The following is an 83,432-nucleotide window of genomic DNA, read 5'->3' on the forward strand; positions in this document are numbered from 1 at the left end:
CCACAGGGCGCGGACACCCGGTTCCCATGCCTCGAACCCCGAATCCCGGTCCGCCGAATCCGGCGCGTGCCCGCCCAGACCCGACAAAAGGACCCGCGCCCCCTCGAACCTGAAGTGTTCGATGGATTCCTGGCTGAGCATCGCACGCACCTAGTTGGGAGTAGAGGTGATGATGGTGAACGGGGGATCGAGGCGCTTGGCAGGATCCGTCTCCGGATCCGGTTTGATCCGGATCTGCACGCCATGTGAGTCTTGCACATTGGGGTTCTGCGGATCGTTGAGGTAGTCGCTCTTGGAAAGCGTGCGCCCTGTGGTGAGGTTCTGGTCCTCGTACACGAAGGTCTTGGTCGGCGGATGCCAGGGTGGGCCGCTGTTCAAGTAGGCCTCGATATCGGCCTTCTTCTTGTCGAGGGTCAGCTGCGTGTACTTCTGCGCATCGTCGAGGTTCGTGAACGACGAGGCGGCGGGGATGTTGCTCTGATCGCGAAGGCGCTGGGCGAGCTGGTCGTCCGACTTGCCCACATGCCGGTCGATCGCATGGGAGTTGCCCATGTGTTCCTGATTGGCGAGGTCTATCGGGTATTTGTGGGCGCTCGCGTCAGCCCCTGGGACCGTCCAGACGTGTTCCCTCTTGAAATCGTTCAGCGCCCGGGCTCCGAATGCCTCTGCCCTGGCCGATTCCGCGCGGAAGGTCGGAGCGCTGAGGTACGCCTCGTCGAGAGGCTCCTTCAAGGCGTCCATCCGCGGTATCAGCGCGTTGACCCGCCGGTTGTACTCGGTGACGATCGCATTCAGCTTGGCCGTGTCGAGATTGAGCACGATGCCCGCGCCGAGCTGGCTCGCCCCCTTGGCGACCCCCTTCACCACACCCTTGATGAGCCCCTTGACGTCGTCCATGCCGACGCCGTCCTTGAGGTTCACCTCGACCTTCGGGATGGCATCACGGATCGCTTCCTTGTAGACCTCCCACACCTCGCGGTTGATGTACACGGCTGCCTCGGCGAACTCGTACAGAAGGTCGCCGACCTTGGTCGCCGTATCGAAGAGGACCGTCATCACAGGATGCGTAGCGGTCTGCGAATTGGCCGAGTCGTGCTTCCAGCGGTAGCCCGCGGTGTTGTTCTTTCCCCAAGCCGTGGTGCCCCACAGGGAGCTGCAGAACGAGCGCATCGCGTCGTGCCATTCGCTGTTGCTCTGCTGCGTGATGCTGCTGACATTGCCGGTGAGACCGCTCTCCGCCATGGAGAGCGCCGACGTCGTCATCATCCAGGCCTGCGACAGCGAGTTGAGATAGTGCTGCTGCGGATACGGATAGACCTCCGCCACCTTCCCCATCCGGAAGGCGTGCTTCACGATCGGCCTGAGTACCTCGCGGACCGGTTCCGGCACCCACTCCAGGACGGAACGGAGGAAGTCGTCGCCACCGTCGTCGTCGCCCCACTTGAGGTTCGGTACGGAACCGTAGTCCGGGGCCTTCTCGATCACCTGGGGCGGCTGCTGTGTCGTCGCCTTCGTCTTGCCCGTCGGATCGTTGGCCGCCTCGGCCTTGGCGTAGTTGTTCGCCGTGGTCGTGAAGCCCACGGCCGCGCCGCCGATGCTGACGACGCTCCTCGCCCACACCTCCAGGAAGCGGTTGCCCACCTTGACGTAGGAGGCGGCGAACGCCTGGGGCGCGGTGCCGTAGCCGCCCGCGTCCGGGTACTCCTTCAGCTTCTCCAGGAGATCCTTGGCGCCCTTGTCCATCGGGGTCTGCTGCGCCGCGACCCCGCCCGAGACCCGGAACAGGTCGGACGGCTTGACGTCGATCGTGCCGCCCTGGCCCGGGCTCTGCGGGCCGGTCGGATTGCCCGGTCCGGCCATCAGCCCGCTCCCCAGCCCCGCAGCACCGCCTGGTGTGCCGCCGCGTAGTTGATGTGCCCCTTGGTCACGACCTCATGGAGCCACTTCTGGGCCGCCTTCAGGTCCGATGCCGAGCGCTCCCACTTGTCGAGCTCGTCGATGAAGGTCTCCCGCGCCTCGCCCTCCCAGGTCAGGACGACCTTCTCCGCCCGCCCGTGCAGCAGGTCCAGCTGCTCGTTGAGCTTCTTGAGGATGTCCTCCAGGTCCCCCGACAGCCGTTGCAGCGTCGCGAAGTCGACTGTTATGTGCTCGTCGTCCGCCATTTCCCTATCCCCCGTGCTCAGAGATCCGACAGCCGGCTGCGCGGAGCGGCGGGGACGTCCGTATGCGGCGTCGACAGCTCCGCCGCCTCCGCCTTCACGTCCGTCTCCGTCTGGATCCGGCGCAGCCGCTCCATCACGTCCAGGTCCTGCTCCGAGAACCCGTCGCGGCTCAGCCGTACGGCCTGTTCCAGGCGCTGGATGACCATGCGGATGCGTACGGCGTCCTCCGCCGCGCCCCGGTGCAGATCCCGGTAGGCGCTCGCGGCCGGGCCGCGCCAGCCCGCCTCGATGCTGTCGACGATCTCGTCCATGCGCCTGACCTGCTTGTCCAGGTACGTCTGCATGTCGTCCAAGTCGTCGGCGAGCTTGGTCAGCCGGTCGCCCGATGCGCGCAGCCCGGGCCGGCCGCCGCCGTCGCCGCTCATCGCGTCCCCCATTGCCGTGGTCGTCAACTCTGGTCCCCCGTCGGCCACTTCCGTCACATTAGCAACGCGGTACGACAGTCCCGCAGCACGGCCGCCTGTGGAATCGATCACCGGATCCGGCACGCTCCCGGGCAGCCGGTACGGTCGACGGGACCTGTTCGACCGACCTGCGACGGACACCGACCATGCCGCTTCCGCCCCCTCCCCCGCCTGCCCCGATACGCACCTGGCCCGACCGCGCCTCGATGCTCGCCGACCGCGAGCGGGCGCTTGAGGAGTTGCGCAAGCGCACGCTCCACCCCGGGCGGCTCATGCTGCTGTGGCTGACCGGGCTGCTCGCGCTCTTCGGGTGGGCGATGGTGTGCATGCCGCTTCTGATGGCCGCGAACGACGACGTGATGGCGTTCATCGTCGGGCCCTTCTGCGCGGTGCTCGGGCTCGGCGCGCTCGTCCCCGCCGTGATCATCGTGTGGCGCGGGGCGCGCACCGACCGGCGCGTACGGGAACTCACCGAATCCTGGCTGGAGTTGGACGGGGATCCGACGGTCGCGCGCCGTCTGCGGGCGCCGGGGCGCAGCCTCGCGTGGCTGCTCCTGTCGTTCCTGCCCTGCGCAGGCGGGCTGTGGGCCGCCTTCGGAGGGACGTACGCAGCAACGAATCCGTACGAGGCCGTGCTCGCGCTCGGATCCGGGACGCTGCTGTGGCTGACGGGGCTGCTGGGCGCGGCGCGGGCCTACGGGCACTACCAGTGGGTGATGCGCGACCTGGGGAACCCACGTGCGAGCGCGTCCGTTCTCTGATCGACCAGACCTACGGAACGGCAGACGGGGACCCCAGTGGCACTGTTCGGCAATGCGCACACCATCGATCCGGGCAAGGCGTCGCAGGAGTATGCGCGGCTGCTCGGCCAGGGTGAACAGATCTATGGCGCCTACCAGTTGATACGGGACGCCATCCTGCTCACCGACCGGCGCATGATCCTGATCGACAAGCAGGGGCTCACGGGCAAGAAGGTCGAGTACCACTCGCTGCCGTACCGCAGCATCACGCACTTCGCCGTGGAGACGGCGGGCCACTTCGACCTGGACGCCGAGCTGAAGATCTGGGTGTCGGGGAGCGCGACGCCGATCGAGAAGACCTTCACCAAGGGGGTCAACATTTATGAGGTGCAGGCGATCCTGACGCAGTTCGTGGCGCGCTGAGGCTAGGAGCGGGGGAGGCCCGGTGGCGGGGCGGATCCGCGGGCGCGCCCCGGCCCCGGTCGGCAGGCGCGCGCCGACCCCACGGCAGGCGCGCGCCCAACACCGTCATCGGTCGAGGAACGCCCTCAATGACGCGGTGAGTTCAGCCGGTGCGTCCACGGCGATCAGGTGCGCGGCGTTGTCGAATTCGACCAGCGTGGCGCCGGGGATCTCGTCCGCGTACTGACGGGCGATGTCCTGGAAGTCGGGGACGTCCAGCTTGCCGATGCCGACCAGCGTGGGCACGGCGATGGCGGAGAGCTCTCCGCCGGCCGGTTCCTGCCCGTGTTCGTCGCGGGCGTCCATGTGCACCAGCGACGCCCGCACCGGGCCACGCAGCCGCTCGGCCAGGCCCTCGGCGACGTCCGCCCAGGCGCGGGCCGGTCCGCGCAGCCACATGTCCAGGTTCACCTCGACCGCCGCGTCCAGATCGCCCGCCTCCAGGGCCGCGGTCTCCGCCTCGTCGTACGCGATCATGTCGGCGCCCCACCCGTATCCGCGCCACGGCGGCGCGAGCACGGCCAGCGAGTGCACCCGCTCCGGGTGGGCGCGGACGAAGTCCAGGGCCACCAGGCCGCCATAGGACGCGCCCACGAGCCGTATCCGCTCATGACCGAGGTGGTCGAGCAGCCCCAGCAGATCGTCGGTCTCGCGGAACGGCCCGCTGGGCGCCCCGGATGCACCGAAGCCCCGCAGGTCGTACCGGATGACGGTGTGCCGCTCGGCGAGCCCGGGCACGACGCCGTCCCACATACGGTGATCGGCAACGCCCGCGTGCACGAGGACGACCGGGGTGCCGGTGCCCTCGACTGTGTAGGAAAGATGGCCGAGTTCATCGGCGAGTCTGCGCATCCGAGGATGCTGACAGGCCACCGGCCGTCACGCGAGCCCCTTTTCCCGCACCGGCCTGCGGACTTCCTCACACCGGCCCGTACGTCACCCTCACACCAGCCGCCGCGCCGTGGCCCACCGCGTCAGCTCATGCCGGTTCGACAGCTGCAGCTTGCGCAGGACCGCCGAGACATGGGACTCCACCGTCTTCACCGAGATGAAGAGCTGCTTCGCGATCTCCTTGTACGCATAGCCGCGGGCGATCAGCCGCAGCACCTCGCGCTCGCGCTGCGTGAGGCGGTCCAGGTCCTCGTCCACCGGCGGGGCGTCCGTGGAGGCGAAGGCGTCGAGGACGAAGCCTGCCAGGCGGGGCGAGAACACCGCGTCGCCGTCCTGGACGCGGAAGACGGAATTCACGAGGTCGGTGCCGGTGATCGTCTTGGTGACATAGCCACGGGCTCCGCCCCGGATGACGCCGATGACGTCCTCCGCGGCATCGGACACCGAAAGCGCCAGGAAACGCACGGGGTTCTCGGCCGCGGACATCAACGAGGCGCAGCGGCGCAGGACTTCGACGCCGCCGCCGCCCGGCAGATGCACGTCGAGCAGGACCACCTCGGGGCGCGTCGCCGTGATGACGGTGACCGCCTGGTCGACGTCGGCCGCCTCGCCGACCACCTCGACGCCCGTCACATCGGTGCGGCCGATCTCGGCCTGCACGCCCGTGCGGAACATCCGGTGGTCGTCGACGAGGACGACGCGGACATGACGCGAGCCACCCTCCGAACCCGGCTCCACCGCCTGGGACTCCTCGTGCTCGCTCATGACGCTTCCGCCCTCTCCATCTCCAGCTCGACCTCGGTGCCGCCGTCCGGCACCGCGCGCAGCCGCGCCGTACCGCCGTGGCGCTGCATCCGGCCGATGATCGATTCTCGTACGCCCATCCGGTCCTGTGGCACGGAGTCCAGATCGAAGCCCGGACCGCGGTCGCGGACCGAGACGAAGACCGTGCGGCCCTCGACCTCCGCGTAGACCTGGACGGCCCCGCCCTCGCCACCGTACTTGGCGGCGTTCACCATTGCTTCCCGCGCGGCCTGCATCTGTGCGGTCAGTTTCTCGTCCAGCGGGCAGTCGCCGACGACGACCACCTCAAGCGGTACGCCGTGCTTGTCCTCGACCTCGGCCGCCGCCATCTTCACCGCTTCCGCGAGCGACTCGGGCTCCTCGATCTTCCCGGTGCCCTCGGGCTTGTACAGCCAGTTGCGCAGGTCCCGTTCCTGGGCGCGGGCCAGGCGCCGCACCTCCGCGGAGTTCTCCGCGTTGCGCTGGATCAGGGTCAGGGTGTGCAGCACCGAATCGTGTACGTGGGCGGCGACTTCGGCCCGTTCCTGCGCGCGGATGCGCATCAGGCGTTCCTGCGAGAGGTCCTGTGTCATACGGACCAGATACGGGCCCGCGAGCAGCGCGATCCCGACGAACACGGCGAGCGCGGCCTGCAGCACCGAGCCCAGCTCACGGGCGGAGTTCTGCAGCACGAAGATCGCGGCCACGCCCGTACCGACCAGGACGACACCGGCCAGGGTGCGCGCGATGTTCAGGGTGCGGCGCTTGCGGCCGACGGCCACCCAGCGGGCCCGGCGGGCGTTGTCCGCCTGCCGCCACACCAGGGCGACACCCGCCGCGACCAGGAGCGTGGGCCACAGATACGCGCGGGCCGGGCCGCCCATGTCGACGGTGCCGACAAAGATCATCGCGATCACGAGCATCGCGATGAAGGCGATGAACTGCCCCTTGTCGATCTTCCGTACGACCAGCTTGCGCCGCCCGTCGGGACCGACCTCGGTGGTCACGGTGTGCTGGCGGTCGGCGGTGACGCCGCCGACGCCGAGCGGCACGAAGAACCAGAAGGCGGCATAGAGCAGCGCGCCCAGGCCGTTGGCCGTGAAGAGGCCGACGAAGATCAGCCGCACCCAGATGACGGGCAGCCCGAGATGGCCGGCGAGTCCGCGCGCCACTCCCCCGAGCCAGCGGCCTTCACCACTGCGGTAGAGCTTGCGCAGCGGCTGCGGTTCCTGTGCGGGCGGTGCTGCGGCTGGCATGTCATCGATCCTCACACGGAGGCGGGGGCCCCGGCATCAGGGTTCGGCCCCTAGACGTCCCTGATCCGTACGCAGACACCGCAGCCGCCCCGTACGGACAATCTCAGGGTCCGACCAGGGTCGCCCCGCCTGCCACCGCGGGCCCCGAGCCCCCACCATGGAACCCATGACGGATCAGCACGACACCCGGACCGCCGAGCCGGCCGACGCCGCGCCCGGCGCCGGTCCGGACCCGGCACAGGCGCCGGCGCCCCGGCTGCGCCGCGACCCGGAGCACAAGATGCTCGGCGGTGTTTGCGCGGGCCTTGGCCGGCACTGCGACATGGACCCGGTGATCTTCCGTATCGTCCTCGCGCTGCTCGGCGCCGTGGGCGGGATCGGCCTGATCTTCTACGGGTTCGCCTGGCTCCTGATCCCCGCCGACGGCGAGGACGAGAACGAGGCCCGCCGGATGCTGACCGGCCGTGTGGACGGCCCGGCCCTGACCGCGCTGCTGTTCGCGCTCGTCGGCTCCGGCGTGATGCTGTCGCTGGTGAACAACGCCGGGGTGCTGACCTTCGCCTCCGTACTGGCCGTGCTGCTCGCGGGCGCCGGCTACTGGTCGAAGGAGCGCCGCAAGGAGGTGCCCTCGCCCGACCCCGTGGCCGCGCAGGCCGTCGCCGACGCACCCCCGGAGACCCAGGCGCCGCCGGTCAGCCGGGGCCCGTCCTGGTGGCGGGATCCGATCGTGAAGGACGGCACGCACGAAGGCGGTACGGGCTACCTGTGGGGTCCCGCCGAGCTCTCCGGCGCCGACCTCGCCCCCGCGCAGCCCCGCCAGAGCGGCCTCGCGCCGCGCCGCGGCCCGCGCTGGATCGGCGGCTGGCTCTTCCTGCTCACGCTGGCCACCGGCATCGTCGCCACCGCGGTCACGCTGGAGGAGCTGGGCCCGAACCCGTCGCTCGGCACCGGCCTGACGGCGGGCCTGGCCTGCGCCCTCGCGGTGCTCGCGCTCGGTATCGCGGTCAGCTCCTTCTTCGGCCGTACGGGAGCGGGTTCGGTGGTGCTCGCGCTGATCCTCACCGGGCTGCTCGCGGGGGCGTCGGCGCTCCCGAAGGAGATCACCACCACCTGGGTGCGCACGGAATGGCGGCCCACGACGGCCGCCGAGGTGCGGCCCGCGTACAACATCGGCTCGGGCGAGGGCACGCTCGACCTCAGCAAGCTCGATCTGAAGAAGGACGAGACGGTCACCACCAGCTCCCGCATCGGGGCGGGCCGGATCAAGGTGATCGTCCCCCACGACGCGACGGTGAAGGTGGACGTGGAGGTGGGCGTGGGCGACATCCGGTTGCACGACAGCCAGCCGCGCCCGAGGGGCGGGGGCAACGAGGACATCGACGTGACGCCCGATCTGGAGCGCCGCGTCACCCTGCCGCCGCCCGGCGGGGCCAAGGACGGCGGCACCATCGAGCTCACGCTCGACGTGGGGATCGGACAGGCGGAGGTGGCCCGTGCGGCAAAGTGACGAGCGGCGCCGGTGGCTGCACCCGTTCCAGCCGGGCCGGCTGATCTCGGGGCTCGCGATGGGCGGTGTCGCGCTCGCCTACGGCGGGGACGCGGCCGGCTGGTGGGACGCGGCGTGGTTCGCCGCGATCCCGATCGTGGTGCTCGGCCTCTTCCTGGCCTCGGTCGCCGGGATCATCGCGTATGCCGTCCGCAGGCGGCGCGGCGCCCGGGGAACCGCACCCGCGGACGACCGCACTCCGGTGGACACCGCTGCGGGCGGCTGAAGCCGCCCGGCCACCCCTACCCGTACGCCCTGTCCGCCCTGCGCCCCCGCAGCCAGGCATCCACCGACCAGTACGACGCCCCGGCGAGGATCAGCGGCAGCCAGGCCATCAGATACGGCAGGTCGTTGCCCATGTAGTACGGCGTGGCCGACCAGCTCATCGTGAACCACAGGCTGAGCGAGAGCAGTGCGCCGCCGAGCGCGGCGATCCGGGCGAAGAGACCGATCAACGTGCCGATGCCGACGGCCAGTTCACCGAAAGCGATGGCATAGCCGAAGCCGACGGGCGAGTTCGCCGCCAGGTCGAGCATCTGGGGGATCGCGACGTCGCCGCTCTCCTGGAGGAAGCGGATCTGGTCGCCGATCGACTGGTCGCCCGTGTCCTTCAGGAAGGTGTCGCTCGTGAGCTTGTCGAGGCCCGCGTAGACGAAGGTGACGCCCAGGAAGATCCGCAGCGGCAGCAGTGCGTAGCGCGCGGCCGTGTCACGCCAGTCCCCCCGGCCGCCTCCCGGGTCCGTGTACGTCCCGGCCCGCGTGGTGTGCGCCATCGTGCCCGCCGCCTCTCGGTTGAGATCTCAACAACATGCCGTCACCAGACCATACGTACGACAGCAGCGAGGAACTCACCAGCGGGCAGGAGGAAGTTTCCCGGCGGGCGGGAGGAGGTTTCGGAAGCGGGCTCTCAGTCCGTGACCTCGATCGTGCAGCGGTTCGTCTCGGCCCCCGCCGCAGTGACCACCTGCACCTCGACCCGCCCCGGCTCCACGTCCGCCGGTACGGGCACGGTGAGCACCGCGTCCGTCGGGTTGGTGAAGCCGCCCGGCACCGGGACCAGCGGGACATGGACATGGACGGGGCCGATCCGCACCACCATCCGGGCGAGCCGGTCGGGGCTCTGCGCGCCGGGCGGTACGAAGCCGGCGCCCCGGATCTCGATGTCGTCGCCGGTACGGATCGGGGCGTCCAGGTCGCCCGCCTCCCGGGCCCGCACCACTGAGTGGATCACCGGGCGGCCGCCCTCGGCGTACTTCCCGGCGAGATACGTGACGGCCGAGACGAGCACGAGCAGGCCCAGGCCCCAGGGCAGATCGGGCAGCCGGCCGGGGTGGCGGGCGAGGCTGACGGCGGCGAAGAGCAGGGCGGCCGCGCTGACCACCACGTACTGGGCGTCGGCGAAGTTCCCGCGCCCCGCGTCGTCGGTCAGGAGGTCTGCGGCGCGCGGCCGGTCGGCCCGTACCTTCTGCAGCTCCTGCTCGGCCACCCGTACCGCGACCGTGCGGCGGACGACGACGGCGACCAGGCAGATGACGCCGATCACCGTCAACAGGGCGGCGCTGCGGCCGAGTTCGAGCCCGGCGAGCAGGGTGTCCCGCGCCCGGTGCGTCCCGGCGAAGGCGAGTTCCCAGCCGAGGAAGAGAACGGAATACGCCGCGAGCAGCACCCAGGCGCCGGCCACCGCACGGGAGGTCGAGAGCCGGTTGTCCTCGCCGATCAGCGGCGCGAGGACGCCGCCGCGGGACCGGTGCACATACGCGACGCCGGTGAGCAGGGCGCCGACGAGCACGGCGGTGAGCATCCCCGCCGTGCGGGCGGAGGTCCAGCCGACACCGATCGCGGTCAGCGCCTGGAGCAGCAGCAGCGCGCCGGCCAGGCCCCAGACCGTGAACAGGGTGCGCCGCCAAAGGAGTTGGAGCCAGGCCACGCCTTCCTCACGGCTGCGTTCGGCCACCGTCACCGCGGACTGGGTCAGCTCGTCCGAGACCCACTGCCGGGATGCGCCCGCCGAGTACGCCACGGCGGCGGGCAGCCCGTGCCCCGCGGCGAGTCCGTCGCGTTTCGCGGAGAACTCCGCGACCGCCCGACGATGCCCTTCGCGCGCACCGTGCGGACAGTCACCGCAGGTGCACCCGCCCCCATGCGCTTCCTGTCGCGCCACTTGCACGGCCACCCGCGAACACCCTTCTTTTTCAAGCTCTTTGGAATCCAGGTCGCCTCACGGACCAGCCGCGCGCCTCAATTCCCTTGCAATGCCTGGGAATTGTGCCTTACGTACGGGTTGCTGCGCTCAACTGGCAAGGTCGCAGGGGGTGATGGGGCTTCGCGCCTGTTGACGCCTCAGGCAAGCAGATCGGGCTCGCTGCGGATGATGTCCTGCCACATCGGCTGGTAGTTGATCCACGCGGCGAGGTCCGTGCCCAGCTGGTCGCGGGTGGCGATGGCCTGCTTGTGGTCGATCAGATACGTACGGCCCGCGGCGCGCGCCGCCAGCTGGACCTGGCTGCAGCGGTCCATGGACATGAACCACCAGGCGGCCGCGTCCACCGTGTCGCCCACCGTCACGAGCCCGTGATTGCGCAGCACCATCGCCTTGTGCGGGCCGAGCGCGGCGGCGATACGGCGCCCTTCGGCGGCGTCGACGGAGACGCCGGTGTACTCGTCGTAGAGCGCCTGGTCCTCGTAGAAGGCGCAGCTCTCCTGGGTGATCGGGTCGACATGCTCGCCCAGCGCGGCGAGGGCCCGGCCGTGGACCGAGTGGCAGTGCACCACGGCGACCACGTCGGGCCGCTTGGCGTGCACGGCCGCGTGCACGGTGAACGCGGCCTGGTTCACGTGATAGCGGCCGTCGACCACCTGGCCGTCCCCGTTCACCAGGATCAGATCGCCGACGGTGATGTGCCGGAACGGCATGCCGAACGGATTGACCCAGTAGCAGTCGGTGAACTCCGGGTCCCTCGCGGTGATATGGCCGGAGACCCCGTCCTCGAATCCGTACCGCCCGAAGAGTCTCAGCGCGCCCGCGAGCCGTTCCTTGCGATGGCGCCGCTCGTCCTCGGGGCTCTCGTGCACCGGCGGCATCGCGAACTGGAGGTGCTGCGCGGGTATCGGAGTCGGAGCGGTCATGATTCCTCCCGGGCCAAGGCGTGATGGCCGGAAGTTACCTCCGGTTCACGCAGGAGAACAGAGCGATCAGGAGAAGAACTCGCGGCTGTTTCGTTCGGGATATGCGACAGAGGTTGTCCGGATTACCCGCGACACTCTCCGTATGACTGAGAACTGGGCATCCTTCAGCGCCGCGGAACCCGAGCTGGCGAAGTGGATCGAGGACCGTTTCGGGGCGTTCACGCACCATGTGCTCGGGACGCTCCGCAAGGACGGTTCCGTCCGGCTGACCGGTCTCGAAGTGCGTTTCCTGCACGGCGAGTTCTGGCTCGGCATGATGCCGGGCTCCCTGAAGGCACGCGACCTACAGCGCGATCCGCGGTTCAGCATCATGGCGAACCCGGGCGCGAGCGCCGAGATGGAGGACGGTGACGCCCGTATCTCCGGCCGCGCGATCGAGGTCACGGACCCTGCGGAGCGTGCGCTCTACGTCGGGGAGGTGCAGCCGCCGGACCCGGACGCGTTCCATCTCTTCCGGGTCGAACTGACCGAGGTGGTACGGACGTTCATCGAGAACGACGCGATCGTGATGGAGACGTGGAAGCCGGGGGTGGGGGTGCGGCGCACGAGCCGGCGGTGAGGGTCAGAGCTCGTCGATGGCGGTGAGGTCGATGTCGATGGGGTAGGGCACGTTGACTTTGATGTGGTCGTGGTAGATACCGGTCAAGGCATATGCACCGGTGACCTGGCCCAGCTGATAGACCTCGACGACCGGGTGGTTTTCGGGCTCGGCCATCTCCACCAACCAGAAGTGACGGATGCCGGCCGCAGCGTACTTGAGTGGCTTGGTGGATCGGTCACGTGAGGCGGACTCCGGGGAGACAACCTCAATGGCCAGTACGACATCCGCAGCATCGAAGTACGTTTGGTCCGGTCCCTTCTTCGCGGCGGCGTTCACAACGGAGACGTCTGGCTCCGGCCCGTTCCGCTGGTCGAGCACCACTGTCATCTCTCGCGCCACTTTGAGATCGGGTGGAATGGTGCTGCGCAGACCGCTCACAAGAAGGTCGATAGCGGTGAAGTGGAAGTACCTCTGTGGGCTCACGAGGACGAGGCTCCCGTCGATCAGCTCGGTGTGTCGCGGGAGATCAGGCAACGTGAGCAGATCGTCCACGGTGTAGCCGTCCATGGGCGGCATCTGCTGCCAACGAGGCTGCTCGACTGACTCGGCGGTCATTGTTCCTCCCATGGACGGGATAGTGCACCGTACGGCCAGCGTACCCACCGGAAACGACAACGCCGCCGCCCAAACGAATGAGCGACGGCGTCGGCGTTGTCCCGTTACGTGAGGTGTCCCCGCGAAGTCCCGGGGATCACTCCCACTCGATGGTGCCCGGCGGCTTCGAGGTCACGTCGAGGACCACGCGGTTCACATCGGCCACCTCGTTGGTGATCCGGGTCGAGATCTTCGCGAGCACGTCGTACGGCATGCGCGTCCAGTCCGCCGTCATGGCGTCCTCGGACGAGACCGGGCGCAGCACGATCGGGTGGCCGTACGTGCGGCCGTCACCCTGGACGCCGACGCTGCGGACATCCGCGAGCAGGACGACCGGGCACTGCCAGATCTCGGAGTCGAGGCCGGCGGCCGTGAGCTCCTCGCGGGCGATCGCGTCGGCCTCGCGAAGGAGGTCGAGCCGGTCCTTGGTGACCTCGCCGACGATACGGATGCCGAGGCCGGGGCCCGGGAACGGCTGGCGCTGGACGATCTCGGCCGGCAGCCCCAGCTCCTGGCCGACCATGCGGACCTCGTCCTTGAACAACTGGCGCAGCGGCTCGACGAGCTCGAACTCGATGTCGTCGGGCAGACCGCCGACATTGTGGTGCGACTTGATGTTCGCGGTGCCGGTGCCGCCGCCGGACTCGACCACGTCCGGGTAGAGCGTGCCCTGGACCAGGAACGCGACCTCGGGGCCGTCCTCCTGGAGAATCTCCAGCTGGGCCTGCTCGAAGACGCGGATGAACTCGCGCCCGATGATCTTCCGCTTCTCCTCGGGGTCCGAGACACCCGCGAGCGCGTTCAGGAAGCGCTCCTCGGCGTCGACGACCTTGAGGTTGGCGCCGGTGGCGGCCACGAAGTCCTTCTCGACCTGCTCGGTCTCGCCCTTGCGCATCAGACCGTGGTCCACGTACACGCAGGTCAGCTGGTTGCCGATGGCCTTCTGCACGAGGGCCGCGGCGACCGCGGAGTCCACGCCGCCGGACAGACCGCAGATGGCGCGCTTGTCGCCGACCTGGGCGCGGATCGCGGCGACCTGCTCCTCGATGACATTGCCCGTGGTCCAGGTCGGCCGGATGCCGGCGCCCCGGTACAGGAAGTGCTCGAGCACCTGCTGCCCGTACGTGGAGTGCATGACCTCGGGGTGGTGCTGCACGCCGTACAGCTTCTTCTCGTCGTTCTCGAACGCGGCCACCGGGACCAGGTCCGTGGAGGCCGTGACGGTGAAGCCCTCGGGGGCGGCGCTGCACGCGTCGCCGTGCGACATCCACACCGGCTGCTCGTCCGGGGTGCCCTCGAAAAGGGTCGAGCCGGACTTCGATACGTGCAGCTGGGTGCGGCCGTACTCGCGCGCACCGTTGTTGTCGACGGTGCCGCCGAGCGTGGCGGCCATCAGCTGGAAGCCGTAGCACATGCCGAAGACCGGGACCCCGGCCTCGAACAGCTCGCGGTCCAGGCGCGGGGCGCCCTCCGCGTACACGGACGAGGGGCCGCCGGAGAGGATGATCGCGGCCGGGTTCTTGGCGAGCATCTCGGCGACCGGCATGGTGCTCGGGACGATCTCGCTGTAGACCCGCGCCTCACGCACGCGACGGGCGATGAGCTGGGCGTACTGCGCGCCGAAGTCGACGACGAGAACGGTGTCGGGGGCGGCGGCGGGGGAACCTGGCACTGTGTGTCGGCCTTCCGGCGGGAGTGGGCAATGAGCCAAGGGGCTCTTTTGTCGATTCTAACGGGGGTATGGGGGTGAATTTTCGTCTCAGCATCCGAACCCTGTGAGCCTCATCATGCGGACAGTGCGCCGAAGCGAGTTGACGGGGCGGGCGCGCAGGGGTCCATACTTGCCGCGTGACCAAGCAGAGCTGTGCCGCTTTCGCGGCCTTCGCGTTTACCTATGGCATCCGGCCCACCGGCTGCCATGGTCGTGCTGCTTGATCCACTGACAAGCGACTTACCAGGCGCCCCGGGCCGACAAGGCCCCGGGCGCTTCGTCGTTTCCAGGGGCCGTGAGCGGACCGGGCACCCCACACCCCGAGGAGCCCACCCCATGAGCATCACCACCGCCGCGAAGACCGCCCCCGCGCAGACCACGGCCGAGAAGACCGGCGCACGCACCGAGGACGCCGCCGAGCTGATCACCGGCGCACGGGACCGTATCGACGCACTCGACGACCGGATCATCGGTCTGATCCAGGAACGGATGGCCGTCTCGGCCGTGATCCAGGAGTCACGTATCGCGTCGGGCGGCCGGCGCGTGAACCTGTCCCGCGAGATGGAGGTCCTCGGGCACTACAGGGACGCGCTCGGCAAGCCGGGCACCGCGCTCGCGATGACGATGCTGGAGCTGTGCCGGGGCCGGATCTGAGGCGCGGACGGGGCTCGGATCTCCGTTCGGACCGCTTCTCACCCGTACGGCACCGTGACCGCCCGCCCCCGCGCTTCGTTGGTCCCGGTGTCCGTGCCAGCCAGGGGCGGGCCCGTCAGAACCACGCGTGGCTCCGCTGGAGCGATGAGACGTACGGACCGCTTACGCGTCCTGCGTCGTGGGACCTCGCTCCAGTCAGTGACCGGTCGGCAGGGGACAGCAGCCCGGTCACGGTGAAGATCGGCCGGCTCCGGGGACGCCCGGAGCCGGCCGACGGTCCCCCTGTCCCGCTCCCGTTCCCCGCCCCTCCGCTTCCTCCCCCACTTCTTCACGGCGTCCCGGCCCCCGACGCCGCCGAAACGGTTGCGCGGCCCTCTTGCCATCCCCCACGATGCATAGAGGGACGAATCCCCAACTGCCGTACTGGACACGCTCATTGCCAAAGGTCCACACCACGTGCGCGCCAGCCGCGCGCCGGGTCGTGCACCGGCAGACCGAACCCGCGGCGCACACCCCCCGGCGCCGCAGCCCGGCACCGACGCTGCCCTGACGTCGGCGCCGACAGCGAAGGGCCCCCGAGGATCCGGATCCTCGGGGGCCCTTCGCTGTCGTACGGGCTTCGGCCCGAACCGGTCAGGAGGTCCTGCGCCGGCGCGCGGTCACATAGAACGCACCGCCCGCGGCGAGCGCGACGGCCGCCGCGACCGAGGTCAGCAGGGCCACGGAGCCGGTCGAGGCGAGGCCGCCGTCGTCCGGCCCTTCGCTGCCGCCGTCGGTGCCGGAGGCGGCGCCGCCGGTCGAACCGCCCGTGTCCGTACCGCCGTTGTCGCCCTCGCCGGAACTGCCGGAGCCACCGTTGTCGCCGCCGCCGGTGCCGGTGCCGCCCGTGTCACCCGGGGTGGCCTCGTCGCCGGTGCCGTTGAGGACGATCCAGCCGTCGTCGTTGGCGGGGTCGGCCTCGTTGGGGTTGCCGCCCTCCCACTTCGGCAGGGAGATTTTGCCCTTGGCGCCCTCGATCACCTTGTCGATGCGCAGCTCGAACGCGTAGGCGCGCTCGGTGTTCTCCAGGAACGGCGTATCGGCCCAGCAGAGGTACTGCGCGGGGCTGTCCGCCTCCTGGCAGTTCTCAGGGGCCTTGGCGACCTTGGCGCCCTTCGGGATCTCGACGTAGAAACCGAACGGCTCACCGCCCGCGCGCAGCGAACCGATCCACGCCGGACCGTTGTTGGCGAAGGTGACGGGGACCTTGACGGTCTCGCCCTGCTTGCCGGAGACCCGGGAGCCGGTCAGGTCCAGGTCGTACTTGCTGTTGGCGGGGAGGTCGATCTCGCCGGCGTACTTGCCGTAGCCGGCGGCGTCACCGACCGGCACCTCCTTGAGCTTGAGCTCCGGGCCCGTGCCCTTCGTGCCGCCCTCGACGCGGGCGGTCGCCTGCTTCGCGCCGAGCGCCGAGAACCAGTAGCCGAAGATGTCGTACGCGGCGAACTTCTCCGTCGCCACCTTGACGGGAGTCTCGGTGCCGTAGGCCTTGCCGGGCTCGAACTCGCCCTCGAAGGCGCACTCCACGACCTTGCGGTAGCGGATCAGGTTGTCCTTGTCCTCCTCCGCGTACGAGCAGTTGGAGTACGTCTCCGGGAAGGACATGCCGCGCGAGGCCGAGAAGCGAAGGAGCACACCGTCGGCCGACATGCTGCCGACGTTGCGGAACGCCAGCGGGGCCGCGTAGGTGTCACCGGCGGAGAACCCCTTGGGCGGCGCGGGCAGCTTCTTCATCCGGATCTCGGGGCCGCCCACCAGGACGTCGACCTCGTGCCCGGTGAAGGCCAGGCCCTCGCCCGCGCCCGTCACCTTGATCTTGCCCGTGTCGCCCGCCTTGGCGCCCGCGAGGAGGTCCACGCGGATGTCGTAGTCGGGGTTGAACTGACCGCCCGGGTAGAGGTCGTTCTCCTCGCACACCGCGGTCAGTCCGCCGGCCTGCACCGCACAGGGCAGCTTCAGCTTGGCGAAGCCCTTGAGCTCGGTGGCGTCGATCGTCACCGTGTACGGGCCCTGGTGGACCGGCGTCGGCTGCTCGTCCTCGCCCACCTCGCCCGGCGCGTTGAGCTGGAGCTCGATCTGCGGGTAGCGCTCTTCCTCGGGTTCGCCGTTGAGCGACAGGCCGAGACGCTCGGTGCCGGTGATGGCGACCGGGATCGGCGCCTCGTCGGCGGCCTGCGCCAGGCCGGCGGTGCCTGCGGTGGTGAGCGCGGCGGCGAGCAGCACGGCCATCCCGGCGGGGCCGCGGCGAAGGGACTGCCTCAGGACAGGTCTCATGATCACTCTCTTGTACGAGCTGTGGCCGCCGGGACGTGTGGGGATGGCGGTGCAGAAGTGACCAGTGAGGGGCCGGAGTGGTTGCCTCCGAGCACATCACAGCTTGGTGACGGCGGGGCACGGTGCCGGTTCGGAAGCCGTTCGGTGGCCGCCGGTCAGCCGCCCCTCCCCGACGGCCGGGTCAGCTGCCGCTCGGTGGCGCCGTGCTCGACCTGACCACGAGCTCGGTCGCCAGCTCCACCCGCGGCGAGGCGGGTTCGACGGAGCGGGCGAGGCCCAGGACCGTACGGGCGGCCAATTTGCCCATGTCGGACAGCGGCTGGCGGACGGTGGTGAGCGGGGGCGCCGACCAGCGCACCTCCGGGAGGTCGTCGAAGCCGACGATGCTCATGTCCTCGGGCACGCGCAGTCCGCGCCGGCGCAGTGCCTCGATCGCGCCGAGCCCCATCTGGTCGCTGGAGGCGAAGACGGCGGTGGGCGGCTCGGCGAGGTCGAGGAGCGCGTTGCAGCCGGTGAATCCGGACTCGTGGTAGAAGTCGCCGGGCACGACGAGCGCGTCGTCCACCGGCACACCGGCCGTGTCGAGGGCGGCGCGGTAGCCGTCGAGCCGGGCGCGCGAGCAGAGCAGGCGCGGCGGACCCGCTATGAATCCGATGCGCCGGTGGCCGAGTTCGAGCAGATGCCGGGTCGCGGCCATCCCGCCGGCCCAGTTCGTGGCGCCCACGGTGGGAGCCTGCGAGGCGGGCGATCCGGCCGGGTCGATGACCACCAACGGGACGCCCAGGCGGTGCAGTTCGTCCTGCAGACCGGGGTCGAGCACCGAGGTCACAAGGATCACGCCGTCGGAGGCGCGGGCCCGCAGATTGGTCATCCACTGCTGTGCGTCACCGGCCCGGTCGTGGATCGCGGAGACCACGGTGCCCACGCCGTTCTCGTGCGCGACCTCCTCGACACCGCGGATGATCTCCACCGCCCAGGGGCTGTCGAGGTCGTTGAAGACCAGGTCGAGCAGGGCCGCACGGTCCCCCGCCGCGGCCGTCCTGCGGCGGTAGCCGTGCCGGTGCAGCAGGTCCTCCACCCGGGCGCGGGTCGCGGGCGAGACATCGGAACGCCCGTTGACCACCCGCGAGACCGTGGGCACGGACACCCCTGCCTCCCGCGCGATCTCGGTGATCGTCACCTTGGCCGGCCCGTCCGGGCCCGGCGTGACGGTCCTGGCCCTGCCGCTCTGCCCGGCCACGTTCCCCACCTCCGTCGGCGACGGAATCCGAAAGGCCTTCGGACACCGTCGGCAAAACCGTAAGCGAAAGGGGACCGGCCGCGCTGGCCGGTCCCCTCTGCCCAAGGCTCAGTCGGCCTACTTGACGGCCTCGAGCCGCTTGATCTGCGCGTCCACGAGCTCCTTGGGCACCCCGCCCGTGCCCTTGCCGGACATGTCCGCCGCAAAGAAGACGGCCACGGTCGAACCGCTGCGGACGACGTTGAACGACAGCAGGCCGTTCTCGCCCTCCGACTGCGCCGACATCTTGTACGCGACCGCCTCGTCCCCCACCTCGGGGGCGGGCTGCGAGGCGATACCGGTGTACGAGCCGGTGGAGTCGCCGTAGTTCTTGCACTTGTCCACGGCGGCGCGGACATCCGCGAGCACCTTCTCGGCGTCGGCCTGCTCGTGCGCGAGCAGCGCCGCGGAGGCGAGCGTGAACTCCTTGTTCAGACCGCCCTTGGCGATCCGCGCCTTGGGGGCGGGGTCGGAGGTGAAGCCGGTCATGTCGGACAGCGGCTTGCAGTCGTCCGACACCTTGGCCGACTCCTTGGGGAACTCGTTCTCCGGGATGACCTCGAACTGGTAACCGGCGAGCTTGTCGATGATCGCCGACTTGAGCTGGGCCTCGGTGAGCGCCGGCGCGCCCTTCTTCTCGTCCCCACCCGACTGACCGGCACCGCCCTTGTCCTTGCCGGACTTGTCCCCACCGTCGCTGTCACCGCTGCACGCGGCGGTCAGGCCGAGCGTGGCGACTACGGCGGCCGCGACGACGACCTGGGACAGCTTGGACTTCTTCACTTGGATCCCCACCTGTTGTGTACGACTGGCGCGTCATCAAAGCGTTTGCACAGGCATTGCCGCAAGCGAGTTCGGCAACGATCCGGGATCGGGCGGGGAGGCGGACGGCCCCATGATCGTTTGTGACTCACCCCACATAAGAATCCTGTGAGTTCGGCACAACCATTCACAGGAACCACGGGTCAACCATGCGTAATCAACGGCCACACCCGCGACCGTCACCGCGAGCGGCCTTCCCCATACTTCGACGAGGTCAGTCTGATGAAGCTTCGCCGCACGATGGCAGCCGCGGCCATCACCGCCGTCATAGCCCCTGCCGCCCTCCTTGCGGCACCGTCCGCGTTCGCGACGGACGAGCCGGCCGTGTCCGCGAGCCCGTCTGCGACCGAGTCGACCGAGCCGGCGCCGAGCACGTCCGCGCCGACCGAGCCGGGCACCGAGCCCTCGCAGTCCGAGTCCTCGGAGACGACGACCGCGCCCGCGCCGAGCACGTCCGCGCCTTCGGCCACGTCGGATGCGGTCGAGTCCGAAGAGCAGAAGCCGGGCGACGAGGACGCGGAGGAGACCGAGGAGCCTGCCGAGGGCGAGCGCCCCTGGGAGTGCCCGGTCGACGGGAACGACGAGGAGATCATCGGCGTCAACGACGCTCTGACGACGACGCTCACCAACCTGCCCGACACCGTCGTGGCGGGTACCGGCTGGAAGAACTTCCAGCTGCAGATGAACAACTCCGGCGACTCCGACATCAAGGGTGTCGCGCCGTTCGTCGCCGTGTACTCGGCCGACGAAGAGAACGCCTACCTCGACGGCTTCACCCTTGAGGTCAAGGACTCCTCGGGCGCCTGGAAGGTCGTCGCCGACAGCATCGGCGCGGGCGGCTACTTCACCCAGGTCGACCTGAAGGCCGGCCAGAAGCTCACCATCGACCTGCGGTTCAAGGTGGACGGCCAGGTGCCCGACTCCCTGGGCATCGCCATCGGCGCCGGTGAGTACTCGACCGAGGACGGCGGCTGCTGGGTCTCGGTCGACCCCAATGAGTACGTGTACTTCTTCGACATCCTCGAGGCCGGCTCGAAGCTCCCGGGCAAGCCGAACGACGCCAAGCCGCAGACCGGCGGCAAGACGCCGGTCAAGGTCGACAAGGTGAGCGAGGTCAAGGACGTCACCGGCAACCTCGCCCAGACCGGTTCCGACTCCAACCTTCCCGTCATCGGCCTCATCGGCGGCATCACCGTCGTCGCCGGCGCCGGTGTCGTCTTCGCGGTGAAGCGTCGCCGCGGCGTCGAGGCGTAACCACACCTCGTAGCACCAAGACCCGTTGAGGACCTGCGCTCGGAGGGGGGCGCAGGTCCTCAATGCTTTACGGGGAAGGCGACACGGAAGGCGCCTGCGAGGGACGCACCTTCGGCATCCCCAGGAACGGCAGCCGCAGCGCACCGAACGCGGACTCGGGCACCACGGGCGCGGCAGGCGCCACCGGAGCGAGCCGCTCGTAGGCTGCGCCCTGCGCCGGACGCGGATCGGCCGCACCCTTGTTGGGCCACAGCGACATCGCCCGCTCCGCCTGCGCCGTGATCGTCAGCGACGGGTTCACGCCGAGGTTCGCCGACACCGCGGCCCCGTCGACGACCGAGATCCCCGGGTGCCCGTACAGACGGTGGTACGGGTCGATGACTCCCGTATCGGAGGAGTCCCCGATCGGGCAGCCACCCAGGAAGTGGGCCGTCAGCGGAGTGCCCATCAGCTCACCGATGTTGGAGCCCGCGAAGCCGTTGATCTCCTCGGCGAGCAGCGAGGCCGCGCGCGTGGCCGCCTCGATCTGCTGCGGGTTCGGGGCGCCGTGCCCCTGCCGCGCGGTCAGCAGGCCCTTCCCGACACCGCCCGGTTTGCGGTACGTGGTCAGGGAGTTGTCCACCGACTGCATGACGAGGCCGATGATCGTGCGCTCGGACCAGCGGCGGTTGGACAGACCCCGCATCGCCTGCCACGGGTGGCGGGCGCAGTTCGCCAGCCAGGCGCGGACGCGGTGCGCGGAGTACGGGACCTGAAGGATCGTCATCCCGCCCATGGCGTTGGAACCCTTGCCGTAGCGCACCGGCTCGATGTGCGTGTCCGCGTCCGGATGGATCGAGGACGTGATCGCCACGCCCTGCGTGAAGTCCACCTTGGCCGCGCCGTGCCGCTTGCGGTAGCGCCGGTTGTCGGTCTGCGCGCCCACCAGGGCCTCGGAGTTGGTACGGGTCAGCTCCCCGAGCCGGTCCGAGATGCCGGGGAGCAGCCCGGTGTCCTTCATCCGGTGCAGGAGCGTCTGCGTCCCGTACGTACCCGCCGCGAGAACCACGCGCGGCGCGCGGAACACGCGGCCCGCGCCCTTGCGCTTCTTGTCGGTCGGCAGCGTGGAGACGGCGTAGCCGCCCCGTGAGTCCTCGGTCAGCGCGACCACGGACGTCATCGGGTGGATGACCGCGCCGGCCTTCTCGGCGAGGTAGAGGTAGTTCTCGGTGAGGTTGTTCTTCGCGCCGTGCCGGCAGCCCGTCATGCACTCGCCGCATTCGGTGCAGGCCTTGCGGGAGGGACCGACGCCGCCGAAGTAGGGGTCCGGAACCTCCGTACCGGGCGCGGCCTTCGCCTGCCCGTCCGCGTCCTCGCCGTCGCCGAAGAACACCCCGACCGGCGCCATGTGGAAGGAGTCCCCGACGCCCATCTCCTCGGCTGCCGCCTTCAGATGGACGTCCGAGGGCGTCATCGTCGGGTTGAGCCGCACGCCCAGCATCCGCTTGGCCTGGTCGTAGTACGGCGCCAACTCGGCCTGCCAGTCGGTGATTTCGCCCCACTGCGGATCCTCGAAGAACGGCTTCGGCGGTACGTAGAGCGTGTTGGCGTAGTTGAGCGAGCCGCCGCCGACACCGGCGCCCGCGAGCACCATCACATTGCCGAGCAGATGGATGCGCTGCAGGCCGTACAGACCGAGGGCCGGGGCCCAGAGGTAGTTCTTGAGGTCCCAGGAGGTCTTCGGCAGCGAGTCCGGGGTGAAGCGGCGGCCCGCTTCGAGCACACCGACCTTGTAGCCCTTCTCCGTCAGGCGCAGTGCGGACACCGAGCCGCCGAAGCCGGAGCCTATGACCAGGACGTCGTAGTCGTACGCCACCTGCTCCCCGTCTTGCGCCACTTGCTCCCCGTCCTGCGCCACTTGCTCCTCCGCGGCCGCGCTCACCGGAGCCTCAGCGCCTTCATCGCCCGCAGGCTGCGGCTCATGAACGCCGCGTACTTCTCGTCGCTCATCCCGAACGACGGCGCCATCGGCATGATCCGCTGATGCGCCACGGTCTGCGCCTCGGTGTACTTGAGGATGCCCTCCGAGCCGTGCCGCCGGCCGAGCCCCGAGTCCTTCATGCCGCCCATCGGCGACTGCACACTGCCGTACGCGGGCGCGTAGCCCTCGTTGATGTTCACCGTGCCGGTCCGCAGGCGCCCGGCGACCTCGCGGCCGCGGCGCGCGTCCTTCGTCCAGACCGAGGAATTGAGGCCGTACGCGGTGGAGTTGGCCTCATCGATCACCGCGTCCTCGTCCGTGAAGCGGTAGATGGAGACGACCGGTCCGAAGGTCTCCTCGCCGCACACCGCCATCGGCGCCTCGACGCCGTCGAGGATGGTCGGCTCGTAGAAGTACGGTCCGATGTCCGGGCGCGCGACTCCGCCGGCGATCAGCGTTGCGCCCTTGGCGACGGCCTCGTCCACATGCCGGGTCACGGTCTGCAGCTGGCGCTCGCCGACCAGCGAGCCCATGTCCGCCCCGTACGCGAGGGACTTGCCGAGCCGCATCGCCTTGGTGCGCGTGGCGAAACGCTGCACGAACTCGTCGGCGATCGACTCGTGCACGTACAACCGCTCGATGGAGATGCACAGTTGGCCCGCGGAGGAGAAGCAGGCGCGCACCGCGCCGGCCGCGGCCTTGTCGATGTCGGCGTCCTTCAGGACCAGCATCGCGTTCTTGCCGCCGAGTTCGAGCGAGACCCCGACGAGGCGGGCCGCCGCACCCTGCGCGACCTCGCGGCCGGTACGGGTCGAGCCGGTGAACGAGACGTAGTCGGCGTGCCGGACCACCTCGGGCCCGACGACCGGTCCGTCGCCGAGCACGACCTGGAAGACCTCGGCCGGGAGCCCGGCCTCGATCAGCAGGTCACGGGCCCACAGGGCGGTCAGGCAGGTCTCGGTGTCGGGCTTCATGACCACCGCGTTGCCCGCGACGAACGCGGGGAGTGCGTCGCCGACCGAGAGCTCGAGCGGATAGTTCCACGGGGCGATCTGGCCGACGACCCCGCGCGGGTGGCGCAGCTCGGTGACCTTGGTGAGGGTCGGCACCGCGCCGGTGTGGCGCTTCGGGCGCAGATACGCGGGGGCCTTGCGGCCGTAGTGCCGGGCCGCGACCGCGACCGCCTGCACCTCCTCGTGGGCGTGCAGGCGCGCCTTGCCGGTCTCCAGCTGGATCAGGTCGAGCACCTCGGCCTGCCGCTCGAGCACGAGGTCGTGGAAGCGGAGCAGCACGGCGGCCCGCCGGCGTACGGGCACCTGGGCCCAGACGGCCTGCGCCGCACGCGCACGCTCGAACGCCTCGGCCACGTCCTCGGGCGTGGACTCGGGCAGATCCGCCAGCTTCTCGCCGGTGTACGGCGTGTGGTTGGCGGTGCGGCCGGAGCCGACGACGCCCTTGGTGAGCTGGGCGAGCAGCTCGGGCGTCACCACATCGGCCGCGGTGCGCGCGCCCGCCGGGGCGGGGGCTACGGGGTTGGTGCCGGTCTTCTCAGGGGCCTGGGCGTCCGTCATGGCGTGAGCGTACGGCTCCGCCGAGTGTTTGTGTACCCGTCGGTAATAGGGCTTCACGCGGTCCGCACACCGTGCCAGTGGCCACTGGCAGCAAAGGGCCTGATCAGGGGCTTGTCGGTACGGACAAGCCCCTTCGGTCAAGGATTCGTGATGTCGAGACCCTTGATGGCCTGCTCGGCGACTTCGCGCCCGCGCTCGTAGAAGTCGCTCTCCTTGCCCGGGTAGTAGATGCCGAGCTTGTACATGTCGCCGTTCTTGGCCTTGTAGTAGAAGACCTGCATCTCGCGCGGCCGCGGGGTCTGGTCCGTCGTCGTATAAACGATGGTGTTCTTGGCCGCCTTGCCGCCCTCGAACTCCAGCTTCGTCTGCGGGTCCGTCTTGGGGGCCGGGTCGGTGCCCATGCCCAGGCTGCTGTCGCCGGTCTCCCGGAAGTCCTTGTCGTCCTCGTACATCTCGGCGTCGGCGGAGGCCGCGATGTTCCCGGTGCTGTCCTCCTTCTGCTTGTAGAGGGTGAGGCCGACCCACATGGAACCGCTCGGGTCCGAATACGACACCCAGTGCTCGGGCGTACCGATGCCGTCCTCCTCCGGGCGGCCGACGGTGTAGTTCGCGGGCACCTTGAGCGTGGCGCCCAGTGCCTTCTCCGGCTTCGACACGAATCCCTCGGCGCCGTCGCCGCCGAACGGATCCGCGAGCACCACGCCCAGCGCCACCGCCAGCGCCACGAACGCCGCGCCCGCGCCGATCAGGGCCTTCTTGCCGACCCGGATCCCGCCCTGGGGGCCATCACCCGCCGACGACTGGGTCATCACCTGCGTGGCCACCGGCGGAGCCGGCGGCTTCGCGGCCTCCTCCAGGAGGCGCCGTACGGTCACCGCGTCCGGCCGGTGACCGGGGTCCTTCTGCAGCAGCCCGTTGATCACGTCCGCGAGGGGCCCCGCCGCCGAAGCCGGCGCCGCGGGCGTCGCGTTGAGGACGGACTGCAGCGTGGCCGGGGTGTTGCTGCGCCGGAACGGCGAGACGCCCTCGGTCGCCGCGTACAGGACGACACCGAGCGACCAGAGGTCCGAGGCCGGGCCGGGGCGCTGCCCCAACACCCGCTCCGGGGCGATGAATTCGGGCGAGCCGACGAACCCGCCGGTGTCCGTCAGATTGGTCTCGCCCTCGATCTGGGCGATACCGAAGTCGGTGAGCACGACCCTGTCGTACTGCCCGAGCATCACGTTGTCCGGCTTCACATCGCGGTGCAGGATGCCCGCCTTGTGCGCGGCCTCGAGCGCGCCGAGCACTTCGAGGCCGATCCGCGCCGCCTCGCGCGTGCCGAGCGTGCCCTCCTGGAGCGCGGCGCCGAGCGAGCGGCCCTGCACGAACTCCATGACGATCCACGGCTGCCCGTCCTCGACCGCCACGTCGTGCACATTGACGACGGCGGGGTGGTCGAGCCGGGCCGCGGCGCGTGCCTCGCGGCGCATCCGCTCGAAGGCGGTGGCGCGGTCGCGCTCGGGCAAGTGGTCCGGGACGCGGGGCTCCTTGACCGCGACCTCGCGGTCCACGGTCTCGTCCTTCGCGCGCCACACGGTGCCCATGCCGCCGTGGCCGAGCTTGGAGAGCAGCCGGTAGCGTCCGGCGATCAGCCGTCCCGCACCCGGGTCGGTCTCGTGCACGACCTGCGTGGGCACGGACGCGCCGGCCGGGGCCTGCGGCGGCCGCGGCGCGTCGGGCACCGCGGGTCCCGCGGGGTGCACCTGGGTCGGCGCGGCCTCGTGGGCATACGGATTGGGCGTACCCGGTGCACCCGGCTGCGGCGGCGTACCCGGCGCACCGTACGGACCACCGGCATACGGTCCGCCGGCGCCCGGCTGCTCCGGCGGACGCAGTCCGAAGCTCGTCGGTTCACCGGATCCGTAGGGCGCTCCCCCGTCGTTACTCATGCCGTCATCCCTATCGCGTACGACGCCCCGGATGCCACCTCGGTCACGGACCCGTGACCAGATGCGAGCGTTTTCACGGACGCCTTGTCCCTCAATGACCTTTATCGGGGGCGAAATCCCCCACCGGGGCCGCCTCACCGGAGCCGCCCCGCCCGCGCCTGCCGCTACGACCGCGGCGGCTGCCAACTCCGCAGGATGTGGTCGAACTTCTCCCGCGTCTTGTCCCAGTCCTTCACCGGACCCGACATGTAGATCGCGTACTCGGTGCCGTCCTCCCCCACGTACAGCTGGTCGATGGCCCGCCGCTCGCCCTTCGTCACGCCCGTGGTCTGCGTCCAGCGGAACTCCCAGACGGCGCCCGGCCGGTCGCGGAAGAAGTTCGAGCGCAGCTTGATCTGCCGGTACGTGGAGATCCGGCCCATGCCCTGCTTCTCCATGTCGCGCACATGCAGGTAGGCGTTCTCGAAGTCGGGCTCCTTGTCGATGGCGATCCGCAGCAGATGGACGCCGTCGTCGGGCGTGTAGTCGATCTGCGCGCCCTCGGTCTGCCGCTTCCAGCCGGCCGGAAGCAGCACGCTGAACCCGGCCTCGTCGCGCACCCGCTTCCAGTCCTTCGGGGCGCTGCCGGCCGTCTGGCCCGTTCCGGTGCCGTCCGGCTCGCGCTGCTCCATGTACTTCAGTACGCCGAAGGCCGCGGCCGCACCGACGAGCGCGGCGGCCACGACGAGACCGACGACGGAGCGCAGCCGACGGCGGCGTACAGGAGCGGCGGCAGGAGCGGCCGTGGTGTCCCCGGGCCGCACCGCGGTGAGTTCGTCCGGTGCGACCCGGCGGGTGGGCACATAGGCCTGCGCCGACTGGGGCGCACGCCCCTCGCTCACCTCGGCCAGCATCTGCTCGGCCTCGTCGACGGAGGGCCGCTGCGCCGGGTCCTTGCGCAGCAGCGCGGTGATCACCGGGCCGAGCGGACCCGCGTACGCGCTGTCCCGCGGCTCCTCCTCGACCACGGCCTGCATGGTCGACAGCGGCGAGGTGCGCCGGAACGGCGACTCCCCCTCGACCGCCGCGTACAGCGTCGCGCCGAGCGCCCACAGATCGGAGGCGGGGCCCGGCGCCTCGCCGCGTACGCGCTCGGGGGCCAGATAGTCGATGGAGCCGACCAGTTCACCGGTCCTGGTGATGGTCGAGTCGCCCTCGATGGCGGCGATCCCGAAGTCGGTGATCAGGACGCGGCCATCGCGGGCGAGCAGCACATTGGCGGGTTTGACGTCCCGGTGCAGCACACCGGCCGTGTGCGCGGCGCGCAGCGCCCGCAGCACCCACATCCCGATCCGTGCGGCCTCCCTCGGCGGCACGCGCCGGTCGTCCCGTACGGCATCGGCGAGCGAGCGTCCGTCGACCAGCTCCATCACGATCCACGGCCGGTCGTCGTGCTCGAACACGTCGTGCACGGTGACCACGGCCGAATGATTGATCCGGGCCGCCGCCCGCGCCTCCTTCTGGGTCCGCGCGAGCAGCACGGCGCGCTCGCTCTCCCCCGCGTACCGGGCGGCCGTCAACTCCTTGACGGCGACCACCCGGTGCAGCACTTCGTCGTGTGCGCGCCACACCTTGCCCATGCCGCCGTGACCGAGACTTCCCTCGATCCGGTAGCGGCCCACGAGCAATCGGCTCTGCGCCTGCGCCCTGCCCTCGATCTGGTCCACGTTCCCCCGCCTGTCCTTCGAAAGGCCAGGGTAGGGAGCGGGAGGCGGGTGCGGAACAGCGGGGACCGAGCTGTGATTCAGGCCGCGCTCCTGGCCCGTGGTTCAGCCGGTGGTGCCGTCCGCGCTCAGTCCGTGGTCTCGTACGTCTCCACGGCCTGCTCGAACAGGCGCGTCACTTCGTCCCGTTCGGCCTCGGGGCCCTTCACCAGGACGATGTGGTACGCCCCTTCGACGATGATCGCCGCATTGCGCGCGTACACCTTGGCCGAGCCCTCGTCCCAGGTGAACTGCCCCTCGGCCCGCACCCGCTGCCCGACCTCGACCTGCCTGAGGCCCGCCGATGTGGACCAGGTCGAGTCGCGGAACGGCTGCAGTTCGCGCTCGTCCTCGCGCTGGTAGGCGAGCGGATCGTCGCCGTAGTCCTCGGTGCTGTCGCGGCCCGGGACCACCGTGAGCGAGAACGCGCCCTGGCTGTAGACGACTTGCCCGCGCCCGTTGGCCGGCTTGCGGTCCCAGCCGGAGGCGACCGCGACCTGGAAGCCTTCGAGGTCCTTGCGGAGCACGAAGCCCTGCGGCAGCTCCCCGCCGTCCTGCGCGGGAGGCGCCGAGGTCTCCTTCGACGGCTCCTTGCTGGGTTTGCTGCTGGGTTTGCCGCTCGGCTTCGCGTCCCCGTCGGGGCTCGCCTTGCCCGGGTTCGCCGGCGCGGAACTCACCGATCCGGCCTGGTCCTTGCGGTCCTTCGCGCCCTGGTCGTCGGTGCCGCTCTTCGGCATGAAGAGCATCGCGTACGCCACTGCCGCCGCGAGTCCGAGCAGCACCAGGATCAGGATGAGCCGCCCGAGCCGCTTCGGACTGCCGCCCTGGGGCCGTCGGCTCATCTGCCGCATCTGGCGCTGCTGCTGACGCTCCCACTTCTCGGCCGATGGCGACATCCGCTCGCGCTCCGGAGCCCGCACCTGAGCGCTCAGGGCGCGCTGCTGCTCGGGTACGGGGCGCTCCTTGCGGCCGGACCGACCCGGGCGCGCGGGCCTCTCGGGCGCGTTGCGCCTGCGCTTGCCTTTCTTGTGCCGCCCGTGCTCCGGCGGGGCGCCCGCACCGCGCCGCTTGCGGACCAGCTCGCCGCGGCGCCGTACGACGGGCAGCCTGCTGCGGTCGTACGCGGGCGCGGGGACGACATCCTCCCCGGCCTCGGGCTCGGGCGCCGACCGTACGAGCGAACGCAGCCAGCCGCGCAGCTCCTCGAAGTCGGGCCGCTCCGTGGGGTCCTGGCGAAGCAGCGACTCGACGACGGGCCGCAGCGGACCGCACTCCTCGGCGAACGCGGGCGGTTCGGCGCAGACCAGCTGGACGAGCTCGTAGGTGCTGTCCTCCGGGTAGGGCGCATGCCCCTGCACCGCGCGGAAGAGCAGCGCACCGAGCGCCCACAGATCGGTGGCGGGGCCGACAGGCGCGGCCAGCTGCCAGTTCTCGTGCACGGGCCCGGCCTGCTCCGGCGCCCAGCGCTCGGTGACGGCACCGACCACGGTCATCCGGGCCTGGCGGGCGCGTTCGAGGGCGAGAGGGGTGGCGGGGTTGCGCCCGGGGTTCGGGCCGACTCCTGCCAACTCGTCCCAGCGGGACGGGGGTTCGGAGGTCCGCGCCGGGCCCGGGGCGGCCTCGGGCGAGGTGTGTCCGCTCGCGATCTCCTGACCGTAGGCGGGCGCGGGGCCGTGGCCGGTCGCCGGGCCCTGGCCGCCCTGCGGTCCATGACCGGGCGGCGTGATCTGGTCCTTGTACCGCGGGAGGCCTGCAAGGGCCGCCCCTTCGGAGCCCGGGCCCTCGGATACCACGACCTCGTGGTGGGCGCCTTCGGCACCGGGGCTTGCGTCGCGGCCGACGCCGCCCTCCTCGGCACGCGCACCCTCCCCGCCCGCCAGTTGGCCCGGGACACGGCGGCCCGCGCCATGCCAGCCGACGGCCGCGGACGACACCCCCGCACCACCCGCCGACGACGAACCCGCACCACCCGGCCTCTCCGCCTGCGCCGACAGATGCCTGACCTCGGGCGCCCGCCCGGCGGGCCGGCCCGCGACGCCGTACGGATCCGCTATCCGGCCCGGCGGATGCGCCGGTTCCTGCTCGGTCGTGCCCTGCAGCGGCTCGCCCTCGCCCGGCCCCGGCGCACGCGAGGAATCCGTGCCGGCGGGCGGCAGCGCACGCGCCGCCGCGGCGGACCGCACCCCGGCCCGGTAGGCCGCGATCGCCCCGGCCCGCGCGGCCCGCACATCACCGGCCGGCAAGGGGTATCCCCTGCTCGAAGAGCTCGGGGAGGCACCGCGTACGACGCCTCGCTCCGGTCCGCCCGAACCACCTTCCGTATCAGCCCCGTTGGCGCCCGCACCGGCGCCGCGCTCTTCCCGCATGCCGGGCAACTCGGGCCGGCCACCGCCGGCGGCACCGGGACCACCGGACGCACCAGGGCCGAGACCGGGCCCGGGGCCACCGGACGCGGCGGGACCGGAACCAGGACCGCCGGACACACGAGGCCCGGAACCAGAACCGGGACCACCGGACACACGAGGACCCGGACCGGACCCACCGGCGCCCCCGGCCTCCACCGCCCCCGAAGCCGTCCCGCCCGCACCCCGCCCGTCGAACCCGCCGCCCGCATCAGGCACCGGGTCGTACCCGCACAGCGCTTCCTCGGCGGCCCCCGCCGCGAGCCCCGTGAGCATCACGCGGCCGTCGTCGCAGACGAGCACGGTGCGTACGGTGATGTTGCGGTGCACCCAGCCATGCGCGTGCAGCGCCCGCAGCGCGGTCAGCACGTCGGAGGCCACCTCCGCCGCGCGATAGGGGCTCAGCGGCCGCTCCGCCAGCAGCGCCGCGAGCGGGCGCGCGGCCACGACCTCGCTGACGATCCACAGCGAGCCGCCCTCGGCGAACACGTCGAAGACCTGGTCGAGCCGGGGATGGTCGGGTATCCGCGCCGCCGCTTCGGCGGCCTCGATCGCCCGGCGCACGGCCGGATCGCTGGGAGCCCTGGTGGTATGGGAGTTACGAGGGTTGCGGGCGCCGCGGCCCGTAGGCCGCTGCTGCGGCGCCGCGGGACCCGCGTCGCCGGGCTCGAGCACCTCGGCCTCGACGACCTCCGGCAACGGCACCTGCCGTACGAGCACTTCCTGCCCGCTGTACGTGTCGAAGGCGCGCGTCTCCGCGAATTCGAACTCGTCCGAAGGCGGCAACGGCAGGCGGTAGCGGTCGGCGAGTACCCGTCCCGCATAGTCGTCCACGTCGCCTCCCCGTCAGCGCGCGCACCCCACATCCCTGTCCCGCACACCGCACGAATCCGTCAACTCCGGTCGAAACCCGGCACATTGCGGCTGCGTACGGTCCGCGAGCTCTCACGATACGTGGCCGAGGCGGCGTACGCGGCAGGTCTCACCAACCCGTGGCGGCTTTGCCGCCGCACGCGCGGCCACCCCGCCCGGCCGGCTCAGTCCAGCGGCTTGAAACTGTCGAACGCGACGTCCCGCAGGTCCGCGCACTCCTTGGCGTCCCAGTCCTTCGCGTTGCACGTGATCATGATCGCGTAGCCGTGCGAACCGTCCACGACGAAGCCCCGGTTGAGTATCCGCACCGGCACCCCGCTCTGCGTCCGCGTGAACTCCCAGTCGGCCACCGTGCGGTAGCCGCGCCACTCGATGTCCTTGAGCCCGAGCCGGTTGTAGTCGTCGTAGTTCTGCTTGACGATCCCTTCCAGGCTCTTCCAGGACCCGAGCGCGCTGACGCCCGGCGACTCGGTGAAGTCCACCTGCACGCGCGGGAACGAGCCCGAGCCCGCCCCGTAGATCGCGCCGGCGCCACCCGCCGACTCACCGGTCTGCTTCCAGCCGTCCGGCAGCGCGATGGAGAAGTGGAACTTGCCGTTGGTCACCTCGGTGTAGCCGTCGGGCACCTTGCCGGGGTCGGTGCCCTCGCCGGAGCCTTCCGTCCCGCCCTTGCCCTTGTCGTCGCCCTTGTCGTCCTTGCCGGAGTCACCGGAGTCACCACCGGGAGACTCCTCGCCCTGCCCGGACGTCGTGGAGTCCCCCTCGCCGTCGGGCGAGGGCTTGGCGGTCACGCCGCCGCCCTTCCCCTTGTTCTCCTGACCGCCCTCGTCGCCGCCGGAGAGCATCACACCGAGGACGGTGCCGAGCACCGCGAGCGCCACGAACACGGCCAGGATCAGCTGCGTACGCTTCGGCACGAGCTCGCCGAGCGGCCGCCGTACGGGGGCGCCACCGGACGAACCCCCGCCCGGCACCGAGGCGTTGGCGGTCTGCGCGAGCCCTGCGTCCACGGCCACCGCCGCGGCACCGCCGGTCCCCTTCGCGGGGCGCGCCGGCCGCACCGGTTCCCCGGGCAGCGGCACGACCTTCGTCTGCTCCGAAGCGGGCGGCTCCGGCACCTCGGCCACGGGCTCGGGCGCATGGATCACATCGAGCAGCAGGACGCGCGCACCGGCCTCGTCGAGCCGCTTCTCCGGGTCCTTCTCCAGGAGCCCGTAGAGCACCTGGTCGAGACGGCCCGCGTGCTGCGGCGTCTCCAGGGGCTCGGTCATCACCGCGGTGAGCGTGGCGATCGCCGAACCCTTGTCGTACGGAGGGGTCCCTTCGACCGCCGCGTACAACAGACCGCCGAGCGACCAGAGATCGGCCGCGGGGCCGGGCTTGTGTCCACGGGCGCGCTCGGGCGAGATGTACGAGGGGGCTCCGACGAGCATGCCGGTGGAGGTGATGGACGGGTCGCCCTCGACCTGGGCGATGCCGAAGTCGGTGAGCACGACGCGGCCGTCGTCGGCGATCAGCACATTGGACGGCTTCACATCGCGGTGCAGGATGCCCTGACGGTGCGCCGAGCGCAGCACGTCGAGCACCGCGAGCCCGACCTCGGCCGCGCGCTTCGGCGTGAGCCGGCCGTCCTCGCGGATGACCTCGGCGAGCGACTTGCCCTCGATCAGCTCCATCACGATCCAGGGCCGGTCGTCCTCGTCGACCACGTCGAAGACGGTGACGGCGCCGTGGTCACGGATCCGGGCGATGGCCTTGGCCTCGCGCAGGGTCCGCGTGATGAGCCTGCGCTTCTCGTCCTCGTCGATGCTGGACGGAAAGCGCAGTTCCTTGACCGCCACCGTACGGCCGAGCGTCTCGTCGACGGCCCGCCAGACGGTGCCCATGCCGCCCTTGCCGAGCACATCGCCGAGCCGGTACCGCCCGGCGATCAGCCGCGCTTCCTGCGCCCGGCGGGGCTCCTTGTCACGGGGAGCGTCCTGCTCGCGACGGGGCTCCTCGTCCCGAGGGGCGTCCTGCTCGCGACGCGGCTCCTTGTCGCGCGTGGCCTCCGGTTCGCCGCCGGCCTCCTGCTCACGAACGGGCTCCTCGTCCCGACGGGCCTCCTGGTCGCGGCGGGCTTCCTCGTCCCGACCGGCCTGCTGGTCGCGGCGAGATGCCTCGTCCCGACGAGCCTGCTCCGGCCGCTCAGCCTCCGACATGCGTCCCCTCTGCAATCAACCCGCCCTGGCAGAGCGTCCATTGTCTCTCATGCCGGGGGCCATGGAAGTCCCGGGTCCGGCCGCGCCTGCGCCCGGCCTTCCCTCGAGGCCCTGGAGGGAACGCCCGCCTCCGGGTCACCATGGCAGCACCCACAGGGAGCCGCCATGCCCGACCACCGCCCGGCCGCCGGCACCGACGCACCGGCGCGCGCACGCCCGGCCGCACACGTCCTCGTGCGCACGAAGGCCCTGCTGACCGCGGGAGCCTTCCTCGCCACCACGCTCACCAGCTGCGACGCATCCCCGTGGGACTCGGTTCCCCCACCGACCTCATCCGTCCCACGAGCGGGGAACTCGTACCCGCCCCAGGACGCGAAGCCCACCACCCCGCGCGGCACCGGCGACGCGACTCCCGCCAGCCCTCGCGGCACCGGCGAGCCCGGCATCCCTCCGTACGACCTCGCGGAGCAGAGCATCCTGGTCGAGCTGGCCGAGGACAGTCCGGCGCCGGGCGTGGCCGCCCTGGTCTCCCGCGACAGCCGCACCTGGTTCGGCGCGGCGGGCCACGCCACGTACGGCAGCGCGCGGCCGCCGCGCCGCGAGGACCACTTCCGCATCGGCACGCTCTCGCAGACCTTCATCGCGGTGGTGGTGCTGCAGCTGGCGGCCGAAGGCCGGATCGGCCTGGCCGATCCGGTCGAGCGCCACCTCCCTGGCCTGCTCCGGGGCAACGGCCACGACGGCCGCCGCATCCTGGTGCTCCACCTCCTGGTCCACAACGCCGGGCTGCACCCGTATCTGCAGGACCGAAAGAGCCCCTACCGTTCCTACGACCGCCGCTACACCGCCGCCGACCTGGTCCGGCTCGGCCTGAGCCGGCCGCCGGAATCACCACCGGGCCTCAACTACCGCGACTCGCACGCTCATTACGCGGTCCTCGGCCTGCTCATCGAAAGGCTCACCGGCCGCTCCTACGCCGCCGAGGTCCGACGCCGCATCCTCGACCCGCTGGACCTGACCGGGACGTCCTTCCCCGGCACCCGCCGCGACCTGCCGTCCCCCCACGGCTCCGCGTACGGCGGCAGGGCGAGCAAGCCCACCGACCTCACCGAGATCGACCCGACGGTCCTGGGGGCGGGCGGCGAGATGATCAGCACCCTCGACGACCTGAACCGCTTCTACACGGCCCTCCTGCGCGGCAGCCTGCTGCCGAAGGCGCAACTGGCCCGGATGCTCGACGTCTCCGACGGCATGGGCCACGCGGGACTCGGCATCGGCCTGTACGAGGTGTCCTGCGGGGCACGGCTGTGGACCGCGTCGAACGAACTCGCCGGCACCTCGGTCCAGACCGTCGTCAGCCACAGCGGCGACCACGCGACGACCCTGTTCGCCAACGCGGACTGGCTCTCCGCGACGATCGCCGGGAGCGACACCCTCATGGAGACGGAGTTCTGCGGACGGCCCGACCCGCACCGCCCGCCCGAGCCCTGACCTCCTGTACGGAACGCGCCGAACTCCCGTACGGGACCGCGCCGAACTCCCGTACAGCAGCGCGTTGCAGCAGCGCGCTAAAGCGGCGCGATGTCCGGCGCCCCGAGCCGCGCCGCGTCCGCCGTCAGATCGTCCGGCTGCAGCTGCGACTCCCGCTCCGCCTCCACCCGCTTCTCGTAGTGCTCGACCTCGCGCTCGATCTGGTCCTTGTCCCAGCCGAGCACCTTGGCCATCAGCTCCGCGCACTCCCGCGCGCTGCGCGTCCCCCGGTCGAAGGTCTCGATCGAGATCCGGGTCCGCCGCGTCAGGACGTCGTCGAGGTGCCGCGCCCCCTCGTGCGAAGCCGCGTACACCACCTCGGCCCGCAGATAGTCGTCCGCACCCGTCAGCGGCTCGGCGAGCGAAGGATCCCCGGAAATCAGGTCGAGCAGCTCCTCGGCGAGCGCCCCGTACCGGTTCAACAGGTGCTCCACCCGCACCACATGGAGCCCGGTGCGCTGCGCGATCCGCGCCCGCGCGTTCCACAGCGCCTTGTAGCCCTCGGCCCCGAGCAGCGGAATGTCCTCGGTGACGCACTCGGCCACCCGCTGGTCGAGCGCATGCACCGCCTCGTCCACGGCGTCCTTCGCCATCACGCGGTACGTCGTGTACTTGCCGCCCGCGACGACCACGAGCCCCGGCACCGGATGCGCCACGGTGTGCTCGCGCGACAGCTTGCTCGTCGCGTCCGACTCCCCGGCGAGCAGCGGCCGCAGACCCGCGTACACACCCTGGACGTCGTCCCGCGTCAGCGGCACCCCGAGCACCGAGTTCACATGCTCGAGGAGATAGTCGATGTCCGCGCTGGACGCCGCCGGATGCGCCTTGTCCAGATCCCACTTGGTGTCCGTGGTCCCGACGATCCAGTGCCGCCCCCAGGGAATGACGAAAAGGACGCTCTTCTCGGTCCGCAGGATCAGCCCGGTCGACGAGTTGATCCGGTCCTTGGGCACGACGAGATGGATGCCCTTGGAGGCCCGTACGTGGAACTGCCCGCGCTCACCGACCATGGCCTGGGTGTCGTCGGTCCACACCCCGGTCGCGTTGACGATCTGCCGCGCGCGGATCTCGTACTCGCCACCGCCCTCCACGTCCTGCACCCGCGCCCCGACCACCCGCTCGCCCTCGCGCAGGAACCCGGTCACGCGCGCCCGGTTGGCCGCCTTCGCCCCGTACGAGGCGGCGGTCCGCACGAGCGTCGCCACATACCGGGCGTCGTCCATCTGCGCGTCGTAGTACTGCAGCGCCCCGACCAGCGCGTCCTTCTTGAGACAGGGCGCGACCCGCAGCGCGTGCCGGCGCGACAGATGCCGGTGCATGGGCAGCCCGCGCCCGTGCCCCTTCGCCATCGACATCGCGTCGTACAGCGCGACACCGGATCCCGCGTACAGCCGCTCCCAGCCCTTGCCCTGCAGCGGATAGAGGAACGGCACCGGCTTCACCAGGTGCGGCGCAAGCCGTTCGAGCAGCAGCCCGCGCTCCTTCAGCGCCTCGCGTACGAGGGCGAAGTCGAGCATCTCGAGATAGCGAAGCCCTCCGTGGATCAGCTTGCTGGAGCGGCTCGACGTGCCCGAGGCCCAGTCGCGCGCCTCCACGAGCCCCGTCGAAAGGCCCCGGGTGACGGCGTCGAGCGCCGTTCCCGCGCCGACCACGCCGGCGCCCACCACCAGTACGTCCAGTTCCCGCTCGGCCATCGCCGCGAGGGCCTCGGCCCGCTCGGCCGGTCCCAGTGTCGCTGTCCTCACTGCTGCCTCCCGTCGCCCCCGTGTGGTCGGGCTCACATCGTCGATTCTGTCCGCAGTCCAGGTCTTCAGCCACCACCCGTGACCGCGACTTTCCGGGCAAGCCCCTCATCAGGCCCCTGTCCTGCCGACACTCGCGAAACGGCCGACCCGTAATCCGTCATATCGGTCATATTTACCCCTAACCTGACAGTGCGCTCAGCCGTTTTGTCCACCCGGCTTGCGCGTCCCGCCCGTCCCGGTTAGAGGGAAGGTTTTCGCCATGCCCGCGGATCTCGCCGTCGTAGGACTCGGCCATCTCGGCCTGCCACTCGCCCAGGCCGCCGTATCGGCAGGCATCGAGACGGTCGCCTACGACCCGCGTCACACCACGGAACTCGCCGCAGGACGGCTGCCCGCCGACGAGGGCGCCCTGACCACTGCCGATCTGCGCCGGATGCTCTCGGGGGGCTTCCGGACCACCACCAACCCGGTCGAGCTCGGCCGGGTCCGTACCGCCGTGATCTGCGCCCCCACCCCCCTGGGCGCCGACCGCACACCCGACCTCACCCAGGTCGCCGAGGCCGCACAGGCCCTCGCACCGCGGCTGCGCCCGCACACCACGGTGATCCTCGAATCCCCCGCCTACCCGGGCACGACCGAGGAATTCCTGCGCCCGCTCCTGGAGGAGGGCTCGGGCCTGACCGCCGGACGTGATTTCCACCTCGCCTACTCCCCCGGCCGCTTCGACCCCGGCAACCGCACCCACGGCTACGGCAACACGCCCAAGGTGATCGGCGGCCTGACCCCGGCCTGCACCGAGTCGGCCGCCGCCTTCTACGGCCGGCTCACCGACAAGGTCGTACGGGCCCGCGGGACGCGCGAGGCCGAGACGACCCATCTCCTGGAGACCAACTTCCGGCACGTCAACATCGCCCTGGTCAACGAAATGGCCGTCCTGTGCCACGACTTGGGCGTCGACCTGTGGGACGTCATCCGCTGCGCCGAGACCAAGCCCTTCGGCTTCCAGGCCTTCCGCCCGGGCCCCGGCGTCGGCGGCCACGCGGTCGCGCTCGACCCGGCCTACCTCCCGCACACGGCCCGCACCCCCGGCCACCCGTTGCGGATGACCGGGCTCGCGCAGGAGATCAACAGCCGGATGCCGCAGTACGTCATCCAGCGCGCGGCGACCTTGCTGAACGAGCACGGCAAGTCGGTACGCGGCGCCCGCGTCCTGCTGCTCGGCGTCACGTACAAGCCGGACATCGCCGACCAACAGGGCACTCCCGCCGAGGAGATCGCCACCCGCCTGATGCAGATGGGCGCCTCGATCAGCTACCACGACCCGCACATCCCGCACTGGCGCGTGCTCGGCCAGCCGGTCCCCCGCGCCGACTCCCTCTACGAAGCCGCCGCGGACGCCGACCTGACCCTCCTGGTCCAGCCCCACCGCACGTACGACCTCCAAGGGCTCGCTGTGAAAGCCCAGTTGTTGCTGGACACGCGTGGGGCGACCCCTGTGGGCGCCGCGTACCGCCTGTGAAGCCTTTGAAACGGGCTGGGTGACTGTCGCCGCGGGCTGCTAGCCTGCGGCGTCATTCATCGCACAGGCGTGCGCCGCTCTCGCATGCGCGTGCGCAACTTCCCATGGGGGGATCACTCGCATGTCCCAGTCTTTTCCGCCGCCGCAGCCCACTGACGGCAACCCGTACGCCCAGCAGCAGCCCGGCGCCGGCCCTTACGGCCAGCAGCCCGCGGGCGGCAACCCGTTCGGCCAGCAGCCGGCCGGCGGAGCGTTCCCCCCGCCGGTGGCGCCGGCACGTCAGGGCAATGTGGCGCTCGCCATCGTCGTGGGTGTCGTGGCGGCGCTCATCGGCGCCGCGATCTACGGCGGTCTGATGCGCGCCTTCGTCAAGGACAACGGCGAAACGGTCGAGCTCAGCTATGTGGCCGTCGTCGTCGGCGCCCTGGTCGGTTTCGCAGTCGGCAAGCTCGGCGGCCGCAACCCGGTTCTGCCCATCGTCAGCGCGGTGCTCGCCGTGGTGGGCGTCTACCTGGGCCAGATCTTCGGCATGTCCGTGGTCGCCAGCTACGCGGTGGAGAAGGCGGGCATGTCCGCGTCCTGGACCGACTTCCTCACGGACGACAACATCCTGAGGACCAGCGCCTTCACCGGCTGGAAGGAAGAGGCCGACGCCATGACGTACCTGTTCATCGCGCTCGGCGGCTTCATCGGCTTCGGCTCCGCCAAGAAGATCGGCGGCTGACTCTCAGCAGCGCAGACGAAAGGGCCCGCACCGCCGGTTGGCGGTGCGGGCCCTCTCACATCCGTACGGGGGCAGAACCTCAGCGCTGGTGCTGCGCGTTCGCCACCGTGACCTCGACCCGCTGGAACTCCTTGAGCTCGCTGTAGCCGGTCGTCGCCATCGAGCGGCGCAGGGCGCCGAAGAAGTTCATCGAACCGTCGGGGGTGTGCGAGGGACCGGTGAGGATCTCCTCGGTCGTGCCCACCGTGCCCAGGTCGACCTTCTTGCCGCGCGGCACGTCCTCGTGGACGGCCTCCATGCCCCAGTGGTGCCCCTTGCCGGGAGCGTCCGTGGCGCGCGCCAGCGGGGAGCCGATCATCACGGAGTCGGCACCGCACGCGATGGCCTTGGGCAGGTCGCCGGACCAGCCCACGCCGCCGTCGGCGATGACGTGCACATAGCGGCCGCCGGACTCGTCCATGTAGTCGCGGCGCGCGGCCGCGACATCCGCGACGGCCGTGGCCATCGGGACCTGGATGCCCAGGACGTTACGAGTGGTGTGCGCGGCGCCGCCGCCGAAGCCGACGAGCACACCGGCCGCGCCGGTGCGCATCAGGTGCAGGGCCGCGGTGTACGTGGCACAGCCGCCGACGATCACCGGGACGTCCAGCTCGTAGATGAACTGCTTCAGGTTCAGCGGCTCGGCGGCACCGGAGACGTGCTCGGCCGAGACGGTGGTGCCGCGGATCACGAAGATGTCCACGCCCGCGTCCACGACGGCCTTCGAGAACTGCGCGGTGCGCTGCGGCGAGAGCGCGGCGGCGGTGACGACACCGGAGTCGCGCACCTCCTTGATGCGCTGCCCGATCAGCTCTTCCTTGATCGGGGCCGCGTAGATCTCCTGGAGGCGACGGGTCGCGGCCTCGGAGTCGAGCTCGGCGATCTCGTCGAGCAGCGGCTGCGGGTCCTCGTACCGGGTCCACAGACCCTCGAGGTTCAGGACGCCGAGGCCGCCCAGCTCGCCGATGCGGATCGCGGTGGCCGGGGAGACCACCGAGTCCATGGGAGCCGCGAGGAACGGCAGCTCGAAGCGGTAGGCGTCGATCTGCCAGGCGATCGAGACCTCCTTCGGGTCCCGCGTACGACGGCTCGGGACGATGGCGATGTCGTCGAACGCGTACGCGCGGCGGCCGCGCTTGCCGCGCCCGATCTCGATCTCAGTCACTTTGGGAGGTGCCTTTCCCTCTGGGTCCTACTGGGCCATGCCCGTCCAGTATCCCTGACACAGGAGCAAGGGGCGGCCCCGGGAATCCGGGACCGCCCCTGACCTTCGGCTCTGTCTCAGGCTGTGGACTACTTGCGGCTGTAGTTCGGCGCCTCGACCGTCATCTGGATGTCGTGCGGGTGGCTCTCCTTGAGACCCGCGGCCGTGATCCGTACGAACCGGCCCTTCGACTCCATCTCGTCGATGGTGGCCGCGCCCACATAGCCCATCGTCTGGCGCAGACCGCCGACGAGCTGGTGCAGGACGTTGGCCAGCGGACCCCGGTAGGGCACCTGGCCCTCGATGCCCTCGGGCACGAGCTTGTCGTCGGAGGCGACCTCGGCCTGGAAGTAACGGTCCTTCGAGTACGAGCGCCCCTGGCCGCGCGACTGCATGGCACCGAGCGAACCCATGCCGCGGTACGACTTGAACTGCTTGCCGTTGATGAACATCAGCTCACCGGGCGACTCCTCGCAGCCCGCGAGCAGGCTGCCGAGCATCACCGTGGAGGCACCGGCGGCGAGGGCCTTGCCGATGTCGCCGGAGTACTGCAGACCGCCGTCGCCGATGACCGGGACACCGGCCGCCTGGGCCGCGAGCGCCGCCTCGTAGATGGCGGTGACCTGCGGGACACCGATACCGGCGACCACGCGGGTGGTGCAGATGGAGCCGGGGCCGACACCGACCTTGACGCCGTCGACACCGGCGTCGATCAGGGCCTGGGCGCCGTCGCGGGTGGCGACATTGCCGCCGATCACGTCCACGTGCACCGCGGACTTGATCTTCGACATCCAGCTCAGGGCGTTGCTGTTGTGGCCGTGCGAGGTGTCCACGACGAGGAAGTCCACACCGGCGGCGGCCAGGGCCTGGGCGCGCTCGAGCGCCTCGGGGCTCGCGCCGACCGCGGCACCGACGAGGAGCCGGCCCTCGGCGTCCTTGGCGGCGTTGGGGTACTGCTCGGCCTTCACGAAGTCCTTGACCGTGATGAGGCCCTTGAGCACACCGGAGTCGTCGACCAGCGGCAGCTTCTCGATCTTGTGGCGGCGGAGCAGCTCCATGGCGTCCACGCCGGAGATGCCGACCTTGCCGGTGACCAGCGGCATCGGCGTCATGACCTCGCGCACCTGGCGGCCGCGGTCGGTCTCGAAGGCCATGTCACGGTTGGTGACGATGCCGAGCAGCTTGCCGTTTCCGTCCGTGACCGGGACACCGGAGATACGGAACTTGGCGCACAGCGCGTCGGCCTCGGCGAGCGTGGCGTCCGGGTTCACCGTGATCGGGTCGGTGACCATGCCGGACTCGGAGCGCTTCACCAGGTCGACCTGGTTGACCTGGTCCTCGATCGACAGGTTGCGGTGCAGCACGCCGACGCCGCCCTGACGGGCCATGGCGATCGCCATCCGGGACTCGGTGACCTTGTCCATCGCGGCGGAGAGCAGCGGGATGTTCACGCGCACGTTGCGCGAGATGCGGGACGAGGTGTCGACCGCGTTCGGCAGCACTTCCGACGCGCCAGGAAGCAGCAGCACGTCGTCGTAGGTCAGCCCGAGTGTCGCGAATTTCTCGGGCACTCCGTCGACGTTTGCAGTCATGACACCTTCCCCAAATGGCCTTGATCGGTGCGGATGTCCATGCTAACGGCCTGGAGGGGTGTCTCATTCCACGAGCAAGATCATCGGTCTTCTTTGTACGTTCACACGTACGCAACCGACCCGATGTGCTACTGCTCGGCCAGCGCCCTGAGCCTGCTCAGGGCGCGGTGCTGCGCGACGCGCACGGCACCGGGAGACATCCCCAGCATCTGCCCGGTCTCCTCCGCGGTGAGACCGACGGCGATCCGCAGCAGCAACAGCTCGCGCTGGGTCTGCGGAAGATTGGCGAGCAGCTTCTTGGCCCATTCGGCGTCGCTGCTCAGGAGCGCGCGCTCCTCGGGCCCGAGGGAGTCGTCGGGCCGCTCGGGCATCTCGTCGCTCGGCACGGCGGTCGACCCGGGGTGCCGCATCGCGGCCCGCTGCAGATCGGCGACCTTGTGCCCGGCGATGGCGAAGACGAAGGCCTCGAAGGGCCGCCCGGTGTCCTTGTAGCGCGGCAGCGCGAGCAGCACCGCGACACAGACCTCCTGCGCGAGGTCCTCGACGAAGTGCCGTGCGTCACCCGGGAGTCGGGACAGACGCGTACGGCAGTAGCGCAGCGCGAGGGGGTGGACATGCGCGAGCAGATCGTGCGTGGCCTGCTTGTCGCCTTCGACGGCACGCTGAACGAGGGCACCGACAGTGGTGGTCTCGTCCTCGCGCATCGGTCCATGGTGCCTTGACGTCGCCCGATCCGCGGCACCGCGTCCGTAGTTGTGCACCGAAGCGTTATGAGCAGGTGCGCCGGAACTCATCCCCTGCGCCCTCCCCTCCCGCTCGACCGACTCGTTCCCGAGGAACTCCACACCCCAAGGATGCGGCATCGCACGGGAAACAGGGAAAACCGCTCCCGAGCGGGTGGGTCCGCCCATCCGCCGGCCCGCCCGCAGCGGCGCGGGCGGGACTCATCGGGGGCACAGATCAGCGCACCAGACCCCAGCGGAAACCGAGCGCCACGGCGTGCGCACGGTCGGAGGCGCCGAGCTTCTTGAAGAGCCGGCGGGCATGCGTCTTGACGGTGTCCTCGGAGAGGAACAGCTCACGGCCGATCTCCGCATTGGACCGCCCGTGGCTCATGCCCTCGAGCACCTGGATCTCCCGCGCGGTGAGCGTGGGCGCGGCGCCCATCTCGGCCGAGCGGAGCCGGCGCGGCGCGAGCCGCCAGGTCGGGTCCGCGAGCGCCTGCGTGACGGTCGCGCGCAGCTCGGCACGCGAGGCGTCCTTGTGCAGATAGCCGCGGGCACCGGCGGCGACCGCGAGCGCGACACCGTCGAGGTCCTCGGCGACCGTGAGCATGATGATCCGGGCGCCCGGGTCGGCCGAGAGCAGCCGGCGCACCGTCTCGACGCCGCCGAGACCGGGCATGCGTACGTCCATCAGAATCAGGTCCGAACGGTCGGCACCCCAGCGGCGGAGGACTTCCTCGCCGTTGGCCGCCGTCGTCACACGCTCTACACCGGGCACGGTCGCCACCGCACGGCGGAGCGCTTCGCGGGCAAGCGGGGAGTCGTCGCAGACGAGGACGGATGTCATGACTGTCGTCCTCCGCGGCTCCTGCAGCTGATGCGCGTCACCTTGAGCCTCCAGGCTGAATACGAATCGTCACCTGTGCGGTTGACACCCTCGGACACCTGCCCGAGCGCTTCTCATTTCAACCGCCTCCGCACTCTCAACGACGGTCACTCGAAAGAGTTACGGGTCGGTCGGCCGACTTCGGCACTCTACGTGATGGGCCGCTCACGGGGTTGTGATCACGGACATCGGGGCACCCGCGACCGCCGAGGATTCACCGAAAGCTATGCCCCATTTAGCGCCTTTTCTTCCCTTTCGGTGGTGTCTGTGACTAGATTCGCAATCAGTCATATTTACATCTACTCAGACAGTAGATGTACGGCATGGGCGTCCGACCAGCCCTCGTCCGGGCACCTGCTACCGCCCGACCGGGCATCGGATCCGCCTTCGAACGGTTGCAAGGGGACAAGCAATGGCAGATTTCTCCCGCCTTCCCGGGCCGAACGCCGACCTCTGGGACTGGCAGCTGCTTGCAGCCTGCCGCGGGGTCGACAGCTCGCTCTTCTTCCACCCGGAGGGCGAGCGCGGTGCGGCCCGGAGCGCTCGCGAGAACTCGGCCAAAGAGGTCTGCATGCGCTGCCCCGTACGCGCCGAGTGCGCGGCCCACGCCCTCGCGGTGCGTGAGCCCTACGGCGTATGGGGCGGCCTGACCGAGGACGAGCGCGAAGAACTGATGGGCCGGGCGCGCAACCGGCTCGTACCGGCGGCCAGCTCGCTCTCCGCCAACTGAGGAAACGTTTCTTCGTACGGCTGCCTGCCCGCGCGTATCCGCGTGCGGTGGCCTGCGTACGGCTGGCGCGGGCCCGGCTCCCTAGTGGGCTGCGGCCGCGGACAGCCGGTCGGCGGCCGCCGCCAGCTGGTCGAGCGTCGCCGCGACGGTCGGCACCCGGGCGAGGTCGGGCAGCGTGAGCGCGACGATCTCGCGGTGTACGGCCGGTTCCACCGTGACCGTGCGGGCGCCCTTCGGACGTACCGACTCGAGGGCGAGCTCGGGCAGCACCGCGACCCCCAGACCGGCTCCGACCAGGCCGATCACGGCCGGGTAGTCATCGGTCGCGAAGTCGATCCGCGGCACGAACCCGGCGCTCTCGCAGACGTCGACGAGCTGGCGGCGGCAGCGCGGACAGCCCGCGATCCAGGACTCGTCGGCGAACTCGGCGATCGACACCGCGTCGTCGCCGCTCAGCCGGTGGTTCTCCGGGATCAGGCCGACGAGCCGGTCGGCGAGCAGCGGGCGGACGACCAGGTCGTCCCAGTCGTCGGCAGTCGCGCCTTCGCCCTCCCGTCGCCCGCCGCCCCCCTTCTTCTGCGACGCGTCGCGCCGCCCCTCGTAACGGAACGCGAGCGCCACATCGCAATCGCCCTCGCGGAGCATCTCGACCGAGCGCGGCGGTTCGGCCTCGACCAGGGAGACCCGGGTGCCCGGGTGGGCCGCGCGCAGGGCGGCGAGGGCCGCGGGGACCAGCGTCGAGCTGCCGCTGGGGAACGAGACCAGACGGACCCGGCCGGCCCGCAGACCGGCGATCGCGGCGACCTCCTCCTCGGCGGCGGTGAGCCCGGCGAGGATGCCCGCGGCATGCCTGACCAGGGCGTCTCCCGCCTGGGTCAGACGCATCTCACGGCCCGTACGGATGAGCAGCGGCGTGCCCGTGGACTGTTCGAGCGCCTTCATCTGCTGGCTGACGGCCGGCTGCGTACAGCCGAGTTCGCGGGCCGCGGCCGAGAAGGAGCCGGTGGCGGCGACGGCGCGGAGCACACGGAGATGACGGGCCTCGATCATGCCTCAAGCATAAGTGAGGCTTGGAGCCCGGGGCGAAAAGTGCTCGACGGCTTGGGTAACGATCTCTAGCGTGAGCGGCATGAAGCTTCTGACTGTGAATGTCGGCAAGGCCGCCCCCGTCCCGTACACCGATCACCCCAGCGGCAAGACCGGGATCGACAAGCTCCCGGTCGAGGGGCCGGTGCGGGTGGCGGCGCCCGGCGTGGCGGGCAAGGGGCCGGGCGGGGTCGAAGGGGACTCCGTCTGCGACCAGAGGGTGCACGGCGGTGACGACCAGGCGGTCTACGCCTTCGCGCGCGAGGACCTGGACCGCTGGGAGAAGGAGCTCGGGCGCCCGCTGCGCAACGGGTTCTTCGGCGAGAACCTCACGACCTCCGGGGTCGATGTCTCCGGTGCGCTGATCGGTGAGCGCTGGCGGATCGGGTCCGCGGTGCTCGAGGTGACGTGCGGGCGGATTCCGTGTCAGACCTTCGCCGGGCAGGTAGGCGTCGAGAAGGGCTGGCAGAAGCGCTTCACCCAGGAGGGCGCTCCCGGGGCGTATCTGCGGGTGATCGAGCCGGGTGAGATCTCGGCCGGGGACATGGTCGAGATCGTGCACCGGCCCGACCACGACGTGACCGTCGCCGTGCAGTTCCGGGCGGCGACGCTCGACCGCTCGCTGCTGCCGCGGGTCCTGACGGCGGGGGAAGCGCTGCATTACGAGGCGCTCGAGAACGCCCGCAAGTACGTGGAGAAGTAAGGGAGTTGAGCCCGCTCCGCACGCCGGGCCCGGCCCGCACCCTGTCCGGGTCCGCGCCCCGCCTCCCGTAAGGGGCGGGCCCGGGGCGTCTCAGGGCACTTCCCGATGGGAGGACGCGCCCGCCGCCGCGACCGTTGGAGCATGACGAAAACCGACGGCGCGCGCGGCGGGCGCAGCAGGCTCAAGCGGGTCCTCATCATCCTCTCCGTGGTCGTGGGTGTCCTGGTCGCCGCGGTGGGCGGGGGCTTCGCCTGGCTGTGGACGAGCGCCGATGTCAGCACGGTGGGCAAGGTTTCCTTCGATCACAGGCTCGCCGCACCGCCGTTGGCCGAGTCCACCGTCGGCAAGGACGGGACCCGCGTCTTCGATCTGCGGATGCAGGCGGGCGAGAAGGAGTTCGAGGACGGGCGTCGGACGCCCACCTGGGGCTTCAACGGCGACTACCTGGGGCCGACGCTGCGCGCGAAGCGCGGCGAGAAGGTCGCGGTGCGGATAGCCAACGGGCTCGGCGAGGCGTCCACCGTGCACTGGCACGGCATGCATCTGCCCGCGGCGATGGACGGCGGCCCGCACCAGATGGTCGAGCCGGGCGGCACCTGGACCCCGCGCTGGACGATCGACCAGCCGGCCTCGACGCTCTGGTACCACCCGCATCCGCACGGTGCGACCGAGAAGCATGTGCAGCGCGGGCTCGCCGGGATGTTCCTGCTCGACGACGAGAAGTCGGCCGCGCTCGACCTGCCCGACGAGTACGGCGTGAACGACATGCCGGTGATCGTGCAGGACGTGAGGTTCGACGGCGCGAAGTTCGACCACGGGCACGGGCTGATGCAGAACACCGGCTTCCTCGGCGACCGCACGATGGTCAACGGCACGCTCGATCCGTACATGGAGGTCGGCGACGAACTGGTCCGGCTGCGGCTGCTCAACGCCTCGACCGCCCGCGTCTACGACTTCGGCTTCTCCGACGGCCGCGCGTTCGCCCTGATCGGCACGGACGGCGGCCTGCTCGAAGCGCCCGCGCGGATGGACCGGCTGCAGCTCTCTCCCGGTGAGCGCGCCGAGATCGTGGTACGGATGAAGCCGGGCGAGCGGACCGTGCTGCGCAGCTTCCCGCAGGACAACTACGGGGATGCCTGGCAGCGGCGGTTCGGCGGGGGCGACGACTCCTTCGACGTACTGGAGCTGCGGGCGAAGCAGTCCCTGCGCGACTCCCCCGAACTGCCTTCCCAGCTAGGCGAGTTGGAGGTGCCGGACGGAACCGACTCCGCGAAGGAGCGCTTCTTCGGTCTGGAGATGTCCGGGATCAACGGGCGCCCGATGGACATGGGCCGGATCGACGAGGTGGTGACGCGGGGTACGGCGGAGACCTGGACCGTGCGCAATGACGACGGGATGCCGCACAACTTCCACGTACACGATGTGCAGTTCAGGGTCCTGGAGGTGGACGGCGAGCGGCCGCCGCCGGAGCTGCGCGGCGCCAAGGACACGGTGTTCGTGCCGGGTGGTACGACGGTGAAGCTGGCGATGCGCTTCGACGGTCCGGCCGACCCGGACACGCCGTACATGTACCACTGCCATCTCCTGTACCACGAAGACGGCGGAATGATGGGCCAGTTCGTGGTCGTCGAGAAGGGGCAGCGGGCCGGGACGCCTGCCGGGTCCGAGAGCGGGCACGAGGGTCACTAGCCTTGGGCCATGACTACGGCTCTCATCACCGGTGCGACCGCCGGCATCGGCGCCGCCTTCGGGCGGCGCCTCGCGGCGGACGGACACAATCTGGTCCTCGTGGCCCGGGACACCGCGCGGCTCCGGGAGCAGGCGACCGAGCTGCACGACCGGCACGGGATCGAGGCCGAGGTCCTCGCGGCCGACCTGGCGACGGACGGCGGCATCGAAGCCGTCGAGAAGCGCCTCTCGGATCTCCGCAACCCGGTGGACCTGCTGGTCAACAACGCGGGCTTCGGCAACAAAGGCCGCTATCTCGAGGTCTCCATGGCCGACGAGCTGACCATGCTCAAGGTGCACTGCGAGGCGGTGCTCCGGCTGACGTCGGCGGCGGCCGCGTCGATGCGTTCGCGCGGGCGCGGCGGGGTGGTGAACGTGGCCTCGGTCGCGGCCTTCGTCCCTCGCGGTACGTACGGTGCGTCGAAGGCCTGGGTCGTCCAGTTCACTCAGGGCGCGGCCAAGGATCTGGCGGGCTCGGGGGTCCGGCTGATGGCCCTGTGCCCCGGCTTCGTCCGTACGGAGTTCCACGAGCGGGCCGGTATGAGCACGGACAACATCCCGTCGTGGATGTGGCTCGACGCGGACAAGGTGGCCGCGTCGGCCCTGTCGGACCTCGCCCGCGGCAAGACGGTCTCGATCCCGGACCCCCGCTACAAGGCACTCCTGGGCGCGGCGAAGTTCGTGCCGCGGAACCTGCTCGGCGGGATCACGTCGAAGACGGGCCGCAAGTACGGGCCGCAGTAGCGGCCCGCCCAACTCCGGCCTCGGGCGGCTGACGCTCCGTTCCGTTCCGTCTCGTCGGCTTGGCCCGCGCCTGCGGTTCGTTTTGGAGTCGGTGCCGGGGTGGGGTACCTGGTATTCGGGCAATGTGAGCCGGTACCGAGGGACTCACGTTGTCGATAACGGACCGCCCAAATACCAGGCACCCCACCCCGTCCCCTCCGGCCGCATCGCGGCTGCAGGCCGGTGGGGCTCATCCACCAACCGGTGCACGGCTCACGGCCGTTGGGGCCCGTACCCCCACGCTCCACACCCACCCCGCGCGGGCTGCGCTGGCTGCGCTGGACGGAGCGTCCAACTCCAGCCCGTCCGGCGTTTGAGGACGAGCGCCGTCCAGGCGCGACAAGGGGGCAAGGGGCGAAGCCCCAAAGAGGCCCACCCACCCGGGGGTCCGGGGGCGCAGCCCACGGTTTCGGGAAGGGGCGGGGAGGGGAAAACCGCCCGCCGCAGGCGCCGCCCACCCGCACCCGACGACGAACCCGCACACGCACACGAAGGCCCGGCATCCTCGACGGATGCCGGGCCTTCGGTGACGTAACCGTCAATGCGGTGACGTAACTCCTAGGAGGTCAGACCTCAGTGGGAGTGGCCGTGACCGTGGCCGTGACCGGCCTCGGCCTCTTCCTCGGCCGGCTTCTCGACGACCAGGGTCTCGGTCGTCAGGAGCAGGGAGGCGATGGAGGCGGCGTTCTCCAGGGCGGAGCGGGTGACCTTGACCGGGTCGATGACGCCGGCCTTGACCAGGTCGCCGTACTCGCCGGTGGCGGCGTTGAAGCCCTCGCCCTTGCCGAGCTCGGCGACCTTCGAGGTGATGACGTAACCCTCGAGACCGGCGTTCTCGGCGATCCAGCGCAGCGGCTCGACGGCGGCGCGGCGGACGACGGCGACACCGGTGGCCTCGTCGCCCTCCTTGCCGAGGTTGCCCTCGAGGACCTTCACGGCGTGGACGAGCGCGGAGCCACCACCGGAGACGATGCCTTCCTCGACCGCGGCGCGGGTCGCGGAGATGGCGTCCTCCAGACGGTGCTTCTTCTCCTTGAGCTCCACCTCGGTGGCCGCACCGACGCGGATCACGCAGACACCGCCGGCCAGCTTCGCGAGGCGCTCCTGGAGCTTCTCGCGGTCCCAGTCGGAGTCGGTGGCGTCGATCTCGGCCTTGATCTGGGCGACGCGGCCCTGGACCTCGGAGGACTCACCGGCGCCGTCGACGATGGTGGTGTCGTCCTTGGAGATGGTGACGCGGCGGGCGGAGCCGAGCACGTCGAGACCGGCCTGGTCGAGCTTGAGGCCGACCTCTTCGGCGATGACGGTGGCGCCCGTGAGGATCGCCATGTCCTGCAGCATCGCCTTGCGGCGGTCGCCGAAGCCGGGGGCCTTGACGGCCACGGCGTTGAACGTGCCGCGGATCTTGTTCACGACCAGGGTCGACAGGGCCTCGCCCTCGACGTCCTCGGCGATGATCAGGAGCGGACGCGAGCCGCCGGCCTGGATGACCTTCTCCAGGAGCGGGAGCATGTCCTGGATCGAGGAGATCTTGCCCTGGTTGATCAGGATGTACGGGTCGTCGAGGACGGCCTCCATACGCTCCTGGTCGGTGACGAAGTACGGGGACAGGTAGCCCTTGTCGAAGGCCATGCCCTCGGTGAAGTCGAGCTCCAGGCCGAAGGTGTTGGACTCCTCGACGGTGATGACACCGTCCTTGCCGACCTTGTCCATGGCCTCGGCGATGAGCTCGCCGATCTGCTTGTCCTGGGCGGACAGCGCGGCCACGGCGGCGATGTCGGACTTCTCCTCGATCGGGCGGGCGGTCGCGAGGAGCTCCTCGGACACGGCCTTGACCGCGGCGTCGATGCCCTTCTTGAGGAGGGCCGGGGAGGCACCGGCGGCGACGTTGCGCAGGCCCTCGCGCACGAGCGCCTGGGCGAGCACGGTGGCGGTGGTCGTACCGTCACCCGCGATGTCGTTGGTCTTGGTCGCCACCTCCTTCACCAGCTGGGCACCGAGGTTCTCGTACGGGTCCTCGACCTCGACCTCGCGGGCGATGGTCACACCGTCGTTGGTGATGGTGGGGGCGCCGAACTTCTTGTCGATGACGACGTTGCGGCCCTTGGGGCCGATCGTCACCTTGACCGTGTCGGCAAGCTTGTTGACGCCGCGCTCAAGGGCGCGACGGGCGTCCTCGTCGAACTTCAGGATCTTCGCCATGGAGCTTTTCAAGTCCTCTCAAAAATGAACCGCGCCCCTGGCCGCCCGGCAATCAGCGGGGGCCAGGGGCGCGGAACGGAAGCAAGTCCGGTGAATTACTTCTCGACGATCGCGAGCACGTCGCGAGCCGAGAGGACGAGGTACTCCTCGCCGTTGTACTTCACCTCGGTGCCGCCGTACTTGCTGTACAGCACGATGTCGCCGGTCTTCACGTCGAGCGGCAGACGCTCGCCGTTCTCGAAGCGGCCCGGGCCCACGGCGAGGACGACGCCCTCCTGGGGCTTCTCCTTCGCGGTGTCCGGGATGACCAGGCCAGAGGCCGTGGTCTGCTCGGCGTCGAGCGGCTGGACCACGATGCGGTCCTCGAGCGGCTTGATGGCAACCTTGGAGCTGGCGGTCGTCACGATCCGACCTCCCCCTTCGGAGATCTCGGGGATGAACTGTCTGAGGTGGCGACCAGGTGGATCCGTCGTCGCGGGTGCCGGACCTGCCCGTCGCTGTGTTGGCACTCTCCAGTGGGGAGTGCCAGGCCCGAGACTATGACCGCGATTAGCACTCGGTCAAGCGGAGTGCCAATGAGGGGTTCTGTTTCGCCCTGAGGTGAACGCTCCCGGCACGGCCGCGCCCGCCGTCCGGCCGGGTCACGGGCGGGCCGCACCCTGGTCTCGATCGGCGAACGCGCCGCCGGAGCCCCCGGTTCCGCGGCGACCGTACGGAGATGCCCGCTGACACGGACCGCCACGACGGCTGCGCCGACGCCCTGATCGCGCTGCTCATGGTCATCGCCGACATCGTCGCCCTCGCCGCCGCGGCGCTCTGGGCCGCGCTGCGGGGCCTGGGGCGCGGAACGGAGGACGCGGGCGGAGGCAAGGCGGTTCCGGGCACCGCGATCCCGGCCGCCGCTCCCCCAGTACCGCCGATGGACTGGACGCCGGTCGTCATGTTCGGCGCCGTGTGCCTCACGCTCACCGTGCTCACGATCGTCTTCTGGCGGGGCGGACTGCGGATCACCGCATGGGCTCAGGGCGCGTTCGCGCTGCTCGCCGCGTTGGCGGTCTGCGTGAGCGCGGCGGGGGAATACGACCGGGCCCACCCTGAGCCCTCGGCGCCCACCTCCCCGTACATCGGCACCTACGGCCAATGCCGAAGCGGCGGCGACTCCCATGAGTGCCCAGGGGGCTGAAGGTGTCGCCGCCGCCGGCGGACAAGGGGCTACGGGCGGGCCACTACCAGTGGATGACCACCTTGTCGCCCGTCTTCACCTGGGTGTCGAAGAGCCACTTGATGCCCTCGTAGTCGCGGACGTTGACGCAGCCGTACGAGCCGCCGGTGTAGCCGTTCTGCGCGAAGTTCTCGGAGTAGTGCACGGCCTGGCCGCCGTCGAAGAACATCGCGAACGGCATCGCCGAGTCGTAGATCGTCGACACGTGCTCGCGGCTCTTCCAGTACACGGAGAACACGCCTTCACGCGTCTCGTACCCCTTCGCCCCGAACCGGACGTCGAGCAGCTTGTGCACCTTGCCGTCGATCACCCAGGCCAGCTTCTTGGAGGTCTTCGAGATGCACAGCACACGCCCGGTCATGCACCGGTCGTCCAGATCGGCCTGGGACGCGTCCACCGTCGGCAGCTCCACCGGCGGCTTCAGCTCGTCCGCCGTGGGCTGACGGGTCTGGGACGTGAGCTTCTCCCAGGTGTCCTCGAACACGGTCCCGGTCGGCTCGAGCCCCGCGGCCTGCTGGTACGCCTTGACGGCAGCCAGCGTGACATCGCCGTAGAACCCGGTCGGCTTGTCCTTGAAGTGATCCAGCTGCTTGAGGCGGGCCTGCAGCTCGCGCACCTTGTCGTTGTTGTCGCCGTGCCCGAGCACCTGCTTCTTCGGGAACAGCTCGTCCTTCGTGGGCGCCTTCGTCTGGGAGGTCAGCTGCTCCCAGGTGGAGGCGGTGACGATGCCTGTGACCTCGAGCTTCTGCGCCGCCTGGTACTCGGCCACACCACCCTCGGTGGCCGGCCCGTAGTTGCCGTTCGGCACTGCCTTGAGGTGCTTGACCTGGACGAGGCGGGCCTGGAGCTCACGCACCTTGTCGGAGTTGTCGCCGGGCTTGAGGACGACCTCGTCGGTCTCCTTCGTCGGGCTCGGCTTCTCGCTCGGCTCGGGCTTCTCCGACGCGGGGGCCTCACTGGCCGCGACTTCGTTCGCCGCGTTCTCGGCCGGGTCACCGCCCTGACTGCAGCCGCTCAAAAACAGCGTCGCCGCGGACAGCAGAGCAACCGCCGACAGGCGTATTCGGTTCGAGCGCACAACTCCCCCTGCATCAGATCAGCACCTACACCCCTTTAGAGACTCTGGAAACGCCGAAATGTTGCACGTCCCTCGATAACGGAAACATCACAGCTATACGAGGCTTGAGCCGGCCATGCGGAGAAGCATCCGGGAACCCTCACCTCGCGTGATGCGTCTCACCGACGGCAACCGCGACGCCCCCCACCACGTCTTCCTCGCGGAGAAACCGGCACAAGAGCAGCAAACCGAGCGAAACGGACGGGTGGATGGCGGCGGAGACTCCCTTCATCACGCAGGAACCTCCGGCGGCCCACCCACCACGGATCCGCGGCAGCTCACTCCTCGCCGCCGGACACCGCCGCACCGAGGCGCTGCTGCTGCTCCTCGTCGTCGCGATCACCACCTTCGGACAGGCCACGGCAGGCCTCGCCGTGCACGGCGAACTGCCCGGCAACCTCGGCCAGTTCGCGCTCAGCATGGCCCTGCTGTCCTTCGCCGCCCATCTCGCCGTACGCCGGTTCGCGCCCTACGCGGATCCGCTGATCCTGCCGCTCGCCGTCCTGATCACCGGCCTCGGTCTCGTCCTGCTGCACCGCCTCGACCCCGCCTACGCCCGCCGGTACGGCTCGGACCCGACCGCGAGCGGACAGCTGATGTGGTCCGTGATCGGGGTCGCGGTCTGCATCGGGGTGCTCGTGGCGCTGCGCGACCACCGCCGGCTGCAGCGGTACATCTACGTGACGATGGCCGTCTCGCTCGTCCTCCTGATGGCGCCCGCCTTCTTCCCCGGCGACACCTACGGCGCCAAGCGGTGGATCTACCTCGGCGGACTGTCCTTCCAGCCGGGCGAGTTCGTGAAGATCATGATCGCGGTGTTCTTCGCCGGCTATCTCACGCTCAACCGCAACGCCCTCGCCCTGACCGGCCGCAAGGTGCTCGGCATGCGCCTGCCGCCGGGCCGTCAGTTCGGCCCGATCCTCGCGATCTGGGCGGTCAGCCTGCTCGTGCTGATCTTCGAGCGGGACCTGGGCACCTCGCTGATCTTCTTCGGTCTCTTCGTCGTGATGCTGTACGCGGCCACGCAGCGCACCAGCTGGATCGTGACCGGTCTCCTGATGGCCTCGCTGGGCGCCTTCGTCGTCGGCTCGCTCGAACCCCATGTGCACGGCCGCGTCGAGGCCTGGCTCGACCCCTTCGCCGTCTACGCGAAGGACGGCAGCGGCTCCGATCAGCTGGCGCAGGCCCTGTTCAGCTTCGGCAGCGGCGGCCTGACCGGCACCGGGCTCGGGCAGGGCCATCCCGAGCTGATCGCGTTCGCCGGCCGCAGCGACTTCATCCTGACCACGGTGGGCGAGGAGCTCGGGCTCGCCGGCCTGACCGCCGTCCTGCTGCTCTACGCCCTGCTCGTCCAGCGCGGTCTGCGCACCGCCCTGCTCGCCCGCGACCCCTTCGGCAAACTGCTCGCGGCCGGCCTCTCCGCGGCCCTGATGCTCCAGGTGTTCGTGGTCGCGGGCGGCGTCACCGGGTTGATACCGCTGACGGGCAAGGCCCTGCCGTTCCTCGCGAAGGGCGGCTCGTCTCTCGTCGCGAACTGGGTGATGATCGCGATCCTGCTGCGGATCAGCGACAGCGCGGGCCGCCACCGGGCGGCGGCGGCCGAGGAGAGCGCGGATCAGAGGTAGTCCTCAAGCCGCGCCACCGTGTAGCCCTGCTCCTGGATCCTGCGCAGCATCCGCGTGGTCATGTCGGTCAGGGACGCACCGCGCAGCTCGTCCGGGCCGCGGAAGTGGGCCAGGATCACATCCCCTGGCCGCAGCCTGGCGCCCTCGGCGTACCGCAGATCGTTGATCTGCATCGAGGCCCGCCACAGCACCACCGCCGAGATCCCGCAGTCCGCCGCGGCCCGCAGCGTGTCCGCGTTGTACTCGCCGTACGGCGGCCGGAACAGCCGCGGCCGCTGCCCGAAGCGCGCCTTGAGCTTGTCCTGCTGGCCGCAGATCTCCCAGCGCTGCCCCTCGTAGGGAAGACCCGGCAGGTACGGGTGGTCGAGCGTGTGGTTCTGCACCGTGGCGCCCACCGAGGCCAGCTCGCCGAAGTGCGCGTAGCCCGGTCCCGCCACGCTGTCGGTGAGGAACATCGAGACGGGCAGCCGCAGTTCGCGCACCATCCGGACGAACCGGGGATCGCGCTCCGCACCGTCGTCGAAGGTCAGGAAGACGACCTTGTCCTTGGTCGGCACACGGTCGAGCACCGGCGGAAGACCGGGCCCCGCCCCCTTGAACGCCTGCCGCCGCGGCGGCTTCGGTGCGGGTGCGAGCGGTCCGTCCAGGCCCCAGCGGCGCGCGGTGGCCTGGCTGACGCGGCGCTCCTCGACCTTCTGCGCGGCCTTGCGCCCGAGCCGTTCGATCGGGTCCACGGACTGAGCACAGCCGGTCAGACACCCACTGAGAGCAAGCGCACCGGCCGCGAGCACTCCGGCGAGCAGCCGGTGCGCGGCCCTCACAGCCCCGCCCTCACAGGTAGTCCTCGAGGCGGGCCACCGCGTATCCCTTGTCGGTGACCATCTTCATGAACTTGCGGATCATGTCGGGCATCGAGCCCTTCCAGTCCTCCTTGCCGCGGAAGTGCGTGAGGACGATGTCGCCGGGGTGGATGTCGCGGTCCCACTCGCGGTAGTCCATGCGGTCCACGAAGACCTCGGCGTTCCACAGCGGCACGGCCTTGATCCCGCAGGCCTTCGCGGCGCGCAGGGTGTCGCGGTTGTAGTTGCCGTACGGCGGGCGGAAGAGCTCGGGCCGCTTGCCGTAGCGCTTCTCGATGACGTCCTGCATCCCGCAGATCTCACGCTTCTGCTGGCCGTACGAGAGTCCGGGCATGTACCGGTGGTTGAGCGTGTGGTTGTTCAGGACCACGCCGCGGTCCTGCATCTTCTTGAAGTAGCCGTAGTCCTCCTTGACCAGGTAGTCGCTGAGGAAGGCGGTGTACGGGATCTTCAGATCGCTCATCATTTTGAGGAACTGCGGATCCTTCTCGGCCCCGTCGTCGATCGTCAGGAAGACGACCTTGTCCTTGGTCGGGATCGTGGTGAAGACATGCGGCAGATCCTTCTGCCCCGGCACCTCGAATCCCTTACGGGTGGTCGGCTTCGTCTTCTTCGACGGCGCCTCGGGCGCGGTGAGCGGCATCTTGGCCAGACCCCAGCGCTTGACCGCCGCGACCTTGGCGGCGTGCGCGGCGGCACGCTGCTTGGCGAGGGCGGCGGCCTGCTGGCCGGGCGCGGGCTTGACCGGCTCGCTGCCGCCGCCGCTGGAACAGGCGGTCGCGACGAGGGCGGTGGTGGCGATGAGGGCCACCCCGGACACGGCCAGACGCAACCGATTTTTGTCGTTTTGTCTTACTAGTTGCATGGGGCCGGATCCTGTCAGCGCCGAAGGCGTGGACCCGGCCGACAGCACCGCCGCGGCGCGCACGATCCACCGACTGGCCGACAGGGACACGGGGTGGCGGACAATGGCGTGGTGAACGCGCCCCTGGACGAGACAGCATTCCGCGCCCTGCTCACCGACGGGGGCCGCGCCCTGCTCGCCGAGCTCAGCGACCACGACCCGGCCCAGGAGCTCGCCCTCGCCACGCGGCTGCGCCGCACGTACGCGCCCGAGCTGGTCTCCGCGGCGCTGGCCCAGGCCCGGCTGCGGCAGCGAGCGGCGGCGAAGTTCGGGGCGGACGCGGCGCGGATGTTCTTCACGCCGAACGGGGTCGAGCAGGCGACGCGCACCAGCGTCGCGGCGTACCGGGCAAGGGAGTTCAAGGGGCTCGGGGTGCGCTCGCTCGCCGACCTGTGCTGCGGCATCGGCGGCGACGCGATCGCGCTGGCCCGCGAGAGCATCTCGGTACTCGCGGTCGACCGCGACCCGCTGACCTGCGAGGTGGCGCGCGCCAATGCCGAGGCGCTCGGCCTTGCCGACCTCATCGAGGTGCGCGAGGCCGATGTCACGGACGTCGACACCTCCGCGTACGACGCCGTCTTCGTGGACCCCGCACGGCGCGGCGGCCGCGGCCGGATCTTCGACCCCGAGGCGTACTCACCGCCGCTGTCCTGGGCGATCGAGGCGGCCCGCAAGGCCCCGCACGCCGCGCTGAAGATCGCGCCGGGTGTGCCGCACGAGGCCGTCCCCGAGGACGTGTACGCCGAGTGGATCTCGGATTCCGGCGATGTGAAGGAGGCCGTGCTCTGGTTCGGGACGCGGCCCGGCACGTTCGGCGCGACGCTGCTGCCGGCCGGGGCCTCGCTGCGGTCCCCGCGCAGGGCGATGCTGCCGGACCCCGAGCCGCGGCCGGTGGGGCGCTTTCTGTACGAACCCGACGGCGCGGTCATCCGCGCCCACCTGGTCGCCGAGGTCGCGCAGGCGGTCGGCGGCGGCCTGATCGACCCGATGATCGCCTACGTCACGGCTGATGAACTGCACAGCACGCCGTACGCCACCTCGTACGAGATCACGGACCGGCTCCCGTTCAACATCAAGAAGTTGAAGGCCCTATTGCGGGAGCGCGAGGTCGGGATCCTGACCGTCAAGAAGCGCGGCTCCGCGGTCGAGCCGGAGGAGCTGCGCAAGAAGATGAAGCTGCAGGGGCGGAACTCCGCCACCGTGTTCCTGACGCGGGTGGCGGGGGCGCCGACGATGCTCGTCGGCCACCCCGCGCCCACCCCGTAGGTCAGCCCTCGACGATCTCGCGCAGCTCGCAGGTGATCGTCCACTCTTCCTCGTGGACCTTGAGGAAGCGCTTGGTCCACTCCAGGGCCTCGGCCTCGTCCTTGGTCTGGAAGACCGCGTACCCGCCGATGACCTCCTTGGTCTCGGTGAACGGGCCGTCGGTGACGGAGAGTTCGCCGCCGCTGTAGAGCACGCGCTTGCCCTCGGAGGTCGGGTGCAGACCGGAGGTGTCGAGCAGCACGCCCGCCTTGGTCATCTCCTCCATGAGCTTGCCCATGCGCTCCATGAGCTCCTCGCTCGGACCGCCGGGGTTGTTGTTCTCGTCGATGCGGATCAGCGACATGTAGCGCGGCATGGTGACTCCTCTGGCCGGTGCGGAGGAGGGACCGTTTCCCTGCCTCTCACCCATGCGTCGAACGGGCACCGCCCGGATCGACATGCTCCGCGGATTCTTCCGAAGATTTTTTCCGGGGGTCGTCACCGGCTCGTTCCGGCCAGGGGCGCGGGCGCCAGAACACGCCTGCGACCAGGCACAAGGCGAGGCCGACCGCCCCCGCCCCCAGCAGCAACCCGGCGGGTTCCCCCGCCTCGCCGGAGCGCCCCTGCAGCCCGGCCCCGAAGCCGAGCAGCACCAGCGCCCCCACGGCCGCGAGCGCGAGGCAGAACAGCCGGGCCCGCGGACGGCGGCCCGGCAGATAGTCGCCCCGCTCGTCCTGGTGCCGCTGTGCGCCGCGTACACCGTGCCGACGTTCGAGCCAGCCCCAGCCGATCCAGCACAGGAGGCCGGCGGCCAGCAGGAGCGCGGCGGCATAGATGACGAGGTCCATCCACAGGACATCGGTGAGGTCGGGCAGTCGGCCGCCGCGACGGGCCAACACCTCGTCGCACGCGGGTGGTTGCGAAGAAGTCGTCATGCCCGCCGGGTACCCGGAACCGGGCTACCCGTACAGGTTGTCCTTCGCCGTCTCGTGCACGTGGTCGTGGCTGTGCGTGTGCGCGTGCCCCGGCACATGCGGCTCCGTGACCGGCAGCGAGGAGTCCGCCGACAGGTCCCAGTCCGAGGCGGACCGACCCCGGGCCACCATCTCGGCACCGAGCGCCGCGACCATCGCGCCGTTGTCCGTGCACAGCTTCGGGCGCGGTACGCGCAGCTGGATGCCGGCCTTGTCGCAGCGCTCCTGGGCCAGGGCGCGCAGCCGCGAGTTGGCGGCCACACCGCCGCCGATCATCAGGTGCTCGACGCCCTCGTCCTTGCAGGCACGGACGGCCTTGCGGGTGAGCACGTCGACGACGGCCTCCTGGAAGGACGCCGACACATCCCGTACGGGAACGTCCTCGCCCGCATTGCGCTTCGCCTCGATCCAGCGCGCGACGGCGGTCTTCAGACCGGAGAAGGAGAAGTCGTACGCGGGGTCGCGGGGGCCCGTCAGACCGCGCGGGAAGGCGATCGCGTTCGGGTCGCCCTCCTTGGCGTACCGGTCGATGACCGGGCCGCCGGGGAAGCCCAGGTTGAGCACGCGGGCGATCTTGTCGAAGGCCTCGCCGGCCGCGTCGTCGATGGTCGCGCCCAGCGGCCGGACGTCCGAGGTGATGTCGGCGGAGAGCAGCAGCGAGGAGTGGCCGCCGGAGACGAGCAGCGCCATCGTCGGCTCGGGCAGCGGGCCGTGCTCCAGCTGGTCCACGCAGATGTGCGAGGCGAGGTGGTTGACCCCGTACAGCGGCTTGCCGAGCGCGTACGCGTACGCCTTCGCGGCCGAGACGCCGACGAGCAGCGCACCCGCGAGACCGGGCCCGGCGGTCACCGAGATGCCGTCGAGGTCGCGGGCGCTGACACCCGCGTCCTTCAGGGCGCGCTCGATCGTCGGCACCATCGCTTCGAGGTGCGCGCGCGAGGCGACCTCGGGGACCACACCGCCGAAGCGGGCGTGCTCGTCGACGCTGGAGGCGACGGCGTCGGCGAGCAGGGTGGTGCCGCGCACGATGCCGACGCCGGTCTCGTCGCAGCTGGTCTCGATGCCCAGTACGAGCGGTTCGTCAGCCATGGGTCTCGGTTCCTTGTACTTCTTCCCCGAAGGGGGATGCGGTGGCGGTCGAGGGGTCGGTCAGGCGCATCACCAGGGCGTCGACATTGCCGGGCTGGTAGTAGCCGCGTCTGAAACCGATGGGTTCGAAGCCGAAGCGTTCGTAGAGCTTCTGGGCGCGGGCGTTGTCCACGCGCACTTCGAGCAGCACCTCGGTGCACTCGAAGGCGGTGGCGTGCCGCAGCAGATCGGTGAGCAGCGCCGAGCCGAGCCCCGTGCCCTGGTGGTCGCGGGCCACGGCGATGGTCTGCACGTCGCCGAGCCCGCCGACGGCCGCGAGGCCCGCGTAGCCGACGATCCGCTCGCCTTCCTTCGCGGTGACATAGCGGCGCGATGCTCCGGCGCCGCGCGCGTGCGCGAGCTCGGACCAGAACATCCCCCGCGACCAGGCGTCGTCGGGGAAGAGGTCCTTCTCGAGTTCGAGGACCGGCTCGATGTCCCACCAGCGCATCTCGCGCAGTACGGGGGTCACTTGGGGGTGACCACCTTGTAGTTCTTGGGCACCTGGGCGTCCGGGCGCCGCAGGTAGAGCGGCCGCGGCTCGGTGAGTTCCTCGCCCGCGGCGAGCTTCTCGGCGGCGAGCGCGGCGAGCGCACCGGCGCTGACGTGCTCGGGGGCGCGCGCGTCCGGGAACGTGTCGGGGTAGAGCAGCGCACCCGCGCCGACCGCGGGAAGGCCCGCGACCTGCTCGGCGATCTCGGCGGGGCGATCGACGGCCGGCTCGGTCACCCGCGTACGGGAGCCGTCGTAGCGCGCCCAGTAGACCTCTTTGCGGCGCGCGTCCGTCGCGACGACGAAGTCGCCTTCGAGACCCGAGGCGTACGCGAGTCCGTCCAGCGTGCACAGACCGTGCACGGGAGTGCCGAGCGCCGAGCCGAAGGTCATGGCGGTCATCAGACCGACGCGCAGTCCGGTGTACGGACCGGGGCCCGTACCGACCACGATCTGGGTGACGGCGTCCAGTTTCACGCCCGCCTCGGCGAGCACCCGGTCGACGGCCGGAAGCAGCAGCTCACCGTGTCTGCGCGCGTCGACACTGCTCGACTCGGCGAGGACGGTCCGGCCGTCGTGCAGGGCGGCCGTGACGGCGGGGGTGGCGGTATCCAGAGCGAGCAAGAGCACGCGAACAGCCTACGGCGTACGAGGGCGGGGCACGGCGCCCGAGCCGAGGAGGGCCCGGCTGGTAGCGTCGCTCTCTGTACGTATATGACGTACCCAGTCGTATGTACGAAGGGTGTGGAGGTAGCTCGTGGCACGCAGCAGCTCGGGATTCGTGGCCGGGCTGACCGCGGCGGCGCTCGCGGCGGTCGGCTTCCTCGCCTATCAGGCCTCGGCCTCCGCCCCGGACACGCTCGGCAAGCCCAAGACGCCGACCACGTCGGCGAGCACTTCGCAGCAGCCCGGCGGCAAGACCAAGCCCGATGCGCTGCCCGCCCAGTCCGGGCAGGGCGAGCGGGTCGTGTACTCGCTGGGTTCCGACCGCGTCTGGCTGGTCGGCGAGGGCAACAAGGTCACGCGCACCTTCAAGGTCACCCCGAGCACGGTCGATCCGCTGCCGGGCGAGTACGCGGTGACGACGCGCTCCGGTTCGATCACCGGCTCAGACGGGGTGGCGATCGAGCACGTCGTGCGCTTCGCGTCGAACGACGGCGTGACCATCGGATTCAGCGCGGCCCAGGACGGCTCCACCCCGAAGCCGGACCCCTCGCGGAAGACCGGCGGCATCCGGGAGTCGCGCGAGGACGGCCGGGCGATGTGGGAGTTCGCGACGGTGGGGACCAGCGTGGTCGTGGTCGATTAGGACCCCGCAGGAGTCGCGGTCGATCAGGGCCCCGCAGGGGTCGTGGTCGATCAGGGCCCCGCAGGGGTCGTGGTCGATCAGGCCCCCGAGCCGGTACGGAAGTCAGGCGGCGTCGCGGTGCGGCGCCGCTTCTCGTTGCCCGTCCTCGAAGCCCTCGCCCGGGACGCGCGCGGGGAACACCGGTGGGGTGGAGACAGCGGTGGCCGCGGCGCAGGACGCGAGCAGATCGCTCATCGACGGCTGCACCTTGGGTGTCTCACGTTCCGGGGCCGACATGGTGCCTCCCGAGTGCAGGGCGTGGTTAGGCAGCCCTAACCAAGTCTTGGACTCCATGTGAACACGGGGCGCGCCCGGTACGCAATATCTTGCCGACGGCTTGTCGGAAACGATCGCCCGGCCTGTGGTGCACCTCAGGCCGCGAGCGACTCCAGGTCCACTCCGGCCCAGCGCGCACCGAGACCGGTCAGCGTGACGGTCCGTACATCCGAGGTGGCTTCCCCAAGCTCTCGGCTTCGCTCGAGCAGGGGAGACCCCAATCCCTCCTCGCGGTGGATCACCACGTGCAGCCGGTCGTCCGTGAGCTCCTCGACCTTGCCCTCGCCCCACTCCACGACGATCACGGACTCGGGCAGCGAGACATCGAGGTCGAGGTCCTCCATCTCGTCGAGGCCGCCGCCGAGGCGGTACGCGTCCACGTGGACCAGCGGCGGTCCGTCACCCAGCGAGGGGTGGACGCGGGCGATGACGAAGGTCGGCGAGGTGACGGCGCCGCGGACACCGAGGCCCGCGCCGAGGCCGCGGGTGAGCGTGGTCTTGCCGGCGCCGAGCTCGCCGTTGAGCATCACGAGGTCACCGGCGCGCAGGATCTTGGCGAGGCGCAGGCCCAACTCCCCCATCTGCTCGGGGGAGTTGACGGTGATACGCACGCTAGGTGCCGGGATGTGCGGTGCTTCCATGGGCAACCACGTTAGCGGCCGGCGCGGCCACCCCCGCACGCGCCAGAAGATCGGCGAGACGGTCCATGACCAGCTCAGGGTGCTCCAGCATCACCAGGTGCCCCGCGTCCGGCACGATCACCAGCTCGGCCTCGGGCAGCTCGTCGGCGATCGCCTCGCTGTGCTCGCTGGGCGTGACCAGGTCCTTGTCGCCGGCGAGCACCAGGACGGGGACCTCCGCGAAGTGCCGTAGAGCCGCCTGCTTGTCGTGGTCGCCGAAGGCCGGATAGAACTCCGCGACCACATCGATGGGGGTCGACTCGATGAGCCGTTCGGCGAAGCGCGCGACGGCCGGATCCACCTCGCGGGACGCGAACGAGTAGCGCTTGATGATGCCCGCGAACAGGTCCGCGGTCGCGCCGCGCGCCCGCTCGACCAGCTCGACGCGCGAACCGAGCGCCTTGAGCACACCGGGCAGAACCCTGCGTACGGCGTTCATGCCCGCGACGGGCAGACCGTAGTTGACCTCGCCGAGCCGGCCCGACGACGTGCCCACGAAGGCGACGCCCACGACGCGGTCGCGGACCAGCTCGGGGAACTGGTCGGCCATCGCCATCACGGTCATGCCGCCCATGGAGTGACCGACCAGGACGAGCGGACCCTCGGGCGCGGCCTCGTCGATCACGGCCTTCAGATCGCGGCCCAGCTGGTCGATGGTGACCGGCTCCCGCTGCTCCGTCTGCGCCTTGCCGCGCTCCGATCGGCCGTGGCTGCGCTGGTCCCAGTAGACGGTGCGCACGACACCGCGCAGGGCCGCGCGCTGGAAGTGCCAGGAGTCCTGGCTGAGGCAGTAGCCGTGCGAGAAGACCACGGTGACGGGCGCGGGGGCCTTGCGGCCGAAGAGGCGGCGCTTGCGGCGGGCCTGCGAGCTGTCGGGTTCGACCTCGTCGACCTCGTAGTAGAGGACCGTGCCGTCGTCGGCCTGTGCCTTGCCGGGCTGGCCGCGCAGCGAACCGTAGGGACCCGCGGAGTCGAGGGCGAGGCGGGCCTTCTTGCGCATGCCGCGCCCGACGGTGAGCCGCTCGACGGCGACACCGGCCGCCGCGCCCGCGGCGATCACGCCTATCGCGGCGCCGGCGATGCCCGCCTTGCGCCAGCCGCCGCCGGCCGCCTCCTCGGCGGCCCGGGCGATCTGGGTGCCTGTGTCACTCACGTGCCGCTCCTGCCTCCTGCGTTACGAGCCCTGCGAGTACACCGGACCGGTCACTCGTTCACATAGACGCGGGGTACGCGTGTTCCGATGCGAGTGACGATCTCGTATCCGATGGTGCCCGCCGCCAGCGCCCAGTCCTCGGCGGTCGGCTCGCCCCGGTCGCCCGGGCCGAAGAGGACCGCCTCGTCGCCCACCGCGGGCTCGTCTCCGTGCAGATCGACCACGAACTGGTCCATGGCGATCCGCCCGGCGGCCGTCCGCTGCTTGCCGGCGACCAGGACGGGACCGGTCCCGGAGGCGTGCCGGGGCAGTCCGTCGCCGTAGCCGACGGGGACGAGACCGAGCGTGGTGGGCTCGGGTGTGACGTAGTGATGCCCGTAACTGACGCCGAGACCCTCCGGTACGTGCTTCACCAGGGCGAGCTGCGAGCGGAGCGTCATCACGGGGCGCAGCCCGAACTCCTCGGACGTGCCGACCTCGGGGCTCGGCGAGAGCCCGTACATCGCGATGCCCGGACGTACGAGGTCGTAGTGGGACTCGGGCAGCGTGAGCGTGCCCGGGGAGTTGGCGATGTGGCGGACCTCGGGCCTGAGGCCGGCGCCCTCGGCGTGCCGCACCGCGTCCGCGAACTCGGCGGACTGCAGGGCGATCGAGGGGTGTCCGGGCTCGTCGGCGCACGCGTAGTGCGACCAGATGCCGGTCACCTTGACCGTGCCCTCGGCCTCGGCCTTCAGGCAGGCCTCGACCAGCTCGGGCCAGTCGGCGGGCATACAGCCACTGCGGCCGAGCCCGGTGTCGATCTTCAGCTGTACGCGTGCCGTGCGTCCGGCCGCACGCGCCGCCGCGGTCAGCTCGCGCAGCGCCCACATGCCGCTCACGCCGAGGTCGATGTCCGCCTCGATGGCCTCGCGCCAGGGGTCTCCGGGCGTCCACAGCCAGCACATGACGCGGGCGTCGTCACTGCCGATCCCGGCCGCGCGCAGGGCGAGCGCCTCCTGCGGGGTCGCGGTCCCGATCCAGGTCGCACCGGCCTGCACCGCGGCCTTGGCGCACGGCACCATCCCGTGCCCGTACGCGTCCGCCTTCACCACGGCCATGAACGCGGCGCGGGGCGCGCGGGCACGCAGAACCCGCACGTTGGCCCGCAGAGCGGCCAGATCGATCTCGGCGCGGACGCGCACAGGTGTCTCAGTCATCGCGCCCCAGTGTCTCAGAACCGGTACCGCGCCTTCCCGCGCGCCGTCCGGGCCTCAGGGCTTGCGACCCGGACCTCATGGCCTGCGGCCCGGACCTCACGGCCTGCGGCCCCACACGTACACGCGGTCCCCCTTGTAGAGCTTGTTCCACAGCCGCTTGGCGTCGCGGTAGCTCAGGTTCACGCAGCCCGGGGAGCCGGACGTGAGGTAGACGCTGCTGTACACGGCGTGGAAGGCCTGCCCGCCGCTGAAGAACTGGCTGTACGGCATGGGGGTGCGGAACAGCGTCGAGTAGTGGTTCTTGTGCTTCCAGAAGACCTTGTGCCAGCCGGTCCTGGTCGGCGTCGACTTCTTGCCGCTCCGTACGGCCACGGGTCCGAAGGTCACCTTCCCGCCCTTCTGCACCCACATCAGCTGCCGCGCGAGGTCCACACACGCGATGCGGTACGCGCGGGCCGGGCACTTCTTGAGCGCCTGCGGATCCCGTACGGCGGACAGCCAGCGCATCCGCGCCCAGGTCACCGGCCCGGCGAACCCGATGTCGGGCCTGATCCCCTGCGCCCGCTGGAACTTGCGGATGGCGACACAGTCCTTGGCCGACTGCCGCCCGTCGACACGCAGCTTCAGCCACTGCTCGACCTTCCGCTGATGCGGCCCGGTTCGCTTACTGCAGAAGGCCGCCGCGGCCCCGCGCACGACCTCGCTCGGTGGTACGTACTCGATCAGCGCGTCGAGCTCGACCGGCGGCTCCATCGGCTCGACGGCGTCCTCGTCGGCACTGGGTTCGTAGACGAGCGGCGCCATGCCCTGATCAGGGGTGTCCAGCTGCCACAGGTGATACGGCGTGAGCGGCACACCGGGCACCAGCTCCTGCTGCGGTGCGGGAACGGGCGGGGGTCCGGGGTCCGCGACGGCGGGGGTGGCAAGGGCCGCGAGGACGAGCGCTGCGGCGAGGGTGAGGCGTGTACGGCGGGGTGTGGTGCGGTGACTCATCCCACCAGGAAACGGTCACATCGGGATGAACTCCCGTAGGCGCGCGGTATATCCAGCGCGTGCGGCAATCCAGCCCCTGCGGCGTTTGAGCAGATCCGCACGAAGTGCGGATGCGGGGATGCAGGGGGCGAAGCCCCCGCGGCCCCACCCACCCTGGGGACTCCGTCAACGGGGGCCCGGGGCGCAGCCCCGGTTTCGGGAAGGGGCGGGGCGGGGAGAAAAGCCCGCCGCAGGCGCAACCGACCCGCACCCGGCAACGACGCCTCAGCCCCGCACATCCCGCCAAACAGCAGGCAGCGCACCCGCAACATCCGAAGCCGACGCGGGCGCACCCGAAGCCGCCCGCCGCCCCGCAAGCCCATGCAGATACGCCCCCACGGACGCCGCGTCCACCCCACCGAGCCCCGCCGACAGCAACGCCCCGCACAGCCCCGACAGCACATCCCCGCTCCCGGCCGTGGCCAGCCACGCCGACCCCGTCGGATTGACCCGCACGGGCCCACCGCCCGCCGGCGCGACCAGCGTGGTCGACCCCTTGAGCAGCACCGTGGCGGAGAACTCCGCGGCAAGGCGCCGTACGGCGGAAAGCCGGCCGGACTCCACCGACTCCCGCGACACCCCGAGCAGCGCCGCCGCCTCCCCCGCATGCGGAGTCAGCACGGTCGGCGCCGTACGCCCCCGCAGCACCGAGGGATCCGCGAGCCGCAGCCCGTCCGCGTCGACGAGCACCGGCACGTCCTGGGCCAGGACATCGGCCACGCGCGCCGCGTCGTCCCCGATCCCGGGCCCCACGACCCACGCCTGCACCCGCCCCGCCGCGGACGGCGGCCCGGCGTGCACCAGCACCTCGGGGAAGCGCGCGAGCACCTCGTCGGCGGCGGGACCGACATAGCGCACGGCCCCCGCGCCGCCCCGCAACGCCCCGGCGACGGCCAGCACCGCCGCCCCCGGATACGTGGCGGATCCCGCCGCGATCCCGACGACACCCCGCCGGTACTTGTCGCTCGACGCCCCCGGCTCCGGCAGCAGCGCCGCCACATCCGCGTACTGCAGCGCCTCCAGGTCGGGCGCGGGCGGCAGCGACAGCCCGATGTCCACGAGCCGCACCGCGCCCGCGTACGTAAGCGCCGGGTCGATCAGGAGCCCCGGCTTGTACGTACCGAAGGTCACGGTCGCGTCGGCCCGCACCGCGTCCCCGAGCACTTCGCCGGTGTCGGCCTCGACGCCGCTCGGCAGGTCGACGGCGACGACGAGGGCGCCTGATTCCCGTACGAGAGAGACGAGTCGAGCCGCGTCCGGACGCAGGCCGCCCTTGCCGCCGATGCCCACGATGCCGTCCATGACGAGATCCGCCCGGGCGACGACCGGCGCCGCCCCGTCCACCGGGACGGCTTGCGCCCCCGCCGACCGCAGCGCCCGGAGCCCGCCCTCGTGCGTACGCTCCGGCGCCAGCAGCACCGCCGTCACCCCGGCACCGCGCCGGGCCAGCCGCGCCCCGGCGTACAGCGCGTCGCCCCCGTTGTCGCCGCTGCCGACGAGCAGCACGACCCGCGCGCCGTACACGCGCGGGAGCAGATCGGCGCAGGCGGCCGCGAGCCCCGCGGCGGCCCGTTGCATCAGGGCGCCCTCGGGCAGTTCGGCCATCAGCGCGCGTTCGGCGGCGCGCACGGTCTCGACGCTGTGGGCAGTACGCACGGGAAGATCACCCCTCCGCGATCACCACGGCGGACGCGATGCCCGCGTCGTGGCTCAACGACACATGCCAGCCGCGCACCCCGAGCTCGGCCGCCCGCCGCTCCACCGTGCCGGTCACACGGAGCCGCGGCTGCCCGCTGTCCTCCACGTACACCTCGGCGTCGGTCCAGTGCAGTCCCGCCGGCGCCCCGAGCGCCTTGGCGAGCGCCTCCTTGGCCGCGAAACGGGCGGCGAGCGAGGCGGGGCCGCGCCGTTCGCCGCTCGGCAGGTACAACTCGCTGTCGAGGAACAGCCGTTGTGCGAGCGACGGCGTGCGTTCCAGGGAGGCCCGGAAGCGGTCGACCTCGGCCACATCGATCCCGACCCCGATGATCATCCGGCCCTGCCCGGCTGTGGTGCGCGCATGGCGGCAGCCTACGGGGCGGACCGGCGGCGCACAGGTGGAGGGCGCACGCGGGCACAGGCGACGGGCGCGCAGGTATGGACCGGCGCTCCCCCAGGGGTTACGTTCGCCGAACCGGGGCCACGACCGCGGCGCCGGGTTCTGTGCTGGGGGGCATGGTGCCGATACGCCGACGGATATTCGCCCGCAAGAAGACCGCAAGGGCCGGAGCCCGAGCCGACTTCTCCGGAGACATCCACCACAAGCTCGGCCTCGACCTGCCCGAGGACGATCTGGGCGAGGACCTGGAGGACGCCCTCGACCTGTACGAGATGGGCAGCAAGCCCCGCTGCGAGGAGGCCGAGTACCTGCACCTGCTGCAGGAGGCACGGGACCGGATCGCCGCCGGGGAGTGAGGTCCGCGGGCAGGCGGGGGTTCCGCGCGGGGACGGAAGCGAGGCCCGCGGGGGCACCCGCGTGACGCACCCCACGCCACACCCTGTTCATGGAGCCGCAACAATGACTCTGTGATCACCTCGCCGCTGCCGGGCACCCCTCGCCGCACGGAGCCCACCCCGTATGTGGACCTGACCAGGTCGGAGTGGAGCGCGCTGCGCGACAAGACACCGCTGCCGCTGACCGCGGCGGAGGTGGAGAAGCTGCGCGGTCTCGGGGACGTGATCGACCTCGACGAGGTGCGCGACGTCTATCTGCCGCTGTCCCGGCTGCTCAATCTGTACGTGGGCGCCACCGACACCCTGCGCGGCGCGCTGAACACCTTCCTGGACACGGGCGACGGGCACGGCACCCAGAACGGCACGCCCTTCGTCATAGGAGTCGCGGGCTCCGTCGCCGTCGGCAAGTCCACGGTGGCCCGTCTGCTCCAGGCCCTGCTCGCGCGCTGGCCCGAGCACCCTCGGGTCGAACTGGTCACCACCGACGGTTTCCTGTGGCCCATGAAGGAGATGGAGGCCCGCGGCCTGATGTCGCGGAAGGGCTTCCCCGAGTCGTACGACCGCAGGGCGCTCACCCGCTTCGTCGCGGACATCAAGGCCGGCAAGGACGAGGTGACCGCCCCGGTCTACTCGCACCTCAAGTACGACATCGTGCCGGGCGAGCGCCTCACCGTGCGCCGCCCCGACATCCTGATCGTCGAGGGCCTCAACGTCCTGCAGCCCGCGCTGCCCGGCAAGGACGGCCGGACCCGGGTCGGCCTCGCGGACTACTTCGACTTCAGCGTGTACGTGGACGCCAAGCCCGAGGACATCGAGAGCTGGTACCTCAGCCGCTTCCGCAAGCTGCGCGAGACGGCCTTCCAGAACCCGGACTCGTACTTCCACCGCCACACGCTGGTGCCGGAGGACGAGGCGATGGCCTACGCCCGCCGCATGTGGCAGACCATCAACCTCCCCAACCTGACCCAGAACGTGGCCCCCACCCGGGCGCGCGCCACCCTGGTCCTCCGCAAGGGCCCGGACCACAAGGTCCAACGCCTGCGCCTGCGCAAGCTCTGACACCTCCTACTTGGCGGGCGGCGGGACCAGGGACTGGCCGTTCATGAAGGCCATCGCGCCGACCGGCAGCGCGACCACGGCCTCGAACGGTTCGTCGTGCGGATTGCCCAGACCGAACTCCGTACCGGCGGGCACGATGATCGCGTCGCCCGCGGTCACCTGGTGCTCCACTCCGTCGAGTACGGCGACGGCCGCACCCGAGACGGCCACCAGGACCTCTTCGTGGTCGAAGGAGTGCAGGGCCGGCTGGGCGCCCGGGTGCACGCGGGTCTTCCAGACGCAGGTCTCCTTGGCTCCCCGGCTGGGGGCGGCGAGACCGGTGAAGGTGGCGTTGGGCATGTCGAACGTCGGGGCTTCGGATGCGTGGATAATCGGCAAGGCAATTTCCTCTCCAGAAGTTGTACAACTGAAGTTGCACAACATAAGTTGTACAACCATGGTTGAGTATCGTCAACCCCTGGAATGAAAGAAGCATGGAACGCGACGACGCCCCCTTCGGTCTCCTCCTCGGCCTCGCCTACCAGCAGGTGGTCACCGAACTCCACGAGCACCTGGCAGCCGAGGGCCACACCGGCCTGCGCCCGGCCTTCGGCTACGCCTTCAAGCTGATCGCCAAGGAGCCCCTGACCATCAAGGAGCTGGCCACCCGCCTGGAGATCACCCACCAGGGCGCGGCCAAGCTCGTCGACGAGATGGTCGCGGCCGGTTACGTGGACCGCGTGCCCGATCCCGCCGACGGCAGGGTCAAGCGGCTGGTCCGCACCGAGCGCTGCATCGCCCTCATGGAGAGCGGCCATCGCTTCCAGGAGGCGTACGAGAAGCAGCTCACCGACGAGCTCGGCGAGGAGACCACCGCGGCCGTCCGCCTCGCCCTGTCCCGGATCATCGACCGCAGCGACAAGCCCGACGGACTCGCGCGGTCGCTGCGGTCCATGCCCTGACCGCCGGGTCGCCGCGCTCCGTCCCGACCGCCCGGTGCGCCGGTGTCCGGCCCGGCGCTATGGTGCCGACATGCTGCACCTTCGCCTGATCACACCGTCCGACCGTACGGACGAAGTGGTACAGCTGATCGAGAAGACCGTGGGCACCACGCACCTCGCGGTGCTCGCCGGTGCGGCCCGCAACCCGCAGGGCGATGTCGTGCTCTGCGACGTGGCGCGCGAGGCGGGCGACGAACTGCTCGGCGGGCTGCGGGAGCTGGGCATCGACGAGTGCGGTTCGATCGCCGTCGAGAACATCGACCTGTCGCTCTCCAAGCGCGCCGACCAGGCCGAGGACGCGGCGCCCGGCGAGGGTTCGGACGCGGTCCTGTGGGAGCAGCTGTCCGAGGCGACCCACGAGGAGTCGACGCTCTCGGTCACCTACCTCGCCTTCATCACGCTGGCCACGATGATCGCGGCCTGCGGTGTGGTGCTCGACAACGCGATCCTGATCGTGGGAGCGATGGCGGTGGGTCCGGAGTTCGGACCGCTCGCAGGGTTCTGCACGGCGCTGGTGCAGAGGGCGCCGAGGCTCGCGGCCCGTTCCCTGATCGCGCTGCTCGCCGGCTTCGCCTTCGCCATGGTGGTGACGTTCGGCTTCAGCCTGTTCATGGGATGGGTCGACCTCTTCAGCGAGGCGAGCCTCCAAAAGGACAGGCCCAACACCGCGTTCATCTACGCGCCCGACTGGTTCTCGTTCATCGTCGCCGTCCTGGCCGGCATGGCCGGCACGCTCTCGCTGACCTCGGCGAAGTCCGGCGCCCTGGTGGGCGTGGCGATCTCGGTGACCACGGTGCCCGCCGCGGCCAACGCGGCGGTCGCCTTCAGCTTCGGCCTGTACAGGCAAGCGTGGGGCTCCACCGAGCAGTTGCTGCTCAATCTGCTCGGCATCATCGTGGCCGGCACGCTCACGCTCCTGGCCCAGAAGTACTTCTGGTCCCGGCACCGGACCCGTACGCCGATAAAGGACTCCGCTGCCTAGTCCCGCATACGCCCGCGGGCCGGCCGCCCCGAAGGACGACCGGCCCGCAGCCGTACGTATGACCCGGTCCGTCTAGCCGAGCGCGGACTTCACCACGTCGGCGAGGCGCCCGGCCACCGACCGCGCCTGGTCGATGTCGGCGGCCTCGACCATCACGCGCACCAGCGGCTCGGTGCCCGACGAGCGCAGCAACACCCGGCCGGTGGAGCCCAGTTCACGCTCGGCGTCCGTCACCGCGGCGGCCAGCTCGGCCGAGGTGGCGACGCGGGACTTGTCGACGTCCGGCACATTGATCAGGATCTGCGGCAGCCGCTCCATGACGCCCGCGAGCTCCTTGAGCGAACGGCCCGTCTGGGCCACCCGCGCGGCGAGCAGCAGTCCGGTCAGCGTGCCGTCGCCGGTCGTCGCGTGGTCGAGGGCGATGACATGGCCGGACTGCTCGCCGCCGAGCGCGTATCCGTGCTCCTTCATCGACTCCAGTACGTAGCGGTCGCCGACCGCGGTCTGCACGAACCCGACGCCTTCGCGCTCCATCGCCAGCTTGAAGCCGAGGTTGGACATCACGGTCGCGACCACGGTGTTCTCGCGCAGCTGCCCGCGCTCGCGCATCGCGAGCGCGAGGACGGCGAGGATCTGGTCGCCGTCGATCTCGTTGCCCTCGTGGTCCACCGCGAGGCAGCGGTCGGCGTCGCCGTCGTGGGCGATGCCCAGGTCGGCGCCGTGCTCCACGACCGCGGCCTTGAGCAGGCCGAGGTGGGTCGAGCCGCAGCCGTCGTTGATGTTGAGCCCGTCCGGCTCGGCACCGATCGTGACGATCTCGGCGCCGGCCCGCGCGAACGCCTCGGGCGAGACCCGGGCGGCGGCGCCGTGCGCCTCGTCGAGGACGATCTTCAGGCCGTCGAGCCGGTTCGGCAGCACCCCGATGAGGTGGGCGACGTACTGGTCGAAGCCTTCGTCGTACGACTTGACGCGGCCCACGCCGGCCCCGGTCGGCCGGTCCCAGGGAGCGCCGGTGCGGTGCTCCTCGTAGACGGACTCGATCCGGTCCTCGAGCTCGTCGGCGAGCTTGTGGCCGCCGCGCGCGAAGAACTTGATGCCGTTGTCCGGCATGGCGTTGTGGCTGGCGGAGAGCATCACGCCGAGGTCGGCACCCAGCGCACCGGTGAGATACGCGACCGCGGGGGTCGGCAGCACACCGACGCGCAGGACGTCCACGCCCGCGCTCGCCAGACCTGCGACGACGGCCGCCTCGAGGAACTCGCCGGAAGCGCGCGGATCACGTCCGACGACCGCCACGGCGCGATGCCCCTCGAACGAGCCCGCCTCCCCCAGGACATGGGCCGCAGCGACGGAGAGCCCGAGCGCGAGCTCGGCCGTCAGATCCGCGTTGGCCTCACCGCGCACGCCATCGGTGCCGAAGAGTCGTCCCACTGGTTGTCCTCCGAACTACCTGAACTTCCCGTGTGCCCGGTTCTGCTCTGTAGAGCACCGGGCATGCAAGCCAATGAATACAGCTGAGCGCTTTATGTCGTTATACGCCCAAGGCCGTTGATAAAACGAACGCCCCGGCAGCACTCAGCGTGCCGCCGGGGCGAACGTGTGGCAGAAGCAACTGCCAAGCAGTGCAGCCAGCGATTAACGCTTGCTGTACTGCGGAGCCTTACGGGCCTTCTTGAGACCGGCCTTCTTGCGCTCGACCGCACGGTCGTCGCGACGGAGGTAACCGGCCTTCTTCAGCGCGCCGCGGTTGTTGTCCACGTCGGCCTCGTTCAGGGCGCGGGCCACACCGAGGCGCAGGGCGCCGGCCTGACCCGACACGCCGCCACCCGAGATACGGGCGATGACGTCGTAACGGCCTTCCAGCTCGAGCACCTTGAAGGGCTCGTTGACTTCCTGCTGGTGGACCTTGTTCGGGAAGTAGTCCTCGAGCGTACGCCCGTTGACCTTCCACTTGCCGGTGCCCGGAACGATCCGGACGCGGGCGATGGCGTTCTTGCGACGACCCAGGCCGGCGGCCGGCTGCGGGTCGCCGAAGCGCGCGGCGTTCGACTCCGAGGTGTACTCGCCCTCGACGGGGGCCTCGGACTCGGTCGTGTACTGCTCGGGCGCCTCAGCCTCGATGTCTTCGATCGGCTGCTCTGCGGTGGTCTCGGCCACGATGCTCCTCAGATTTCTTTACGTCTTAGGGGGTGGCCGGAACTACTGCGCGACCTGGGTGATCTCGAACGGCACCGGCTGCTGGGCAGCGTGCGGGTGCTGGTCGCCCGAGTAGACCTTCAGCTTCGAGAGCATCTGACGACCCAGGGTGTTCTTGGGGAGCATGCCCTTGACGGCCTTCTCGATGGCCTTCTCGGGGTTCTTGTCCAGAAGCTCGTCGTAGCGGACGGAGCGCAGACCGCCCGGGTAGCCGGAGTGGCGGTACGCCATCTTCTGGGTCTTCTTGTTGCCGGAGAGGTGCACCTTGTCGGCGTTGATGATGATGACGAAGTCACCGGTGTCGACGTGGGGCGCGTAGATCGGCTTGTGCTTGCCGCGCAGGATGCTGGCGGCGGTGCTGGCGAGACGGCCGAGGACGATGTCCTGGGCGTCGATCACGTGCCACTGGCGCGTGATATCGCCGGGCTTAGGGCTGTACGTACGCACTTCGTAGCCTTCGCTTCTTCAGTGGATGGATTCCAGACATACGGATCCGCTGAAGCGATCATGCAGCTGGGGCTCACAAAGGCCGGGACGATGCCCGTATGCGAGCCACTGGTAACTGCTCCAGGGAACTTGCGCAGAGGCTCATCGCTTGGAAGCGACCATGCCGATACGCATAACGAACTGGCAGAATACCCGCGCTTACCCGTTCGGGTCAAAACGCGCGCTCGCCCTGAGGCTCTGCCACCTCCAGGGTACGGGCCCGCGGCAGCGGCACACGGTCCCGCCGGACACAGCGCATCCCCACGGTCACCGCAAGCACACACAGCGTGAACGCGTCCTTGAACGCCCGCCTCGTGCCGTACGGCGTCTCCAGGAACGGCCAGCCGAAGCCCGGCACCTGCGGCACCATCGCCACCCAGAACCCGGCCATCCGCGCCGGCGCCCCCTCCTGGCCCGCGCCCGCGAGCAGCAGCGGTACGACGACGAGCAGGTAGTGGTCGTACGAGGGGCGCGAGACGAGGAACGCGGCGAGCATCACCATCACGGCGCTCTCCCCCAGCCGCGCCGGACTCGCCTTCCCCCACCCGCCATTCCCTGCGTCCCCGCGCCCCCAGCGCCGCCACGCACACCACACCCCGGCCGCCGCACAGGCCAGTGCGAGGAGCGAGGCCGCGCCCTGCGGCACCCCGAGCCTGGGCAGCACGGCCGCGGGAGATGCCTCGTAGAGCCGTACGAAGTTGTCGTCCCCCTTGAAGAGGAAGGGGAGCGTGCGCGTGAAGAACCCGGCGGGGTCGGGCATCGCGAGCGCCGCGAGCCCCGAGGCGGCGGCCGGGACCAGGACGCCCGCCGCGAGCGCGCGCCACCGCCGGGCGAAGAGGAAGAGGAGCAGCACCGGCACGAGGAGCGGCTTGACCGCGATCGCCGCGCCGATCACGGCCCCGGCCGCCGTCCAGCGCCCCCGGTGCGCGAGCAGCAGCGCGGCAGGCAGGGCGGCGGCCGCCACGACCGTCCAGTTGGCGAGCACGATCAGGTGCCCGAACGGCGCGAACCCGAGGGCCAGGGCGAGCAGACCGAGCGCCGCGTACCGGCTGCGCAGACCCAGCCCGTACAGCCGCAGCGCGCAGACCCAGCCGGCGACCAGCGCACCGGTGACGAGCGCGGGCGCGGCATAGCGCAGCAGCCAGGACGGCAGGAGCACCTCGGGCACGGCCGCGAGGACCGCGCTCGGCAGATAGAGGAAGTGCGGGTCGTCGTACGGGGATCCGCCCTCCAGCCAGGTCCGCGCGGCCTTGATGACGATCGCGTTGTCCATCCCGCCGTCCGGTGCCTGCAGCCCGGTCCGCACGACACCGGCCCCGAGCACCGCGGCCAGCGCCCACCACATGGCGCGGGAGGCGGGCCGACTGAGCCAGCGAAGAACATCAAATCGCCCTGAATCTACGCAATCCATGGCAATCAACCTAGGCCGGAGGCCGTGCATCACCCGTGCATAACGCGCTGACCACCGCCGTACAACGCCCGCACCCGGCGTCACCGATACGGCCTAAGATGCGCCCCATGAGCTTTGGGCAGGGGGGACCCCAGTGGGGTTCCAGTGGTCAGCAGCCGCAGCAGCCGCAGTCGCACTGGGCGCCGCAGCCGGGCATGCCGCCCATGGGCGCGCCCGGCACGCAGACGCCCGACTGGGCCGCGCTCGCCGAGGCCTCGGAGTCGCGCGCGAAGCGCCGCAGGCTCCTGATGGTGGGCGGCGGCGCACTCGCCACCGTGGCCGTGGCGGCCGTCGTCGCGGTCGCCGTGGTCTCCGCCAACGACAGCGGCGACGGGAAGTCCGCGGGTGAGCTCCCGCCCTCCGGCTCGGCCCCCGGCTCCACGGCCTCGCAGCAGCCGACCTTCGCCGAGACCAAGCCGCCCCCGCCGCCGGACCCGAAGGACTACATCTCCAGCGCGGACAAGGACAAGGCGCCGCTCAGCGCGGCCGGCCTGTTCCCGGGCAAGGACTTCACCAAGGGCGGCGCGGTCTACAAGAAGGGCGCGACCGCGGAGACCAAGGACTGCGGCGCGGTCACCAACGGCCCGCTCGGCGCACTCCTCGAGGGCAACGACTGCACCCGGGTGCTGCGTGCCACGTACGAGAAGGACGGCGTCGCGATCACGGTCGGCGTCGCCGTCTTCGACACGGAGAAGCAGGCCTCGAAGGTCAAGGACGCCTACAAGAAGGGCACGATCAAGTCCCTCTCGGGCAAGGGCGTCGCGGCCTTCTGCAACACCACGATCTGCCGCTCGACCGCCAACTCGTACGGCCGCTACGCCTACTTCACGGTCGCAGGCTTCACCAGCGGCAAGGACGTCACGACCAAGGACAAGAAGGTCTTCACCGCCGGCGACGACATCGCGGGCCTGGCCTTCCAGCAGATCCACCGCAGGGGCGAGGCACAGGCGTCGGCGGCTGTGCAGAATCCGTAACCGCCCCCGGAAGTCCCTGACTGCCGCAGCCCGCCCTCGACTTCCTGTTCGACCCGAGAGGTCCATGTGACGGCTGCGTCGGTAGTCTCCTCCCGATACGGCCGCAGTCATGCCGTGCGTTCCGTTCCTCAAGGGCGCGCAGAACGCCGCAGGGATCGGGGGATCCCGCTTCGCGTGACGCTCGACGGCCGTGCCGAGCAAGCCCTGGGGGGATTCCAGGGGCATGGGAGGGGCTTTTGTGAGCAGAGGTAATTCCGTGCTGCGCAGAGGCGCCGGTGGCGTCGGCGCGGCAGCACTGGTCTTGGCGGGTCTGACCGCCGGCGGGGCATCCCCCGCGAGCGCGGCCGACGAGCCCGAGTGCACGCCGCGTCCGACCTACACGCACTGCAAGGTCTTCGACTTCTCGGGCACCACCGAGAAGTTCACGGTTCCGGCCGGAATGAAGAAGCTGCGTGTCACCGCCTGGGGCGAAGGAGGCAGCGGCAGCGCCCAGGCGAACGGCGGAGCCGGCGCCTATGTACAGGCCACGGTGTTCGCGAAGCCCGGCGAGCAACTGACCGTCAACGTCGGCGGTTACGAGGCGGGCAAGGCCTTCGGCGACGCGCTCGGCGGCAGCGGTGCGAACGCCTCGGAGAACCGTGGCGGATCCAGCTCCGCGGTCCGCGGTGGGGACGGCAAGCCGCTGCTGATCGCCGCGGGCGGCGGTGGCGGCAGCAGCTCGGGGCTCGCCGGCAAGGGCCAAGGCGGCCCGGGTGGTTACACGGGCAAGCCGGGCTCCGAGGGCGAGCTCGCCGGCAAGGGCGGCCAGCGCGAGTCGGGCGGCGCGGGCGCCGGTGACGGGGCCTCGGGTGCCGACGTCGCGGGCGGCGGCGCGGGCGGCGACGGCGGCAAGAACGGCGGTGGCGGCGGCGGTGGCGGTTACACCGGCGGCGGTGGCGGCGCCGGCAAGAACGCCGCGGGCGACAGCGGAAGTGGTGGCGGCGGCTCGACCTATCTCGACGAGTCCCGAATTCTGGACGATCTTCAGGTGATGGGCGTCGGCCACCAGGCACCAAAGAAGGACGACCCGTTCTGGGACACCGCCCCGGACGGCAGCCCGATCGACTCCGACATCGCCGAGGGTGGTGTCAACGGTCCGGGTGGTGACGGGCGTGTGGTCTTCCAGTGGGTCGACGAAACCGAGTCGAGCGTCGCGGAGATGTACGAGGAAGAGGGAGGCGCGACGCGAAGGCTCGGCGAGCCCCTCCCGCCGGTACAGGTCATCGCCTACACCGTCGACGCCCATGCCGCGGTGGACCAGGACGTGACCTTCGCGATCGTGGATCCCCAGAACATCGGCGCCCACTTCGAGGGCGAGCACCCCAAGTCGGTGACGGTCAAGACCGACCGCAGCGGACAGGCGGAGACGCCGGTCATGCGCACCGACCGCGTAGGTGAATTCAAGGTCGTCGCCTCGGAACCGAACGGCCACACCGTGACCTTCACCGTGCGCGTCGTGGAGAACAACTACCGGCTCGAGAGGATCGGCGGCGACAACCAGCAGGCCGACCCCGGCAAGCCCTTCGCGAAGCGTCTGCACGTACGGCTCACGCAACACGACGCCGAAGGCGTCTACCATCCGGCCAACAACTTCGAGACGGAATTCCGCGTTGAGAGCGACTCGGAGGATGCTCCGGTCTTCGACACCGGACTGCGCACGGCTCGGGTGAAGACCGACGGCGAGGGCTATGCGATCGCCCCGGAGCTGCGGGCCGGCAAGGGCACTGGAAAGTACACCGTCATCGCCGAGGTCAAGACCGAAAAGGTGTCGGTCGACTTCAGCGTTCAGGTCGGCGAGGACAGCACCTCCCCGACCCCGTCCCCCGGCCCCTCCCAGGGGTCGGGCGGATCAGATGGTGAGGCCGGCGGTGCCGACGGCTCCGGCGGTTCGGGCGGCTCGGGTTCGGACGACGACGGCGGCCTCGCCCTCACCGGCGCGACCGGCATCGGCCTGATCGCCGGCATCGGCCTCCTGCTCGCCGCCGCCGGCTTCGCGGCCGTACGCCTGGCACCCCGCCTGCGCACACGCCTGCGCGGCTGACACACCGGCAACACAACACCGCGCCCCGGCCGAGAGACAACCTCCGGCCGGGGCGCGGTCTTTCCCGTACGGGCCGGACCGGCGCGGCATGCGACAGCCCGCCGGCATCCGTGAACTCGCCCGCACCGCACTCGACTTCACGTTCGGTTTCCGTCTTCCCTGTGACGAATGTGGCGGTAGTCTCCTCTTGTTACGGCCATGCTCATGCCGGACGTTCCGCACAGCAGGAGCACCGCGGACACCACCGGGATCGGGGGATCCCGCACCGCATGGCGATCGACGGCCGTCGTCTTGCAGACAGGCCCTGGGGGGTTCCAGGGGCAGTGGAGGGGATTTTGTGAGCAGAGGTAATTCCGTGCTGCGCAGGGGCGCCAGTGGCGTGGCCGTCGCGGCGATCGTCCTGGCGGGAGTCGGACTGAGCGGCGCCGGTCCGGCTGTCGCGCTTCCGGCCCCGGAGTGCATGCCCACGGCCGGCTTCAACGAGTGCCGGATCTTCGAATCGACCGGCGCCAAAGAGGACTTCGTGGTCCCCACCGGGGTCACCAAGGTCGAAGTACGCGCCTGGGGGCAGGGCGGCGGCGGCACTTCCATGACCAGCGGCGGCAGCGGTGCCTTCGTCTCCGGCAAGGTGCGGGTCACCCCGGGCGAGAAACTGGACGTACGGGTCGCGGGCTCGAAGGACGGCCTCATCGGCTTCGGTGATGCGCTCGGCGGCAAGGGCAACGGGGGCGGCTACAACGGCGGCGCCAGCTCCTCGCTCCGCACGGCGGACGGCGATCCATTGGTGATCGCGGCCGGCGGCGGCGGTGGCAGCGACCAGGGCGTCGGCTACAAGGGCGGCGACGCAGGCGACGGCGGGGCCGAGAACGGCAAGGACGCCGACGAGGGCGAGCTCGGCGGCAAGGGCGCCAAGGGCGACAAGGGCGGCGCCGGAGGAACCGGCGACGGCGGAAACGGCAGCGCGGGCGCCGACGCCAAGGACGGGGGCGCGGGCGGCGACGCCGCTCCGAACTCCGGTGGCGGTGGCGGTGGCGCCGGCTGGGCCGGCGGAGGTGGCGGTGGCGGCAAGGACCGCTTCAACCAGGGCAGCGGCGGAGGCGGTTCGAGCTACGCCGACGTGACCAGGATCTCCGATGTGGAGATGGTGGAGGGTACCGTCTACGGGCCGCCGCGCAAGGACGACCCGTTCTGGGCACCGGCCCCGTACAACTCCCCCGTGGAGTCCGGCGTCGCCGCCGGCGCCGGCGGCAACTCCCCCGGCGGCCGCGGCCGAGTGGTCCTGCAGTGGCACGACCCGAGCAAGCCGGTCGTCGGCACCCTCACCAAGGAGTCCGGCGACAACCAGACCGTGGGCATCTACGACCGCGGCGAGCCGCTGGTCGTCGCCGCCCGCACCAAGGACGGCCGCCCGGTGCCGGGCGAGAGCGTGACGTTCAGCATCGTGAACCACCCCAGCCCCGGCTGGTTCGAGGACCACTCGGACAAAGACCAGATCGTGAAGACGGATGCACAGGGCCTCGCCAAGGTCGAGGACCTGACGGGCAACCGCGAGGGCACCATGACGGTCCGCGCCGAGACCAACAACGGCATGTCCGTCGAGTTCGTCCGCTACGTCAAGAAGGATCCGACCGACGGCGTCAAGGTCGAGGCCGTCTCGGGCGACGGCCAGAAGGCCGAGGCCGGCAAGGAGTTCGCCGAACCGTTCGTCGCCATGGTGACGCAGCACGGCGGCAAGGTGAACCAGGACAAGGTCGAGTTCCGCGTCGAGAGCCAGGACGAGGACGCACCCGCCTTCGAGGACGGCAAGCGCATCGTCGAGGTGACCTCCGACATGGGCGCCGCCACCTCACCGAAGCTGATCGCCGGCAAGGGCACGGGCGAGTACACCGTCGTGGCGCACTACAAGAACGTGACGGCGACGTTCAAGGTCGAGGTCACCGACCGCAAGGACGGGAAGCCGACGCCCTCGCCCAGCCCGTCCGACGGCGCCGGTCCTGGCGGCGAGGACGGCGACTCCGGTTCGGGCGACTCCGGTTCGGGCGGCTCGGGTTCGGACGACGACGGCGGCCTCGCCCTCACCGGCGCGACCGGCATCGGCCTGATCGCCGGCATCGGCCTCCTGCTCGCCGCCGCCGGCTTCGCGGCCGTACGCCTGGCACCCCGCCTGCGCACACGCCTGCGCGGCTGACACACCGCCACACAACACCGCGCCCCGGCCGAGAGACAACCTCCGGCCGGGGCGCGGTCTTTCCGCATACGACGCCGAGGCGCTCAGCAGCACCCCGCCCCCGGCAACGTCCTCTTGTTCCGCGCCTCGATGTTCCGCGCCGCAAGCAACTCATCGGCGGGATAGCCGACTTCCTCCAGGGTGAGTCCGTGCGGCCGCACCACGTGCACCGCCGAGTCCCGCACCCCCGCCGCAAGCACCTTGCCCGGCCAGTCCGCCCCGCGGTGCCCGTCCCCCACGAACAGCAGCGCGCCGATCAGCGAGCGGACCATGTTGTGGCAGAAGGCATCGGCCCGCACGGTCGCCGTGATGATCCCGTCGGCGCCCCTCTCCAGCCGGAGCTCCTGAAGCGTACGGATGGTCGTGGCGCCTTCCCGCTTCTTGCAGTACGCGGCGAAGTCGTGCTCCCCGAGCAGCTGTGCGGCCGCCTCGTTCATCGCCGCCACGTCCAACGGCCAGTCGTGCCACAGCACATGGCCGCGAAGCAGCGGATCGACACCGCCCGGGTTGTCCGTCACGCGATACGCGTAGCGCCGCCAGATCGCCGAGAAGCGCGCATTGAACCCGCTGGGCGCCTCGGCCACCTTCCACACCCGCACGTCATGCGGCAGCCGCCCGGCGAGCCGCCGCAGCAGCTTCTCCTCGTGCTCGGCCCACAGCTCCTGCGGCAGATCCACATGCGCCACCTGGCCGCGCGCGTGCACCCCGGCGTCCGTCCGCCCGGCGACCGTCAGCTGGTACGTCTCGGCCGAGCGCGTCACCGTACGCAGCGCGTCCTCGATCTCGCCCTGCACGGTCCGGGTTCCCTGCCGCGGCTGCTTCGCCCAGCCCGAGAACTCCTTGCCGTCGTACGAAAGGTCAAGACGCACCCGTACGAAACCGGGCTCCACCTCGTCGGCCACCGAACCTGCCTCCTGTCGAACTCCTGTGACATGCATCACGAAACTCCCGCACCCCGAACCGGCGTCTCCCGTCCCGTACGTCCGCACTGGGAACGCAAACATCGGGGGAACGATGACCAAGTGGACCACGCCTGCCGCCGCCCTGCTCACCACCGGCATTCTCGCCCTGGGCCTCACCGCCTGCGGCGGCGATGACAAGGGTGCGGACAAGGCCGCCGACAAGGCCGCCGCCGAGAGCCTCGATCCCGTGCCGGCCCCGGACCCCGAAGAGATCGTCAGCAAGGCGGCGCCCAAGAGCCTCTCGAAGGGCGCGACGGGCTACGCGGTCAAGTGCGTGCAGTGGGGCCTGAACTCGGTCCAGGATCCGAATCTCACCGTCGACGGCGACTTCGGCAACAAGACCGTCGCAGCCGTCAGGCAGTTCCAGAGGAACAACAACCTGTCCGCCGACGCCATCGTGGGCCGGCAGACCGGTGCGAGGCTGGTGAGGAACGTCGAGGACCGCCACAAGCGCGCCCTGCAGCTCAAGGACACGAAGCGCGCCCAGGTCTACAAGGACTGGCTGTCGAAGTGCCGCGACCAGATCCCCCGCTGACCCTCCCGCGCGTCAGGTGACCCTCCCGCACTTCGGGCGACCCTCCCCACGACACGGAACGGGCCCGTATCCCTCGCAGGGATACGGGCCCGTCCGCAAGCAGTGTCAGAACGCTCAGGCGTCCTTCGACTCCTCAGCAGCCTCAACCGGCTTCGCGTCCTCGACGGCCGCGTCCTTCTTGAGGGCGTCTTCCTTGACCGCACGCTTGGTGGCGGCCTCGGCCTCGTCGACGGTCGCCTTCTTGGCGATCTCGCCCTCGACCAGCTCGATCACGGCCATGGGAGCGTTGTCACCACGACGGTTGCCGATCTTGGTGATACGGGTGTAGCCACCCGGACGCTCGGAGTAGCGCGGAGCGATCTCGGTGAAGAGGGTGTGGACGATGCCCTTGTCGGTGATCGTCTGCAGCACCTGGCGACGGTTGTGGATGTCGCCCTTCTTCGCCTTGGTGATCAGGCGCTCGGCGACCGGACGCAGGCGGCGGGCCTTGGCCTCGGTCGTCGTGATGCGGCCGTGCTCGAACAGCGACTTGGCGAGGTTCGCCAGCATGTGCCGCTCGTGCGCAGCGCTGCCGCCCAGACGGGCACCCTTGGCGGGCTTCGGCATGATGTTTCTCCTTGTGTGCTGCCCCGGCCGTATCAGGTACCGAGGTCAGTATCCGAGCGGACGGATGTCCGTCGGAGACCCCGCGCCCCGTTAAGGGGCGCGGGGAACTGCGCGCCCAGCCGAAGCCGGACCACAGCAGAATCAGACCGTCAGGCCCGAGCGATCAGTACTGCTCGGTCTCGACGAAACCCGCGTCCGCGTCGTCGTCGGCGCCGAAGGCGTCGGCAGCGGCGGTCGGGTCGAACCCGGGGGGCGAGTCCTTGAGCGCAAGACCCATGCCCGCAAGCTTGGCCTTGACCTCGTCGATGGACTTCGCACCGAAGTTACGGATGTCCAGAAGGTCCGCCTCGGAGCGCGCCACGAGCTCACCCACGGAGTGGATGCCCTCACGCTTGAGGCAGTTGTACGAACGAACGGTGAGCTCGAGCTCCTCGATCGGCAGCGCCAGGTCGGCGGCAAGGGCGGCGTCCGTCGGGGACGGGCCCATGTCGATGCCCTCGGCGTCGATGTTGAGCTCGCGCGCCAGACCGAACAGCTCGACCAGGGTCTTGCCGGC

At 70.6% G+C, this 83,432-nt stretch carries 78 protein-coding genes (1 of these 78 running past the window's edge); 26 read left to right on the forward strand and 52 right to left on the reverse strand.

Annotated features, from left to right (window positions below):
• The 4 genes in view from H9Y04_RS32505 to H9Y04_RS32520 are tightly spaced (at most 17 nt apart) and all read right to left on the reverse strand, a layout consistent with a single transcriptional unit that may run on beyond the window.
• A protein-coding gene (locus H9Y04_RS32505) for a hypothetical protein (RefSeq protein ID WP_187817689.1) crosses the window boundary here: on the reverse strand, positions 1 to 141 show its start. Its footprint begins 567 nt before the window's first position; 141 of the gene's 708 nt are visible here — the first part of the coding sequence; the start codon lies at positions 139 to 141; the stop codon falls past the left edge of the window.
• 9 nt (positions 142 to 150) lie between these two features.
• Entirely contained in the window at positions 151 to 1,860 is a 1,710-nt protein-coding gene (locus H9Y04_RS32510) for an RNase A-like domain-containing protein (protein WP_187817690.1), read from the reverse strand.
• Positions 1,860 to 2,162 carry a WXG100 family type VII secretion target gene (locus H9Y04_RS32515; RefSeq protein ID WP_187817691.1) on the reverse strand — a complete coding sequence of 101 codons (303 nt, stop codon included), beginning with the start codon at positions 2,160 to 2,162 and terminating at the stop codon, positions 1,860 to 1,862. The genes H9Y04_RS32510 and H9Y04_RS32515 overlap by 1 nt, the downstream gene beginning before the upstream one ends.
• A 17-nt stretch (positions 2,163 to 2,179) precedes the next feature.
• Entirely contained in the window at positions 2,180 to 2,587 is a 408-nt protein-coding gene (locus tag H9Y04_RS32520; protein ID WP_187817780.1) for a WXG100 family type VII secretion target, read from the reverse strand.
• 185 nt (positions 2,588 to 2,772) lie between these two features.
• Between H9Y04_RS32520 and H9Y04_RS32525 the strand changes: the two genes are divergently transcribed.
• Together H9Y04_RS32525 and H9Y04_RS32530 are read left to right on the forward strand one after the other, a co-directional pair.
• Positions 2,773 to 3,387, forward strand: a complete 615-nt coding sequence (locus tag H9Y04_RS32525) for a hypothetical protein (RefSeq protein WP_187817692.1) — start codon at positions 2,773 to 2,775, stop codon at positions 3,385 to 3,387.
• A 36-nt stretch (positions 3,388 to 3,423) separates the two neighbouring features.
• On the forward strand, positions 3,424 to 3,789 hold the full coding sequence (locus H9Y04_RS32530) for a PH domain-containing protein (protein ID WP_187817693.1): 366 nt from the start codon (positions 3,424 to 3,426) through the stop codon (positions 3,787 to 3,789).
• A 105-nt stretch (positions 3,790 to 3,894) separates the two neighbouring features.
• On the opposite strand, the gene H9Y04_RS32535 is transcribed toward H9Y04_RS32530, so the two are convergent.
• From H9Y04_RS32535 to H9Y04_RS32545, 3 genes are all read right to left on the reverse strand, one after another.
• On the reverse strand, positions 3,895 to 4,680 hold the full coding sequence (locus H9Y04_RS32535) for an alpha/beta fold hydrolase (RefSeq protein WP_187817694.1): 786 nt from the start codon (positions 4,678 to 4,680) through the stop codon (positions 3,895 to 3,897).
• 90 nt (positions 4,681 to 4,770) lie between these two features.
• Positions 4,771 to 5,484, reverse strand: a complete 714-nt coding sequence (locus H9Y04_RS32540; protein WP_187817695.1) for a LuxR C-terminal-related transcriptional regulator — start codon at positions 5,482 to 5,484, stop codon at positions 4,771 to 4,773.
• Positions 5,481 to 6,758 (reverse strand): ATP-binding protein, encoded by a 1,278-nt coding sequence (locus H9Y04_RS32545; RefSeq protein WP_187817696.1) that lies wholly within the window; start codon positions 6,756 to 6,758, stop codon positions 5,481 to 5,483. The genes H9Y04_RS32540 and H9Y04_RS32545 overlap by 4 nt, the downstream gene beginning before the upstream one ends.
• Positions 6,759 to 6,924: 166 nt before the next feature.
• On the opposite strand from H9Y04_RS32545, the gene H9Y04_RS32550 reads away from it, so the two are divergent.
• Together H9Y04_RS32550 and H9Y04_RS32555 are read left to right on the forward strand one after the other, a co-directional pair.
• Complete coding sequence (locus H9Y04_RS32550) at positions 6,925 to 8,265, forward strand: PspC domain-containing protein (RefSeq protein WP_236071760.1); 1,341 nt, start codon at positions 6,925 to 6,927, stop codon at positions 8,263 to 8,265.
• Entirely contained in the window at positions 8,252 to 8,530 is a 279-nt protein-coding gene (locus H9Y04_RS32555; protein WP_308801347.1) for a hypothetical protein, read from the forward strand. The genes H9Y04_RS32550 and H9Y04_RS32555 overlap by 14 nt, the downstream gene beginning before the upstream one ends.
• Before the next feature lie 16 nt (positions 8,531 to 8,546).
• Here the strand turns inward: H9Y04_RS32555 and H9Y04_RS32560 are convergent, their stop codons facing one another.
• From H9Y04_RS32560 to H9Y04_RS32570, 3 genes are all read right to left on the reverse strand, one after another.
• Positions 8,547 to 9,077 carry a DoxX family protein gene (locus H9Y04_RS32560; protein WP_187817698.1) on the reverse strand — a complete coding sequence of 177 codons (531 nt, stop codon included), beginning with the start codon at positions 9,075 to 9,077 and terminating at the stop codon, positions 8,547 to 8,549.
• Positions 9,078 to 9,211: 134 nt separating this feature from the next.
• Positions 9,212 to 10,477: a hypothetical protein gene (locus H9Y04_RS32565; RefSeq protein ID WP_187817699.1), complete on the reverse strand. Its 1,266-nt coding sequence runs from the start codon at positions 10,475 to 10,477 to the stop codon at positions 9,212 to 9,214.
• Between the two features lie 167 nt (positions 10,478 to 10,644).
• Complete coding sequence (locus H9Y04_RS32570; RefSeq protein WP_187817700.1) at positions 10,645 to 11,430, reverse strand: class II aldolase/adducin family protein; 786 nt, start codon at positions 11,428 to 11,430, stop codon at positions 10,645 to 10,647.
• A 142-nt stretch (positions 11,431 to 11,572) separates the two neighbouring features.
• On the opposite strand from H9Y04_RS32570, the gene H9Y04_RS32575 reads away from it, so the two are divergent.
• On the forward strand, positions 11,573 to 12,049 hold the full coding sequence (locus H9Y04_RS32575) for a pyridoxamine 5'-phosphate oxidase family protein (RefSeq protein WP_187817701.1): 477 nt from the start codon (positions 11,573 to 11,575) through the stop codon (positions 12,047 to 12,049).
• 3 nt (positions 12,050 to 12,052) lie between these two features.
• Here the strand turns inward: H9Y04_RS32575 and H9Y04_RS32580 are convergent, their stop codons facing one another.
• Positions 12,053 to 12,646, reverse strand: coding sequence for a Uma2 family endonuclease (locus tag H9Y04_RS32580; protein ID WP_187817702.1), 594 nt, complete (start codon positions 12,644 to 12,646; stop codon positions 12,053 to 12,055).
• Between the two features lie 136 nt (positions 12,647 to 12,782).
• Complete coding sequence (guaA, locus tag H9Y04_RS32585) at positions 12,783 to 14,357, reverse strand: glutamine-hydrolyzing GMP synthase (RefSeq protein WP_187817703.1); 1,575 nt, start codon at positions 14,355 to 14,357, stop codon at positions 12,783 to 12,785.
• A 375-nt stretch (positions 14,358 to 14,732) separates the two neighbouring features.
• On the opposite strand from guaA, the gene H9Y04_RS32590 reads away from it, so the two are divergent.
• Positions 14,733 to 15,050 carry a chorismate mutase gene (locus tag H9Y04_RS32590; protein WP_187817704.1) on the forward strand — a complete coding sequence of 106 codons (318 nt, stop codon included), beginning with the start codon at positions 14,733 to 14,735 and terminating at the stop codon, positions 15,048 to 15,050.
• 633 nt (positions 15,051 to 15,683) lie between these two features.
• Here the strand turns inward: H9Y04_RS32590 and H9Y04_RS32595 are convergent.
• The 3 genes from H9Y04_RS32595 to H9Y04_RS32605 all read right to left on the reverse strand — a co-directional run bounded on the left by H9Y04_RS32595 (position 15,684) and on the right by H9Y04_RS32605 (position 19,425).
• Positions 15,684 to 17,363 carry a hypothetical protein gene (locus H9Y04_RS32595; protein WP_236071761.1) on the reverse strand — a complete coding sequence of 560 codons (1,680 nt, stop codon included), beginning with the start codon at positions 17,361 to 17,363 and terminating at the stop codon, positions 15,684 to 15,686.
• Positions 17,364 to 17,544: 181 nt separating this feature from the next.
• Entirely contained in the window at positions 17,545 to 18,603 is a 1,059-nt protein-coding gene (locus H9Y04_RS32600; RefSeq protein ID WP_187817705.1) for a LacI family DNA-binding transcriptional regulator, read from the reverse strand.
• Between the two features lie 117 nt (positions 18,604 to 18,720).
• Positions 18,721 to 19,425 carry a hypothetical protein gene (locus H9Y04_RS32605; protein ID WP_187817706.1) on the reverse strand — a complete coding sequence of 235 codons (705 nt, stop codon included), beginning with the start codon at positions 19,423 to 19,425 and terminating at the stop codon, positions 18,721 to 18,723.
• A gap of 261 nt (positions 19,426 to 19,686) precedes the next feature.
• On the opposite strand from H9Y04_RS32605, the gene H9Y04_RS32610 reads away from it, so the two are divergent.
• Positions 19,687 to 20,718, forward strand: coding sequence for an LPXTG cell wall anchor domain-containing protein (locus tag H9Y04_RS32610; protein WP_187817707.1), 1,032 nt, complete (start codon positions 19,687 to 19,689; stop codon positions 20,716 to 20,718).
• Between the two features lie 67 nt (positions 20,719 to 20,785).
• Here H9Y04_RS32610 and H9Y04_RS32615 read toward each other — a convergent pair whose 3' ends face one another.
• The 6 genes from H9Y04_RS32615 to H9Y04_RS32640 all read right to left on the reverse strand — a co-directional run bounded on the left by H9Y04_RS32615 (position 20,786) and on the right by H9Y04_RS32640 (position 33,398).
• The gene (locus H9Y04_RS32615; protein WP_308801378.1) at positions 20,786 to 22,615 is read right to left on the reverse strand and encodes a GMC oxidoreductase; all 1,830 of its coding nucleotides are present in this window, start codon (positions 22,613 to 22,615) and stop codon (positions 20,786 to 20,788) included.
• A 20-nt stretch (positions 22,616 to 22,635) separates the two neighbouring features.
• A complete protein-coding gene (locus H9Y04_RS32620) occupies positions 22,636 to 24,249 on the reverse strand; it encodes a succinic semialdehyde dehydrogenase (RefSeq protein WP_187817708.1) in 1,614 nt (537 codons plus the stop codon).
• A 137-nt stretch (positions 24,250 to 24,386) separates the two neighbouring features.
• Complete coding sequence (locus tag H9Y04_RS32625) at positions 24,387 to 26,180, reverse strand: serine/threonine-protein kinase (protein WP_187817709.1); 1,794 nt, start codon at positions 26,178 to 26,180, stop codon at positions 24,387 to 24,389.
• 164 nt (positions 26,181 to 26,344) lie between these two features.
• A complete protein-coding gene (locus H9Y04_RS32630) occupies positions 26,345 to 27,886 on the reverse strand; it encodes a serine/threonine-protein kinase (RefSeq protein WP_308801352.1) in 1,542 nt (513 codons plus the stop codon).
• A 125-nt stretch (positions 27,887 to 28,011) separates the two neighbouring features.
• Positions 28,012 to 31,158: a serine/threonine kinase C-terminal domain-containing protein gene (locus H9Y04_RS32635; RefSeq protein WP_187817710.1), complete on the reverse strand. Its 3,147-nt coding sequence runs from the start codon at positions 31,156 to 31,158 to the stop codon at positions 28,012 to 28,014.
• 203 nt (positions 31,159 to 31,361) lie between these two features.
• A complete protein-coding gene (locus H9Y04_RS32640; protein ID WP_187817711.1) occupies positions 31,362 to 33,398 on the reverse strand; it encodes a serine/threonine-protein kinase in 2,037 nt (678 codons plus the stop codon).
• Between the two features lie 165 nt (positions 33,399 to 33,563).
• On the opposite strand from H9Y04_RS32640, the gene H9Y04_RS32645 reads away from it, so the two are divergent.
• A complete protein-coding gene (locus H9Y04_RS32645) occupies positions 33,564 to 34,889 on the forward strand; it encodes a serine hydrolase domain-containing protein (protein WP_187817712.1) in 1,326 nt (441 codons plus the stop codon).
• A 77-nt stretch (positions 34,890 to 34,966) separates the two neighbouring features.
• Here the strand turns inward: H9Y04_RS32645 and H9Y04_RS32650 are convergent, their stop codons facing one another.
• Positions 34,967 to 36,673, reverse strand: coding sequence for a glycerol-3-phosphate dehydrogenase/oxidase (locus tag H9Y04_RS32650; RefSeq protein WP_187817713.1), 1,707 nt, complete (start codon positions 36,671 to 36,673; stop codon positions 34,967 to 34,969).
• Positions 36,674 to 36,932: 259 nt separating this feature from the next.
• On the opposite strand from H9Y04_RS32650, the gene H9Y04_RS32655 reads away from it, so the two are divergent.
• Together H9Y04_RS32655 and H9Y04_RS32660 are read left to right on the forward strand one after the other, a co-directional pair.
• Entirely contained in the window at positions 36,933 to 38,192 is a 1,260-nt protein-coding gene (locus H9Y04_RS32655) for a nucleotide sugar dehydrogenase (protein ID WP_187817714.1), read from the forward strand.
• A 121-nt stretch (positions 38,193 to 38,313) separates the two neighbouring features.
• Positions 38,314 to 38,916, forward strand: a complete 603-nt coding sequence (locus H9Y04_RS32660; RefSeq protein WP_187817715.1) for a hypothetical protein — start codon at positions 38,314 to 38,316, stop codon at positions 38,914 to 38,916.
• A 79-nt stretch (positions 38,917 to 38,995) separates the two neighbouring features.
• Here H9Y04_RS32660 and H9Y04_RS32665 read toward each other — a convergent pair whose 3' ends face one another.
• From H9Y04_RS32665 to H9Y04_RS32680, 4 genes are all read right to left on the reverse strand, one after another.
• A complete protein-coding gene (locus tag H9Y04_RS32665) occupies positions 38,996 to 40,120 on the reverse strand; it encodes a GuaB3 family IMP dehydrogenase-related protein (RefSeq protein WP_187817716.1) in 1,125 nt (374 codons plus the stop codon).
• A gap of 128 nt (positions 40,121 to 40,248) precedes the next feature.
• The gene (guaB, locus tag H9Y04_RS32670; protein ID WP_187817717.1) at positions 40,249 to 41,751 is read right to left on the reverse strand and encodes an IMP dehydrogenase; all 1,503 of its coding nucleotides are present in this window, start codon (positions 41,749 to 41,751) and stop codon (positions 40,249 to 40,251) included.
• Positions 41,752 to 41,879: 128 nt separating this feature from the next.
• Positions 41,880 to 42,455 (reverse strand): sigma-70 family RNA polymerase sigma factor, encoded by a 576-nt coding sequence (locus H9Y04_RS32675; protein WP_187817718.1) that lies wholly within the window; start codon positions 42,453 to 42,455, stop codon positions 41,880 to 41,882.
• Positions 42,456 to 42,711: 256 nt separating this feature from the next.
• Positions 42,712 to 43,323: a response regulator transcription factor gene (locus tag H9Y04_RS32680; protein WP_003948568.1), complete on the reverse strand. Its 612-nt coding sequence runs from the start codon at positions 43,321 to 43,323 to the stop codon at positions 42,712 to 42,714.
• A 451-nt stretch (positions 43,324 to 43,774) separates the two neighbouring features.
• Between H9Y04_RS32680 and H9Y04_RS32685 the strand changes: the two genes are divergently transcribed.
• On the forward strand, positions 43,775 to 44,092 hold the full coding sequence (locus H9Y04_RS32685) for a WhiB family transcriptional regulator (RefSeq protein WP_187817719.1): 318 nt from the start codon (positions 43,775 to 43,777) through the stop codon (positions 44,090 to 44,092).
• Between the two features lie 81 nt (positions 44,093 to 44,173).
• Here H9Y04_RS32685 and H9Y04_RS32690 read toward each other — a convergent pair whose 3' ends face one another.
• Positions 44,174 to 45,142, reverse strand: coding sequence for a LysR family transcriptional regulator (locus H9Y04_RS32690; RefSeq protein WP_187817720.1), 969 nt, complete (start codon positions 45,140 to 45,142; stop codon positions 44,174 to 44,176).
• Between the two features lie 79 nt (positions 45,143 to 45,221).
• Here H9Y04_RS32690 and H9Y04_RS32695 point away from each other — a divergent pair, with 79 nt between their 5' ends.
• The 3 genes from H9Y04_RS32695 (at position 45,222) to H9Y04_RS32705 (ending at position 48,353) form a co-directional block, all read left to right on the forward strand.
• A complete protein-coding gene (locus tag H9Y04_RS32695) occupies positions 45,222 to 45,881 on the forward strand; it encodes an MOSC domain-containing protein (protein WP_187817721.1) in 660 nt (219 codons plus the stop codon).
• A gap of 141 nt (positions 45,882 to 46,022) precedes the next feature.
• Positions 46,023 to 47,570, forward strand: coding sequence for a multicopper oxidase family protein (locus H9Y04_RS32700; protein WP_187817722.1), 1,548 nt, complete (start codon positions 46,023 to 46,025; stop codon positions 47,568 to 47,570).
• A gap of 9 nt (positions 47,571 to 47,579) precedes the next feature.
• Complete coding sequence (locus H9Y04_RS32705; protein ID WP_187817723.1) at positions 47,580 to 48,353, forward strand: SDR family NAD(P)-dependent oxidoreductase; 774 nt, start codon at positions 47,580 to 47,582, stop codon at positions 48,351 to 48,353.
• A 612-nt stretch (positions 48,354 to 48,965) separates the two neighbouring features.
• Here the strand turns inward: H9Y04_RS32705 and groL are convergent.
• Together groL and groES are read right to left on the reverse strand one after the other, a co-directional pair.
• On the reverse strand, positions 48,966 to 50,594 hold the full coding sequence (groL, locus tag H9Y04_RS32710; protein WP_187817724.1) for a chaperonin GroEL: 1,629 nt from the start codon (positions 50,592 to 50,594) through the stop codon (positions 48,966 to 48,968).
• A 95-nt stretch (positions 50,595 to 50,689) separates the two neighbouring features.
• A complete protein-coding gene (gene groES, locus H9Y04_RS32715; RefSeq protein ID WP_016434667.1) occupies positions 50,690 to 50,998 on the reverse strand; it encodes a co-chaperone GroES in 309 nt (102 codons plus the stop codon).
• A 314-nt stretch (positions 50,999 to 51,312) separates the two neighbouring features.
• Between groES and H9Y04_RS32720 the strand changes: the two genes are divergently transcribed.
• Positions 51,313 to 51,777 carry a DUF6234 family protein gene (locus tag H9Y04_RS32720; protein ID WP_187817725.1) on the forward strand — a complete coding sequence of 155 codons (465 nt, stop codon included), beginning with the start codon at positions 51,313 to 51,315 and terminating at the stop codon, positions 51,775 to 51,777.
• Positions 51,778 to 51,820: 43 nt separating this feature from the next.
• Here H9Y04_RS32720 and H9Y04_RS32725 read toward each other — a convergent pair whose 3' ends face one another.
• Entirely contained in the window at positions 51,821 to 52,894 is a 1,074-nt protein-coding gene (locus H9Y04_RS32725) for a L,D-transpeptidase family protein (protein WP_214661848.1), read from the reverse strand.
• A gap of 248 nt (positions 52,895 to 53,142) precedes the next feature.
• Here H9Y04_RS32725 and H9Y04_RS32730 point away from each other — a divergent pair, with 248 nt between their 5' ends.
• Positions 53,143 to 54,558 carry an FtsW/RodA/SpoVE family cell cycle protein gene (locus H9Y04_RS32730; RefSeq protein WP_187817726.1) on the forward strand — a complete coding sequence of 472 codons (1,416 nt, stop codon included), beginning with the start codon at positions 53,143 to 53,145 and terminating at the stop codon, positions 54,556 to 54,558.
• On the opposite strand, the gene H9Y04_RS32735 is transcribed toward H9Y04_RS32730, so the two are convergent.
• Positions 54,549 to 55,379 carry a polysaccharide deacetylase family protein gene (locus H9Y04_RS32735; protein WP_438818180.1) on the reverse strand — a complete coding sequence of 277 codons (831 nt, stop codon included), beginning with the start codon at positions 55,377 to 55,379 and terminating at the stop codon, positions 54,549 to 54,551. The genes H9Y04_RS32730 and H9Y04_RS32735 overlap by 10 nt on opposite strands.
• A gap of 10 nt (positions 55,380 to 55,389) precedes the next feature.
• Positions 55,390 to 56,283, reverse strand: a complete 894-nt coding sequence (locus tag H9Y04_RS32740; protein ID WP_187817727.1) for a polysaccharide deacetylase family protein — start codon at positions 56,281 to 56,283, stop codon at positions 55,390 to 55,392.
• Positions 56,284 to 56,394: 111 nt separating this feature from the next.
• On the opposite strand from H9Y04_RS32740, the gene H9Y04_RS32745 reads away from it, so the two are divergent.
• Positions 56,395 to 57,588 (forward strand): class I SAM-dependent methyltransferase, encoded by a 1,194-nt coding sequence (locus tag H9Y04_RS32745; protein WP_438818181.1) that lies wholly within the window; start codon positions 56,395 to 56,397, stop codon positions 57,586 to 57,588.
• Between the two features lies 1 nt (position 57,589).
• On the opposite strand, the gene H9Y04_RS32750 is transcribed toward H9Y04_RS32745, so the two are convergent.
• The 5 genes from H9Y04_RS32750 to tsaB are packed head-to-tail and all read right to left on the reverse strand — an operon-like array spanning position 57,590 to position 60,791.
• On the reverse strand, positions 57,590 to 57,943 hold the full coding sequence (locus tag H9Y04_RS32750) for a YciI family protein (protein WP_187817729.1): 354 nt from the start codon (positions 57,941 to 57,943) through the stop codon (positions 57,590 to 57,592).
• A 46-nt stretch (positions 57,944 to 57,989) separates the two neighbouring features.
• Positions 57,990 to 58,502: a hypothetical protein gene (locus H9Y04_RS32755; protein ID WP_187817730.1), complete on the reverse strand. Its 513-nt coding sequence runs from the start codon at positions 58,500 to 58,502 to the stop codon at positions 57,990 to 57,992.
• A gap of 24 nt (positions 58,503 to 58,526) precedes the next feature.
• Positions 58,527 to 59,630 (reverse strand): tRNA (adenosine(37)-N6)-threonylcarbamoyltransferase complex transferase subunit TsaD, encoded by a 1,104-nt coding sequence (gene tsaD, locus H9Y04_RS32760; protein WP_187817731.1) that lies wholly within the window; start codon positions 59,628 to 59,630, stop codon positions 58,527 to 58,529.
• Positions 59,623 to 60,120, reverse strand: a complete 498-nt coding sequence (rimI, locus tag H9Y04_RS32765; protein ID WP_187817787.1) for a ribosomal protein S18-alanine N-acetyltransferase — start codon at positions 60,118 to 60,120, stop codon at positions 59,623 to 59,625. The genes tsaD and rimI overlap by 8 nt, the downstream gene beginning before the upstream one ends.
• A gap of 17 nt (positions 60,121 to 60,137) precedes the next feature.
• A complete protein-coding gene (gene tsaB / locus H9Y04_RS32770; protein WP_187817732.1) occupies positions 60,138 to 60,791 on the reverse strand; it encodes a tRNA (adenosine(37)-N6)-threonylcarbamoyltransferase complex dimerization subunit type 1 TsaB in 654 nt (217 codons plus the stop codon).
• A 127-nt stretch (positions 60,792 to 60,918) separates the two neighbouring features.
• Here tsaB and H9Y04_RS32775 point away from each other — a divergent pair, with 127 nt between their 5' ends.
• A complete protein-coding gene (locus tag H9Y04_RS32775; protein WP_187817733.1) occupies positions 60,919 to 61,470 on the forward strand; it encodes a hypothetical protein in 552 nt (183 codons plus the stop codon).
• Between the two features lie 102 nt (positions 61,471 to 61,572).
• Here the strand turns inward: H9Y04_RS32775 and H9Y04_RS32780 are convergent, their stop codons facing one another.
• The 7 genes from H9Y04_RS32780 to H9Y04_RS32810 form a co-directional block, all read right to left on the reverse strand.
• Positions 61,573 to 61,746: a hypothetical protein gene (locus H9Y04_RS32780; protein ID WP_187817734.1), complete on the reverse strand. Its 174-nt coding sequence runs from the start codon at positions 61,744 to 61,746 to the stop codon at positions 61,573 to 61,575.
• 134 nt (positions 61,747 to 61,880) lie between these two features.
• Positions 61,881 to 62,426: a tRNA (adenosine(37)-N6)-threonylcarbamoyltransferase complex ATPase subunit type 1 TsaE gene (gene tsaE / locus H9Y04_RS32785; protein ID WP_187817735.1), complete on the reverse strand. Its 546-nt coding sequence runs from the start codon at positions 62,424 to 62,426 to the stop codon at positions 61,881 to 61,883.
• Entirely contained in the window at positions 62,398 to 63,618 is a 1,221-nt protein-coding gene (locus tag H9Y04_RS32790; protein WP_187817736.1) for an alpha/beta fold hydrolase, read from the reverse strand. The genes tsaE and H9Y04_RS32790 overlap by 29 nt, the downstream gene beginning before the upstream one ends.
• Positions 63,619 to 63,668: 50 nt before the next feature.
• Positions 63,669 to 64,814: an alanine racemase gene (gene alr / locus H9Y04_RS32795; RefSeq protein ID WP_187817737.1), complete on the reverse strand. Its 1,146-nt coding sequence runs from the start codon at positions 64,812 to 64,814 to the stop codon at positions 63,669 to 63,671.
• A gap of 96 nt (positions 64,815 to 64,910) precedes the next feature.
• Positions 64,911 to 65,807 (reverse strand): L,D-transpeptidase family protein, encoded by an 897-nt coding sequence (locus H9Y04_RS32800; RefSeq protein WP_187817738.1) that lies wholly within the window; start codon positions 65,805 to 65,807, stop codon positions 64,911 to 64,913.
• Between the two features lie 264 nt (positions 65,808 to 66,071).
• Positions 66,072 to 67,502, reverse strand: a complete 1,431-nt coding sequence (locus H9Y04_RS32805; protein WP_187817739.1) for an NAD(P)H-hydrate dehydratase — start codon at positions 67,500 to 67,502, stop codon at positions 66,072 to 66,074.
• 7 nt (positions 67,503 to 67,509) lie between these two features.
• On the reverse strand, positions 67,510 to 67,878 hold the full coding sequence (locus tag H9Y04_RS32810) for a holo-ACP synthase (protein ID WP_187817740.1): 369 nt from the start codon (positions 67,876 to 67,878) through the stop codon (positions 67,510 to 67,512).
• 182 nt (positions 67,879 to 68,060) lie between these two features.
• Between H9Y04_RS32810 and H9Y04_RS32815 the strand changes: the two genes are divergently transcribed.
• Positions 68,061 to 68,300 (forward strand): hypothetical protein, encoded by a 240-nt coding sequence (locus tag H9Y04_RS32815; protein WP_187817789.1) that lies wholly within the window; start codon positions 68,061 to 68,063, stop codon positions 68,298 to 68,300.
• A gap of 111 nt (positions 68,301 to 68,411) precedes the next feature.
• Positions 68,412 to 69,398: a type I pantothenate kinase gene (coaA, locus tag H9Y04_RS32820; RefSeq protein ID WP_187817741.1), complete on the forward strand. Its 987-nt coding sequence runs from the start codon at positions 68,412 to 68,414 to the stop codon at positions 69,396 to 69,398.
• A gap of 6 nt (positions 69,399 to 69,404) precedes the next feature.
• Here coaA and H9Y04_RS32825 read toward each other — a convergent pair whose 3' ends face one another.
• Positions 69,405 to 69,776 carry a cupin domain-containing protein gene (locus tag H9Y04_RS32825; RefSeq protein WP_187817742.1) on the reverse strand — a complete coding sequence of 124 codons (372 nt, stop codon included), beginning with the start codon at positions 69,774 to 69,776 and terminating at the stop codon, positions 69,405 to 69,407.
• Positions 69,777 to 69,871: 95 nt separating this feature from the next.
• Here H9Y04_RS32825 and H9Y04_RS32830 point away from each other — a divergent pair, with 95 nt between their 5' ends.
• Together H9Y04_RS32830 and H9Y04_RS32835 are read left to right on the forward strand one after the other, a co-directional pair.
• Complete coding sequence (locus tag H9Y04_RS32830) at positions 69,872 to 70,339, forward strand: MarR family winged helix-turn-helix transcriptional regulator (RefSeq protein ID WP_187817743.1); 468 nt, start codon at positions 69,872 to 69,874, stop codon at positions 70,337 to 70,339.
• A 70-nt stretch (positions 70,340 to 70,409) separates the two neighbouring features.
• The gene (locus H9Y04_RS32835; protein WP_187817744.1) at positions 70,410 to 71,360 is read left to right on the forward strand and encodes a DUF389 domain-containing protein; all 951 of its coding nucleotides are present in this window, start codon (positions 70,410 to 70,412) and stop codon (positions 71,358 to 71,360) included.
• A 72-nt stretch (positions 71,361 to 71,432) separates the two neighbouring features.
• Here the strand turns inward: H9Y04_RS32835 and glmM are convergent, their stop codons facing one another.
• The 4 genes from glmM to H9Y04_RS32855 form a co-directional block, all read right to left on the reverse strand.
• The gene (gene glmM, locus H9Y04_RS32840; RefSeq protein ID WP_187817745.1) at positions 71,433 to 72,791 is read right to left on the reverse strand and encodes a phosphoglucosamine mutase; all 1,359 of its coding nucleotides are present in this window, start codon (positions 72,789 to 72,791) and stop codon (positions 71,433 to 71,435) included.
• A 204-nt stretch (positions 72,792 to 72,995) separates the two neighbouring features.
• Positions 72,996 to 73,517: a 30S ribosomal protein S9 gene (gene rpsI / locus H9Y04_RS32845; protein ID WP_165332377.1), complete on the reverse strand. Its 522-nt coding sequence runs from the start codon at positions 73,515 to 73,517 to the stop codon at positions 72,996 to 72,998.
• 42 nt (positions 73,518 to 73,559) lie between these two features.
• Positions 73,560 to 74,003: a 50S ribosomal protein L13 gene (rplM, locus tag H9Y04_RS32850; RefSeq protein WP_165332376.1), complete on the reverse strand. Its 444-nt coding sequence runs from the start codon at positions 74,001 to 74,003 to the stop codon at positions 73,560 to 73,562.
• 211 nt (positions 74,004 to 74,214) lie between these two features.
• A complete protein-coding gene (locus H9Y04_RS32855; RefSeq protein ID WP_236071762.1) occupies positions 74,215 to 75,387 on the reverse strand; it encodes a glycosyltransferase 87 family protein in 1,173 nt (390 codons plus the stop codon).
• Between the two features lie 173 nt (positions 75,388 to 75,560).
• Here H9Y04_RS32855 and H9Y04_RS32860 point away from each other — a divergent pair, with 173 nt between their 5' ends.
• The 3 genes from H9Y04_RS32860 to H9Y04_RS32870 all read left to right on the forward strand — a co-directional run bounded on the left by H9Y04_RS32860 (position 75,561) and on the right by H9Y04_RS32870 (position 80,734).
• Entirely contained in the window at positions 75,561 to 76,466 is a 906-nt protein-coding gene (locus H9Y04_RS32860) for a hypothetical protein (protein WP_187817747.1), read from the forward strand.
• Positions 76,467 to 76,704: 238 nt separating this feature from the next.
• Positions 76,705 to 78,546 carry a glycine-rich protein gene (locus H9Y04_RS32865; protein WP_308801369.1) on the forward strand — a complete coding sequence of 614 codons (1,842 nt, stop codon included), beginning with the start codon at positions 76,705 to 76,707 and terminating at the stop codon, positions 78,544 to 78,546.
• Between the two features lie 337 nt (positions 78,547 to 78,883).
• Positions 78,884 to 80,734: an Ig-like domain-containing protein gene (locus H9Y04_RS32870; RefSeq protein WP_187817749.1), complete on the forward strand. Its 1,851-nt coding sequence runs from the start codon at positions 78,884 to 78,886 to the stop codon at positions 80,732 to 80,734.
• Between the two features lie 83 nt (positions 80,735 to 80,817).
• Here H9Y04_RS32870 and truA read toward each other — a convergent pair whose 3' ends face one another.
• On the reverse strand, positions 80,818 to 81,675 hold the full coding sequence (gene truA, locus H9Y04_RS32875) for a tRNA pseudouridine(38-40) synthase TruA (protein ID WP_187817750.1): 858 nt from the start codon (positions 81,673 to 81,675) through the stop codon (positions 80,818 to 80,820).
• Positions 81,676 to 81,787: 112 nt separating this feature from the next.
• Between truA and H9Y04_RS32880 the strand changes: the two genes are divergently transcribed.
• Positions 81,788 to 82,270 carry a peptidoglycan-binding domain-containing protein gene (locus H9Y04_RS32880; protein WP_187817751.1) on the forward strand — a complete coding sequence of 161 codons (483 nt, stop codon included), beginning with the start codon at positions 81,788 to 81,790 and terminating at the stop codon, positions 82,268 to 82,270.
• 114 nt (positions 82,271 to 82,384) lie between these two features.
• Here the strand turns inward: H9Y04_RS32880 and rplQ are convergent, their stop codons facing one another.
• Complete coding sequence (gene rplQ, locus H9Y04_RS32885) at positions 82,385 to 82,876, reverse strand: 50S ribosomal protein L17 (RefSeq protein WP_187817752.1); 492 nt, start codon at positions 82,874 to 82,876, stop codon at positions 82,385 to 82,387.
• Positions 82,877 to 83,039: 163 nt separating this feature from the next.
• The coding region (locus H9Y04_RS32890; RefSeq protein WP_030045290.1) for a DNA-directed RNA polymerase subunit alpha C-terminal domain-containing protein at positions 83,040 to 83,432 on the reverse strand (393 nt) is incomplete at its 5' end.

This window comes from Streptomyces polyasparticus (assembly GCF_014493765.1).
GTDB classification, from domain to species: domain Bacteria; phylum Actinomycetota; class Actinomycetes; order Streptomycetales; family Streptomycetaceae; genus Streptomyces; species Streptomyces polyasparticus.

What these genes read in the sequence shown, in the direction of transcription:
- H9Y04_RS32515 (WP_187817691.1), bottom strand. Translation starts at nt 2,162, where the DNA reads ATGGCGGACGACGAGCACATAACAGTCGACTTCGCGACGCTGCAACGG.
- H9Y04_RS32640 (WP_187817711.1), bottom strand. Translation starts at nt 33,398, where the DNA reads ATGTCGGAGGCTGAGCGGCCGGAGCAGGCTCGTCGGGACGAGGCATCT.
- H9Y04_RS32720 (WP_187817725.1), top strand. Translation starts at nt 51,313, where the DNA reads ATGCCCGCTGACACGGACCGCCACGACGGCTGCGCCGACGCCCTGATC.
- H9Y04_RS32510 (WP_187817690.1), bottom strand. Translation starts at nt 1,860, where the DNA reads ATGGCCGGACCGGGCAATCCGACCGGCCCGCAGAGCCCGGGCCAGGGC.
- H9Y04_RS32830 (WP_187817743.1), top strand. Translation starts at nt 69,872, where the DNA reads ATGGAACGCGACGACGCCCCCTTCGGTCTCCTCCTCGGCCTCGCCTAC.
- H9Y04_RS32570 (WP_187817700.1), bottom strand. Translation starts at nt 11,430, where the DNA reads ATGACCGCTCCGACTCCGATACCCGCGCAGCACCTCCAGTTCGCGATG.
- H9Y04_RS32560 (WP_187817698.1), bottom strand. Translation starts at nt 9,077, where the DNA reads ATGGCGCACACCACGCGGGCCGGGACGTACACGGACCCGGGAGGCGGC.
- H9Y04_RS32695 (WP_187817721.1), top strand. Translation starts at nt 45,222, where the DNA reads ATGAAGCTTCTGACTGTGAATGTCGGCAAGGCCGCCCCCGTCCCGTAC.
- rimI (WP_187817787.1), bottom strand. Translation starts at nt 60,120, where the DNA reads ATGCGCTGGTGGGACATCGAGCCGGTCCTCGAACTCGAGAAGGACCTC.
- guaB (WP_187817717.1), bottom strand. Translation starts at nt 41,751, where the DNA reads ATGACTGCAAACGTCGACGGAGTGCCCGAGAAATTCGCGACACTCGGG.
- H9Y04_RS32660 (WP_187817715.1), top strand. Translation starts at nt 38,314, where the DNA reads ATGTCCCAGTCTTTTCCGCCGCCGCAGCCCACTGACGGCAACCCGTAC.
- H9Y04_RS32700 (WP_187817722.1), top strand. Translation starts at nt 46,023, where the DNA reads ATGACGAAAACCGACGGCGCGCGCGGCGGGCGCAGCAGGCTCAAGCGG.
- H9Y04_RS32815 (WP_187817789.1), top strand. Translation starts at nt 68,061, where the DNA reads ATGGTGCCGATACGCCGACGGATATTCGCCCGCAAGAAGACCGCAAGG.
- H9Y04_RS32645 (WP_187817712.1), top strand. Translation starts at nt 33,564, where the DNA reads ATGCCCGACCACCGCCCGGCCGCCGGCACCGACGCACCGGCGCGCGCA.
- H9Y04_RS32880 (WP_187817751.1), top strand. Translation starts at nt 81,788, where the DNA reads ATGACCAAGTGGACCACGCCTGCCGCCGCCCTGCTCACCACCGGCATT.
- groL (WP_187817724.1), bottom strand. Translation starts at nt 50,594, where the DNA reads ATGGCGAAGATCCTGAAGTTCGACGAGGACGCCCGTCGCGCCCTTGAG.
- H9Y04_RS32690 (WP_187817720.1), bottom strand. Translation starts at nt 45,142, where the DNA reads ATGATCGAGGCCCGTCATCTCCGTGTGCTCCGCGCCGTCGCCGCCACC.
- H9Y04_RS32685 (WP_187817719.1), top strand. Translation starts at nt 43,775, where the DNA reads ATGGCAGATTTCTCCCGCCTTCCCGGGCCGAACGCCGACCTCTGGGAC.
- H9Y04_RS32535 (WP_187817694.1), bottom strand. Translation starts at nt 4,680, where the DNA reads ATGCGCAGACTCGCCGATGAACTCGGCCATCTTTCCTACACAGTCGAG.
- H9Y04_RS32525 (WP_187817692.1), top strand. Translation starts at nt 2,773, where the DNA reads ATGCCGCTTCCGCCCCCTCCCCCGCCTGCCCCGATACGCACCTGGCCC.
- H9Y04_RS32580 (WP_187817702.1), bottom strand. Translation starts at nt 12,646, where the DNA reads ATGACCGCCGAGTCAGTCGAGCAGCCTCGTTGGCAGCAGATGCCGCCC.
- H9Y04_RS32680 (WP_003948568.1), bottom strand. Translation starts at nt 43,323, where the DNA reads ATGACATCCGTCCTCGTCTGCGACGACTCCCCGCTTGCCCGCGAAGCG.
- H9Y04_RS32705 (WP_187817723.1), top strand. Translation starts at nt 47,580, where the DNA reads ATGACTACGGCTCTCATCACCGGTGCGACCGCCGGCATCGGCGCCGCC.
- H9Y04_RS32610 (WP_187817707.1), top strand. Translation starts at nt 19,687, where the DNA reads ATGAAGCTTCGCCGCACGATGGCAGCCGCGGCCATCACCGCCGTCATA.
- H9Y04_RS32520 (WP_187817780.1), bottom strand. Translation starts at nt 2,587, where the DNA reads ATGAGCGGCGACGGCGGCGGCCGGCCCGGGCTGCGCGCATCGGGCGAC.
- H9Y04_RS32595 (WP_236071761.1), bottom strand. Translation starts at nt 17,363, where the DNA reads ATGAGACCTGTCCTGAGGCAGTCCCTTCGCCGCGGCCCCGCCGGGATG.
- H9Y04_RS32855 (WP_236071762.1), bottom strand. Translation starts at nt 75,387, where the DNA reads ATGTGGTGGGCGCTGGCCGCGGTGCTCGGGGCCGGTGTCGTGCGGACC.
- H9Y04_RS32835 (WP_187817744.1), top strand. Translation starts at nt 70,410, where the DNA reads ATGCTGCACCTTCGCCTGATCACACCGTCCGACCGTACGGACGAAGTG.
- tsaE (WP_187817735.1), bottom strand. Translation starts at nt 62,426, where the DNA reads ATGGAAGCACCGCACATCCCGGCACCTAGCGTGCGTATCACCGTCAAC.
- H9Y04_RS32740 (WP_187817727.1), bottom strand. Translation starts at nt 56,283, where the DNA reads ATGCAACTAGTAAGACAAAACGACAAAAATCGGTTGCGTCTGGCCGTG.
- H9Y04_RS32755 (WP_187817730.1), bottom strand. Translation starts at nt 58,502, where the DNA reads ATGACGACTTCTTCGCAACCACCCGCGTGCGACGAGGTGTTGGCCCGT.
- alr (WP_187817737.1), bottom strand. Translation starts at nt 64,814, where the DNA reads ATGACTGAGACACCTGTGCGCGTCCGCGCCGAGATCGATCTGGCCGCT.
- H9Y04_RS32625 (WP_187817709.1), bottom strand. Translation starts at nt 26,180, where the DNA reads ATGAGTAACGACGGGGGAGCGCCCTACGGATCCGGTGAACCGACGAGC.
- H9Y04_RS32590 (WP_187817704.1), top strand. Translation starts at nt 14,733, where the DNA reads ATGAGCATCACCACCGCCGCGAAGACCGCCCCCGCGCAGACCACGGCC.
- H9Y04_RS32655 (WP_187817714.1), top strand. Translation starts at nt 36,933, where the DNA reads ATGCCCGCGGATCTCGCCGTCGTAGGACTCGGCCATCTCGGCCTGCCA.
- H9Y04_RS32545 (WP_187817696.1), bottom strand. Translation starts at nt 6,758, where the DNA reads ATGCCAGCCGCAGCACCGCCCGCACAGGAACCGCAGCCGCTGCGCAAG.
- H9Y04_RS32810 (WP_187817740.1), bottom strand. Translation starts at nt 67,878, where the DNA reads ATGATCATCGGGGTCGGGATCGATGTGGCCGAGGTCGACCGCTTCCGG.
- H9Y04_RS32730 (WP_187817726.1), top strand. Translation starts at nt 53,143, where the DNA reads ATGGCGGCGGAGACTCCCTTCATCACGCAGGAACCTCCGGCGGCCCAC.
- H9Y04_RS32860 (WP_187817747.1), top strand. Translation starts at nt 75,561, where the DNA reads ATGAGCTTTGGGCAGGGGGGACCCCAGTGGGGTTCCAGTGGTCAGCAG.
- H9Y04_RS32550 (WP_236071760.1), top strand. Translation starts at nt 6,925, where the DNA reads ATGACGGATCAGCACGACACCCGGACCGCCGAGCCGGCCGACGCCGCG.
- H9Y04_RS32780 (WP_187817734.1), bottom strand. Translation starts at nt 61,746, where the DNA reads ATGTCGGCCCCGGAACGTGAGACACCCAAGGTGCAGCCGTCGATGAGC.
- H9Y04_RS32675 (WP_187817718.1), bottom strand. Translation starts at nt 42,455, where the DNA reads ATGCGCGAGGACGAGACCACCACTGTCGGTGCCCTCGTTCAGCGTGCC.
- tsaD (WP_187817731.1), bottom strand. Translation starts at nt 59,630, where the DNA reads ATGGCTGACGAACCGCTCGTACTGGGCATCGAGACCAGCTGCGACGAG.
- H9Y04_RS32750 (WP_187817729.1), bottom strand. Translation starts at nt 57,943, where the DNA reads ATGCCGCGCTACATGTCGCTGATCCGCATCGACGAGAACAACAACCCC.
- H9Y04_RS32540 (WP_187817695.1), bottom strand. Translation starts at nt 5,484, where the DNA reads ATGAGCGAGCACGAGGAGTCCCAGGCGGTGGAGCCGGGTTCGGAGGGT.
- H9Y04_RS32800 (WP_187817738.1), bottom strand. Translation starts at nt 65,807, where the DNA reads ATGAGTCACCGCACCACACCCCGCCGTACACGCCTCACCCTCGCCGCA.
- H9Y04_RS32620 (WP_187817708.1), bottom strand. Translation starts at nt 24,249, where the DNA reads ATGACGGACGCCCAGGCCCCTGAGAAGACCGGCACCAACCCCGTAGCC.
- H9Y04_RS32575 (WP_187817701.1), top strand. Translation starts at nt 11,573, where the DNA reads ATGACTGAGAACTGGGCATCCTTCAGCGCCGCGGAACCCGAGCTGGCG.
- rplQ (WP_187817752.1), bottom strand. Translation starts at nt 82,876, where the DNA reads ATGCCGAAGCCCGCCAAGGGTGCCCGTCTGGGCGGCAGCGCTGCGCAC.